The sequence below is a fragment of the Aeromonas sp. QDB03 genome, assembly GCF_027707985.1.
In the GTDB taxonomy this organism is placed as follows: Bacteria; Pseudomonadota; Gammaproteobacteria; order Enterobacterales; family Aeromonadaceae; genus Aeromonas; species Aeromonas hydrophila.
The window spans coordinates 55,918-171,260 of the sequence record NZ_JAPCJG010000007.1; the positions used below are offsets into that span (position 1 = coordinate 55,918).

Consider the following 115,343-nt stretch of genomic DNA (forward strand, 5'->3'; position numbering starts at 1 on the left):
CGGGTGCGCGAGGTGAAAGGCGTGGTGCGGATGAAGTGCAAGTACTGCGAGAAGTCCTTCACTCAGGACATCGTCAGCGAACGCTACTGATAGCCAGACTCAAAAGATATCCAGGTGGGCCCCAAGGGGCCCATTTTTGACCCCTGTCACATCACCAAATAACCAGTTGGTTATAATTTGCCATCCAAACAGAGCTATTCCCGCTCATTTCCTGCCAGTGCATTGATTGCCAGTATTTTTTGCTGATATTCAGCGAATGCGGCAGATATCGAGCGTTTACCGTCGGTCATCATCAAAGGAATTCGCCGTGGTCAAAACCCTCAGTCGTCCCGTGGAACAAGAGCCCGATCTGGCCCAGCTGGATGCCTGTCGCCAGATCATCGGCCAGCACTGCTACAGCACCCAGGAGGAGATCCGGCGCGAGCTGTCGGAGCGCGGTTTCGCCGACATCAGCCAGTCCACCATCTCCCGTCTGCTGCGCCGGCTCGGCGTGGCCAAGGCCCAGAACGCCAACGGCAAGAAGGTCTACACCCTGGTGGACGAGCAGTTGGAGCCCGCCGGCAGTACCCGCTCCATCCACGACATGGTGCGCGAAGTGGTGCACAACCAGCAGATGGTGCTAATCCACACCACCCCTGGCGCCGCCACCGTGGTGGCCCGCCTGCTGGATCGCAACGCCAATCCCGAGATCATGGGCGCCGTCGCCGGCAACGACGTGGTGCTGGTCGCCCCGCGCCACATCAGCCGCACCCGTCAGGCCCACGCTGCCGTGGTACGCACCCTGGCGCAAGCCCGCTAAGCCCTCTCCCCCGAAGAGTTCGAGGCGACCCGCAGGTCGCCTTTTTGTTGCCGCTGATCTTCGCCAAGGCGGTTCATCCGTATCCGTTCTCCCCTCCCCACGACTTGAGTCGTCATGAGTCAGCCATAAAAAACGGGAGCCAGTGGCTCCCGTTTTCAGCTTTCTCTTCGTTGTGGATCAGAGCACTGCCCCCAGGCTCAGGCAGACCACGATCAGCACAGTCAGGATACCGAGCAGCGGAGCCACCCATTTCAGCCAGCGTACATAAGGCACCTTGGCAATCGCCAGGCCACCCATGACCACGGCGGAGGTCGGGGTCACCAGGTTCACCAGGCCGGAGGCGGACTGATAGGCGGTGACCACCAGCTCGCGACCCACGTTGGCGAAGTCGGCCAGCGGTGCCATGATCGGCATGGTCAGCACGGCCAGGCCGGAGGAGGACGGCACCAGGAAGGAGAGCACCACTTCCAGCACGAACATCACGTTGATGAACACCACGGTGGAGAGGCCGGTCACGATCCCTTCTGCGCTGTGCAGTATGGTGTGAGTGATCATGCCGTTGTCCATCACCACCACGATACCGCGGGCGATACCGATGATGAGGGCGACGCCGAGCAGGTCGCGGGCACCGTCGATGAAGTTGGAGGTCAGCTCCTCTTCACTCATGCGGGAGATGACACCGACGATGATGGCGGCGGCCAGGAACACCCCGGAGATCTGCGCCATCCACCAGCCCAGCACGGCTACCCCGTAGATCATCACGGCGAAGGCGGCGACGAAGATACCCAGTACGATTTTACGGGTCAGGGTGAACTCCAGCATCTGGTCGCTCTTGTTGCCGAGGAAGTGGGCACGGTTCTCTTCCCACTTGTCAGCCACCAGGGATTTGCTCGGATCGTTGCGCACCATCTTGGCGTAACGCATCACATAGGCCACGCACAGCAGCCAGCCGGCAACCAGCATGGCGACGCGCAACCAGATGCCGTCGGTGAAGGAGATACCGGCCGCGTTGGCGGCAATCACGGTGGCGAACGGGTTGATGGTGGAACCCAGGGTACCGATACCGGCCCCCAGCAATACGGTTGCGGCAGCCACGACCGGGTCGAAGCGGGCGGCCATCATCACCGGCACCAGCAGGGTGTAGAACGGCAGCGACTCTTCGGCCATGCCGTAGATGGTGCCGCCCGCGGCGAACAGCGCCATCAGGATCGGGATCATCCACTCTTCCCGGCCGCGCAGACGGTCGGTTACACGCTCGATACCGGCATCGATGGCACCTGTCTTGGTCACAATGCCAAGAAAACCACCGATGATCAGGATGAACAGGGAGACGTCGATGGCGCCTGCCTGATAGGTGTCATGGTTATAAAGACCGTCGATAGGTGCCAGCAGCACGTCGACGATCCCCTGGGGATTGCCCTCCACCAGTTTGTAGGTACCAGCCACCGGCACTTCCTTGCCGAGGGCTTCGTTCATGGTCATTTCATATTTGCCGGCCGGCACTATCCAGCTCAGGGCGGCCACCAGGGCGATCAGCACGAACAGTATCGTGTAGGCTGACGGGAACTTGAATTTGGTCATGGTCCAGCTTCCTTCTGTGGGTGTGGTATCCATGCAGGCTGCGGGTCGTAGGGTTAGAGGTATTATGCCGCTGTCACATGGTCGAAAAGCCGGGGGTCACCCCCCGGCACCACTACTGCGACCTTAGTCGCCCAGCGTAGCAACCATCACTGCCTTGATGGTGTGCATCCGGTTTTCGGCCTCGTCGAACACGATGCTGTGCTCGGATTCGAACACGTCCTCGGTCACTTCCAGGCCTTTCATGCCATATTTGTCAGCCACTTCCTTGCCCATGGTGGTCTCATCGTTGTGGAACGCCGGCAGGCAGTGCATGAACTTCACATCCGGGTTCTTGGTGGCGTTGATGACATCCATGTTGACCTGATACGGGGTCATCAGTTTGACGCGTTGATCCCAGGCTTCTTTCGCTTCACCCATGGAAACCCAGACGTCGGTGTAGAGGAAGTCGGTACCCAGCACACCCTCTTTGACGTCTTCGGTCAGGGTGATGCGTGCGCCGGTCTCTTCGGCGATCAGGCGGCACTTGGCAACCAGTTCTTCTTCCGGCCAGAAGGCTTTCGGCGCAACCAGGCGGATGTCCATGCCCATCTTGGCGGCACCGACCATCAGGGAGTTGCCCATGTTGTTGCGGGCATCGCCCAGGTAGGCGAACTTGATTTGATCCAGACGTTTGCCCTTGCCGTGCTCCAGCATGGTCATGAAGTCGGCCAGGATCTGGGTCGGGTGGAATTCGTTGGTCAGGCCGTTCCAGACCGGTACACCGGCGTAGGCACCCAGCTCTTCCACGATCTCCTGACCGTAGCCACGGTATTCGATACCGTCATACATGCGACCCAGTACCCGGGCGGTGTCCTTCATGGACTCCTTGTGACCAATCTGGGAACCGCTTGGGCCGAGGTAGGAGACTTGCGCGCCCTGGTCGAAGGCCGCCACTTCAAACGCACAGCGGGTACGGGTGGAGGTCTTCTCGAAGATCAGGGCAATGTTTTTGCCGGTCAGGTGTTTACGCTCATAGCCACCGTATTTGGCTTTCTTCAGGTCGATGGCCAAGTCGATCATGTATTGGATTTCGCGCGGGGTGAAGTCCAGCAGTTTCAGGAAGTTACGGTTACGCAGATTAAAAGCCATGATGAGTTCTCTCTATATTTGTTCAGACCAATTTAGGCAGTAGTGTTGACTACGCATTCTTCAGTACAGATTTGTTCAAGCCACGTAGGGCAGTAGCACTGGCTACGCATTCTTCAGTACAGATTTGTAACTACGCATTCACGGTACGGGTAGCGACGATATTGGTACCGGCTTCGCCCTTGAGGATGGCCAGGCCATCTTCCAGCGAACCGATGCCGACCATGCCGCCGGTCGCTTTGACAAATTCACAGGAGGCTTCGACTTTCGGTCCCATGGAGCCGGCATCGAACTTGACCCCGGCCAGCTCGTCCGGGCTGGTGATCCGCAGCGGACGCTGGGTCGGTTTGCCCCAGTCCAGATAGACGGCATCGGCATCGGTCAGGATCAGCAGGGCGTCGGCCTTGATCTGCTTGGCCAGGTAGGCGGCAGACATGTCCTTGTCGATGACGGCTTCGATGCCGGTCAGGCTCTGGCCATCCCAGGTCACCGGAATGCCACCACCACCGGTACAGATGATGAGGTGACCCTGGGCGATCAGGGTTTCGATGGCGTCGCCTTCGACGATGCGCTGGGGCAGCGGGGACGGCACTACACGGCGGAAGAACTTGCCGTCAGCCTTGACCACCCAGTGCTTCTCTTCTGCCAGGGTGCGGGCTTCAGCCTCTTCGTAGACGGGGCCGATAAATTTGGTCGGATTGGCAAACGCCGGATCCTTGGGATCGACCTGCACCTGGGTCAGCAGCGCGGTGACGTTGCGGCTCGGCATCAGGTTCTTCAGCTCCTGGATCAGCATGTAGCCGATCATGCCTTGGGACTCGGCACCCAGCACATCCAGCGGATAGGGGGATACCTTGGTGTAGGCACTGTTTTGCAGGGCCAGCAGACCGACTTGCGGGCCGTTGCCATGCACCAGCACCACGTTGTACTCCTGAGCGATCAGGGCGATGGTCTTGGCGGCGGTAGCGATGTTTTTGCGCTGGATGTCAGCTTCGAGCGGCTCGCCACGACGGAGCAGAGCATTGCCACCCAGGGCGACGACGACAGTTGGTTTTTTCATGAGTGTTACTCTCGAGTCTTGGTATCTGTGGCGCCGGCCTCTTGCCGGCGCCACGCCGTCTTGTTAGATGCCGTCGCGTTCCATCGGGCAGCTCATGCAGCGGGCGCCGCCGCGACCACGTCCCAGCTCTTCACCCGGGATGGGCAGCACTGTGATGCCTGCCTTGTCGTACTTCTCGTTGGTGTAGGTATTGCGCTCGTAACCCACCACCACGCCGGGGCGCACGGTCAGCACGTTGTTGGCATCGTTCCACTGCTCGCGCTCGGCCTCGAAGGTGTCACCACCTGTGGTGATGAGCTTGAGCTGATCGACACCCAGTGCCTTCTCGATGGCGGTGACGAAGTAACCCTCTTCCTTGATGTTCATGCCGGTGGCACCGCCCGGAGTCAGGCTCCAGCAGTTCACATCCTTGCGGATGACTTCCGGATAAACGGAGAAGGTGTCTATGTCCATGTGGGTCATGACGGTATCGAGGTGCATGCAGCTGCGGTGTTTCGGCAATTGCATGGCGATGACCTGTTTGGCCTGGCCGTGCTTGAACAGGCCGCGAGCCAGGTGTTCGACCCCTTGCGGTGTGGTGCGCTCGGACATGCCGATGAGCACGGAGCCGCGGCCGATGACCAGCACGTCGCCCCCCTCGATGGTGGAGTTGTCGTAGTCGCGATCTTCATCACCGAAGTACTTGATGAAGTCCTGACCGGCGAACTGCGGGTGCCAGCGGTAGATGGCCTTCACATGGTTGGTCTCGCGACGGCGGGCGGCCTTGGCCATGGGGTTGATGGAAACGCCACCATAGACCCAGCAGGAGGTGTCACGGGTAAAGAGGTGGTTGGGCAGCGGCTCGATGATGAAGTCGGTCGGGGCGTGCATGCCGACGACCATGTTGACGCCGCTGTAGGGCATCTCGGAGTAGGTCAGGCCGCCGGAGAGAATGCGGGCCAGTTCACGGTGCGGCATGTCTGCCAGGAAGCAGCGCACGTCGTTGGCAAAGGAGGTGCCGAGGCGATAGTCGGAGACCTGATGTTGCAGCAGCCAGGTTTTGGCTTCCGGCACGTCCAGGGTTTCGGCCAGCAGATTGGTCAGCAGGAAAACTTCGACATTCTGATCGCGCAGTACCTGAGCGAATTTGTCGTGCTCCTGACCGGCACGTTCAACCGACAGGACGTCATCAAACAGCAGATCCTGGCAGTTGGAAGGAGTCAGACGCTTCAGACTGAGGTTGGGGCGGTGCAACATGACACGGCGCAATTGGCCAACTTCAGAACCTACATAAAATTTGCTCATGATTATATTCCGTCTAGCAGTGGTCCCTGCGAGTGATTGAATAGATTCCTTCTATTCATGCTCGTGGCTAAGGCGGGATATTCTTTATGTAGGGTAATCGGCTTGTGTTCTATCCTGCCCTTGCCTTTCGAGACCGAGGTTAGACCTGCGAATCACACCAAACTTAGACATTGATCACATTCACTTACAACTGAATAAAATCGCGATTTATTCTTTGATAGGGATAACAGAACTGACAATCTCCCATTCATCACCTTCGTTTAAATACGCACTTTTCATCGTGAATTTTTCATATTTCTTCTTGTTTCATTCATCAACCATATCTACTAAGGGATATATACAAAAACAAAAAATCTTAAATTTCATAGAGATAAAAACAAAATCAACATTCATTGAATTTAATATGCAAAAAATTGAATTTTATGAGATTTCAAAGCGGTGATACGGGGAAATAAATAGTCATTGCCTGCCTGCTCACTGAATAATCTGTTTGTTGTCCCAGATCATGGCATCTCGTCCAACCCGCTCGCGCAGGCCCGCTGCGGCGCACCTGCCGGCTCATCATTTATATGGATATGCACCCAGTCCGCATCTTGGCCGCTCATTTTTCAGGACGCCTGCCAGCGGCTCTTTTCAAACTTTTTTCATTAGTTGAATTTATTTCAGCACCTTGCGTCACCAACCACCTCGGCTTAACTCAGAAAGTGATCAGGATCACACCCGTTTTATCACCAAGGAGCTAACCATGAAGATCAAATCACTGCTGTTGTTTGCAAGCCTGCTGCTGCCCATGACCCCTGCACTGGTCAGTGCAGAAGGGGCGCCGGCCATGCCGCTGGTGGTATGCCAGGTCGATAAGGCTCCCCAGATGCTGGTGCCGGCCTATGTCTGTCATTGGTATGGCGGCAGCCAGCACTACTGAGAGTGAGAGCCCAAGAGGAGGCGACCTCCTCTTGGCTTGTCATGGCCCAACCCCCTCCTATACTCAATGCAGCTGTTTTTCATAGGGATAGGAGACGGTCATGATCCTGCTGGTCGGTGGCGAAAAAGGGGGGAGCGGCAAGAGTTGCCTGGCCCAGAATCTGGCGGTTTACCTCAGGACCCAGTTTCATGGCGAGGTGTTGCTGGTCGATTGCGATCCACAGCGCACCACCTCGGACTGGATCCAGGAGCGCAATGACAATCCGGACCTGCCCCAGATAAATTGTGTTCAGCTCTACGGCAACATCCGCAACGACCTGCTCAGCCTGAAAAACCGCTATGACTATCTCATTGTCGATTGCGGCGGCCAGGACAACCGGGCTCTGCGTTCCACCATGGCAGTTGCCACCCACGCCCTGATCCCGCTGCGCCCCAAACGCCGCGACCTCAAGACCTTGCCGCACATGGAAGACCTCATCACCACCTGCAAGATGGTCAACCCCAGCCTGCGGGCGGCCGTGGTGCTGACCCAGTGCCCTGCCCTGCCCAATCAGGTGAAACGGATCCTGGAGGCCAAGGAAGTGTGCTCTTCCTTCGGTGTCGACGTTCTCAACTCCATTACCTATGGCCGCAATGTCTACGACGACAGCGAGGAGAAGGGGTTGTCGGTGATGGAAATAGAACCGGATGGCAAATCGGCCGAAGAGATCCGGGCCATCGCCAAGGAGTTTCTGGAGCTGGGGGTGTGAGATGGGCCTTGCCGACCTGAAGAAAAAACACAATCTGCATCATCAGAAGAAGTTCACTATTGACGAGTTCATCGAAGATGCTGACTTCTACGCCAAGGGCAAACCCAAGGTTGTCAGCCTGGAGCTGAGTCTGCATCGGGAGGAAGCCCTCACTGCACTCGCCTTCATCGAGAATGGTGAACACCTGAAACCCAGCTACAAAAAAGCGACCTTTTCCCTGAGTACCACGGCCATCGATGAACTTGGCAGCCTGACCCAGCAGGATGGCATGAACAAATCCCTGTTGCTGCGTCTGTTTACCCATTACTTCTCCTCCTTGAGCCCGGAAGAACGCCAAACCATCTATGAACGGCTTCAGGAACACAACTGACACGACAGTCGTGACACTTGTTATCGCCCCCAGCTCCCCGCGCTCTGCTCCCCTTATCCCTTTCTGAACCCCGGTTAAACGGCGTGTGAGATATTCGCCATTCACCTCGTGAGCAAAGCGCCGGAAAAGCTCTCGTAATAGTCGGAAGATAGGATCAAAAAACCTGAACACAAATAAACCAACTAACTGATTTAAAATGAAATATATCGAAACAAGTTTCCTTCGTAACGAGATGCGTAAAAACGTTTTTCAATCTACCGTTGTCGTGCCCCGTGAAATCCTTATAGTTACTCCTGCACGGACGCAATGAAGTCGGTCAGGAAGACTGGCTGCCAGGGTTGGGCAAATGGACTCACCACAGGATGTGGTAAAGGACACCTCCCAGGACGGAGAAAGTGCGACGGGAACGGATGACTCGTCAGGCCATGATGGCTAAAGGACACCCCAAAGGATTGGGAAGGGGAAACCTAAAGGAAGAGGTATAGTCAGGGATTGCAGGGAGCAACTTCGTTCAAGGACATGAGCGATAAGACTATCGGGGGCGACGCAAGTCGCCCCCATCTTTTTTGGCCATTTTTCTTCGACGGCCAGCCTCCAACATCTACTCGAGCCGGAAGTGGCCCACAATCTCCCGTAACCTGTCGTAGGTCTGCTGCATCGCGGCGGAGCTGGCTACCGTCTCCTCCCCGTTGTGAGTCAGCTGGCGGATCACCTCGGCAATCGCACTCATGTTGCGATTGATCTCTTCGGCTACCGCACTCTGCTGTTCCGCCGCCGTGGCGATGTGGCTGATAAGATCGTTGATCTCCACCACCTCTCCCGCCATCAGATCCAGCGATTCATTGACCCGGGTGGTGTTCTCGGCGGCGCCCTGGCAACTCTGCTTGGTGTTGCTCATGGCATCCACCACCGTCTGGGTACCCCGCTGCAGACTGGCCAGCATGGTCTGGATCTCCGCCGTGCTCTGCTGGGTGCGAGCGGCGAGGGAACGCACCTCGTCGGCCACCACCGCAAAGCCACGCCCCTGTTCACCGGCGCGGGCCGCCTCGATGGCGGCGTTGAGGGCCAGCAGGTTGGTCTGCTCGGCTATGCTGCCGATCACGCCCAGTACTGAACCAATCTGCTGCACATCTTGCTGCATGGCCTCGATGGAGCGGGCAGTGGCCTCCACCTCGTCCACCAGCGCCATCACGCTGGCCATGGCCTGATCCACCACCTGGCGGGACTGGCTCGCCAGCTGCTGGCTCTGGCCGGTCAGCTGGGCCGTGCTGGCCGCACTCTCCGACACCGAGACGGCGGTACGGCTCATCTCGTTGATGGCGGTCACCACCTGCTCGGTCTCCCGCACATGATCCGCCAGCAGGGACTGGACGGCACCGGTCTGGCTGGCCAGCCCCTCGATACCGCTGTTGAGCTGGCCACTGGCTTGCCGCACCTCGTTCATCATCTCCTGCAGCCGCTCGATAAAGCGGTTGATACCGGCCGAAATCTGGCCCAGATCATCGGTACTGGTTACCGCCAGCCGACGGGTCAGATCCCCGCTGCCACGGGAGAGCTCCAGCACCAGATCCCGCAGCGAAAGGATGGGACGATAGGCCAGATTGAGCGCCAGTACGGCGAGCACCATCACCACCACCGCCACCCCGAGCAACGCCATGATGATCTGGCCGTTGAGCGCCTGGGTCATGGTACGGATGTAGTCGAGATCGATGTAGCCAGTCAGCGTCCAGCTGCTGCCACGGATATCCAGCGGATTGGGACGAGCCTCGTTCTCCCCCTGTGGCTTGCTGCTGTAGAGCACATTGCCCTGGCCATCGGCCAGCGAGAAGTAACGCCCCTCGCCGCTCACCTTCTCCAGCAGGTTCTTGAACTCGCTCATGTCGAGGTAATAAAGGTAGGCAGAGTCGGCCCCTCGCGGCACCAGAATGGAGATGACGGGCTTGCCATCCACCTGCTGCAGCGGGCTGACGGTGATCTGGTTGTTGGCGGCGGGGATCAGCTTGCGCAGCGCATCGACCTTGGCCGTATCGTTGATGACCCCGCTCACGTCGAACGCCATGTCGCCGATCACCTTGACGATATTGTGAAAGCCGGTCTCTTCCAGCGTCTTCTTGACGTTGGTCACCCCGAAGTTGAGGTTGGCCGCCAGCAGGATTTTTTGATTGATGTCGCTGGCCAGCTTCTCTTTGACCAGGGAGATCTGCTCGTTGATGTTCTGGGTGGCCTGAGTGCGGATGTAGGCGCTGATGAAGTGATTGACGCTGAACCAGGCAGTGCCGATGGTGACCAGAATGGCCAGCAGCAGCAAGACGTAAATCTTGACCTTGAATGGCATGGGATCCCTCCAGAAGAGAGGGCTGGCACTGCCAACCCTCTCTGCCAATCGTTATTTCTTCTTGGCGTACTTCATGGAGTCCAGCGCCACCGCCAGAATGATGATGCCGCCCTTGATGATGAACTGCCAGTAAGGGCTGACCCCGATATAGGTCAAACCATAGTTGATCAATGTAAAGATGAGTACCCCGGTGATCACCCCGGCGACCGTGCCCACCCCGCCGGCAAACGACACCCCACCCACCACGCAGGCGGCGATGGCATCGAGTTCATACATGAAGCCGAGGTTGTTGGTGGCACTGCCGATCCGGCCTGCTTCCAGCATACCGCCGAAGGCGTAGAACACCCCAGCCAGCGCATAGATCATCACCAGGTTGACCGCCACGTTGACGCCTGAGACCTTGGCGGCTTCCGGGTTGCCGCCGATGGCGAAGATGTTCTTGCCAAAGCGGGTCTTGTTCCACAGTACCCAGACGAACACGCTGGCGATGGCGGCATAGAAGGTCAGATAGGATAGCTTGAAGCCGCCCAGCTTGATGAACCCCTGCGCGAAGCTGGAGAAACGGGGGTCAAAACCGGCTACCGGCGAGGCGCCCACCGAGTCAAAGTAGAGGGAGTTGATGCCGTAGACGATGATCATGGTGCCCAGGGTGGTAATGAACGGGGTGACGTTCAGATAGGCCACGATGAGACCGTTGACCAGACCAATCAGGGCCCCCACCACGCACACCAGCAGGATCACCGCAGGAATGGGCACTTCGCCCAGGCTGGGAAACACCTTGTTGACGTTGGTCAGCGCCTGCAGCATGGTCGCCGCGATGAGTGCCGCCAGGCCGACCTGACGACCGGCCGACAGATCCGTACCCTGGGTGATGATGATGCCAGCCACCCCCAGCGCGATGATGACCCGTACCGAAGACTGGGTCAGGATGTTGCTGAAGTTGGTGAGACTCAGGAAGGAGGGTTCCTTGATCACGATGATCATGAGCAGCACCAGCAGCACCACGTAGATGCCGTTCTCCTTGAGCGCCCGCATCAGATTGAAATTTTTAGCCGACTCCATAAATGTCTTCCTGTCTCTAGAGGTACAGAGATGCCAGGCGCAGTATCTCGCTCTGGTCAGTTTCTTTGGTATTGACGATCCCGGCGACCCGGCCATTGCTCATGACCATGATGCGATCCGTGATGCCGAGCAGTTCGGGCATTTCCGACGAGATGATGATGATGCCCTTGTCCTTCTTCGCCAGCTCCAGGATGAGCTGATAAATCTCGAACTTGGCCCCCACATCGATGCCACGAGTCGGTTCATCCAGCATCAGGATCTCTGGTTGGGTCAGCAGCCAGCGGCCGATGATCACCTTCTGCTGGTTGCCCCCCGAGAGGGAGCCGATCTGGGTCTGCTGGGTCGGTGTCTTGACCCGCATGGAGTCGATGACCCACTGGGTATCGCTCTTCATCTTGTTGTCGCTGAGCAGCCCCATGGAGCCCTTGTAGTTGTCCATGTTGGCGATCAGGGAGTTGAAGGCGATATCGAGGCGCGAATAGATGCCGGTGGAGCGCCGCTCCTCGGTCACCAGTGCAAAACCGTTGCGGATCGCCTCGTGGGCATTGTGGTTCGCCACCGGCTGACCGTGCAGCTTGATGACCCCTTCACTGCGATCACGGATGCCGAACAGGGTCTCGACGATGTCGGTGCGCTTGGCCCCCACCAGTCCGGCGATGCCGAGGATCTCCCCCTTGTGCAAGTTGAAGGTGATGTCCTGAATGGAGGGCTGGTTCTTCGCCGTCAGGTGCTCGACTTCGAGGATCACCTCTTTCGGCTGGTTGGTCTTCTCCGGGAAGCGCTGGGTCAACTCACGGCCGACCATCATGCCGATGATCTGATCCATGGTCATGCCCTTGAGCGGCTGGGTCGCCACCCACTGGCCATCCCGCAATATGGTGATCTCGTCACACAGCTGGAAGATCTCTTCCATCTTGTGGGAGATGTAGACGATGCCGCAGCCCTTCTCCTTGAGCTTGTTGATGATCTTGAAGAGGTGACTCACCTCTTTCTCGGTCAGCGAGGAGGTAGGCTCGTCCATGATGACGATCTTGGCGTCATAGGAGAACGCCTTGGCGATCTCGATCATCTGCATCTGGGAGACGGAGAGGGTTCCGACCTTGACCCGCGGGTCGATGTCGATATCCAGCTCGTCGAAGATATGCTTGGTGTCCTGATACATCTTGCCGTGGTCGACAAACAGTCCCTTGGTGGGATAGCGGCCGAGCCACATGTTGTCCATCACCGAGCGTTGCAGCACCAGGTTCAACTCCTGATGTACCATGGAGACGCCATTCTCCAGCGCCTCTTTGGAGGAGGTGAAGTTGATCTCCTGCCCCTTGAAGAAGATCTTGCCCTGATCCTTCTCGTAAATGCCGAACAGGCACTTGAGCAACGTGGATTTTCCTGCCCCGTTCTCGCCCATCAACGCATGCACAGAATGAGGACGGACCCGTAAATTGACATTATCGAGTGCCTTGACGCCGGGAAAGCTTTTACTGACGTCAATCATCTCCAACAGCCATTCTGATTGTTGCTGTGTTGTCATATCAGCCATCACATCTGGTTGAAACTGAGGGCAAGGGGAGACCCCTTGCCCGGGAGGAGGGAATTATTCGAATTTGGACAGGTTGTCAGCATCGACACCAACGTAGGGAACGCGCACAACCTTGTTGACGATGTTCCACTTGGTGCCTTCACCGGCCGCTTTGCCTTCTGCCAGGTTCTTGGTCAGCTCGTAAGTCGCCTTGGCCTGGTTGGCGGCATCGTTCAGCACGGTACCGGCCATGGCACCGCTCTTGACCAGTGCCAGCGCTTCCGGCAGAGCATCAACCCCGAATACCGGGATGGCGGTCTTGCCTTGGGCCTTCAGCGACTCGACGGCACCCATCGCCATGCCATCGTTGTTGGCGATGACCACTTCGATCTTGTTGGCGTTGGGGCCGGAGATCCAGGCGTCCATCTTGTCCTTGGCCATGGCGGTATCCCACATACCGGTATCCATGTGCAGCTGCTCGGTCTTGATGCCGCCGTCGTTCAGGGTCTTGATGACGTAGGTGGTGCGGGCTTCGGCATCGGGGTGACCCGGCTCGCCCTTGAGCAGCACGAACTGGATGACGCCGTCCTTGTTCAGATCCCAGGCCGGGTTGGCTTTCCAGTGCTTGGCGATCAGCTGACCCTGGATGATGCCTGACTCCTTGGAGTCGGTACCCACGTAGTAAGCCTTGTCATAGCTGGCGAGATCGGCAGCGCTCGGCTCCTTGTTGTAGAACACCACGGGCACATCCTCGCCACGGGCCTTCTCGATCACGACCGGGGCCGCCGCCGGGTCAACCAGGTTGATGGCCAGCGCCTTCACGCCTTTGGCCAGCAGTACGTCGACCTGATCGTTCTGCTTGGACTGGTCATTCTGGGAGTCATTCATCAGCAGCTCCACCCCCGGGTTGGCCGCCGCTTCCTTCTCGATTGCCTTGCGCACTACCGCCATGAAGTTGTCGTCGTATTTGTAGACGGTCACCCCGATGCGGGTTTCGGCATGAGCGGTGGCCCCAGCCATCAGGCTCATCAGTACGGCGGCAATGGTCGTGATCTTTTTCATTGTTATGCTCCGATCTCTCTATCTGTTTTTGTAGGGAATGCTGTACACCAAGTGAACTGGTGCCAGCCTAATGTAATCAGTTTGTTGTATGACAATCTGTGATCATGACAACAAAATGAAAACGTTTACACTCTGTTACATAGCAACAAATCAATTAAAAATCATGCAGTTACATTTGCTCGCTGAGACTAAAGCCCTGAACGAGGCTCTTTCTTGTTAAGCAATCGCTCAGATTCAGCGTAGAACACAGTTCCAATAGTAGCCGCCCGGCTGCAACCAATATTCCGGCCGCACGCTCTGGCTCCAGGAGTCATCGCCCCCAATCCCCATATGAAAGCCATCGAGACAGAGATGCAGCCCTCCCTCGGCCACCAGATCGGTCTGGTGGCGGGCCTGTGCCAGCTGCTGCTGACTGAAGCGGCTCAAGCTGAAATGGAACAGCCCCTCGACCTCGATGCTACCCAGTTGCAGCTGGCGGGTGTCGCAGCGCAGCCCGTTGTCGGTCGGAAACACATACGCGGTGTGCAGCGCATCGAGCGACGACTGCCAGCGACCGAGGTCGGCAGCCAGCAGGCGATCCGGATAGTTCTCGTGCGGACCACGCCCCAGCCAACTCACCTCTCCTGCCGCCAGCACTTCGTCGGCCAGCCAGAGCCGGGCGCCGATGCGCGGCAGAGAGGGCATCTCGGCCGCTACCTCCACTTCGATGGCGAGGCGCATGGCCCCATCCTGATCGAACTCGTGGCGCCAGCGGGTCAGCAGCTTGAGCGTATCGCCGACGAAGTAACCGTGGCGTACCGTCACAATCCCTTGGTCAGGGCTCACTACCAGGTCGAGGCAGCGGTACTGCAACTCATTGAGCCCGGCCTCCTGCCAGCGAGCGATCCAGGCGTTGGGATCGGCGTGGTCCGCCTCGCTGGTACCAACGTCGTTGTCGAGCGGTGCCCGATAGAAGTGATCGGCGATGGCCTCTTTCAGTTGCTCGCGCCCCAGCTTGCACCAGCTTTGGATGCGGCCGCTGGCCTTGTCCAGCCGCCACTCGCTGGCGGCCGCCCGGATCTGCCAGCCATCCGCTAGCTCGATGAAGGTGGCCGGCGTGCGGGCGGCAGGCAGCGCCAGCGGCGCAGGCAACATGCATTGCTGGCGCGCCACCTCGTGACCGGCCGCAGACCAGGGCGTGGCGGCGGGCTGCACGATGGCGAGATCCAGCCAGGCGAGTGCGCCCGGCGCAAAGGCCGGCAACCGCTCCAGCAGAGTCAGCGTCACGCTTCCCTGCGGCGCCAGGGTGAGTGGGCATTCACCCTGGCTCACCACCACGCCGTCTTCGCACAACCGCCACTGCAACCGCTCGTTGTCCGTCTCGCGAAACAGGTATTCACTGCGGATCTCGACCGTCAGTGGTTGGCGCTCGAGCAACCTCAACCCGAACGGCTGCTGGGCCCGTTTTGCCTCAAACAGGGCGGGATGGGGGGTGCGGTCGGGGAACACCAGACCGTTGCAGCAGAACTGGCGATCATTCGGGGTATCGCCGAAATCACCGCCATAGGCCCAGAAATGGCGGCCGTCATCGGTCAGCTTGTCCAGTCCCTGATCGACCCAATCCCAGACGAAACCACCCTGCAGCCGCGGATGATCGCGAAATGCCTGCCAGTAGTGGGCATAGCCCCCCAGGCTGTTACCCATGGCGTGGGCGTATTCACACAGGATCAGCGGGCGGGTCTCGCCCGGCAGGCCGATCCACTTGGCCAGCGCCCACTTGGGTACCGCCGGGAAAGGCTGATCCTGATGGGTGCGGGCATACATGGGGCAGATGATGTCGGTGGCCGGCGTATCGGCCCCACCCCCTTCGTATTGCACCGGACGGCTCGGATCCGCCCGCTTGACCCAGCCATACATGGCATCGTGGGCCGGGCCATAACCCGACTCGTTGCCAAGGGACCAGATGATGATGCTGGGGTGGTTGAAGTCGCGAGCCACCATGCGGGTCACCCGCTCCAGGAAGGCGTTGCTCCAGGCGGGATCCCGCGCCAGCCGCCCCATCGGGGTCATGCCATGGGTCTCCAGGTTCGCCTCGTCCACCACGTAGAGACCGAGCCGATCGCACAGCCGATACAGCTCGGGGTGATTGGGGTAGTGAGAGCAGCGCACCGCGTTGAAGTTGTGCCGCTTCATCAACAGCAGATCCTGCTCGATGGCGGCGGGGGTCACCACATGGCCACTGGCCGCATCGTGTTCGTGACGGTTGGCGCCGCGAATGAGCAGCGGCTGGCCGTTGACCCGCAGCAGGCCGCCACGGATCTCCACCGCCCGAAAGCCCACGTCATAGGCTTCGCTCTCGATGGGCTCCCCCTGCTCGTCCAGCAGGGTCAGGGTCAGGCGATAGAGGTGAGGGGTCTCGGCGCTCCATTTGCGCGGGGCCGCCACTTCGAGCCAGTACTCGGCGCGATCGTCATACGCCCCTTTCTCGTCAATGGCTTGCGTGCCGATCGGCTGGCGCAGGGTCGCCACCTGCTCACCGCCGTCATAGAGGCAGGCCGCCACCGACAGACCGGTCCCATTGGCCGCCTGCAGCGCGATCTTGAGGCGGCCATCGCGATAGCAGGCGTCCAGCTCTGGGGTGACCCGAATGTCCATCAGATGACGAGCCGGTTTGTGCAGCAGGCTGACGGAGCGGAAGATACCGCTCATGCGCCACATGTCCTGATCTTCCAGATAGGAGCCGTCGGACCAGCGCAGCACCAGCACTGCCAGCCGGTTGTCACCGCTGGAGAGGAAAGAGGTCAGGTCAAATTCGGCAGGCAGCCGGCTGTCCTGGGAGTAACCGACCCAGCGGCCGTTGCAGAAGAGGTGAAAAGCGCTGTCCACCCCATCGAAGATGATCCGGGTCTGACCGCTGGCGAGCCAGTCAGCCGGCACGCTGAACTCGCGGGAGTAGCAGCCGGTGGGATTCTCGGCCGGCACCCGCGGTGGATCGCACGGGAAGGGATATTTGATGTTGGTGTAGATGGGCACATCTGTCGCAGGCCGCAACCCTGGGTAGGCCGCATCCAGCTGCCAGTTGCCCGGCACCTTGATGGCACAGGCATCCGGCAGATCCTCGACCAGCCAGTGCTCCGGCACCAGCTCGGGCGCCGCGAAGAAGGAGAAACGCCACTCCCCATCCAGCAGGGTGCGCGATGGCGAGGCGAGATCATCCCGCGCCGCGGCTTCGCTGCGCCAGCTGAACAAGGGGGTATGGGCAGACAACCGATTCACTGCGGTAATCGCCTGGGTCTGCCAGTCCTGACGGGCCACTATCTCCCTGAGCATTCTTCTCTCTCCCTGCATGAACGCCGAAAACGTATGCAGTGTAGGGGAGTTTTGCCCGGTGATCGGCGATCTCGCTCACACAGATGTAAACGATTACACTAAATTTGTTAAGTAAAACAGGGTAAAAATGCGCTAAATGCAGGTAAAAGGCGAAGGCTCCGGATCACGCGCCGCAAAAACGGCGATCCGGAGCGGTAAACGGAGGTAAATGAAAGGGATCAGCTTCGAACAGGAGCCACCGAGTGGCGGTTGATCAGGGTCGGGGTGTAAATGCGGCTCTGCACCGCCTCGCTTTCCCCCGCCGCCAGCTGCAGTGCCAGCTTGGCCGCCTGGGCAGCCATCAGTTCAACTGGGTAGCGCATGGTGGAGAGCTTGGGGCGCAGGTATCTGGCATAGATGATGTCATCGAAGCCCACCACCGACACCTCCTCCGGCACCTTGAGGCCGTTGTCCGCCAGCACCGAGATGGCCCCCGCCGCCATGGCATCGTTGTAGGCCACCACGGCCGTGATGGGCAGCCCCTTGGCCAGCAGGTTGAGCATGGCGCGCTCGCCGCCCTCCTCGTTGGGCATGCCGCTCTCCACCAGCTCGGGATCGGCGCGCAGCCCCGCCTCGGCCAGCGCATCCTGATAGCCCTGCAGCCGCAGGATGGCATCTTCGATGGCGTGATCCGAACTGAGGAAGGCGATGTGGCGGTGGCCCAGCTCCAGCAGATGGCGGGTCGCCGTGGCGGCCCCCTGCCGGTTGTTGAGGGCGATGCAGCGCCCCTTGAGCGCCGGGATGTCGCGGTTGATCAGCACCATGCCGGGCACCCGCAGCGCGTAGTCGATCAGCTCCTCATCGCTCAGCGCCTTGCTGTGCACCACCAGCGCCTCGCAGCGCTTGCCGATCAGCAGTTCGATGGATTCGCGCTCCTGCCGAGCCTTGTGAAAACCATTACCCATCAACAGGTGCAGACCCTGTTCCACCGCCACCGCGGCCACCCCCTTGACCAGGGCGCCGAAGAAGGGATCCGCCACGTCGCCCACCAGCACCCCCATGGTGTCACAGGTCTGGCTGACCAGTGCCCGCGCGTTGGCATTGGGGGTGTAGCCCAGTTCGGCCATGGCCTTCTGTACCACCTCGCGGGAAGCGGCACTGGCCTTGGGTGAGTTGTTCATCACCCGTGAAACCGTTGCCACCGATACGTTGGCCAAACGGGCGACATCCTTGATGGTACTCATGCTGTTTTCACTTATTTCACGGCTCGGGATGGCGCCATTATACCGAGCAATGTCACTGATAACAGGGGGGAAAACCATATTGCTGAAATGATGACCATCAAAACAAGTGTAATCGTTTACACATATTTGTTAGCCAGTTCACAGTTTGCCCGCCGGCCCCTCGGCTAGACTCCTTCACAGGCTTTTTCAGCGTGGAGATGAGGATGAAAGTACTGGTCACCGGCGGCTGCGGCTACATCGGCAGCCACACCTGCCTGGCACTGCAAGCGGCTGGCATGGAGCCCGTGGTGGTGGACAACCTCTGCAACAGCAAGGCGGGCGTACTGGCTCGCATCGCCGCCATCAGCGGGCGCGAGCCCCGCTTCTATCAGGGGGATATCCGTGACCCGGCCCTGCTGGATCGCATCTTCAGCGAGCAACGGATCGACGCCGTGATCCACTTCGCCGCCCTCAAGGCGGTCGGCGAGTCCACCCGCCTCCCCCTCGCATACTACGAGAACAACCTGAGCGGCACCCTGGTATTGCTGCAGGCGATGCAGCGGGCCGGCGTCCATAACCTGGTGTTCAGCTCGTCGGCCACCGTCTACGGCGACCCGGCCAGCACCCCCATCCGGGAGGATTTCCCGCGCAGCGCCACCAACCCCTACGGCCGCTCCAAGCTGATCATCGAAGAGATCCTCGAGGATCTGCAACGGGCCGAGCCGCACTGGAGCATGACCCTGCTGCGCTACTTCAACCCGGTCGGCGCCCACGAGTCGGGCACCATGGGGGAAGATCCCCAGGGGATCCCCAACAACCTCATGCCGTTTTTGACCCAGGTCGCCATCGGCCGGCGCGACTGCCTTTCCATCTTTGGTAACGATTACCCCACCGTCGACGGCACCGGCGTGCGCGACTACATCCACGTGATGGATCTCGCCGAAGGGCACGTCAAGGCGCTACAGCACTGCGCCAGCAAGGGCGGCGTGCACGTCTACAACCTGGGCACGGGCCAGGGCCAGAGCGTGCTGCAGATGGTCGTGGCGTTCGAGACAGCCTGCGGCCGCCCCTTGCCCTATCGCATCGAACCAAGACGCCCCGGCGACATCGCCGAATGCTGGGCCGATCCCGCCAAGGCCGAGCGCGAGCTGGGCTGGCGAGCCCGGCGGGATCTGGTCGCCATGTGCGCCGACAGCTGGCGCTGGCAATCCGCCAACCCCCAGGGGTACGAGGCGTGATGTCCGTTTTGCTCCCTTCTCCCGTCACGGGAGAGGGGCCACAGATGAGCGGCGCTCCCGCCCTCATCACTGCCCGCAATTCCTTTTATTGAGCTTGAGGAGTGATGATGTTCAACCCGGTTGATCACCCCCACCGTCGTTTCAACCCGCTGACCGGCCAATACGTGCTGGTCTCCCCTCACAGGGCCAAGCGCCCCTGGCAGGGCCAGGTCGAGAAGGTGAGCCAGGCGCCGAGCCAGGCCCATGACCCCGACTGCTTCCTCTGTGCCGGCAACAAGCGCGTCACCGGCGACCAGAACCCCGACTATCGGGACACCTTCGTCTTTACCAACGACTTCGCCGCCCTGATGCAGGACACCCCGGCCGCCAGTGGCCAGCAGGATCCCCTGCTCAAGCTGGAAGCCGCCCGTGGCACCAGCCGGGTCATCTGCTTCTCGCCAGATCACGGCAAGACCCTGCCCGAACTGCCCCTGCCTGCCATCGAGCAGGTGATCACCACCTGGATGGCGCAGGTGGCCGAGCTGTCGGCCCAGTGGGAGTGGGTGCAGGTGTTTGAAAACAAGGGCGCCGTCATGGGTTGCTCCAACCCTCATCCCCACGGTCAGCTGTGGGGCAGCGACTTCCTGCCCAATGAAATTGCCCGCGAAGAGCAGCACCAGCGCGACTGGCTGGCGGAGCACGGCCGCCCGCTGCTGGTCGACTACGTGGAGCGGGAGCTGCAGGATCGCTCTCGCATCGTGGTGGAGACCGCCCACTGGCTGGCGGTAGTCCCCTTCTGGGCGGCCTGGCCGTTCGAGACCCTGCTGCTGCCCAAGCGCCACGTTCCCTCCCTGCTCGACCTCACTCCCGAGCTGCAGCAGGATCTGGCCATCGCGCTCAAGGAACTCACCAGCCGCTACGACAACCTGTTCGAGTGCAGCTTCCCCTACTCCATGGGCTGGCACTTTGCCCCGCCCCACTCCGACTGCCCAGAAGCGTGGCAACTGCACGCCCACTTCTATCCGCCGCTGCTGCGCTCCGCCACGGTGCGCAAATTCATGGTGGGCTTCGAGATGCTGGCCGAGACCCAGCGTGACCTTACCCCGGAACAAGCCGCGGAACGGCTGCGGGCGCTTTCCCCCATTCATTACAACCAGACCAATCAGGCCAACGAGGAGGCCCTATGACCCCGAGCCAGCGCGTCAGCGCCGTGTTTGCCGAGCAGTTTGAGCAACAACCCGACCTGCTGGTGCGGGCCCCCGGCCGCGTCAACCTCATCGGCGAGCACACCGACTACAACGACGGCTTCGTGCTGCCTTGCGCCATCGACTACGAGACCTGCGTCGCCATCGGCCTGCGCGACGACAGCCTGGTGCACGTGATCGCCGCCGACTACGGCAACCAGCGCGACCTGTTCGATCTCGACCAGCCCATCGGCCACCATGCCGACCAGCGCTGGAGCGACTACATCCGCGGGGTGGTGAAATACCTGCAGGAGCGGGGCTATCCGCTGCGCGGCCTCAATCTGGTGGTCTCCGGCAACGTGCCGCAGGGGGCCGGCCTCTCCTCTTCCGCCTCGCTGGAGGTGGCCATCGGCCAGGCCTTCAAGGAGGCACTGGGGCTCGCCATCACGCAAGCCGAGATTGCCCTCAACGGCCAGCAGGCGGAGAACCAGTTCGTCGGCTGCAACTGCGGCATCATGGACCAGATGATCTCCGCCAGCGGCAAACAGGATCACGCCCTGCTGCTCGACTGCCGTTCGCTGGAGACCCGACTCATCCCCATGCCCACCGATCTGGCGGTGCTGATCGTCAACTCCAACGTGCGCCGCGGCCTGGTGGACAGCGAATACAACACCCGCCGCCAGCAGTGCGAAGCGGCGGCCCGTCACTACGGGGTCAAGGCGCTACGCGATCTGGATCTAGCGGCGCTGGAAGCGGGCAAGACCGGGCTGGATGAAGTCTGCTACCGCCGTGCCCGTCACGTGGTGGGCGACAACAGCCGCACCCTGGCCGCCGCCGATGCGCTGGCGCAAGGGGATCTGGTGCGCCTCGGCGAGCTGATGGCCGACTCCCACGCCGCCATGCGCGATGACTTCGAAATTACCGTGCCCGCCATCGACGGTCTGGTGGAGATCATCAAGGCCAGGATCGGCACCGAAGGCGGCGTGCGGATGACCGGCGGCGGCTTCGGTGGCTGCGTGGTCGCCCTGCTGCACCCCGACAAGGTGGCCGAGGTGATCGCCGCGGTCGATGCCGAGTACCCGGCCCGCTTCGGCCTCAAGGCCGACAGCTACGTCTGCCGCGCCAGCGCGGGGGCGGGAAGACTATGAGCCCATTGATGATGCAGGCCGACGGCGACGTCTGCCGGATCGGCAACACAGGTGCAGGCACACTATGAGCGACGCCATGATCCCGTTCGAGCTGGAAAACGAGGAGGGGCTGCGCCTGCGCGGCCTCGATTTCGGCGCCACCCTCACCTCCCTCACCCTGCCGGTGGCGGGCGGGCGCCGCGAAGTGCTGCTGGGCTGCGCCGATGAGGTCTACCCTGCTCAGCAGGTGTGGCTGGGGGCGGTGGCGGGCCGCTTTGCCAACCGCATCGGCAACGCCGAGCTGCTGCGCGACGGCCAGCGCTGGCCGCTGGATGCCAACCAGTCGCCCCACTGCCTGCACGGCGGACGGGCGGGGTTTCATCGCCAGCACTGGCAGATCAAGGAGCAGGAGGCGGACCGGGTCAGGCTGACCCTGCTCTCCCGAGCGGGGGATCAGGGCTTTCCCGGCAACCTGCGGGTCACGCTGGAGTACCGGCTGGAGCAGTGCGATCTGGTGGTGGATTTCGTCGCCAGCACGGATGCCGCCACCCCGGTCAGCCTCACCAGCCACACCTACTTCAATCTCGATGGACAAGCCGCCGGCGGCGATGTGCGCGGCCACCTCATCCGCCTCAATGCCGACCGTTTTCTGCCGACCGACCAAAGCGGGCTGCCACTCGCGCTCGCACCGGTGGAGGGGCCGTTCGATCTGCGCCACGAGCGCCTTATCGGACAAGACTGGCTGAGCCACCCCCAGCAGCAACAGGCCAAGGGGTATGATCACGCCTTCGTGCTCAACGGGCCGAGCGCCGAGTGGGCGGCGCGGGTGGTCTCGGGGGATCGCCAGCTGGCCATGGAGGTCTACACCAACCAGCCCTCGCTGCAGTTCTACACCGGCAACTGGCTGGCCAATACGCCGGCGCGAGGCGGCCAACTCCATCAGGATCACGCCGGCTTCTGTCTGGAGGCCCAGCAGCTGCCGGACAGCCCCAACCGGCCCGAGCTGGGGGATCCCTGGCTGTTGCCGGGGCAGACCTATCGTCACCAGACCCGTTATCGCTTTATCGCCGCCAGCTGACCCCGGCCCTCTCCGCCAGACCTGCGCTGACCACCCCAGGCGCGGCCGGGGCGGCGTCACCGTTTCGCGGCACGCTGGCTACACGCTGGCCCCGCGCGATCTTCTCCACGCCGATATGGCGGATGAAGAGGGCGCGGGGTCACCCGTCACATCCGCTCGCATACAAGTCCACGCAAGGAGTCGTTATGGATGATCACTACCTCGCCGCCCCCGACCGCTATCAGCGCCAGCCCTATCGACCCGCCGGTCGCCACGGCCTGCGCCTGCCCGGCATAGCTCTCGGCCTCTGGCACAACTTCGGCGCCGAGTGCGATCCCGCCACCGCGAAAGCCATGGTGCACCAGGCGTTTGATCTGGGTATCACCCACTTCGATCTGGCCAACAACTACGGGCCGCCGCCGGGGTCGGCCGAGATCACCTTCGGCAAGCTGCTCAAGGGGAGCCTGGCTCCCTATCGGGACGAGCTCATCATCGCCAGCAAGGCGGGATACATCATGTGGGATGGCCCCTACGGCGACGGCGGCAGCGCCAAATACCTGTTTGCCAGCCTGCACCAAAGCCTGCGCCGGCTCGGTCTCGACTACGTGGACATCTTTTATCACCACAGGCCGGATCCGCGCACCCCGCTGGAAGAGACCTGTCAGGCGCTGGCCCTGATGGTACGTCAGGGCAAGGCGCTCTACGTCGGCCTCTCCAACTACCCGGCCCCGCTCGCCGCGCAGGCCGCCGCCCGGCTGGCGGAGCTGGGCACCCCCTGTCTGGTCAATCAGCTCAAATACTCCCTGTTCCAGCGCGATATTGAAGCCGAAACCCTGCCGGTCTGCCGCGAGCACGGCATGGGGGTGGTCGCCTTCTCCCCGCTGGCCGGTGGGCTACTGAGCGATCGCTATCTGGCCGGCATTCCAGCGGGTTCTCGCGCCGCCAGTGCCAGCCCCTTCCTCAAGCCAGAACAGATCACCACCGGCAAGCTGGCCACCATCCGTGCCCTGCATGCGCTGGCGCAGCAGCGGGGCCAACCGCTGTCGCAACTGGCGCTGCAGTGGGTGCTGCGCGACTCTGTGGTGAGCTGCGCCCTGATCGGTGCCAGCAGCCCGCAGCAGATTGTCAGCGCGATGGAAGCCCAGGCCCAGCCTCCGCTGGATGCGGCGCTGCTGCAGAAAATCGAGGGGATCCTGGCCGGGCAGGGCCCCGCCTGATCGGAGCCGCTGAGCATCGAACGCCATGTAGGCCCGAATGAAAACCAACGACCTCGCCGTCGATCCCGCCGGCGGGGCCAGACGCCAACACAATATTCACTGGTTGCCCGCCCGATTTTCCTCCATCATTGGTCGCCCCGGCTCGGCTCGGGGCCGACTTCAACCGGACCAATAATCAAGAGATCTGAAACATGACAGAGTCTTACGCCCTGTTTGTCGCCTTCGTGCTGGGCATAGTGGAGGGCCTGACCGAGTTCCTCCCCGTCTCCTCCACCGGCCACATGATCATCGTCGGCCACCTGCTTGGCTTCGACGGCCCCAAGGCTGCCACCTTCGAAGTGGTGATCCAGATGGGCTCCATCCTGGCGGTGGTCGCCGTGTTCTGGCGCCGCCTGTTTGGCCTGATCGGCATACACTTCGGCCAGAAGCCGGCGCAGGGACACGCCACCCTCTCGCTGGTGCACATCATCCTCGGCATGCTGCCCGCCGTGATCATCGGCCTCGCCATCCACAGCTGGATCAAGGCCCATCTGTTCGGCCCGCAGACCGTGATGTACGCCCTGGTGGCCGGCGGTATCCTGCTGATCATCGCCGAGAAGTTTCGCCCGGCGGTACGCTCCGAAACCCTGGACGACATCAGCTACAAGCAGGCGCTCGGCATCGGCCTGTTCCAGTGTCTGGCGCTCTGGCCCGGTTTCTCCCGCTCAGGTGCCACCATCAGCGGCGGCATGCTGATGGGGATCAGCCGCCAGGCGGCGGCCGAGTTCTCCTTCATCCTGGCGGTGCCCATGATGGTGGCGGCCAGCGGGCTGGATCTCTACAAGAGCCGGGATCTGCTCTCCATGGCCGACTTCCCCATGTTCGCGGTGGGCTTCATCACCGCCTTCGTGGTGGCCATGATCGCCATCAAGACCTTCCTGGCGTTGATCCGTCGCCTCGACTTCATCCCGTTCGCCATCTACCGCTTCGTGGTGGCCTTCGCCGTCTATCTGGTGTTCATCGCCTGATCCGGCCGCGACACCATGCAAAAAGGGACCTCGAGGGTCCCTTTTTTATTGCCGCCATGGCTCAGTAGAGGCGATGGCTGATGCCGTTGAGCAGTCGCGACAGCCCCTTGGTGAACTGTACCGGCGCATCCTGCACCGTGTAGCAGAGGCAGCCGTCCGGGGTGTGCGGACTGTGGGCGTGGCTGGCATCGCGCCAGATAAAATCCCCGGCCTGATAGCGAGTGTCGCCATCTTCGATGGTGCCTGCCAGCAGCAAGGTCAGCTCATAACCCTTGTGGGTGTGCTCAGGGATACGGCCGCCCGCCTCTATGTGCAGCAGGCTGGCGCGGGCCCCCTGCTCGTCGAGCGGCAGGCTCACCTGCCGGATGGCGCCGATGTGGCGCCAGCTGGGAGCGTGATGTCGGGCCAGCACCCGCGGCAACCGGTACGACTGGCCCGCCACCTGCAGCTCGGGCTGGACCGCCGCCGACTGACTCAACGCGGCCGCACTGGCCACCGGCTGTTGCAGGATGCCGGCCAGCATGGCATCGAACGCCGCCGGCAGCGGCTCGCACTCTTCGGCCGGCGCCAGGTATTGCCGGGCCAGCTCCTCTTCGCAGGCCCGCAGCCGGGCCGCGCAATCGGGGCAGAGCTCGCAGTGAGCGGAAACGCCGACGGCCAGCGGCAGGGGCAGTTCGTCGGCGGCAAAGGCGCGCAACATGGCCTGAACGGGATGGGCTTTAATCATGGCCTTGCTCCACTTGTTCCTTCAATTTTTGTAATGCCAGTCTGAGGCGGGATTTGATGGTGCCGAGCGGCACGCCGAGCCGGTCTGCCAGCTCCTGCTGGGAGAGCTCCTGCAGGTAGATGCCACGCACCACCTGCTGCTGCGGTTCCGGCAGGGTGCCGACGTAATGGGCCATCTGGCGGGTCAGCACGGCGTCTTCGCCGCCACTCAGGTGCTCCTCTTCCGCCCTGAACTCCAGCATGGGCCACAGCTCTTCGGCACAGAGTTCTTCTTTGCTGGCGCGGCGCCGGCGCAGCATGTCAAAGCCCTGATTGCGCATCACGGTGTATATCCAGGTGGTGGCAGCCCCCTTGTCGGGGTGATAGAGCCGGGCCTTCTGCCACACCAGCAGCATGGTCTCCTGCACCAGTTCCATGGCGTTGGCCTCGCTGCCGAGGTGGCGCAGCCCGTAGCTGCGGATGCGCGGGGCAAAGTGCTGGAACAGGGTGGCGAAGGCGGCCTTGTCGCCATGCTCGGCCACCCGCACCAGCAGGGATTTCAGATCGCCGGCGGGGTCATCCATGGGGGGCGATATCCTGTGCGGAGTCGATTGTGATTGGCCAGTATATGCCATGGCGCCGTACCTTGAAGAGGGTGATGAGTACCAATACGTGCGCCGCGGCAAAAGGATCACCGGTGCCATATCAAAGAGTGCTCAGTGGCTGGCGACCAGCAACCCGCTCAGCAGGGAGAGCGCCGGCTGGTTGTCTTCCGCCGCCACCAGCCACTGCTTCTGCTCCACCGGGATCGGCAGCACCTCCAGCCAGCGCTGGGCCACCCAGCTGGCATCGCCCCAGTCGGGGTTGCGATAGAGGGCCGCGTATTCCGGGTAGTCTTCGAATACCTCCTGCAGCGCCCTGGCCAGCGAGTGCTGGTCGGCATTGAGCCGGCCGGTGCGCCAGGGTGGCAGCTGCTCCACCTCCCCGATCCGCAAGCCGTCTGCCTCCTGCCACAGATCGGTGATCCTGACCCGCTCCATGCCGAGCACTGTGATGCCGAGCAGACCGTCCGGCAGTTGATCGAAGTCGACGATCCGCACCCGGGTGGCGATGGGGTACATGTTGCGCAGCGCATCGGGCTGGCGGGGATCCAGCATGCAGAGGGCGAAGCCCTGATCTCCCGCCTGGGCGATCATGCGCTGGTATCTGGGCTCGAAGATGCGCAGCGGCATGATGCCGCCGGGCAGCAGATGGGCCGAGAGGGGAAACAGCGCCAGTTTCATCGACAGATTCCTCGGTAAAAGGTCCCTGTTGATACGACCGTGCCGACGGGGCAGATCATTCAGAACGAGTTGGAATAAAAAACCCCTTAACAATCAGGGGAAAATAGCCTGGACAAGCCGCTTCGATATGCAGTAGAAATGGATAAGCACCACAATTTCCATCCAATATTCTGGATTACGGTGCCAAATGCAGTGAAATATCCGCCCGTCCAACTCCGGCGGGCCGTCCCTATAGTTTTCTCGGGCCGATGCGGGTAAAATTCACGCCCTTATATATCAGTCATTTTTCGACGCGCAACCTTGGTGGTCAGTTATGAAAGAGCATATTCATCATCTACTTGAACAAACGGTAGCCAATCTCAAGTCCGCAGGCGTCCTGCCCGCCGACCTGGAAGCCCGGGTGCAAGTAGACCGATGCAAGGAGAAGGCTCACGGCGACCTGGCCACCAACCTGGCCATGCTGCTGGCCAAACCGGCCCGCAAGAACCCCCGCGAGCTGGCCGCTGCCATCATCGAGCACCTGCCTGCCTCCGATCTGATCGCCAAGGTCGAGATCGCCGGCCCCGGCTTCATCAACTTCTTCTTCGACCCGAGCTGGCTGGCCGGTCAGGTGGAAGCCATGGTGACCTCCGACAACGCCAACGTGAAGCTGCCGGCGCCGCAGACCGTGGTGGTGGACTACTCCGCCCCCAACGTGGCCAAGGAGATGGCGGTGCACCACATCCGCTCCACCGTGCTCGGTGACGTGGCCGCCCGCGCCCTCGAATTCCTGGGCCACAAGGTGGTGCGTGCCAACCACATCGGCGACTGGGGCACCCAGTTCGGCATGCTGATCGCCTATCTGGAGAAGATGGCCAACGAGCACGCCTCCGACATGGAGCTCAAGGACCTGGAAGCCTTCTACACCCAGGCCAAGCGTCACTACGACGAAGACGAAGCCTTCGCCGAGCGCGCCCGCAACTACGTGGTGAAACTGCAGGGTGGCGATGAGTACTGCCGCACCATGTGGAAGAAGCTGGTCGACATGACCATGGAGCAGAACCAGCGCAACTACGACCGTCTGAACATCTCCCTGTCCAACAAGGACATCATGGGCGAGTCCATGTACAACGACATGCTGCCGCAGATCGTTGCCGACCTGAAAGCCAAGGGGCTGGCAGTCGAGAGCGAAGGGGCCACCGTGGTGTTCCTGGACGAGTTCAAGAACAAGGATGGCGAGCCCATGGGCGTCATCATCCAGAAGAGCGACGGCGGTTTCCTCTACACCACCACCGACATCGCCTGCGCCAAATACCGTTACGAGAACCTGGGCGCCGACCGGGTCATGTACTTCATCGACTCCCGTCAGCACCAGCACCTGATGCAGGCCTGGACCATCACCCGCAAGGCGGGCTATGTGCCGGAGTCCGTTCCCCTCGAGCACCACGCCTTCGGCATGATGCTGGGCAAGGACGGCCGTCCCTACAAGACCCGCTCCGGCGGCACCGTCAAGCTGGTTGACCTGCTGAACGAAGCGGAAGAGCGCGCCAGCACCCTGCTGGAGAGCCGCAACAGCGACCTCTCTGCCGAAGAGAAGGCCCAGGTGGTGCACGCCATCGCCATGGGCGCGGTCAAGTATGCGGATCTCTCCAAGAACCGCACCACCGACTACATCTTCGACTGGGATCTGATGCTGTCGTTTGAAGGCAACACCGCCCCCTACCTGCAATACGCCTACACCCGCATCCAGTCCATCTTCCGCAAGGCCGGCGTCGATGCCGACACCCTGAGCGGCAAGGTGGTCCTGAGCGAAGATGCCGAAGAGACCCTGGCCCAGAAGCTGATCCAGTTCTCCGACGCGGTCAACGGCGTGGCGGACAAGGGGATGCCGCACCTGCTCTGTACCTATCTGTACGAGCTCTCCGGCAACTTCATGACCTTCTACGAAGCCTGCCCGATCAACAAGGACGGCGTGGACGAGGCGACCCGCCAGAGCCGTCTGCTGCTGTGCGCCGCCACCGCCAAGGTGCTCAAGCTGGGCCTGGGCGTGCTGGGCATCCACACCCTGGAACGCATGTAATAGATGGCGACCCGGGATTACGTCGGCAACAGCCCGAGACGACGGGCGGGTGGCCGTAACATCAAGAAAGCGGCCCCTCGCCGCTTTCCTGTTATCCCGGCACTGCTGGCCGGGGCCCTGGTCGTCGGTTTCGGCGCCTTCCTCTACCTCATCAACGGCAAGGGCGCCGATGCCCCCACCATCGAAGAGCAGGTGAAGGCCAACAAACCCAAGGCACAGGGCAATACCCTGCCCCAGGAGAAGTGGAGCTACATCGAGCGGCTGGAGAACAAGCAGGTGGACATCATAGAGCCGCCGCCCCAGCCGGGCGTGCTGCCGCCCCCGCCCGCCGAGACCATGACCCTGCAACCGGAGGCACTGCCCAAGCCGGTCGCGACCGACATCCCCCAGCCGGGAACCCCCATCGGTCAGGTGAAGCCCTATCAGCCGCAACCGGTGCAACCGGTGCAACCGGCCAAGCCGGCCACCGGCGCCCCGGTCGCCAGCGCCCGGGAGCAGGTGATCGACCAGAAGGCCGAGCGTGAGCGGATGGAGCGGGAGATCCGCGCCGAACTGGAGCGGGAGCGGGCCGAGGCCGCCAGGGCCAAGACGGCGACCCAGACTGCACAGACCGCAGCCGCCGACGGCGGTCGCTACATGATGCAGTGTGCCGCCCTGCGCTCCCAGGATTCCGCGGAATCCCTCAAGGCGCGCATCGCCTTCACCGCCGGGCTCTCCTCCAGTCTGCAGGTGGTGAACGGGGCCGGTGGCGCCGTCTACAAGGTGATGGTGGGCCCCTTCAACGGCAAGGCGGCGGCCGATGCGGCCAACCGCAAGCTGCAGGGCTCGGGCATCAGCGGCTGCATCCCCAAGAAGGGGTGATCGCCGCGTCCATGCACAGGGCCGGGTGGCAACACCCGGCCCTGTTTCTTTTGGCGCCATCCCGCGCCCACCCGATCCCTCCCCCGCGATCCGTGCTCGACACAGGCTTGAAAAGCCGTTTTGCCATCCCCATCTTTTCCTCCATGCACAGTCAGGCCGTCATTCGGCTCAAGCGAGGTAAGTAAAGTGACTACCATAGTTTCAGTTCGCCGCAACGGTCAGGTCGTCATCGGTGGCGATGGCCAGGTTTCTCTTGGCAACACCGTCATGAAGGGCAACGCCCGCAAGGTTCATCGCCTCTACAACGGCAAGGTACTGGCTGGTTTCGCCGGCGGCACCGCCGACGCCTTCACCCTGCTCGAGCGCTTCGAAGCCAAACTGCAGGCCCATCAGGGCAACCTGGAACGCGCCGCCGTGGCGCTGGCCAAGGACTGGCGCACCGATCGCGCCCTGCGCCGCCTCGAGGCGCTGCTGGCCGTCGCCGACGAGCACAAATCCTTCATCATCACCGGCAACGGTGACGTGGTGCAGCCGGAGCACGATCTCATCGCCATCGGCAGCGGCGGCAACTTTGCCCAGTCCGCCGCCATCGCCCTGCTGGAGAACACCGAGCTCGACGCCAAGAGCATCGTCGAGAAGTCCCTCAAGATTGCGGGCGACATCTGCGTCTTCACCAACGGCAACCACACCATCGAAGTACTGGACTACGCAGCCAAATAAGGCCGCCAGCCAAACCCCATTTTCCAAGGGGTGGGCCCTGCCCGCCCCGGATACAGGAACGCCACCATGTCCGAGATGACCCCGAGAGAAATCGTCCACGAGCTGGACAGACACATCATTGGTCAGGCCGACGCCAAGCGCGCGGTCGCCGTCGCCCTGCGCAACCGCTGGCGCCGGATGCAGCTCTCCGAGGAGATGCGCCATGAAGTGACCCCGAAGAACATCCTGATGATCGGCCCGACCGGTGTTGGCAAAACCGAGATCGCCCGTCGCCTGGCCAAACTGGCCAACGCCCCCTTCATCAAGGTGGAAGCGACCAAGTTCACCGAAGTGGGTTATGTCGGCAAGGAAGTGGACAGCATCATCCGCGATCTGACCGATGTCGCCATCAAGCTGGTGCGCGAGACCGAGATGGAGAAGATGAAATACCGCGCCGAGGAAGCCGCCGAAGAGCGCATCCTCGACGCCCTGCTGCCCAACCCGCGCAACAGCTGGGGTGAGGAAGAGAAAGCCGACAACTCCAACACCCGCCAGATCTTCCGCAAGAAACTGCGGGAAGGTCAGCTGGATGACAAGGAGATCGAGCTGGATCTGGCCGCCTCCCCCATGGGTGTCGAAATCATGACCCCGCCGGGCATGGAAGAGATGGCCAACCAGCTGCAGGGGCTGTTCCAGAACCTGGGCCAGAACCAGAAGAAGAAGCGCAAGATCAAGGTCAAGGAGGCCATGAAGGCGCTGATCGAAGAGGAAGCGGCCCGCCTGGTCAACCCGGAAGAGCTGAAGCAGAAGGCCATCGCCTCCGTCGAGAATAACGGCATCGTCTTCCTCGATGAGATCGACAAGATCTGCAAGCGCGGCGAGAGCTCGGGCCCGGACGTTTCCCGTGAAGGGGTTCAGCGCGACCTGCTGCCGCTGGTCGAGGGCTGCACCGTCAACACCAAGCACGGCATGGTCAAGACCGATCACATCCTGTTTGTCGCCTCCGGTGCCTTCCAGATCGCCAAGCCGTCCGACCTCATCCCCGAGCTGCAGGGCCGTCTGCCGATCCGGGTCGAGCTGACCGCCCTGACCACCGAAGACTTCGAGCGCATCCTGACCGAGCCGAACGCCTCCCTGACCGATCAGTACAAGGCGCTGATGGCCACCGAAGGGGTCAACATCGAGTTCACCCAGGATGGCATCCGCCGTCTGGCCGAAGCGGCCTGGCAGGTCAACGAGCGCACCGAGAACATCGGCGCCCGCCGTCTGCACACCGTGATGGAGCGCCTGATGGAAGACATCTCCTACGACGCCTCCGAGAAATCCGGCGAGACCTTCGTCATCAACACCGACTACGTCAACGCCCACCTCGGCAAGCTGATTGAAGACGAGGATCTGAGCCGCTTCATTCTGTAACAGGTTGATCGATAACGAGGAGCTGAGCGGTTTACTATCCTGCTCAATCCCATAGCAAGACGCCTCCCCTGTGGAGGCGTCTTCGTTTTCAGCGTTCTCCCGACTCGCAGCCGTCCCGGGCCACATCACCCTGCACGGCACGCTCCTCCCTTCCCGCCAACCAGAGCGCACTCATCAGCAGCAAGGCCGTCAGGGCGAAAGTGGCCCGGGTGGCAAACACCAGCTCGTCCGCCGTCGCGAGGGCGAGATCGGGCCGCCCTACCAGGGCGGCGAACAGGCCCCCCAGCCCCGCCGCCCCCGTCAGCTGGCCCAGGTTGCGCGACAGGGTCAGCAGTCCGGCCACGGCGCCCCGGCTCGCCCCCTCCGCCTCCCCCACCACGGCGCTGTTGTTGGCGGTCTGGAACAGGGCATAACCGGCGGTGAGCAGCAGGATGGGCAGCAGGTAGCCGAGGGGCCCGAGCGCCCTGTCCAGCAAGGCCAGCAAGACGGCGGCCACCACCATGAGCCCCAGGCCGAGGCGCACCACAGGGGTCGCCCCCACCCTGTCCACCAGCCAGCCGGCGGGCATGCCGGACAGCGCCGCCAGCAGCGGGCCCATGGAGATCATCAGCCCCACCGTCCCCATGTCGAGGGCAAAGGCGCCGTGCAGGTAGAAAGGACCGATCAGCAGAGTCGCCACCATGACGCTGGCCACCAGCGCACTGGCGATGATCCCGCCTCTTTGCCTGGACGCCCCCAGCAACGCCAGGGGCAGCAGGGGGCGACGGGCGCCCGAGTCGGCACGTACGAAGAGCGCCATGGCGACGAGCGCCCCTATCCCCGGCCAGGCTCCGAGCGGGCTGCCCCGGGTCAGTGCCAGCCCGTAGCAGAGCAGCGCCGTCACCAGCAGCAACAGACTGGTGAGCGGGAGGCTTCCCTCGGCAGAGTCCGCCTCATCCCGGGGCAGATCCCGCCAGGCACACCCCAGCGCCAGCAACGCCAGGGGGAGCAGCAGCAGGAAGGGTGCCTGCCAGCCAAATCCGCCGATCAACAGGCCGCCGAAGGAGGGGCCGAGCGCCGTGCCGCAGGCCGACAGGGTGCCGAGCAATCCCATGCTCCAGCCCCGTCGGGCTGGCGGCACCAGCTCTCCTGCCATGGCCAGCGAGAGCACCAGCATGCAGGCCGCACCCGCCCCTTGCAGGGTGCGAGCGGCAATGAGCCAGCCGATGGAAGAGGCCAGGGCGCACAGCAGGGAAGCCAGCGCAAAGACCCCGGTCCCCCAGAGCAGCAGGCGACGCCGCCCCAGACGATCCCCGAGCCGGCCCGCCACCACCGTCAGACTGGTGATCCCAAGCAGGTAGGCCACCAGCACCCATTGCAGGCTGGCGAAGGGCACGCCGAAGTCCTGCCCCAGGGCAGGCAGCACCAGGTTGGCCATGCTGCCCGCCAGCATAGGTAGCAGGGTGGCGAGCCCGAGCCCCGCGAGACCAAGACGGCGCGTCACGGGAGGGGAAACAAGAAGTGGTGTGGACATGGCAGTCTCTCCGGCAAGTGATGATGCACCCAGGCTAGCGGGGGTAGTGACAAGGCGGAAGACGCACGATTTGCAGCTTATAGTTGCACCAGACGCCATATGAAGAGATGGCAACTCGCGTATCATGAAGGGGTCGGCCCGTCAGGCGCCGCCTGCGAGGAGACGACCATGACCCCGGATTTCAACCTGCTGATCACCCTGGATGCCCTGCTGGAAGAGGGCAGTGTGGCGGGCGCCGCCAGACGGCTAGGCCTGAGTGCTTCCGCCATGAGCCGGGCCCTGGCAAGGCTGCGGGAGACCACGGGGGATCCGCTGCTCGTGCGGGCGGGACGCGGCCTGATCCCCACACCTCGGGCGCAGATCCTGCGGGATGAGGTCGCCCGCCTGGTTCAGGAGACCCGGGCCGTGCTGCGCCCCCAGCAGGAAGTAGACCCGGCGAGCCTGGAGCGCACCTTCCGCCTGCGATCCAGCGACGGCTTCGTGGAGGCGGTAGGCCCCGCCCTGCTGGCGCGCCTCGCCGTCGAGGCCCCCGGGGTGCGGCTGCACTTTCTGGCCAAACCCGACAAGGAGAGCGGCCCCCTGCGCCGTGGCGAGCTGGACTTCGAGACCGGGGTGATCGGCGCCACCACGGCCCCCGAGCTGCGCACCCAGGCCCTGTTCCAGGACCACTTCGTCGCCGTGGTGCACCCGGACCACCCCCTTTGCGACGGCACCCTGACCGTGGCGCGCTATGCCGCCGCCCGCCACGTGCTGGTCTCCCGCCGGGGCCAGCCACACAGCCTCATCGACGAGATCCTCGCAGGCCAGGGGAAGCGGCGCACCATCACCACCCTGGTTCCCGGGTTTGCGACGGCGCTGGCCCTGGTCAGGGAGAGCAATCTGGTGGCGACGGTGCCGCGCCTGCACTGCGCCAGCCTGCTCGGCGATCTGGTCACCCTGCCCCTGCCCTTCGCTCTGCCAGGGATCCGGGTCGCCCTGCTCTGGCACCCCAGTCAGGATGCCGATCCGGGCCACCGCTGGCTGCGCGCCCTGATACGGGACACCTGTGCCCGGCCCCCCTACCACACCGGGGCCACCGACACCCCCTGATCCGGGTCAGGCAGCGCCCGGCTCCATCACAGGCCCCTTGTGGCCCGGGCGCCCGCACCCGGGACCAGAAGCGCCTTTCACCACCCCATCACACCGACATGCCCGTGGCTTGGGCACAATCGGTGGATCCTTCCCCCTGCCGGACGGGGATCACGGCCCCTCAGAGCGGGGCGGATCACATTGCGGGCAAAAAGATCCTGTCGCCCGCTTCCGCATTTTTTATACGGTCGTATAATTGCGTACAAAATGCATACACCAGGAGCGCCAGCCAGATGCACCCCCCCCGTCAGAAACTGCTCGATACCGGCCTCGCCATCGCCACCGAGAAGGGGCTGCGCGGCCTCACGGTGCGCGAGCTGGCGGCGGCGGCCGAGGTGAACCTCGGCTCCTTCGTCTACCACTTCGGCAACCGCGACGCCTTTATCGACGAGCTGGTGGAGCTCTGGTACGCCCCCCTCTATGACGAGCTCAAGGCCGTGGCAGCCAAAGGCTCCTACCCCTCCGCCATCGCCATGTTCGAGGCGACCATGGAGGCGCTGATCGGGCTGGTGGCCCGCCAGCGCGGCTTCATCAACCACCTGTTTGGCGATGCGCTGGCGGGGGAAGGGGCGGCCCAGCGCTTTCTGCTCAGCCTGCCGCGCCGCCATCCCCTGCTGCTGATCGAACAGGTACGGATGGCACAGGCGGAAGGGTCGCTGGTCGCCGGTCACCCGCTCCAGCTGATGATCTTCATCATGGGGTCGGTCGGCCTGCCGCTGGTGATCGCCGGCAGTGGTCGCCAGCTCGGCTGGCTGCCCGAAAAGGCCGCCCCCTTTCTCAGCCAGATAGACAACCCCGAGGCCGCCAGACAACGGCTAGTATGGGCCCTGCACGGCCTGCTCCCCACCGACATCAAGGAAGGAGAAACGGCATGAAACAACCCATCGCCATCATCCCTATGGCAGCTCTGCTGCTGGCCGTTTTCGGTGGTGACCTCTGGTTGCAGAGCCATCCTCAAGGAGAAGCAGCATGAAACAACGCATTGCAATCGTGGCCCTGCTGCTAACCGTTATCGGTGGCTACCTCTGGTGGCAGGGGCGCCCGGCCGACGGCTCCATCCTCTACGGCAATGTCGACATTCGCGACGTCAATCTGGCCTTTCGGGTCGGCGGCCGCGTCGATCAGGTGCTGGTCGATGAGGGGGATAGCGTGAAAGCGGGTCAACTGCTGGCCCGCCTCGATCCGGTTCCCCTCACCCACAGCCGCGACAGCGCCCGCGCCAATCTGGCTGCGCTCACTGCCGCTAACGCCTTGATCCACAAAGGCTATCGCAGCGAAGAGACCGACCGCGCCCGGGCCGCACTGGCCGCCGCCGAAGCCGCTGCACTGGAGGCCAACCAGCAGTGGCGCCGCCAGAGCGCATTGGCCGCCACCGGCGCCATCTCCCGCGGTCAGCTCGATACTGCCCGCTCCCAGCGGGATCAGACCCAGGCGCAGGTGCGCTCGGCCCGCGAACAGCTCGCCCAGCTCGAAACCGGCTACCGCCCGGAGGAAATCGCCCAGTCCGATGCCCAGCTGGAAGGGGCCAAAGCGGCGCTCGCCAGTGCCGAACTGGCGCTGGCGGATGCCAATCTGACCGCCCCCAGCGATGGTATCATCATCAGCCGCGCCGTCGAGAATGGCAGCATGGTGCAGAGTGGAGCGACCGCCTTCAACCTCTCCCTAACCGCGCCGGTCTGGGTGCGCGCCTATGTGGAGGAGCCCTGGCTCGGCCACTTCCCGAGCGGCGCCAAGGTGACCCTCACCACCGACTCGCGGCCGGATCAGCCCTATCACGGAGTAGTGGGATTTGTCTCGCCCACCGCCGAGTTCACCCCGAAATCGGTGGAAACGCCGGACCTGCGCACCCACCTCGTCTACCGGCTGCGCATCGTGGTGCAGGATCCCGACCCGGCCCTGCGCCAGGGGATGCCGGTCACCGTCAGGCTGGCCCCATGAGCTGCGCCATCTCCCTCGAGGGGCTCACCAAACGCTTTGGCGAGCGGGTCGCCCTCAACGCCATCTCTGCCACCATTCCGGCTGGCGGCATCACCGGGCTGGTCGGCCCCGACGGCGCCGGCAAGAGCACTTTGCTACGCCTGCTGGCCGGTCTGCTGATCCCCGAAGCGGGCACCATCCGGGTGCTGGGGCTGGATCCGGTGAGCGAGGGGGATCTGCTGCGTCAGCGCCTCGGCTACATGCCCCAGCAGTTCGGCCTCTACGAAGATCTCAGCGTGCTGGAGAACCTCACCCTCTACGCTGACTTGCGCGGCGTACTGGAGCCCGAACGCACGCCCACCTTCGCGCGGCTGCTCGCCTTCACCGATCTTGCCCGCTTCACCGCGCGGCCAGCCGGCAAGCTCTCTGGCGGGATGAAGCAGAAACTCGGGCTGGCCTGCGCCCTGCTCGGCACCCCGGATGTGCTGCTGCTCGACGAACCGGGGGTCGGGGTCGATCCCATCTCCCGCCGCGCCCTCTGGCAGATGGTGCGCGAACTGGCCAAGGGGGGAATGACGGTGCTCTGGAGCACCGCCTATCTCGATGAGGCGGAGCTGTGCGACCACGTGCTGCTGATGGCGGATGGCGAGGTGCGCACCAGCGGCACGCCAGCCGATCTGATGGGGGCCATGGCCAGCCGCTGCTGGCTGCTGGAGGCGGGGCAACTGGATGGCCGCGAGCGACGCGCCCTGCTGCGCCGGGCACTGGCTCACCCGGCGGTGATGGATGGCGCGGTAGCGGGGGAGCGGGTGCGCCTGCTGCTGCACCCGGGCATGACGCCACCGCCGCTCTCGGAGCTGCATCTCGCCAACGGCGCTTTTCAACCGGCCCAGCCCCGGCTGGAGGATGCCTTTATCGACCTGCTCGGCGGCGGCCCCGGCGGTGAGTCGAGTCTGGCAGCCGGGATGCGGGAAGCCGAACTGCCGCAGGGGGTCTCCCCCGAGGCGGTGATCGAGGCGCGCCACCTCACCAAGCGCTTCGGCGATTTTGCCGCCACCGATGACGTCAGCTTTGCGGTGCGCCGCGGCGAGATCTTCGGCCTGCTCGGCCCCAACGGGGCGGGCAAGTCCACCACCTTCAAGATGGAGTGCGGCCTGCTGCGCCCGAGCGAGGGACAGGCGCTGGTGACCGGCATCGATCTGGCCCACAGCCCCTCGGCGGCGCGCCAGCGCCTCGGCTACATGGCACAGAAGTTCTCCCTCTACAAGCAGCTCACCGTGGCGCAGAACCTCTCCTTCTTCGCCGGTATCTACGGCCTGTTCGGCCGCCACCAGCAGACGCGGATCGACGCCATGGTGACTGCCTTTGCCCTCGCCCCCTGGCTCGATCAGAAGGCGGAATCCCTGCCCCTCGGCCTGCGCCAGCGCTTATCGCTCGCCTGCGCCCTGCTGCACGAGCCGCCGCTGCTGTTCCTCGACGAGCCCACCTCCGGGGTCGATCCGGTGACCCGGCGCGAGTTCTGGTCGCACATCAACGCGCTGGCCGACCACGGCGTCACCGTGCTGGTCACCACCCACTTTATGGATGAGGCGGAGTATTGCGACCGCATCGCCCTCATCTATCGCGGCAAGCTGCTGGCCCTCGGCACTCCAGACGATCTCAAGGGGCTGGCCGCCAAAGAGGCGGCGACCTCTTTGCCAACCGGCTCCTTGCCGACCTGTTCTTTGCCAACAATGGAAGAGGCCTTTATCACCCTGGTCGAGCGGGCCAGCGAGGAGGACGCATGAGCATCAACCGTCGGCGACTGCTGGCCCTGTGTCGCAAGGAGACGCTGCAAATCGTCCGTGACCCGAGCAGCATCCTCATCGCCTTCATCATGCCGGTGGTGCTGCTGGTGGTGATGGGTTACGCCATCAATCTGGATGTGGACCATCTGCGCCTCGGCATCTGGCGCACCGACAGCGGCGCCCCGGCGGTGCGGCTGGAGCAGGCCCTGCGCGGCTCTACCGCGCTGGAGATCCACAGCGGCCCGAGCAAGGAGTCCCTGCTCGCCACTCTGGCCCGTGGCGAGATCCGCGGCCTGCTGGTAATCGACGACGGCTTCTCCCGCGCGCTGGCCGGTCAGGGTAATGGCACGCCACAGGCGCTGCTGCTGACCGACGGCTCCGAGCCCAACACCGCCAACTTCGTCACCAACTATGTGCAGGGGATCTGGCAGGGGTGGCTCGCGGGCGAAGGGGTCGCCATGCCCGTGTCGATAGAGAGCCGCGCCTGGTTCAACCCGGCGCTGGTGAGCCGCAACTTTCTGGTGCCGGGCTCCATTGCGGTGGTAATGACCATCATTGGGGCCCTGCTCACCTCGCTGGTGGTGGCGCGGGAGTGGGAGCGCGGCACCATGGAGGCGCTGCTCGCCACCCCGGTCACCAAGGGGGAGCTGCTGCTCTCCAAGCTGCTGCCCTACTATGGCCTTGGCATCATCGCCATGCTGCTCTGCCTGCTCTTCTCCGTGGCGGTGATGGCGGTGCCGTGGCGCGGCTCCCTGCTGCTGCTCTTTCTGGTCACCAGCGTCTTTCTCGGCAGCGCCCTCGGGCTCGGGCTGTTCCTCTCTACCGTGATGCGCAGCCAGTTCAATGCCGCGCAGGCGGCGCTGATCGCCGCCTTTTTGCCCGCCGTGATGCTGTCGGGCTTCGTGTTCGAGATCGCCAGCATGCCGCCTTGGCTTCGGGCCATCACCCACCTCATTCCGGCCCGCTACTTCGCGAGCTCCCTGCAGACCCTCTATCAGGCGGGCAGCGTCTTCTCGATCCTGCTGGTCAACGGTTTCTGTCTGCTGCTGCTGGCGGGTTTCTGGCTAGCCCTGACCGCCCGCAAGACGCGGCGCACCCTGGAGTAACCCATGCTGATCCGACTCTGGTGGCTGATCCGAAAAGAGCTGCAGGCCCTGATGGGCAATACTCAGGGGCGCTTTCTGCTCATCATGCCGGTGCTGCTGCAAACCGCCCTCTTCCCGTTCGCCACCACTCTGGAGGTGACCGGCAACACGCTGGCCATCTACAACCAGGATGGCGGTGCCCAGAGCCGCGAGCTGCTGGAGCGCCTCACCCATATGCCCGCCTTCACCACCATCATCCCGGTGCAAGGCGAGGCGGGCATGACCGCGGCCATCACCGGGCAACAGGCACTGCTCGGGCTGATTATTCCGGGGGATTTTTCGCGCCGATTGGCGCGGGGCGAACCGGCCAAGGTGCAGCTGATTATCGATGGCCGCCGCTCCAACGGTGGTCAGGTGGCGGCGGGCTACATCAGTCAGGTGATCGCCCGCTGGCAAAGTGAGGGCAAGGGGCAACCCGAGCTGGCGGTACGCAACCTCTACAACCCCAACGTCGAGTTCCACTGGCATATCCTGCCGGCACTGGTAGCTATCATCACCACCACCGGCTGTCTGATTGTCACCGCCCTCTCGGTGGCGCGGGAGCGGGAGGAGGGCACCTTTGATCAGCTGCTGGTCTCGCCCCTCACCGCAGGCTGGATCATGGCGGGCAAGGCGGTGCCCGGCATCATGGTGGCGGTGGGACAAGGGTGCATAGTCGCGCTGGCCGCCCGTTTTGTCTTTCACCTCCCCTTTGCCGGCAGCCTCAGCCTGCTGATGGCGGGCATGGTCTGCTACGGGCTGGCACTGGCCGGGATCGGGCTCTTCATCTCCTCATTCTGCTCGACCCAGCAGCAGGCCTTTCTCGGGGTCTTCTCCTTCACCGTACCGGCGGTGATCCTCTCGGGCTACATCTCGCCGGTGGAGAACATGCCGCAGGTGTTCCAGTGGCTGGCGGCCATCGACCCCCTCACCCACTTCATCGTGCTGCTCAAGGGGGTCTTCCTCAAGGGGTTCGACTGGTCGGCCGCCTGGCCCCTGCTCTGGCCGCTGCTCACCATCGCCGGCGTCACCCTGTCGCTGGCGCTCGCCATGTTCCGCCGCCATATCGCCTGACGTGCCGCTTTGATCAGCTGATGTCGGTCTCGTCCAGTGCGAGACCGGCCTTTTTCCGACAGAAGTTTTCACTCCCCGGCAGTTGGTAAACCGGGCTTACCCTCCACCATCCCTCACCCCGAGCTAGCCCAGAAATCATTAACTGGTATACCTATTTTTGTATAGTGTTGAATTTTCTCGAATTACCCCTGAGGAGATATATAAATAGACACTTGATTTGCATCAATCGCCCACCCCTGCCGACTGGGTAGCCTAGCCCCAGAATGATGTTTTATTACTCCAAACTTGAGGCAACTATGAGCAAAGTCAGACTGGTCGTTGTGGGCAACGGCATGGTGGGGCACCGCTTCATCGAAGAGCTGATCGAGCGGGCCGATCCGGGCCGCTACGAGATCACCGTCTTCGGTGCAGAACCCCGTCCCGCCTACGATCGCGTCCATCTCTCCTCCTACTTCTCCCATCACACCAGCGAAGATCTCTCCCTCGTCAAACCCGGTTTCTACGACAAGCACGGCATCCGGTTGCTGCTCGGCGAAGCGGTGAAAAAAATCGACAGGGCCAACCGCGAAGTGCACTCCAACAAGGGCACTGTGGTTGAGTACGACAAGCTGGTGCTGGCCACCGGCTCCTACCCCTGGGTGCCGCCCATTGCGGGCAGTCAGCACCACGAGTGCTTCGTCTATCGCACCATCGAGGATCTGAAAGCCATCCGCAGCGCCGCCAGGAGCGGCAAGAGCGGGGTGGTGATCGGGGGCGGTCTGCTTGGCCTCGAAGCCGCCGGTGCCCTCAAGGCGCTGGGTCTCGAGACCCACGTGGTGGAGTTTGCTCCTGTGCTGATGGCCGAGCAGCTCGACGGTCAGGGCGGCCAGCTGCTGCGCCGCAAGATTGAATCCATGGGCGTGCAGGTGCACACCAGCAAGAGCACCAGCGAGATCCTGATGCATGGCGGCGAGCAGGCGAAACACCGCCTCGCCTTTGCCGACGGCAGCCAGCTGGAAGTGGATGTGGTGGTCTTCTCCACCGGCATTCGCCCGCAAGATACCCTCGGCCGTTACGGTGATCTCGCCATCGCCGAGCGCGGCGGCATCGTCATCGACGATCACTGCCTCACCTCCGACCCCGACATCTATGCCATCGGCGAGTGCGCCGCCTGGCAGGGCCGCTTCTTCGGGCTGGTAGCGCCGGGCTACAAGATGGCCCAGATCACCGTCGACCATCTGCAGGGCGGCGACAGCCGCTTCGAAGGGGCAGACATGAGCGCCAAGCTCAAGCTGCTCGGCGTCTCCGTCGGCTCCATCGGTGATGCCCATGGCCGCACACCGGGCAGCCACAGCTATGTGTTCCAGGACGATCAGGCCGGCGTCTACAAGAAGATCGTGGTGAGCGAAGACAATAGCCGATTGCTCGGCGCCGTGCTGGTGGGTGACGTGGAAGATTACGGCAACCTGCTGCAGATGATGCTCAACGCCCTGCCGCTGCCGAGCCACCCGGACACCCTGATCCTGCCCGCCTACGCCGGTGCCAAGCCGACCCTGGGGGTGGATGCCCTGCCGGAAAGCGCCCAGATCTGCTCCTGCTTCGACGTCTCCAAGGGCGACATCGCCAAGGCGGTGGCCGAGGGTCACACCACCCTTGCCGCCATCAAGCAGCAGACCAAGGCCGGTACCGGCTGCGGCGGCTGCGTGCCGCTCATCAGCCAGGTGCTCAACGCCGAGCTGGTGAAGCAGGGCATCGAGGTCAACAACCACCTCTGCGCCCACTTCCCCCACTCCCGTCAGGAGCTGTTCCATCTGGTCAAGGTGGAAGGGATCAAGAGCTTCGACGAGCTGCTGGCCAAGCACGGTCACGGCCATGGCTGCGAGGTGTGCAAACCGACCGTCGGCTCCATCCTCGCCTCCTGCTGGAACGACTATGTGCTGAGCCCGCTCAACACCCAGTTGCAGGACACCAACGACATCTTCCTCGGCAACATGCAAAAGGACGGCAGCTACTCCGTCATCCCGCGCATGGCCGGTGGCGAGGTAACCCCAGAAGGGCTGCTGGCGGTGGCCGAAGTGGCCCGCGACTACCAGCTCTACACCAAGATCACCGGCGCCCAGCGCATCGGTCTGTTCGGGGCCCAGAAGGATGATCTGCCCGCCATCTGGCGCAAGCTGCTGGCGGCCGGATTCGAGACGGGTCAGGCCTACGCCAAGGCACTGCGCATGGCCAAGACCTGCGTCGGCAGCACCTGGTGCCGCTTCGGCGTGCAGGACAGCGTCGGCCTCGGGGTCTTCCTCGAGAACCGCTACAAGGGGATTCGCACCCCGCACAAGATGAAGTTCGGCGTCTCCGGCTGCACCCGCGAATGTGCGGAAGCGCAGGGCAAGGACGTTGGCATCATCGCCACCGATGCGGGCTGGAACCTCTATGTGGGCGGCAACGGTGGCATGAAGCCGCGCCACGCCGATCTGCTGGCGTCTGACCTCGACCGCGAGACCCTCATCAAGCTGATCGACCGTTTCATGATGTTCTACGTCACCAGCGCCGACAAACTGCAGCGCACCTCGGTCTGGCTCGGCAACCTGGAAGGGGGTGTCGACTACCTGCGCGAAGTGATCGTCGACGACAAGCTGGGGCTGGCCGAGACACTGGAGCGCGATATCCAGACCCTCATCGACAGCTACGAGTGCGAATGGTCGCGCACCCTCAATGAAGAGGAAGCGCTCAAGCGTTTCAGCCACTTCATCAACAGCGACAAGCGCGACCCGGACGTGCAGTTCGTCGCCGAACGCGACCAGCACAGACCCGCCACTCCGGCCGAGCGCATCCCTGTCTACCAGATCGAGGTGGAGACCAAATGATGAAACTTGCCTGCCAACTCAACGACATCCTGCCGGGCACCGGCGTCTGCGCACTCATTGAAGGTCGCCAGAGTATGCCTGTTTCGCTCGATGTGGAGATTCAATCATGAAATTCGCCTGCCAACTCAGCGACATCCTGCCGGGCACCGGTGTCTGCGCCCTCATTGAAGGTCGCCAGATCGCCCTGTTCCGCCCGAGCGCGGCCGCCGAGGTGTTCGCCATCGACAACCGGGATCCCTTCTTCGCCGCCAACGTGCTGTCGCGGGGCCTGATCTGCGAACACGACGGCGAGCTCTGGGTCGCCAGCCCGCTCAAGAAGCAGCGCTTTCGCCTGAGCGATGGCCACTGCTTCGACAACCCTGCGATGTCGGTGCAGAGCTACCCCGTTGAAGTACGCGACCAGCAGGTCTGGGTCGCCGTCTAACACCAGACCCCACCCCGGCCCTCCCCTTCACAGGTGAGGGAGCAAAAAGCCCCTCCCCCTGAACAAGGGGGAGGCTGGGAGGGGGTTGAAGAAACAGTCAGGGCTGCCCGCGGGCGGCCCTCTTGAAGGAAACAAAGATGTATACCGACACCATCAACAAGTGCGCCGCCAACGCGGCCCGCATCAACCGCTTCGAGCGCAGCGACAAGCTCGGCTTCTGGCTCAGTTCCGCCATGGCGGGGGCCTATGTGGGCCTCGGCATCATCCTCATCTTCACCCTCGGCAATCTGGTGGATCCCGCCATCCGGCCGCTGGTGATGGGGGCCACCTTCGGCATCGCCCTGACCCTGGTCATCATCGCCGGCTCCGAGCTGTTCACCGGCCACACCATGTTCCTCACCTTCGGGGTGAAGACGGGCAAGATCACCATGGCCGACCTGCTGCGCATCCTGCCGCAGACCTGGGCCGGCAACCTGCTTGGCTCCGTCGTGGTGGCGCTCATCTACTCCTACGGCGGCAGCCTGCTGCCGGACGCGGGCAGCCTGGCCCACAAGGTGGCGCTGGCCAAGACCCAGGCACCGGCGCTGACCCTGTTCATGAAGGGCGTGCTGTGCAACTGGCTGGTCTGCCTCGCCATCTGGATGGCGCTGCGCACCGAGGGTGCCGCCAAGTTCATCGCCATCTGGTGGTGCCTGCTGGCCTTTATCGCCTCCGGCTACGAGCACTCCATCGCCAACATGACCCTGTTCGCCCTCTCCTGGTTCGGTGCCCACTCCGAGGCCTACACCCTGGGCGGCATCGGCCACAACCTGCTGTGGGTGACCCTGGGCAACACCGTCTCCGGCGCCCTCTTCATGGGCCTCGGCTACTGGTATGCCACCCCCGAGGCTGAGCGCCCGGTCGCGGTGAGCGAGACCACCACCACTGCCAGCCAGACCCAAACCGCCTGATCAGGAGGCCCCATGGACTACTTGCCCATCTTTTGCCGACTCGACAACAAACCCGTGCTGCTGGTCGGCGGCGGCGAGGTAGCGGAGCGCAAGGCGCGTCTGCTGCTGGATGCCGGTGCCCAGCTCACCGTGGTCGCGCCCGAGCTCGACCCCGAGCTGGCAGAACTGGCTGCCAACGGCAGCATCGAGTGGCTGACCGGTGAATTCGCGCCGGCACAACTGACGGGCAAGTGGCTGGTGGTGGCCGCCACCGATCGGCGCGAGGTGAACGCCCTGGTCTACCAGAGCGCCAATCAGGCGCGGATCTTTGCCAACGTGGTGGATGACCCGAAACGCTCCAGCTTCATCATGCCGTCGATCATCGACCGCTCGCCGCTGATGGTGGCCATCTCCTCCGGCGGCAAGGCGCCGGTGCTGGCCCGCTTGCTGCGGGAAAAACTCGAAGCCCTGCTGCCCCAGCATCTGGGCGCCGTGGCGGCCTTCGCCGGCAGCCTGCGGGAGCGGGTCAAGGCCCGCTTCGCCAGCATGGGCGAGCGGCGCCGCTTCTGGGAACGGCTGCTCGGGGCGGACCGGCTCGGGCAGGCACTGGCACGGGGCGATAGCGCCTCTGCCAATCAGCTGGCCGACAGCCTGTTTGCCGACGAGAGCCAGACCGCTGGCGAGGTGGTGCTGGTGGGGGCCGGCCCCGGCGATCCGGGTCTGCTCACCCTGCACGCCCTGCGCCAGATGCAGCAGGCGGACGTGGTGGTCTATGACCGGCTGGTCTCCGACGAGGTGATGGGGCTGGTGCGCCGGGATGCCAGGCGCATCTTCGTCGGCAAACAGGCAGGCAACCACTGCGTGCCGCAGGAGGGGATCAACCAGCTGTTGCTGGAGGAGGCGAAGAAGGGCCAGCGGGTGGTGCGGCTGAAGGGGGGCGACCCCTTCATCTTCGGCCGTGGCGGCGAGGAGCTGGAGACGCTGGTCGGCAGCGGCATCGGCTTTCAGGTGGTGCCGGGGATCACCGCGGCCAGCGGCTGCGCGGCCTACGCCGGCATTCCGCTGACCCACCGCGATCACGCCCAGAGCGTGCGCTTCGTCACCGCCCACGGCAAAGGGGGCGCCCAGGATCTCGACTGGCCGCTGCTGGCCAAAGACAAGCAGACCCTGGTGTTCTACATGGGGCTCTCCTCCTGCGCCACCATCCGCGAGCAGCTGCTGACCCACGGCAAGGCGGGCGACACCCCGGTGGCGCTGATCGAGCGTGGCACCCAGCCAAGCCAGCGGGTCATTCGCGGCAACCTGGATCAGTTGCCCGAGCTGGCGGTGGGCGTCGAGAGCCCGGCCCTCATCATGGTGGGATCTGTGGTGACCCTGGCCGACCAGCTTGCCTGGTTCGGGCAAGGATGCGCCGCAGACGCGGCCCTGGCCTCGGCCTGATCGCTGCATCTATGTCAACGCCACCTTCGGGTGGCGTTTCTTTTTCTGCATTTACTGTCATAACCTCTTGTTTTGAGTCTGGTATCCTATGGGGTGTGTCAGCCGGACCACCGAATTCAGGAATTCTGCTTCATGTCCCTCCCCGCCAAGAACAGCGCCAAACAGCGTGAACAAGACAGATCGCGCATTCTCACCCTGCTGCTGGCCGATGATGCCCTCACCGACAGCCTGCTCGACCCGCAAGGGGTGCAGGATGCCACTCTGCGGGATCAGACCAGCGAGCTCACCCGGCTGGTCAACAGCCTGCCCGCCGCCGATATCGCCGATGCGCTGGAATCCCTGCCGCCGGACGAACGCCACGTGCTGTGGCAGCAGGTGGACGAGGAGAAACACGGCCAGATCCTGGTCGAGGCATCGGAGACGGTGTGGGACAGCCTGATCAGCGGCATGAGCGACAAGGAGCTGCTGCACGCCCTGCGCACCCTCGACATCGACGATCAGATCTATCTGGGCCAGTACCTGCCCCGCAACCTGATGGGGCGGCTGCTCACCTCCATGGCCCCGGCCCAGCGCGACCGGGTGCGGGAGGTGATCCGCTACGGCAAGCACACGGTCGGCGCCATGATGGACTTCGAGCTCATCACGGTGCGGGCCGAGGTGAGCCTGGCCACGGTGCAGCGCTACCTGCGCCTGCGCGGCAAGATCCCCGCCAACACCGACAAGCTGTTCGTCACCGACCGGCGCAACCGGCTGCAGGGGGAGCTGCCGCTCACGACCGTGTTGCTGCACAAACCCGAGACCCTGGTGCGCGACGTGATGGAGAAGGATCCGGTCACCTTCGATCCGGAAGACAACGATGAAGCCGCCGCCCGTACCTTCGAGCGGGACGACCTGGTCTCCGCCGCCGTCATCGACGGCCGTGGCAAGCTGATGGGCCGGCTCACCGTCGCCGAGGTGGTGGACCTGGTCTATGAAGAGAGCGACACCGACCTGCGCCGGATGGGGGGGATCAGTGAAGAGGAGGACGTGTTCGCGCCCGTCTCCAAGGCGGTCAAGACCCGCTGGGCCTGGCTCGCCATCAACCTCTGCACCGCCTTCGTGGCATCGCGGGTGATCGGTCTGTTCGAGCACACCATCTCCCAGCTGGTGGCGCTGGCGGCGCTGATGCCCATCGTCGCCGGCATCGGCGGCAACACCGGCAACCAGACCATCACCATGATAGTGCGGGCGCTGGCGCTGCAGCATATCCAGACCGGCAACGTCTCCTTCCTGCTGTGGCGCGAGCTGGGGGTGGCCCTGATCAACGGTCTGGTGTGGGGCGGCACCATGGGGGTGGCCACCTACATCCTCTATCAGGATGCGGCGCTGGGTGCCGTGATGACGCTCGCCATGATGCTCAACCTGCTGGTGGCGGCACTAATGGGGGTCATCATTCCCATGACCATGAGCCGGCTGGGGCGCGACCCGGCGGTGGGGGCCAGCGTGATGATCACCGCCATCACCGACACTGGCGGCTTCTTCATCTTCCTGGGGCTGGCCACCCTGTTCCTGCTTTAATCCGCTTGGCAATAAAAAGGGAGCCTTGATGGCTCCCTTGTTCATTCGGCGCGGCCGCTACACCCGGTATTTGGCCACCGCCTGGTTGAGCAGCTTGGCCTGCTCGGTCAGGCCGTGACTCGACTTGGCGTTCTCCTCCGCCATCAGGCTCGACTCCTGGGCGATGTCGCGGATGTTGTTGACGTTGCGGTTCACCTCGTTGGCCACCAGGCTCTGCTGTTCGATGGCGGCGGCAATCTGGGTGCTCATGTCCATGATGTGGGTGACGTCCTGGGTGATCTGCTCCAGCAGTTCGCCCGCCATACTGGCCTGCTCCGAGCTGCTGTTGCCCTGCTCGCGGCAGGTCGCCATCATGCCCACTATGTTGCCGGTCTGCTTCTGCAGCGAGCTGATGATGCCGGCGATCTCCTGGGTCGACTTCTGGGTGCGGATGGCCAGGCTGCGCACCTCGTCCGCCACCACCGCAAAGCCGCGCCCCTGATCCCCCGCCCGCGCCGCCTCGATGGCTGCGTTGAGCGCCAACAGGTTGGTCTGCTCGGCGATGCCGCGGATCACGTCCAGCACGGAGCCGATGGTTTCGCTCTCCTGCTGCAGTTGGGCCACTTCGCGGGAGGAGTTCTCCAGGTTGTCGGCCAGGGAGCGGATCTGGCTGACGGTGTTCTCCACCGCACTGCGTCCCTCCATCGCCTTGTTGTTGGTGGTCTGGGCATTGTTGGCGGCCTGCTCGGTGTTGCGGGCGATCTCCTCTATGGTGGAGCCCATCTCGGTGGAGGCGGTCGCCACCATGTCGGTCTCCTGCAACTGGCGAGCAGCCCCCTCGCTGGTGCGGCGCACGTTGCCGGAGAGGTGATCCGCCGCCTCGGTCAGGGTGTGCACGCTCTGCTTCACGTCGCCGATGAGGTGGCGAAAGCCCCCCAGCATCACGTCCAGATTGCCTGCCAGCTGCGCCATCTCGTCCGCCCCCTGCAGTTCTATCTTGAGGCGCAGGTCGTTGTCTTGCCGGATGCGGTTGACGGTATCGTTCACCCGCGAGATGGGGCGGTCGATGCTGCGCCCCAGCAGCATACTCATGATGCCGATCAGCACTATGATGATGCCGCCGCAGACCAGCATCAGGGTATTGAGGCGTGAGGTCTGCCGTACCAGCTCGTCGGCGATGTGCTTGCCGACGGCGGTAAAGCCCTGCTCGGTCTGATGCACCAGGCCCCGCATCTCATTGCGCAGCCCCTCATCTTCACTCAGCCCCAGCACTTGCATGCCCTGCACCAGCGTGACAAAGTCCTGCCGGTACTGCTCGCTGGCCTGCTCCAGCTTGCCGCGATCAGCCTCCGGCAGGGTTGCCAGTCGCTGCTGGAAGTCCTTGTGCAGGGTCTGAAAGCGTTCCAGATACTGGATGTCCGAGCGCAGCATGAAGTCTTTCTCCGCCCGCCGCAGCTGCAACATGGTGATGAGCAGACTCTGTTCATCCAGCTGCTTGAGCCCCTCTTCCACCTGATGCACCGCGGTTCTCAAACGCCCATAGAGGCCGTCTTCCGGCCCCAGCCCGATGATCTGCTGCTGGGCCACCAGATCGTTGAAGGCCTTGCCATAGGCCCCCATCTGCTGATCCAGCCGGGTCAGCTCGCCCTGCACGGCACTGAGGTTGTCATCCTGACCCAGGGTCTGGTTGAGCTGGTGAAAATTGGCCAGCACCTCGTTGAAGCGGGTCACGAAGGCCGGATCCTTGCGGATCAGGAAATCCTTCTCGGCCCGTCGCAGGTTGAGCATGGCGATCTCGAGCCCGTCCACGTTGCGCTGGGCCTCGGTCAGATGGCGACTCACCTGGTTGGAGTAGAGAAACAGGCCGCTCAATACCAGCATGGCAACGGCGACCAGCGCGGTATTCAAGATCAATTTATGACGGATCAGCACGATGAACCTCTCACAAGCATGGGATGGACTGCATTGAGCTTATGCGGAAAACGTTATCCCCGTTGTTGTTCAAGGAATATTCATTGAAATGCCGGTCCCACTCCTTATACTGGATCCCACCTGTTTCCAGCGGTGGATTTGACACAATGGAATACAACACTTCAGAACTGTGCGACATCTATCAGGACATGGTGGATGTACTCGAACCCATGCTCTGCTCCTTCGGCGGCCGCGCCTCGTTCGGCGGCGTCATCACCACAGTCAAATGCTTCGAATCAAACGGCCTGATCCGTGAACTCGTCAAAGAGAACGGCGTCGGTCGGGTGTTGCTGATCGATGGCGGTGGCTCCATGCGCCGCGCCCTGATCGACAGCGAGATCGCCACCACGGCGGCCGAGAACGAGTGGGAAGGGATCGTCTGCTACGGCTGCGTGCGCGAGGTCGACATTTTGGAAGACTTGGATATCGGTATTCAGGCGCTGGCAGCCATTCCGGTGGGTGCCGACAGCAAGGACGTGGGCGAGACCGATCTGCCGGTCAACTTCGGTGGCGTCACCTTCCTGCCGGACGATCATCTCTACGCCGATACCACAGGGGTGATCCTCTCCCCCGATGCGCTCGACATCGAGTAAGCAGAGCAGAGTGAAAATGGGAGCCAAGGCTCCCATTTTTTATGCCCGTCGCTGGCCGAAAACATGCAAAAAAAGAGGGCCAGTAAAAACTGGCCCCTTAACTGGAAGCAATGTGAGCAATGTCGTGCCTTCACAAGAAGTCCATCACGTTGGAACGAATGAAGTCTTTCCCGGAAAACAAGGTAACAATAATCATTCTCATTTAAATTGGCAACCCTTATTTGCCAAAAATGCAAAAAAATTGACCACCCCAGGGGTGGTCAATCTCGTCAGGCTTGTCGCGTCGCCGTTTGCAGGCTGGCCAATCCGGCCTCGCCCACCAGCTTGCGGCTGAGATAACGCAGCAGCACGCCGTAAAGCGGCACAAACAATCCCAGGCTTATCAGCAGCTTGAACACGTAGTCAACGGTGGCAATCTCGACCCAGTGCTCGGCCATGAAGGGATCCGTGCTGCGCCAGAAAGCGATGGTGAAGAAAGCGATGGTGTCCACCAGGTTGCCGAACAGAGTGGAGGCAGCCGGTGCCACCCACCAGGCTTTCAACAGCCGCAGGCGGTTGAACACCACCACATCCATGAACTGGCCCACCAGATAGGCCATAAAGCTGGCCAGGGCGATGCGCGCCACGAACAGGTTGAACTCGGCCAAGTTGCCGACACCCTGGAAGCTGCCCTCGAAGAACAGCACCGACAGGGCATAGGAGATGGCCAGCGCCGGCAGCATCACGGTCTGGATGATCTTGCGCGCCAGACCGGCACCGAAGATCCGCACCGTCAGGTCGGTGGCCAGAAAGATGAACGGGAAGCTGAAGGCACCCCAGGTAGTGTGGAAGCCGAAGATGGTGATCGGCAGCTGCACCAGGTAGTTGCTGCTGGCAATGATCAGGATGTGGAACAACGAGAGGCGCACCAGCGCCGTCTGGTGCTGAGCAGGGGTCAGATTCATATTGTGACCTTTTTGGTTAATGGGGTTAGGGAACCCATACCGCCACCATTGGCGATAATTGAGGGGCAAGATTATACGCCCCCACACTGATAGTTCAATCTTTATGCGGTTGCTTGAGGCTGCTGCGCCTGCTCAGCCCTGATGCTGACGGGCTAGCCAGAGCAGCACCTCGGCATCGGCCGGCTGCTCCGCCGCCAGCCAGCAGCCGCTGTAGTGTTCGTACTCGAGCCGAAAGCGGCTCCCCTCGAACTCCAGCAGCCAGCTGTGACGATCGGCGCCGCACTCCCGCTCGAGCGCCACCAGCTCCCACTCCTGCAACAGGGCGTTAGCCAGAGTCGGAAAGCTGTCCCAGTCGAGCGCGGGGTTTACCAGCGTCACCACCCCGGCGTCCCTGTCTATTTGCGCGATACGCCAGTTCATCTGTGGTTCCTCAACTGCTGCAAGAGAGCTCGCCACCGCAATACCATGCCGGTTGCGGAGTAGCGAGATCCTCGTATTCGGGTTGCTCATCATAGGGGTGCTGCAAAGCCGTAAACAGCCGCTCGAACGGCGCCATGTCACCCTGCTCGGCAGCCTCGATCACCCGCTGGGCCAGCGCGTTGCGCAGCACATACTTGGGGTTGACCGCATCCATCAGCCCCTTGCGCACGCCATCCTCACTCCCTTCCCGGGTCAGGCGCGCCCGATAGGCCTCAAGCCACCCTTGCCAGGCGGCAGGATCCGGCAGCAGGGCCAGCAGGCTGGCGGGCCACACCCCCTCTCGCGTCACCTCACCGAGACGGCGCAGGAACAGGTGGTAATCCACCCCGTGCGCCGCCAGCAGCCGGAACAGCTCACGGAACAGCGCCGGATCATCGTCTTCCCACACCGCCAGCCCCAGTTTGGCCCGCATCAGTTCGGAATAGTGCAGCATCAACTGGTGTTCGTACTGGGCCAGGGCCGCAGCCAGCGCGTCCCCATCGACGTGGTCGGCCAGCGCCTGCGCCAGCTTTTGCAGGTTCCAATAACCGACCGCGGGCTGCTGATCCAGCGCATAGCGACCGCCCGGATCCGAGTGGTTGCAGACAAAGTCCGGCACATAGGCATCGATAAAGCCGTATGGCCCGTAATCCAGCGTCAGCCCGAGCAGCGACATGTTGTCGGTGTTCATCACCCCGTGGCAGAAGCCTGCCGCCTGCCACTTGGCGATGAGCCGCGCGGTGCGGCGCACCACTTCGGCAAACAGCTCGGCACCATCGGCCAGCTCGGGGAAATGGTGGCGCAGCAGATAATCGATAAGGGCCGGGATCCGCTCCCCCTGCCCGCTCCAGGCGAAATACTCGACGTGGCCGAAGCGCAGATGGCTCGGGGCGGTACGCAGCACGGTCGCGCCCGTCTCCACCTGCTCGCGGTAGACCGGCTCCTGGCTGCCCACCAGCACCAGTGCCCGGGTGGTGGGAATACCGAGGGCATGCAGCGCCTCGGAGGCCAGATACTCGCGAATGCTGGAGCGGAGCACAGCGCGGCCATCGCCGAAACGGGAGAAGGGGGTCTTGCCCGCCCCTTTCAGGTGCAGGTCCCAGCGGCTGCCATCCGGCGCCTGCTGCTCTCCCAGCAGCAGGGCACGGCCATCACCAAGACGTGGGCTGTAGCCGCCGAACTGGTGGCCCGCATAGACCTGGGCTACCGGCTGCATGCCGGGCAAGGGCTGCCCATGGCCACAGCAGGCCAGCCAGTCGGTCTCGCACACCGCCCCCAGCCCCAGCTCGCCGAGCAGCGCACGGTTGAGGTGCAGCAGGCCGGGAGCATGCAATGGCTGGGGTGCAACGGGCTCACAGGCCCAGGGCAGTTCGGTGGCAAAAGTGTTGATCAGCTTCATGGTGGTGCGGTTCGTCCCTGCGTATGCTCGTGTCACTCTTTATACCGCCGTCGGCCAGCACTGGCTAACGGACGATGCGCTATTTCATTTCAAGGAGAAGAAGATGCAAAGATGGTTGGGCGCCCTGCCCCTGTTGCTGTTGTTATGGGGGCCGGCCCAGGCGGCCGATGTCGAGGCAGGCAAGGCCAAGGCCGCCGTTTGCGCCGCCTGTCACGGGGTTGAAGGCAAGGCTCTTATTCCCAACTATCCCCATCTGGCGGGACAAAACGCCGCCTATCTGGTGAAACAGCTGAAGGCCTTCAAGGATGGCAGCCGCAAGGAGCCTTTGATGGTGCCCTTCATGGCGCCGCTCACCGATGCCGACATGGAGAACCTGGCGGCCTATTACGCCAGCCTCAAATAAGCTGGCGCGCCCGTTGGCGACGCACCCGCCCGGCGCGACTTCACCAACCTTTTACCGCCGGCAGTAGTCGATGATAAGGTCCATAAAGGCTTCACCGAAGCGCTCCAGCTTGCGGTGACCCACGCCGTTGACCGCCAGCATTTCCGCCTCGGTCATCGGCATCAGCTGCGCCATCTCGACCAGGGTGGCGTCGTTGAACACCACGTAGGGCGGCACCTCTTCATCCTCGGCGATCTGCTTGCGCAGGCCGCGCAGCTCCTTGAACAGCCGCTTGTCGTAGTTGGCGTTATCGAGCAGGCCATTGCGCTTCTCCTTGCGGCTGGAGATGGGCTGCAGACGCGGCACCGCCAGATCCAGCTTCACCTCGCCGCGCAGCACGGGACGGGCCGCCTCGGTCAACTGCAGCACCAGATTGCGGGTGATGTTCTGGGTCAGCAACCCCTTGTGGATCAACTGGCGGATGACGCTCATCCAGTACTCGTGGCTCTGATCCTTGCCGATGCCGTAGGTCGACAGCTTGTCGTGGCCGTGATCCTTGATGCGCTGGTTCAGCGACCCGCGCAGCACCTCCACCACATAACCCACCCCGAAATTCTGCCCCACCCGCCAGACGCAGGAGAGCGCCTTCTGGGCATCTTCGGTGCCGTCATAGCTCTGGGGCGGGTCGAGGCAGATGTCGCAGTTACCGCACGGCTTGTCGTTGTACTCGCCGAAGTAGTTGAGCAGCACCTGACGGCGGCAGGTCTGCGCCTCGGCGAAGGCCGCCATCACGTTGAGCTTGTACTGCTCCACCTGCAACTGCTGGGGGTTTTCGATGTTGTCGAGCAGCCGGCGCACCCGGCCGATGTCGGCGGGATCGTACAGCAGCAGCGCCTCGGCCGGGGTACCGTCACGGCCGGCCCGGCCGGTTTCCTGATAGTAGGACTCGATGTTCTTGGGAATGTCGTAGTGCACCACGAAGCGCACGTTGGGCTTGTCGATGCCCATGCCGAACGCCACCGTCGCCACCACTATCTCGATGTCGTCCTTGAGGAAGGACTCCTGAGTGCACTGGCGCAGCTCGAGCGGCAGGCCGGCGTGATAGGGCGCCGCCTTGCAGCCGTGGCGGGAGAGCCGCTCGGCTACCTCCTCCACCCGGTTGCGGCTGGAACAGTAGACGATGCCGCAGTTGCCCTTCTGGCTCTGCACGTAGCGCAGCAACTGCTCCGCCGCCTTGAACTTCTCCACCAGGCTGTAGCGGATATTGGGCCGATCGAAGCTGGCGGTGTGGATGAAGGGGTCGTGGAGTTCCAGCCGATGCAGCATGTCGCTGCGGGTCGCCTCGTCGGCGGTGGCGGTGAGCGCCACCACGGGCACCTGCGGGAACCACTGCTTGAGCCGGCCCAGCGCCGCGTATTCCGGCCGAAAATCGTGCCCCCACTGGGAGACGCAGTGCGCCTCGTCGATGGCAAACAGGCCGAGCGGCAGCTCCGCCAGCCGATCCATGAACTCGTGCTGCAGCAGGCGTTCGGGGGAGACATAGACGATTTTTATCTCGCCGCGCCGCATGGCGGCAAAATTCTGGATCATCTCCTCCCGGCTGAGAGCCGAGTTGATGTAGACCGCCGCCACGCCGTTGGCGCGCAGGCTGTCCACCTGATCCTTCATCAGCGAAATGAGGGGAGAGACTACTACCCCGAGCCCAGGGCGCAGCAACGCCGGGATCTGGTAGCAGAGCGACTTGCCACCACCGGTGGGCTTGAGCACCAGCGCATCGCGCCCCGCCACGATCTGCTCAATGATTTCGAGCTGGCCCGGCCGGAATTGCTGATAGCCGAACACCGCCTGCAGCAGGGCAAGCGGATTCTCTGGCTGAGGGTCAGGCAGGGTTTCGGCAATGGCGGTCATGGGCTCTCCTTTGGGGTCGCCATTCTAAAGCAGCCGCCGCCCACAATAAACCTGCCATTGCGACTGTTAAGGAAGTGTTGCAGACTGGCTGGAGTTTTTACTCGGTCGTACTGCCAGGGATCGGACTCAAGGAATGAAACAGATGCTCAAGAAGATGGCGCTCAGTGGCATTGCCAACCTGTTCGCCGAGAGGATGCCGTTCAACAAGCTGATCGGTATGCAGGTGACCCACTACGACTTCGACAAGGTGGAGCTGCGCATCAAGATGGAGGAGAAGCTGATCGGCAACCCCTTCCACAACATCCTGCACGGCGGCGTCACCGCCAGCCTGCTCGATGTGGCCGGCGGCATGATAGTCGCCGCCTCCTGCATCGACGAGCTGGAAGACTTCTCCCCCAGCTACCTCAAGGAGCGCTTCTCCCGCCTCGGTACCATCGATCTGCGGGTGGACTACCTGCGGCCGGGGCGTGGTAACGAGTTCATCGCCACCGCCCACATCATCCGGGCCGGCAGCAAGGTCGCGGTTGCCCGCATGGAACTGCACAACGAAGAAGGGACTCATATCGCATTCGGTACCGGCACCTACCTGGTGGGCTGAGCCAGCCTATTGCATAAAAACCACGCTGCTAATCTAATTTTAATCATTAGAAACCTTACCCCCTCTGCCGCCACCAGGTTCATACTGAAAGTCGGGATTGTGTGCAGAGGGAGGATTGCAGGCGATGAGTGCGAAACTGGCCACCAAACCATCCAGAACCTTGTTGGGGCAGCTCGAGTCCATGCTCGACGAGGTGCAGACACCCGAGTGTCGCCACTGGCTGGAACAGGAGCTTGAGGGATACTCTCTCTGTTCGCCCCTGCCTTGGTATCGCATCATAGCCTGTCGGCAACGCGGTCACTTCTTGGACCTGAAGACGGGAAAATACCTGACTTGTCATATCAACAGTCAAACGCTAAGCCAACGCGACCTGGCCCAAATTCAGTTCATCTATGCCCGTGAACCCGCCGCCCACTATTTGCTGCAACGCAATTCCGGTATTGAGCCCTGGCCAGAACAGCTGCTGGAAGATTATCAGGAGCAGCTGCTCCCCGGCCATTTATGCCTGCAAGCCTGGCATGAGCCCGTGTCTTCATTACGTGAACAACTGATGGAGGGAATCGAACATTTCATTAGTGAGTACCCCAAGCACGCGGCCTTGCAACCTCAGCATGGCTTCAAGGCATTGCGGCATCAGCACTGGCATATCTAACAGGCGCCTGGCGCGCAAGGAGGGCACCATAGACAGAACCCAACCAGAGATTGCCACAATCTAGAGTGCCGGAGTCAGGATCAGACTCCAACCTGGGCCACCGAGCGGTGGCCCTTTTATTGCCCTGCGCCGGGCAACGGAACTGACGAGATGGATGGAACAGAGGAACAGAGGAGCAGAGGAGCAGAGGAGCAGAGGAGCAGAGGAGCAGAGGAGCAGAGGAGCAGAGGAGCAGAGGAGCAGAGGAGCATTGCAGTTACCCTAGCAAGCCGCCAGCCTGAATATCGCCCTCCACTTGCGCGAACGCCAAATGCGAAAAGGCCGCTCTATTGAGCGGCCTTTTCTAATGTGGTCGGTGTGAGAGGATTCGAACCTCCGACCCCTTCGTCCCGAACGAAGTGCGCTACCAAGCTGCGCTACACACCGATGTCTGCGGGACGGGAATTTACCGAAAGCCCCGACTCGACACAAGCCTTTTTTACGTTTGGAAGCAAAAAAATGCCTGTTCGCTCAACTATTCGTCAGTTCCATCCATCTTGAGCCGTCAGCGGCCAAAAAATGGCCTGGCAACGCTTATGACGAAGCGAGCTGGAATTCGGCCGGGCCGAGCAAGCGCCGACGCCAGTCAGCGACTACACCATGCTCCAGCCAGTCTGCCGCATGCTTGCGCCAGTTGGGCGAAAGAGCCGGATTTTCCAGCAGCAACAGCAGGTCAGCCTCGTTGCGCAGCTGGTTGAACAGGATGTCGGCGGTGCGCTTTACCGTGAGTTCAGGGTAGGGCCTGTCCACCAGCTCCAATCGCTCCTGCGGCATCACCATCCCCTCCTCCAGCACCCGCAGCAGCCAGCCACAGCGGCCGCTGAGCTGCATCACCTGCGACATCTGGCCATAGCCGAAACGCTGGTTGAGCTTGAAGCAGGGGGATCTGGGCTGGCTTATCTGGATCAGCGCCTCGCCGAGACGATAGACATCGCCGATACAGGCCTGCTCCTCGGTCAGCCCGACCCCGGAGAGGTTCTCGCCGAAGGCGGCCGGTTGCCAGGGGGTACGCGGGGTCGGCAGGCCCAGCGCCGTCTGCCAGTTGTGCCACCAGGGGTAGTGATCGGCGGGATAGTAGTGCAGCGCCCGATCCGGGCCGCCATGGTGGCGCTGGTCGCACTGTTCGTCGCCAGCCAGACCATTGGCACCGCACCAGAGCGGTATGGAGGTGGCTTGTTTGTGGATGGCGCTGACAAGGCCGGGAACCAGTTCGGTACCCTGGCCGCTAAAGATGGAGATCCGCATTCTCATCCTCCGGATTGACGAGAGAATGCGGATCTTAGCACGAGGTCAGGCGACTGCCTGCATCTGGGTGGTCATGGCGATCTCGGCGCGGCGACGTTTCTCCGCCTTGGCCATCAGATACCAGCTGCCGAAGGTGAACAACGACACCGACAGCAGGATCAGGCTGGCCACCGCGTTGATCTCGGGTTTCACCCCGAGTCGCACCGCCGAGAAGACCTCCATCGGCAGGGTGGTCGAGCCCGGGCCGGAGACGAAGCTCGCCAGCACCAGGTCATCCAGCGACAGGGCAAACGACATCATGCCGCCCGCCGCCAGCGAGGGGGCGATCATCGGGATGGTGATCAGGAAGAACACCTTCCAGGGCTTGGCCCCCAGATCCATGGCAGCCTCCTCGATGGAGAGATCCAGCTCCCGCAGGCGGGCCGACACCACGATCGCCACATAGGCAGTACAGAAGGTGGTGTGCGCGATCCAGATGGTCACCATGCCCCGCTCGGCGGGCCAGCCCACCAGCTGGGCCATGGCTACGAACAGCAGCAGCAGGGAGAGACCGGTGATCACCTCGGGCATCACCAGCGGCGCCGTCACCATACCGCCGAACAGGGTCCGGCCACGGAAGTGCGGGATCCGGGTCAGCACGAAGGCCGCCACCGTCCCCAGTGCCACCGCCGCGATGGCGGTATAGAAGGCGATCTCCAGCGAACGCAGTACCGAACCTATCAACTGCTTGTTGTCGAGCAGGCCGAAATACCACTTCAGCGACCAGCCACCCCATACAGTCACCAGCTTGGAGGCGTTGAAGGAGTAGATCACCATGATGATCATCGGCAGGTAGATGAACAGCAGCCCCAGCCACAGCATCAGCTTGGCAAAACCAAAGCGCCTCATACTTTACCCTCCAGCTCTTTGGCCTGGTTGCGGTTGAACAGGATGATCGGAATGATCAGCACCGCCAGCATCACCACCGCCAGGGCGGACGCCACCGGCCAGTCACGGTTGTTGAAGAACTCCTGCCACAGCACCTTGCCGATCATCAGGGTCTCGGGGCCGCCCAGCAGCTCCGGAATGACGAACTCGCCCACCACCGGGATGAACACCAGCATGCAGCCAGCGATGATGCCGTTCTTGGAGAGCGGCACCGTGATCTGCCAGAACCGTGTCAGGTTGCGGGCGCCGAGGTCGGAGGCCGCCTCCAGCAGGCTCTGGTCGTGCTTGACCAGGTTGGCGTAGAGCGGCAGCACCATGAACGGCAGGTAGGAGTAAACGATGCCGATGTAGACCGCCAGGTTGGTGTTGAGGATCTGCAGCGGCTCGTTGATGAGGCCGATGCCCATCAACAGGCTGTTGAGCAGGCCGTTGTTGCTGAGAATACCCATCCAGGCGTAGACCCGGATCAGGATCGCGGTCCAGGTCGGCATCATGATGAGCAACAGCAGAACGGTCTGGGTCTCCTTGTTGGCCCGGGCGATGGAATAGGCCATCGGATAGCCGATCAGCAGACAGAGCACAGTGCTGATGAAAGCCATCTTGAGGGAGCCGAGATAGGCCGCGATATAGAGCTCATCTTCCTGCAGCAGCAGGTAGTTGCCCATGTGCAGCAAGATGGTGAGCTGATCGTCGGCCCAGCTCACCACGTCGGTGTAGGGCGGGATCGCCACGTCCGCTTCGGCAAAGCTGATCTTCACCACTATGATGAAGGGCAGCAGGAAGAACAGGAACAGCCAGAAGAACGGGATGCCGATCACCAGCTGCCGCCCCCCCAGTGCCTTCAGTCGTCTCAATGCCATCATGATTGCAGCACCACGCCGCTGTCATCTTCCCAGTAGAGGAACACCTGGTCATCCCAGGTCGGCCGCTTGCCGTGGCGTTCGGCGTTGGCGATGAAAGCCTGAACGATTTTGCCCGAAGGCAACTGGATGTGATAAACCGAATGACCGCCCAGATAGGCGATGTCATAGACTTCGCCCTTGGTCCAGTTGAAGTCCGGATGCTCGATCTCCACCGGCTTTTGCAGGCTCATCAGCAGTTTTTCCGGCCGCAGGGCGTAGGTGACCTTCTTGTTCTCGGCGCGGGAGCTGATGCCGTGGCCCACATAGATGGGCTGCTCCAGATCGGCGCAGGCGATGGTGGCGTGGTCCTGCTCATCCTCCACCAGCAGGCCGTCGAACAGGTTGACGTTGCCGATGAACTCGCACACCAGCCGGCTGGCCGGGGTTTCGTAGATGTCCATCGGGCTGCCGATCTGTTCGATGCAGCCAAGGTGCATGATGGCGATCCGCTCGGCCATGGTCATCGCCTCTTCCTGGTCGTGGGTCACCATGACGCAGGTTACCCCGACCCGTTCGATGATCTCGACCAGCTCGAGCTGCATCTGGGAACGCAGCTTCTTGTCCAGCGCCCCCATGGGCTCATCCAGCAACAGCAGCTTGGGTCGCTTGGCCAGCGAGCGCGCCAGCGCCACCCGCTGGCGCTGGCCACCGGAGAGCTGATGGGGCTTGCGGCGGGCATACTGGGTCATCTGCACCAGCTTGAGCATCTCCTCCACCCGGGCATCGACCTCCGCCTTGGGCAGGCCATCCTGCTTGAGGCCGAAGGCGATGTTCTGCGCCACCGTCATGTGGGGGAACAGGGCGTAGGACTGGAACATCATGTTGATGGGGCGTTCATAGGGCGGCATGTCGGTGATGTCGACCCCGTCGAGAAACAAGCGTCCCTCGGTGGGACGCTCGAACCCCGCCAGCATCCGCAGCAGGGTCGACTTGCCGGAGCCGGACCCGCCCAGCAGGGCGAAGATCTCGCCCTTGTGGATGTTGAGGGACACGTTGTCGACCGCCAGCGTTTCATCGAACTGCTTGCTTACCCTGTCTATCTTGACCAGCACTTCTTTGCGTTGCTGGCTGCCCTCGAGGGCTTTCTTGTAGGCACTGGAGGCTATCGCCATTACCAAACTCCCAAAGGTAATACCGGCCGGGGCCGATCCATAAAACAGTCTGGCGCCCCGGGATGGGCGCCAAGGTTAGGTTCCGGACTTGATCTTGGTCCAACTCCGGGTGATCAGGCGCTGCACCGCGCGGGGATGTGCCTGCTGCACATACAGCCGCTCCAGCACCGCCTGGGGTGGGTAGACGGACTCGTCATTGCGCACGTGCTCCTCCATGAACTCCCCCGCCTTGGCGTTGGGGTTCGCGTAGCCCACGTGATTGCTGATCTGGGCAATCACCTCGGGCTGCAGCACATAGTTGATGAGGGCATGCGCCTCTTTCACGTTGGTGGCATCGGCCGGGATCGCCATCATGTCGAACCAGAGGTTGCCCCCCTCCTTCGGTATGCTGTAGGCGATCTTGATCCCCTTGCCGGCTTCGTCGGCACGGGCCGCCGCCTGCAGGATGTCGCCGGAGAAACCGGCCGCCACGCAGATGTCGCCGTTGGCGAGATCGCCGATGTACTTGGAGGAGTGGAAATAGGCCACGTAGGGACGCACCTTGAGCAGCTGCTCCTCGGCGCGCTTGAGATCCGCCGGATCCTGGCTGTTGGGGTTGAGCCCCAGATAGTTGAGCGCCGCCGGGATCATCTCGTCGGCCGAGTCGAGGAAGGCGACCCCGCAACGGGCCAGTTTCTGCATGTTTTCCGGTTCGAAGATCACGGCCCAGGAGTCAATCTTGTCGACCCCCAGCACGGCCTTGACCTTGTCGATGTTGTAACCGATGCCGTTGGTACCCCACAGATAGGGCACGGCGTACTGATGACCCGGATCCACCTTGTCGAGCTGCTTGAGCAGCACGGGATCCAGGTTGGTCAGATTGGGCAGCAGGGCGGGATCCAGCTTCTGGAAGGCCCCCGCCTTGATCTGTTTGGCCAGGAAATTGTTGGAGGGCACCACCAGATCGTAACCGGTGCGTCCGGTCAGCAGCTTGCCTTCGAGGGTTTCGTTGGAATCAAACACGTCATAGACGGTCTGGATCCCGGTCGCCCGCTGAAAGTCGCTGAGGGTGGTCTCGCCGATATAGTCGGACCAGTTGTAAAAGTGGACCACAGGGGCTGCCTGAGCCACATTTGCCAACCCCAGAGCCAGGGCCATCGTCACTATCTTGGTTGTGTGCACTTACTCAGTCCTCTTAATGTGTGATTTGCCAGTCGCGCATCCTTACGCGCCGTCCAACCTGTCGGGTGGGTCACCTCCCTCCCGGCCGAACTGCGGACCGGGAGGGGCACTCGTCACTTACTTGCCTGACTTGATCTTGGTCCAGCTACGCGTCATCAGACGCTGCACCTTGGCCGGCAGATCCGGGAAGGTGTAGATCTTGGCCAGCGTCTCGTCGCTCGGGTAGATGCCCGGATCGTTGCGGATCTTCTCGGACACCAGCGGCACGGAGGCCTTGTTGCCGCTCGGGTAGCTGACGGCGTCGGAGATCTTGGCGATCACCTCCGGCTTCATCAGGTAGTTCAGGAATACATGGGCCGCTTCCACGTTCTTGGCATCGGCCGGGATGGCCAGCATGTCGAAGAAGCTGCCAGCCCCCTCTTTCGGGATCACGTAGGTCAGGTTGACGCCGTTCTTGGCCTCGATCGCCCGTGACTTGGACTGCTGCAAGTCACCGGAGTAACCGACCGCCACGCACAGGTTGCCGTTGGCCAGATCCGAAATGTATTTGGAGGAGTGGAAGTAGGCGGTATAGGGACGGATGGAGAGGAACAGCTCCTCCGCCTTCTTCAGCTCGTCCGGCTTCTGGCTGTCCGGCTTGAAGCCCAGGTATTGCAGGGCGGCCGGCAGCATTTCGGTCGGCGAGTCGAGGAAGGAGACACCGCACTCCTTCAACTTGGCCATGTTTTCCGGTTTGAACACCAGATCCCAGGAATCCACCGGCGCCTTGTCACCCAGCACGGCTTTCACCTTCTCCGGGTTGTAGGCATAACCGATGGTGCCCCACAGGTAAGGAATGGAGTACTGGTTACCCGGGTCGCTCGGTTCGAGCGCCTTGAGCAACGAGGTATCCAGGTTTTGCCAGTTGGAGAGCTTGGACTTGTCCAGCTTCTGGAACACGCCCGCCTTGATCTGCTTGGCCAGGAAGGGGTTGGACGGCACGACGATGTCATAGCCCGAACTGCCGGCCAGCAACTTGGCTTCCAGCACCTCGTTGCTGTCGAACACGTCGTAGACCACCTTGATGCCCGTCTCTTTCTGGAAGTCTTCCAGCGTGTTTGGCGCGATATAATCGCTCCAGTTGTAGACGTGCAACACCTTGTCCTCGGCCATCGCCCCGGTACTCATCATGACCAGTGCCACAGAGGCTGCAATCATTCCCGTTTTGAAAGACATCGTCCTTGTCTCCTAAGCAAATTGTATGCGCAAGCCAACCTGCCCGGCGCCCGCCTATCCCCGCAGCTTTGCCGCCGTCAGATCGAGACTGAGCCTGGCCAGATTGACCAATTCATCCACCTGTTCCTCGGTGATCACCAAGGGGGGCGATATGATCATGGTATCGCCGACAGCCCTCATCACCAAGCCATTGTTAAAGCAGAACTCCCGACAGGTCATACCGGCCTGCAGCCCAGCCGGGAAGCGGCTGTTGGTCTGCTTGTCCTGCACTATTTCCAGCGCGGCCACCAGGCCTTTGCCACGGGTTTCGCCCACCAGCGGATGGTCCGCCAGCTCTGCCCAGCGGCGCTGCAAATAGGGGCCGATGGTATCATGAACTCGCTTAACTATGCTTTCGTTTTGCATAAGCGTAATGTTGGCAATCGCCACGGCGCAGGCCACCGGATGACCGGAGTAGGTGAAGCCGTGGTTGAACTCGCCCCCCTCTTCCACCAGCACCTTGGCGACCCTGTCCCCCACCATCACGGCCCCCATCGGCAGATAGCCGGAGGTGATGCCCTTGGCCAGGCACATGAGATCCGGCTTGATGCCGAAGCCTTCGCTGGCGAACCAGTGACCGGTACGGCCAAAGCCGCAGATCACCTCGTCGGCGATCAGCAGGATGCCGTACTTGTCGCAGATGCGCTGGATCTCCGGCCAGTAGCTGTCGGGCGGGATGATGACACCGCCGGCGCCCTGGATTGGCTCGCCGATGAAGGCGGCCACCTGGTCCACCCCCAGCGCCAGAATCTTCTCCTCCAGCTGACGGGCACGGGCCAGCCCGAATTCGTGGGCGCTCATCCCCTGCCCCTCGCCAAAGTGATAGGGCTGATCGATGTGCACAATACCGGGGATCGGCAGCCCGCCCTGGGCGTGCATCCCCTTCATGCCGCCCAGGCTGGCGCCCGCCACGGTGGAGCCGTGGTAGGCGTTGTGGCGGCTGATGATCACCTGCTTGTCTGGCTGCCCCTTGCTGGCCCAGTAGTGGCGCACCATGCGCAGCACGGTATCGTTGCACTCGGAGCCCGAACCGGTGAAGAAGACGTGGTTGAGGTGCGGCGGCGTGATCTCGGCCAGCAGGGTCGCCAGCTCGGCAGCGGGCGGGTGGCTGGTCTGGAAGAAGAGGTTGTAATAGGGCAGTTGCTGCATCTGGCGGGTGGCGGCGTCCACCAGCTCCTGCCGGCCATAGCCCAGGTTGACGCACCACAGGCCGGCCATGCCGTCCAGAATGCGCTTGCCTTCGGAGTCTTCCAGATAGACGCCCTCGGCCCGGGTGATGATGCGGCTGCCTTTCTTGTTCAGTGCCTGAAAATCGGTAAACGGATGCAGGTGATGGCTGGCTTCCAGTTGCTGCCACTCACGGGTGGTATGCTGCATTGCTTGCTCCTCGGTTCCTTCGATTTAAGCGATGTTTGTTGGTCAGTTGAGGAGGGGCAGACAACTCCCCCGGTCACGGTGATGCACCGGGTCTCGTGCAGTGCCTGCTCCCCAACTGTCTCGATTCATGCGGGAGGGGCCGGCGGCCCCTCCGGGCAGGGTGATGCGCGACCGGCGCGCATCCGGGTCACACGTTCAGCAGCAGGAACTCCCGTTCCCAGCGGCTGATCACCCCGAAGTAGGTCTCATATTCCTTACGTTTGACCGCTACGAAGGCGCGGGTAAAGCGCTCGCCCAGCATCTCCTTGATGGGGTCGCACTGTTCCAGGTGGCTCAACGCCTCCTCCAGCGAGCGGGGCAGGCTGTAGGGCAGCTCATAGGCGCTCGACTTCATCTCCGGCAGCGGCTCCAGCTTCTCCATCATGCCGAGGTAGCCGCAGGCCAGGGTGGCGGCCAGCGCCAGATAGGGGTTGGCATCGGCGCCGGCGAAGCGGTTCTCCACCCGACGGGCACTGGCTTCGGAGAAGGGCACCCGCAGCCCGCAGGTGCGGTTCTCCACCCCCCACTGCACGTTGCGCGGCGCGCTCTCGCCAAAGGTGAGGCGGCGGTAGGAGTTGACGTTGGGGGCCAGCAGCGCGGTCACCGCCGGCGTGTATTTCTGCAGGCCGGCGATGAAGTGCATGAACAGCTCGGAGTGGCCACCGTTCTCGGTGCCGAACAGGTTGCGGCCATTTACATCTTCCAGACTCTGGTGAATGTGCATGGCGGAGCCGGGCTCGTCGCTCATCGGCTTGGCCATGAAGGTGGCGTAAATCCCGTGGCGGTGGGCCGCTTCCCGCATGGTGCGCTTGAACAGGAACACCTGATCCGCCAGATCGACAGCGTCGCCGTGCAGGAAGTTGATCTCCATCTGGGCAGCGCCGGACTCGTGGATCAGGGTGTCCACCTCCAGCTCCTGCGCCTCGCAGTAGTCGTACATGTCTTCAAAGATGGGGTCGAATTCGTTGACCGCGTCGATGCTGAACGATTGGCGGGCCGTCTCGGGGCGGCCGTTGCGCCCTACCGGCGGCACCAGCGGATAGTCGGGGTCTTCGTTGCGCTTGACCAGGTAGAATTCCAGCTCGGGGGCCACCACCGGCTTCCAGCCCTGCTTCTCGTAAAATGACAGGACCCGACGCAGCACGGAGCGCGGCGCGATGTCGATCAGCTTGCCATTGATGTCGAAACAGTCGTGGATCACCTGGGCGGTCGGCTCCAGCGCCCAGGGTACGAAACGAATGGTGTTGGGATCGGGATAGAGCTGCATGTCCCGCTCCAGCGGGTCGATCATGCTGTCGTCATCCGGATACTCGCCGGTCACCGTCTGGGTGAAGATGACCTCGGGCAGGCGCATGCCCCCCTCGCGCAGAAACTTGTTGGCTGGAATGATCTTGCCTCGGGCATTGCCGGTGAAATCCGGAAACAGGCACTCCACTTCCGTGATGCGATTGCTCTCCATCCAGCCCTTGATACTGTCCATGTTAAACCCCGACTCTACGGTTGCCATTGGCAAGGGTGTCTAATATATGGAACACCCTTGTTATCAAATTGTAATCAACACCACCATAAAAGCCCGCCATCAGGGGCAATGTCAAGCGGTGGTGTTTAAAAAACTATAAATAACGGCGCATATAATGACCATCGCGGGAACAAATACTAAACACCCTGGCGTGGTAACGACCCACTGCAAGCCCGGTGCCAACAAGCTTGCAGGATCCCCCATGTTCTCAGTCAGCCCCTGTCTGAATCGGGTCATTTTTTTGCAAGGGCGCACAATACTTGTCCTCTTTGCTTTGCATGCCTGCATTTTTTTGGTACAAGGCCCGCCCTGATTTGCACTCTCCTGCTTGGATTTGGTGCAAATTCAGGACACAGGGCTTGGTCTGCAGGCAGACAGCCCCCATAAACAGGGATAATTGGGTTAGTAAACTGACTGGTAGTAAATCGTATGTGTGATTTCATGACTGAAGACCAACTGGCCTTTTACAAGGGACAGATCGAGCGCCAGATCCTCGAACTCGAAGATCGCCTCAACTCCCAGGCCAGCCAGGCCATCGCCACCGATACCAACGAGATGGCTGATGAAATTGACCGTGCCAGCATCGAGGAAGCCCGTCGTCTGGAGCTGAACCGCATCGAGCATGACAAGCTGCATCTGCGCAAGCTGCGTGGTGCCCTCAAGCGCATCAGCGAAGGGGATTTCGGTTACTGCGAATCCTGCGGTGACGAGATCTCCCTCAAGCGGCTGCAGGCTCGTCCCGAGTCCCGCTTCTGCGTTGAATGCCAGAGCACCAAGGAGTTCAACGATACCCACGTGTATCGTCGCGTCGCCTGACGCCTCGCTGCCTCCTCACATTCGTGCGGCGAGCGTTGCCAGCGGGGTGGGCATGCAGGTGACAATGAGGACACCAGGCTGCTCACCCTGGCGGATCACGGCTACGCAGCAAGAGAGTGACAAGTTCTGTTAGACTCCGGGCAAGCCCGGAATCTACAGGAGAGCAGAGAGTGAAATGGTTCCTCAAACTGTGCTTGTGTCTGCCGTTGCTGGCACAAGCACAGACCCTCACGGTCAAGGTTCCCAGCCGGCCGATCAACGACCTCGATAAAGAGTACCAGCTCAAGCTGCTGGAACTGGCGCTGACCCATGCCGGCCAGCCGTTTCGCATCAAGCAGGTCGAACTCAACCTCAACCAGTACAGCCTGCAGCAACAGCTGAGCAAGGGCCAAACCATCAATGTGTTCTGGATGGGTACCTCCAGCGCCCTCGAATCCTCGCTCATCGCCGTGCCGATCCCGCTGTTTCGCGGTCTGGAAGGGCTGCGGCTCTCCTTCATCCACGCCGATGCCCAGGAGAAGTTCAACCAGATCAACTCGCTGGCCGACCTCAAGCAGCTGAAGGCGGCGCAAGGGGTGGGCTGGGCCGACAACAAGATCCTGGAGAACGCCGGCATCCCCACCTACTCGGGGCGCTACAGCAACCTGTTTCGGCTGATCAACGACGGCGACAAGCTGGACTTCTTCCCGCGCAACCTGGTGGAGATCTTCGCCGAGCGCAGCGAGCTGGTGGCGCAATATCCCAGCCTGGTCATCGATCAGCACCTGCTGATCCGCTACCCCTTCGCCGAGTTCTTCTTCGTCAGCCCGGAATCCCCCAAGCTGGCCAAGGCGATCCAGACCGGGCTTGAGCGGGCCTATGCCGACGGCAGCTTCATGAAGTTCTTTCGGGAGAACCCCAAGATCCGCGAGGCCCTGGCCAGCGCCAATCTCGAGCGGCGGGTCACCATCTCCCTGCCCAATCCCGATATGACACCGTTGCTAAAATCCATTCCGGCCCAATATTGGGAGTATCCCCCGCAGGGATGACGAATCTGCCACCTTAAGGCGGGTGGCACCAGCAGCGCGCCAGGGAGGTGCCATGAAGGGAATCGAGGAGTGGTTTGAACTGTACGGCCAGAGCCACCGGCACCCGGTCAATGTGGCGATCCACAAGCTGGCGGTGCCCGGTATCTATCTCTGCGCCCTGGCCCTGCTCTGGTGCCTGCCGGCCGGGCCGCTGCCGCCGTCGCTCAACTGGGCCGCGCTGGTCGCCATCCCGGTGCTGGCCTTCTACTTGCGGCTGTCGTTTACGCTGTTTGTGGGCATGACGGTGCTGACCGCGCTGGGGCTGGTCATTTGCCACAGCTGGCAAGGCACCTTGCTGTGGCCGGCGCTGGCCGGGTTCGTGCTGCTCTGGATAGCCCAGTTCGTCGGCCACAAGATCGAGGGCAAGCGCCCCTCCTTCCTCGCCGACCTGCAGTTTTTGCTGATCGGCCCCGCCTGGGTGCTGGCCAGCCTCTATCGTCGTTTGGGCATTCCCTACTGAGGGAAGCCAACAGGAGAGACCATGAGACATCCTCAGATCCTTGCTCGCGCCCTGCCACTGCTGCTGGGCGCACTGATTGCCGGCCCGGCGCTGGCCGACAAGGCCGACCCGGTCGGCGAGGTGAGCACCGCCTTCAAGCTGTTTGGCCCCAACCACAAGATCCTGGTGGAGGCGTTCGACGACCCGCGCATCGACGGCGTCGCCTGCTATCTGGCGCGCCCCAAGACCGGCGGCGTCAAGGGCGGACTCGGGCTGGCGGAAGATCCCTCCCACGCCTCCCTCTCGTGCCACCAGATTGGCCCCATCACCCTGCCCGCCAAGCTGAAGGCGGGGGAAGAGGTGTTCGACGTCAGCACCTCGCTGGTGTTCAAGGAGCAGAAAGTGGTGCGCTTTTACGATCAAAAGCGCAACGCGCTGGTCTATCTGACTTACAGCACCAAGCTGGTGGATGGTTCTTACAAGAGTGCGGTCAGCGCCGTGCCCATCATGCCGTGGGGCTGAATTCCCACCATTTATCCCGTGATGACGACCCATATTTGTTGTAATTTAACTACATCATTATCTGCGGAGAGCGCACCATGAGAGTCGCCGTTTTCAGTACCAAGAGCTACGACAAAGAGCACTTCAATCAGGCCAACAGCCAGTACGGTTATGAACTGGAGTTCTTCGACGTGCGGCTGGAGGCCAAGACTGCCCGGCTGGCCCACGGCTTCCCCGTGGTGTGCCTGTTCGTCAACGACGATGCCGACCGCGAGGTGCTGACCGAGCTGGCAGCCAACGGCACCAAGGTGATCGCCCTGCGCTGCGCCGGCTACAACAACGTGGATCTGTCCGCCGCCAAGGAGCTGGGGCTGAAGGTGGTGCGAGTGCCCGCCTACTCCCCGGAAGCGGTCGCCGAGCACGCGGTGGGCCTGATGATGACCCTCAACCGTCGCATCCACAAAGCCTATCAGCGCACCCGTGACGCCAACTTCTCGCTGGAGGGGCTGGTCGGCTTCAACATGCACGGTCGCACCGCCGGCATCATCGGTACCGGCAAGATCGGCATCGCCACCCTGCGCATCCTCAAGGGCTTCGGCATGCGCCTGCTGGTGAGCGATCCCTATCCGAACCAGGCGGCCATCGATCTCGGTGCCGAGTACGTGGATCTCGATACCCTGTTCCGTCAGTCCGATGTCATCAGCCTGCACTGCCCGCTGTTCAAGGAGAACTACCACCTGCTGAACAAGGAGGCGTTCGCCAAGATGAAGGACGGGGTGATGATCATCAACACCAGCCGGGGCGGTCTGCTCGACTCCAACGCCGCCATCGAGGCGCTCAAGACCGCCCGCATCGGCGCGCTGGGGCTGGACGTCTACGAGGAAGAAGAAGATCTCTTCTTCGCCGACAAGTCCAACGAGGTGATCACCGATGACGTGTTCCGCCGCCTGTCGGCCTGCCACAACGTGCTGTTCACCGGTCACCAGGCCTTCCTGACCCGCGAGGCGCTGCACGCCATCGCCGACACCACCCTCAGCAACATCCGCGCCATCGACAGCCAGGGGCGCTGCGACAACGAGGTGGAGTAAACCACCGCGCAATAAGCGAGGCGCCGGGTTGTGAGACCCGGCGCCTTCGGGTAGGCTACCAGCCCTTTTTTGCTCAGGAGTCTGGCTGCCCATGTTTATCGGATTTGATTACGGTACCTCCAACTGTGCCGTCGCCGTGATGGAACAAGGCAGCCCCAGGCTGCTGAACCTGAGCGGTGCCCACTACCTTCCCTCCACCCTGCACGCGCCCCACCGGGATGCCATCGCCGGCCTGCTGGCCGAAGGGCTGGCACCCGCCCAACAGAGCGAGTACCTCAAGCTGCGCGGCCCCGTGGTCACCCGAGCCCAGGCGGTACGCCGCCAGATGCGCGAAGAGGGGCTGATCGACGAGCTCAGCTTTGGCGCCGCGGCGCTGGGGCGCTATCTGGAAGAGCCGGACGACGGCTACTACCTCAAGTCGCCGAAATCCTTCCTCGGCGCCTACGGCCTCAAGGCACCGCAGATCGCCCTGTTCGAAGACATCGTCTGCGCCATGATGCTGCACGTGCGCCGCGAGGCGGAGCAGCAGCTCGGCGCGCCGATCCGCCGGGCCGTGGTCGGCCGCCCGGTCAACTTCCAGGGGCTGGCGGGGGAAGAGAGCAATCGTCAGGCCATCGCCATCCTGAGCGAGGCGGCCCGCCTCGCCGGGTTCGAACAGGTAGAGTTTCTCTATGAACCGGTGGCGGCCGGCTTCGAATTCGAGGCCCGCCTCACCGAAGACGCCGTGGTGCTGGTGGTGGATATCGGCGGCGGCACCACCGACTGCTCGGTGCTGCGGATGGGCCCAAGCCACCGCGACCGGCTCGATCGCGACGGCGATCTGCTCGGCCACAGCGGCCAGCGGATCGGCGGCAACGACTTCGACATCCGCCTGACGGTGGAGGGCATGATGCCGCTGCTCGGCATGCACGAGACCCTCAAGACCGGCAAGCCGCTCCCCCACCCGCTGTTTTGGGATGCCGCCGCCATCAACGACGTCAGCGCCCAGAGCCGCTTCTACAGTCTGGAGACCGCCCGCCAGCTGCAGGATCTGCAGCTCGACAGCCAGCCCGGCAGCAAGCTGGGCCGCCTCGCCAGCCTGCGCGCTCACAAGCTGAGCCACCAGCTGGTGTGGCGTGCCGAGCAGGGCAAGATCGCCCTCTCGACGCAGGAATCCAATCACCAATCGCTGAGCGAGTTGGAAAAAGGGCTGGAGGCGGAGCTGACCCGCGAACAGCTGGCCAACGCCTCTGCCCTGCTGCTGGAGAAAATTGGCGAGCTGATGGATGAAGCCATCGCCGCCGCCGGCGTCCAGCCGGATCGGGTCTTCATCACCGGCGGCAGCGCCCGCTCCCCGCTGATCCAGGCCTTCATCCGCCAGAAGCTGCCTCAGGTGCCGCTGGAAGGGGGTGATGACTTCGGCTCCGTCGCCTCCGGTCTGGCCCGTTACGCCGAGCGGCTGTTTGGCAGCGGTCAACCCACCCCGATCTGACCCAACTGCAGCCAGGCATGGGGGCTGTGTTGCCATTTAACGACACAGGCCCCACCCACAGGGCGACAGAAGCAGTCGGGGGCACTCCCCCTCGCCCTGCCTGAGGGCGCGCACAGAGGGTATGCTTGTCACTCCCACTACCGGAGCCCTTTCATGCCCAGATTCTTGCTACTGCTGCTCGCCCTGCTTCTGCTCAGCGCCTGCAGCAGTACTCCCCGCTTCGCCTCGCAAGACCTGCAGCACCACCACTGGGTGCTCGACAAGCTGGATGGCCAGCCCGTTGCCGCGCCGCGAGACAATCCGCCCGATTTCGAGATAGGTGAGCACTTCACCGTCAACGGCATCGCCGGTTGCAATCGCTACTTCGGTCAGGGCCACCTCGAGGGGAACAAGTTCTGGGTGACCAGTCTGGGCAGCACCGAGATGGCCTGTCTGGCCCCGCTCGATGCCGTGGAGCAGGCGGTACTGACCACCCTCACCGAAGGGGCCACCCTGGACGGCACCACCCAGACCCTGATCCTGCAGGGCAAACGGCATCGTTTGGAATACACCCTGCGCGACTGGGTGCTCTAGGGCTCACAAACCGGCATCACAAACAGGAACATGTGCCCCGCCTGTGGCACAATATGAGGCAGTGCTCGCAATGGAGGCTGCCTCAGCCATGTCGATGGACCGTCTGTTTGACAAGATCAAACAACTCCCCACTATCCCGCAACTGCTGCATGAGTTGATGCAGAGCTTCAGCGATGAAAATGCCCGCATCGACGAGATTGCGGCCAAGATCGCCATGGACCAGGTGATCAGCGTCAAGGTGCTGCGAATGGCCAACTCGGCCGCCCTGCGCCGCGGCAACGAAGTCACCTCCATCGAACAGGCGGTGATCCGCCTCGGTTTCAACCGGCTGCGATCTGTGGTGGTCGCCTCCGGCATCATCGGCAGCTTCAAAGCACCTCCCAGCTTCGACAAGAACAAGTTCTGGACCGAGACCTTCCAGGTCGCCACCATCGCCAAGACCCTGGCCCAGGAGGCCAAGGTGCTCGACCCAGAAACCGCCTTTACCTGCGCCCTCATTCACAACATCGGCGAACTGCTGATCCAGAGCACATTGCCGGAAGAGGCGGAGCTCATCAGTCTGGCGATCCAGAAGGGGAGCAGCCGGGTCGAGGCCCAGCGCGAGATGCTGGGCTACGACTATGCCCAGCTCGGCGCCGAGCTGGCACGGCGCTGGAACCTCTCCGAGGCCTTCGTCGATGCCATCTCCCAGCAGCTGGATCCCCTCTCCCACGACCCGGTCAGCAAGGAGGCGGTGTTGATCCGCCTGGCGGTCTTCATCTCCTTCGCCTGGAACGCGGGAGTGCCGGCCCAGGCCATCATCGCCCGCTTTCCCAAGCCACTGGCCGACCAGCTGGGGCTGGATCCCAAGTCGCTCGCAGGCCAGCTCGAAACCTTGCATGAACAGGGCAATGCCCTCGCCGATCTTCTGACTCAATAAGCATCATGACCCATCCATTTCTGTTTCATCCCCAGGTGGCGCCCTGGTTCAAAGAGAGCGCCGATGCCCTGCAACTGACCCTGTTCAGCGAGCTGGATGCCCCGATCCGTGAGGTATGGCTGCGCCATGAGCCGGACAACGAGGAGTACCTGATCCCGATGACGGCGGTCTCCACCCGTGACCGGCTGCAGGTATGGCAGGCGACCCTGCCGCTCATCAAGGGGCAGGACATTCACCTCTACTGCTTCAAGTGTCTGACCGATGAGGAGCAGTGGTGGCTGCACGGGGCCGGCGTCAGCGCCGCCATGCCGCCGCGCGAGCAACATTTTCGCTTCAACAGCCTGCACCAGCCACCAGCCTGGGTGCAGGACCAGGTGTTCTACCAGATTTTCCCCGATCGCTTCTGCAACGGCGATCCGTCGCTCAGCGTCAAGCATCACGAGTACGAGTATCGCGGCAAGGCGGTGATCAGCAAGGTGTGGGGCGAGCCGGTCAGCCGCCACGAAGAGGGCCACGGCGCCTGCGAATTCTACGGCGGCGACCTGGCGGGCATCGATGCCAAGCTGCACTACCTGCAATCCCTCGGGGTGACGGCGCTCTATCTCAACCCCATCTTCGATTCGCCGAGCAACCACAAGTACGACACCCAGGACTACTTCAAGGTGGATGCCCACCTCGGCAGCAACGAGCAGTTCGCCGAGCTGACCCGCAACCTGCACCAGCGCGGCATGAAGATCATTCTGGATGCAGTGGTCAATCACACCTCGACCGAACACCCCTGGTTCTGCCCGCCGCTCGGTGCCCAGCGCAACCCGGACTCACCGTGGCGCAGCTTCTACACCTTTGACAACGAGGGGGATTACGTCAGCTGGAAAGGCATCCGCAGCCTGCCCAAGCTCGACTTCTCCAGCGAACAGGTGCAGGACGCCGTCTATCGCGCCGACGACGCCATTCTGCGTTACTGGATGCGTGCCCCCTACCAGATCGACGGCTGGCGCTTCGACGTCATCCACATGCTGGGGGAGCGCGGCACTGCCGAGGGCAACCGCGGCCACGTGCGCGCCATTCGCGGCGCGGTGAAGCAGGAGAATCCGGACGCCTACGTGCTGGGCGAGCACTTCTTCGAGGCGAGCCAGTGGCTGCAGGGAGATCAGGAGGACGGCGCCATGAACTACTACGGCTTCGCCCATCCGATCCGCGCCTTCCTGGCGGGCCAGGACATCGCCTACCACCCCATCAAGATCAGCGCCGAAGAGCTGGATCGCTGGCTCAAGCTGGCGCGGGCCCACATTCCGTTCAAGAACCAGCTGGCCCAGTTCAACCTGCTGGACAGCCACGACACCGCCCGTTTCCTCCACCTGCTGGGGGAGGACAAGCAGCGGATGCGGCTCGCAGCCACCCTGCTGCTCACCTACATCGGCGTGCCCTCCATCTACTACGGCGATGAAGTGGGGCTCTCTGGCGGCAACGATCCGGACTGCCGCCGCTGCTTCCCGTGGGAGACCACCGCCTGGGATCACGTGCTGCACGACCACTACCGCCGGTTGATCCAGATCCGCCGGCAGCGTCCGGCCCTGCGCCGCGGCGACATCCAGACCCTCTATGCCGGCCCGCACAGCTATGTGTTTGCCCGTACCCTGCAAAGCGATCAGGTGGTGGTAGCCTGCAACCGTCATCCCAGCGAGCCGCGCACCATCAGCCTGCCCCTGTGGCAGACCGCCAGCCCGGCCAGCCGCTTCACCGATGCCTTCAACGGCGACAAATTCGAAGTAGTGCAGGGCGAGGTGCAGCTCACCATCCCCGCCAACTCGGCCAGAGTGTTGCTCTCCAGCTAGGCGTCAAAAAAGCGGAACCCTGTGTTCCGCTTTTTGTTAAAGCCCCCGAGATCGCATAAAGTTGTTTGAGCTGGGTTGGATTTCTCTATGAATCATCTAGTTAGTTCACTCAGAGTGGAATAAAACTGGCATCATACAAGACCGCTTCCGACCCTTTTCGGCTAAACTGGCCCAAGGCACATAAATTGCTTGTCACTTGGCATCACTAGCGAGAATCCGTCATGTTCGACAATAAAACCCTATTGATTACCGGCGGCACTGGCTCGTTTGGCAAGATGCTGGTCAAGACAGTGCTGGAACGCTACAAGCCGAAACGGCTGATCATCTACTCCCGCGACGAGCTGAAACAGTTCGAGATGCAGCAGGTCTTCAACGCCCCCTGCATGCGCTATTTCATCGGTGACGTGCGGGATGCCAACCGGCTCACCATGGCGATGCGCGGGGTTGACTATGTGGTGCACGCGGCGGCCCTCAAGCAGGTGCCGGCTGCCGAATACAACCCCATGGAGTGCATCAAGACCAATATCCACGGGGCCGAGAACGTCATCCAGGCCGCCCTGCTCAATCAGGTCAAGAAGGTGATCGCCCTCTCCACCGACAAGGCTGCCAACCCCATCAACCTGTATGGCGCCACCAAGCTGGCCTCCGACAAACTGTTCGTCGCCGCCAACAACATCGCCGGCCAGGATCCAACCCGTTTTGCGGTGGTGCGCTACGGCAACGTGGTGGGCTCGCGCGGCTCGGTCGTGCCCTTCTTCCAGAAACGGATCGATCAGGGCGCCACCACCCTGCCTATCACTCACGCCGAGATGACCCGCTTCTGGATCACTCTGCAGCAGGGGGTGGACTTCGTGATGAACAACTTCCCGCGCATGAAGGGGGGTGAGATTTTCGTGCCCAAGCTGCCCTCGGTGCGGATTACCGACCTGGCTACCGCCATGGCCCCTCAGCTGAACCAGGAGATCATCGGCATCCGCCCGGGTGAAAAACTGCATGAAGTGATGTGCCCGTGTGACGACTCCTACCACACCTTCGAGTTCGACGACTTCTTCATCATCGGACCAACCATCAACTTCAACAATCGCAACAATGACTTCTCCGTCACCGCCTCAGGTGAAAAGGGAGCCATGGTGGCCCAGGGATTCGAGTACAACTCCCGTGACAACGAGGATTTCCTGACGGTTGAACAGCTGAAAGAGTTGAACAGCAAGGTGGTAATGGAATGATCCCGTACGGCAGACAGTCGATCAGCGAAGCGGATATCGAAGCCGTGGTCGAAGTATTGCGGTCCGATTTTCTGACCCAGGGGCCAGTGGTGCCGCGCTTCGAGCAGGCAGTGGCGGATTACTGCGGTGCCCGCTTCGGGGTGGCGGTCAACTCCGGAACTGCCGCCCTGCACATCGCCTGTCTGGCGCTGGGTGTCGGCCCAGGTGACTGGGTCTGGACCTCCCCCATCAGCTTTGTCGCCTCGGCCAACTGCGCTCTCTACTGCGGAGCACAGGCCGACTTCGTCGACATCGAGCCCGATACCGGCAACATGTGCGCCATGGAGCTGGAGCGCAAGCTGGTAGCAGCCAAGGCGCAAGGATGTCTGCCCAAGGTGGTCATCCCGGTACACTTCGCAGGCCTGCCCTGCGATATGCAGGAGATCCATCGCCTGGGACAAGAGTACGGCTTTCGGATCATCGAGGATGCCTGTCATGCTCTCGGTGCTCGCTATCACGGTGAACCCACCGGCAACTGCCGCTACAGTGACATCACCGTCTTCAGCTTCCATCCGGTGAAGATCATCACCACCGGCGAAGGCGGCATGGCGATGACCAATGACCCTGCGCTCGCCAAAACCATGAGCATGTTGCGCAGCCACGGCATCACCCGGGATCCGGCCGACTTCATCAATGAGCCAGATGGCCCCTGGTACTACGAGCAGCAAATGCTCGGTTTCAACTACCGGATGACCGACATCCAGGCTGTGTTGGGGCTAAGTCAGATGGCCAATCTTGAAGCCTGGATCGCCAAGCGTGGCGAAATTGCCCATCGTTACTTTGAAGCATTGGCCCCCGAACGTCTGCCCCGTTATTTCAGTGCAGAACGACGCAGCGCCTTCCACCTGTATGTACACCATGTAGCCCCCGAACAGCGCCGCAATCTGTTCCAGCGACTACGCGATCATGGTATCGGGGCCAACGTGCACTATATGCCCATCTACAAGCAGCCTTGGCACCAAGAAGGCCACCAGTCAGCCCTACCGATGGCAGAGGCGCACTATTACGGAGCCATCACTCTCCCGCTTTTCCCTCATTTAACGACAGCGGAACAACATCAGGTATTTACATTGGTAACTGCCGATGAATAGCAGTACATAAAAGAACAAGCAGGCTCTGAGCTTGCCGTCAAAAGGTCCAGATAGTCGATATACAGAGAGATAAAATGACGGATACAGCAATCTTGCCAGTTGTGATGGCTGGGGGGTCAGGTAGTCGGCTTTGGCCTCTTTCTCGTGAGTTATATCCAAAGCAGTTCATGCCGCTTTTGGGTGAGGCCTCAATGCTGCTGGATACTATTGGCAGGGTCAAAGAACTTGCCACTCACCCATTCACCGTGGTTTGCAATGAGGCCCATCGCTTTATTGTCGCGGAGCAGTTGCGGGAGGCCGGAATACAGAACCATATTCTGCTGGAGCCTTCAGCACGCAATACGGCCCCAGCTATCGCTGTGGCGGCTCTGCACGGTATGACGATCGCTGATGATCCCGTGTTGATGGTGCTGGCTGCAGACCACGCAATCAAGGAGCCGCACGCCTTCCGACAAGCCATAGAAGCCGCATACCCCTTTGCAGTCAATGGCAAACTGGTGACATTCGGCATCGTCCCCCAAACACCTGAAACCGGTTATGGCTACCTCAGAGCAGGGGAATCTCTTGGGGGGGGAGTTTCTCGCGTCGACGCCTTCATCGAGAAACCGGATCTGGACACGGCGAAACAGTATCTCTCCTCTGGAAAATACCTCTGGAATAGCGGCCTCTTTATGTTCAAGGCCAGCCGCTACCTTGAGGAACTTAAACTTTATCGCCCTGATATCCTGGCCGCTTGTGAAAAAGCGTTTAGCACCAGACAACATGATCTCGATTTTATCCGTGTCGGTAGCGCGGCTTTCGAGGAATCGCCCAGCGAGTCAGTGGATTATGCGGTGATGGAAAAAACGCAAGATGCCGTTGTCGTGCCCATGGATGCCGGATGGAGCGATGTGGGCTCTTGGTCCACCCTGTGGGAGGTGAACGAGAAAGACGGGCAAGGGAATGTCCTAGAAGGTGACATCTTGGCGCTTGACACAACAGACTGTTATATCAAAAGCAGTTACCGGCTAGTAACCACCATTGGATTGGACAAGCTAGTCATAGTGGAAACCAAGGATGCCATACTCGTTGCCGCACACGACAAGGTTCAAGAGGTCAAGACACTGACATCACATCTTAAAAGTATGAATCGCACAGAAACCGAACGTCATCGCGAGGTTTACCGCCCATGGGGCAAATATGATGCTATCGACAGCGGAGAGCGTTTCCACGTCAAACGCATCACCGTCAAGCCTGGTGCCAAGCTTTCTCTACAACTGCATCACCACAGGGCCGAACACTGGATAGTAGTCTCCGGAACAGCCAGGATGACACTGAATGGTGTCGAGCGTTACATCACGGAAAATGAGTCCGTCTATATCCCTATTGCAACCGTTCACTCGTTGGAAAACCCGGGTAAAGTCGACTTGGTACTTATCGAAGTTCAATCAGGCTCCTATTTGGGGGAAGACGACATTGTAAGGCTGGGAGAGCACTACCACAAAGATGGGAGCGAGCCATGCTGAGAACCAAGACGATTATCCAGCATAGTGGTTTGGGCTTTGGTACAAGCGGTGTCAGAGGGTTAGTCAACCAGTTGACAGCAGAAGTTTGCCAAGCATTTACGCATGCCTTCATTTCTGTCATGCGTGATCGCTTCACCTTTAAGCATGTAGCGTTGGGCATAGACAACAGACCCAGCAGCCTCGGCATGGCAGGCGCCTGCGCCGCCGCCCTGCAACAACTTGGCGTTGAGCCCCTCTTCTATGGGGTACTACCAACACCGGCCTTGGCATTACAAGCCATGCGTTGCCGCATTCCGGCCATCATGGTTACCGGTAGCCATATCCCACATGACCGAAATGGTCTCAAGTTCTATGGCCCTGGTGGAGAGATCACCAAAGCTGAAGAACGACAGATCCTAGAAGCGGATATAGTGTTCTCCAAGATAATGGCACAACCCACGCTGCAGCCCTCCACAGAGGCAGCAGAACGCTATACAGAGCGTTACTTGCATTTTTTCAACAAGAGTGCACTGGCACATAAACGGATCGGCATTTACGAACACAGCAGTGCCGGGCGAGATATTTACCCGTCGATTTTCCAAGCATTGGGAGCAACAGTTATACGATTGGGGCGGAGTGACGACTTTATTCCCATCGATACCGAAGCATTGAGCACTGAGGATGAACAGAGAGCCCTATCTTGGACTCAACAATATAGCCTGGATGCTCTATTCTCGACCGATGGTGATGGGGATAGACCTATGCTCGCCGATGAACAGGGGCATTGGCTCAAAGGGGATATTCTCGGACTACTCTGTTGCCAATACCTAGGCATACAAAGCGTGGCCATGCCACTTAACTGCAATAGTGCCGTTGAACGATCGGAAATTGTCACACAAGTCATACGCACTCGGATTGGATCTCCTTATGTATTGGAAGCGATGGGGGCCCTCGCAGGCAAAGTAGCCGGTTTTGAAGCAAATGGAGGCTTCATGTTAGGCAGTCGCATTGATCATGAAGGGCGGCATCTTTCGGCCCTCCCCACTCGTGATGCCCTGCTACCAGCATTGGCTGCATTGATCCAGGCAAAAGAAAAAGGGCTTGCTGCCATCTTGGCCACACTACCAAACCGCTTTACTCATAGCGACCGGATCAAGGTTAATCCGACGGACTTGATGCAAAAAGCCAGCAATGAGCCCACTTGGCTTCTTCAGTTACTGGGGCTGGCAACAGATGCGTATCTTGATATAGATCTGACTGATGGAATAAGAATCCAGCTTACGGGTAACAATATCTTACACTTGCGAGCTTCCGCCAATGCGCCGGAACTTCGCTGTTATGCAGAGGCTAATACCCAAGCTCAAGCCATAACATTAGTAAATAACAACCTGAAGCTTATTAAACGACTGATCGATATGGAGTAGAAATATATTTTCTCAACAAGTCTTAAGTAATTGATGACTTTCTAAATTTTTCGACCATAGCTTCACATTAATTTAATTTATATTATCATCAGATTTCAGACAGGGCAAAGGATCATGAATAACATTTTTGACTTTTTGTTAGCTGAAGACCTAATCTCACCAAACAGAAGTATAATTATAAGTCCAGCGTGCAGAGACCTGAATATAGCCGTATACAAAGATACATTAACTGGCATAATCTATTTAGACCCTGCTTATGCCGGAAAAGCAGCACATTATTATACACAGAAAAACTCGATGGGATGTGGAAGGTATCGCAGTGAAGTGGACTTGCTTGATGCAGAAAGAAGAACGAAAGTTTTATCCTCTCTGATACCTGGACGTCGCTGGCTAGACTTTGGATGTGGCCCTGGTTACCAGTTACGCAAAGATGCTCATCTTTGTTTGTCTGCAATAGGTATAGAGATAAATGAAGGAGATAGGGATCAACTCCGGCAGGATGGCTTCCATATCGAGTCATCTTTGGAACAAGTTACTAATTTTCAGCCTGAAGTGATTAGTCTCTTTCATGTTTTAGAACATCTGCTTTCCCCTCAAGATATATTGGAAGAACTAAAATCGATAGCATCCAAAGGCTGCCAACTAATCATTGAGGTTCCGCACGCCAAGGATTGGTTGTTGTTGAATGGCCCTGAAGAATATCGTCAATTTACTTTCTGGTCAGAGCATCTTGTCTTACATACAAGGGCATCGTTACACCGATTACTTGAAAAAAGTGGTTGGACAGTACAATCGGAAGTAGCTGTACAGCGTTATCCCATATGGAATCACCTGTATTGGCTGACTGATAAAAAACCCTCTGGGATGGGCAATACGATAATGGATGAATCGGCACGTATACTGCATGAGGCTTATGGTAATTATAATGCCATAAGAAATTGTACTGACACTTTATTGTTTATTGCTCGTTGTTAAGCTTCAGGAAGAAGATAAATGAAATTCACTGCACTTATCCCTGCAAGGGGAGGCTCAAAAGGTGTCATTGATAAAAACATCAGACCTATCATGGGGGCGCCACTCATCAGTTGGAGCATCCGTCAAGCCTTGGCTTGCAACCAGATTAGTCGAGTGATTGTTTCTACTGATTCAGTACACATCGCCAATGTCGCCCAGAGTTGGGGAGCTGAAGTACCAGAACTCAGACCCTCTGAGCTTGCTCAAGATCACACTTCAACTGAAGAAGTCATGCTCCATGCCATGGAGCATTGGTTAGACGCTGATGATGATGAAGTTGTCGTGCTGCTTCAGCCTACCTCACCTTTACGCATGCCGGAAAGCATTGCCAACGCCATAGATCAGTTCTGCCGCGAACGAGCTGATTCACTCGTATCCGTTTGCGAGAGTCATGCTTTTTTCTGGAAATCTCCTTCTTCACCTAGAGCGCTTTACGATTATGAGAATCGCCCCAGAAGGCAGGATATTCGAGAAGCAGATCGTCAGTATCGTGAAAATGGGTCCATATATCTTACTAAAATCCCCTTGCTAAGAGCGAAGAAAAATCGTCTTGGGGGTAAAATAGCTATGTACTCTATGCAAGAATATGAGTCTTGGGAAATAGACTCTCTAACTGACTTTGCTATTGTAGAAACTCTGATGCGGGAATATCTTTAATGATCATTGATAGAAATGTTACTCGTTATGTTGTTTTCAGCGATGAAACCATAATGCATGCATTACAAAAAATGAGTCTGAACAAGAGTGGTATCGTTTTTGTTTTGACTCAAAATGGTGTTCTCGAAGGAGTAATGACAGATGGTGACTTAAGACGCTGGTTACTAGAGGAAACTAACTTCGACTTGTCCTTACCAGTTGCCATAGTTAGCAACCATAATTTTACGAGTGCAGACATAGAAAGTCCTCACGAGAGTATTTCCGCTCTGTTTTCAAGTCGAATTAAATATCTCCCTCTACTCGATAGACAACATCGCTTGATGGCAGTTGCTACACAACACAACCAGCCAATCCAGATAGATAATTTCGTAATAGCAGAAGAAAGTCCGACCTTTATAATAGCCGAGATTGGCAACAACCATAACGGTGACATTGTATTGGCAAAAAAACTGGTAGACTTGGCTGTTGCTAGTGGGGCCAATTGTGCCAAGTTTCAAATGCGCCATTTAGCTTCCATGTATCGTCAAAATACACCCCAAAAAACGGCTGGAGAAGATCTCGGATCAGAGTATACGCTTCAGTTGCTAGAGCGCTTCCAGCTGACTACTAAGGAACTGATTGAAGTATTCGATTACTGCAAAGAGAAAGGCATTATCCCTCTCTGCACACCTTGGGATGCAACCAGCCTTGATGAATTGGAAAACTATGGCATGCCGGCGTACAAAGTAGCCTCAGCAGACCTGACAAATCATGAATTCCTAGAAAAACTGATCCTTACACGTAAACCACTGATTTGTTCTACTGGTATGTCCAGTGAGCAAGAAATAAAAAATGCTATTGCTCTCTTTCAGAGAAATGGTACCCAATTCATAATTTTACATTGCAACTCGACTTACCCTGCGCCCTTCAAAGACATCAATCTAAAATACATAAGTCGCTTACAGGAACTCATTCAAAGTGGCCATGTTGGTTATTCTGGTCATGAACGTGGAATGTCGGTCGCTATGGCAGCAGTTAGTTTGGGAGCAAAGGTTATTGAAAAACACTTCACTCTGGACAGGAATATGGAAGGCAATGACCATCGAGTCAGTTTGCTGCCAGATGAATTCACTATGATGGTTCAGGGGATTCGTGAAATAGAGCTCGCTATGGGACATCGCAAAGCTAGAGAAGTCACTCAGGGAGAAATGATGAATCGAGAAGTGCTTGGAAAGAGTCTAATATGTACCAGGGATCTAAAAATTGGAGAAATTATCACGTCGAACGCTGTAGACATACGTAGTCCCGGAAAAGGATTGCCTCCATATGAAAAAAATAAACTCATAGGTATGGTTGCTCGACGAGATATCGCTGTTGGTGATTTCTTCTATCCATCTGATCTTAATGAAAAGACCACACATGCTCGTCAATATTCATTCAATCGTCCTTTTGGTATCCCAGTCCGCTACCATGACCTGAAAGATATGCTTGGGAAGACTAATCTAGATTTAGTTGAGTTTCACCTTAGCTACAAGGACCTAGATCTTGATCCTGCAGATTATTTAGCATCTGAAGGCTATGACCTTGATGTAATAGTACATAGTCCTGAGTTATTTTATGGCGACCATATAATGGATCTCTGTTCAGAAGATAAAATATATCGTGAACACTCTATTAAAGAATTGCAAAGGGTTATTGATAAAACTCGTCAGATAGCCTCTTACTTTCATCGCGCGACTAAACCTCTAATCATCATCAATGCAGGTGGATTCACTTTAGATAGTTTCATGCCACGTTCAGAGCGCGAGGTTAAATATAAGTTAATCGCGGAAGCTATAAAAAAGCTTGACAGCCAAGGGGTCGAAATTATTCCTCAGACAATGCCTCCTTATCCATGGCATTTTGGTGGGCAACGCTATCACAATCTATTCATGGAGGCCGACGAGATTTCTGACTTCTGTGAAAGACAGGGGATGAGAGTATGTTTGGATATATCACATTCAAAACTTGCCTGTAACCTGAATAAGGATTCCTTTGCAAGATTTATTCGACAAATAGCTCCATATACGGCTCACTTGCACCTTGTTGATGCTAAGGATGTTGATGGCGAAGGGCTGCAAATCGGTGAGGGAGAGATAGACTTTGACGAAGTCTCTGAATTATTGAAGCAACACGCACCAACAGCATCCTTTATTCCTGAAATATGGCAAGGGCACAAAAATAACGGCGAAGGATTCTGGATAGCACTAGAGAGACTCGAGCAATTTAAGCTTTAATGAGGCGGTAGCTATATTACTTTCCAGCGAAACATAACAAAAATCATCTTTTTTGATATACCATAGTTTATCAAAATCTGATCATTATCCTAATTGCTATAGTATGAAAAAAATAGATCTGGGTTCTTAATGAGCCCAGCATTTTCTTGAATCTGCTCATCATCCCAATCCCACCAACATATTCTTTTCAATATTGAAATTTGTTCCTTATTAAAGCGTTGACGAATAACTTTAGCCGGGACTCCCACCACGATGGCATAGTCAGGTACATCACGAGTCACTACAGCACCAGCCCCGACCACAGCACCATCGCCAATTGTCACCCCAGGTAATATAATTGCATTAGCACCAATCCATACATCATTGCCAATCGTAATCTTTTGATTGGAAGACATGTTATACAAATCCAATAGGTCGTCATTCTCCCAGATACCAGGAACACCTTCATAACCTAGAATATCATGTTTGGATATATAGAGTAGGGGATGGGATGTAATACAATCGAGAGGGTGATTGAACTCGCCGATTTTAACTGACTCATTAATGGAACAGAAAGCACCAATGCTTTCAAGTAATGAACCTTTGAAACAATGGCGTTCATAGCCGTATGTATACTTTCCAACCTCAACGCCATTGATACTACGTTTTGAGGTTGTCGATACATCTACATTTTTAAAGACCTGAATGAAGTGTTCCCCCTCCTTTAAGCCAATATCACGCAAATATTGGCTTATTTCTATAAAAAACGAACTAACAATTACTATAAAAGCCTCATTAATGGGCTGTGAATAACTATCCGGAGTAACAACTTCTTTGCCAAGAAAGCATTCTTTCTCAGGACGTGAAGTCATAAAAAAAGTCACTTGTGAATACAACCAAGAATTTTTATTAATAAAATCCTCTGCCGCAGACCCAGTACCATAGATGATTAAATTTCTACCACGAGAGAGTTTATCTTCAATCATAAGGCGATGTAACATTAGCATAAAGGCTTTCCTTATAGAAAAAAATCTGCCTTCTTATTAACAAAACAATCTAACTCACCAGACGTTATATTGTATACCTTCTGCCCTCTTCTTTCGGCAAGTCGACGAATATAACCATACTCTAACTTTTGTCGTTCAATAGTTTCTCGCAGTCCATGAAAACCCAATTCCTTATATGCATCGAGTGATATTTTATCATCCACCGAAGTATGTTGGTAAACATGCGGAATAACCTTTCCAGACAATATATCCTCCTTAGTAAAAGCCCACCAAGTATGATCAAATCCAACCAAACAAATTTCTTCATATCCAAGATAAAGGGCCAGTAGTATCGCAGGACATAATACATTCTGAGCACAATGCTGCATTTTCGCACTAAAGTCACAGCTTATTATCTCATCTGTAGCAAGCCCAGATGACATATCATAGAAATAGAGGTTATCCATTTCCGCTTTTTGCCTGTCAAAATAATGTAAAGCATCAGCATTGACTACTAATCTGGTATCAGGAAGTTTAGTCGACAGCACGTTCATTATTGGTTCTAGTAATAAATCACTTTTCAACCAAAAGAGAGGGTCTGCCAATATCCAGAATTGAGGTAATAATTTAACAATCTCATGGCTTTTATAGGCATGATTAACCGCAATACAGTCAAACTGGGCTAACTTGCTTAAATTTATAGTTTTCAGTGAAGGTCCATTGCCAATGATAAAACAACGATCAGTTTTTCGCTTATCTTTAAGTTGCTTATTCTTGTTCAACACATGGCTAGAAATAATACTATCATATGTACTATAATCCATGATGGTGTGTTTAACACCCAACTCACTTAGTTGGCACTGGAGCTCTGTCACATAAGATGACGTAATGATTATCTTACTATCACTTTGCAAATATTCATTTATATTAGTGACCAGATCAATCGTTATACCATTAAACAAGCGACCACTTTTCTTTGGATCATTATCCAAAATAACTCTAGGGACTGTATCACCATAAATACGAACCCATTTATTAAAAAGCTTTTCAGCCAAGCTTGAAGCACCAATCCACACAACACTCATAAAAAACCTTATTCTTTTAAATTAACATTATTAACATACCAGTCCCACGCATTTCGCATGCCTAACTCCAATGTAGTGGTTGCCTGCCAACCCAATTTATTCAATCTTGTTACATCCAGTCTTTTTACAGGAGTACCCTCAAGTTTATTCTCATCAAAACAAAACTCTCCGGTGAAACCACTGATAGCTTTAAGAAGCTCTGCCACTTCACGAATAGAGCAATCAATACCAGTTCCAATATTAATATGAGAACATCTAGGATCAGTCAGTGACTGTAAATTTTGTTTAGATATAGACATAATATGTAAGCATGCTGCCGCCAAGTCATCGACATGCATGAATTCACGACGGGCGTTGCCACTACCCCAGATCTCTACAAACTTATCGCCTTGTTCAATGGCTCGATAGAACTTTCCTATTAAAGCAGGGATAACATGACTGTACTGAGGGTGAAAATTATCATATGGGCCATAGAGATTGGTCGGCATGGCACAGCGATAATCTCTTCCATATTGCCTATTGTAACTTTCACACAGTTTAATACCGGCAATTTTGGCAATAGCATAAGGTTCATTGGTCGGCTCCAATGGGCCGGTAAGAAGTGCCTCTTCCGAAATGGGTTGTGGGGTCAACTTTGGATAAATGCAACTAGATCCCAGAAATAGCATTTTCTGTACATCAACAAGATGTGCACTGTGAATTAAATTAGCTTCAATCATCAAGTTTTGGTAGATGAATTCGGCTGGGAAACTTTCGTTTGCATAAATTCCTCCAACCTTGGCAGCCGCCACATATATTTCATCTATTTGTTGATGCATCAGAAACCGTTTTACCGCTTGTTGATCTGTCAGATCTAGCTCACCTCGAGTAGCGGTCACCAGTTCAACTGAATCCAGCATCGTAAGTTGCCGACACAAGGCTTGTCCTACCATGCCGAGATGTCCAGCAACAAAGACTCTCTTCTTAGCCATATATTCAGTCCCCCATGGACTCACCAATCTCAAATCCGTGTTTTTTCAACAAGGCATGGCACTGCGCTACTTTCACATCTGCAGCAACCATTTCGGCACACATTTCTCTGACTGTAATACTGGGTTTCCAACCCAGTTTTTCTCGTGCTTTACTCGCATCACCTAACAAAGAATCAACTTCTGCAGGACGGAAATACCGGGGATCAATACGAAGGACCACATCACCAGGACGAACTGCCGGAGCCAGCTCTCCCTTGGCTGATACCACCACTGCAACTTCTTCAACACCCTTGCCTTCGAAACGTAATTGCATACCTACATCTTCTGCTGCCCAAAGAATGAACTGACGCACAGAATACTGCTCGCCAGTCGCTATCACAAAGTCTTCAGGTTCTTCTTGCTGTAACATGAGCCATTGTAGTTGTACATAATCCTTTGCATGACCCCAATCCCGTAGAGAATCAATATTCCCCATGTAGAGACAACTATCCAAACCTTGGGCAATATTGGCCAAACCTCTGGTAATCTTTCGAGTAACAAAAGTTTCTCCCCTACGGGGAGATTCATGATTGAAAAGAATACCGTTGCATGCATATAAACCATAAGCCTCACGATAGTTCACCGTGATCCAGTATGCATAAAGTTTGGCAACGGCATAAGGAGAGCGTGGATAGAAGGGGGTGGTTTCTCTTTGCGGTATCTCTTGGACCAGGCCAAACAACTCTGACGTCGAAGCTTGATAAAACCGGGTTTTTTTCTCCAATCCCAGCAACCGGATAGCCTCTAGCAGGCGCAGTGTGCCCATAGCATCCACATCGGCCGTATATTCAGGAGACTCAAAGCTGACGGCTACGTGAGATTGAGCCCCCAAATTATATACCTCATCTGGTTGAACCTCTTGAATAATACGGGTCAAGTTAGAGGAGTCCGTCAGATCACCATAATGCAGTACAAAGTTTTGATGTTCAATATGAGGGTCTTGGTAGATATGGTCTATACGTTGAGTATTGAACGATGACGCTCGACGCTTGATCCCATGCACCTGATACCCTTTTTCTAACAGAAACTCGGCCAAATAGGAGCCATCCTGCCCGGTTACACCAGTGATAAGTGCGACTTTCTTATTCATAGATTTCATGCCACTTGATGATCCGTGCTACAGGAGCCTTGTGTTGTAACTTCAAAACTATTTCATCACCATGCTCTCCCTCTACGGAGTTAAATAAAATATCCACATTGGAGGGGAAATCATGTAAAGACCAGACTTGTCTACCATTAAAGGTACTGTCACTCCCCAGAGAGGTAATAAAGAAGTCTGTCACAATACCCGATTTTTCAAGCAGCATGTATATTATGTTAGCCATAATACCGGTACCAAAGATACCAATACGTCTTCCTTTCAGTACTGAAACATCTTGCTCCTTCTCCAAATAACGATGAAAAAGCCGCTTCAATAACGTCATATTTTTATTTGCAAATGCCAAAGCTACGTCTTGTTGGTTTACCCTTTCCAAATCAAGAAGTTCGTAAATAATCCTGGTTTCCCGATTGATTAGGTTATAGTTTTCAATATTACTGCTCAGCCCACCAAGATAGAAATGGGCCACTGTTCTGTCAGAAAAATCCCCACGCTTAAAAAGAATGGTCTTCAACATAATATAGGAATCAGCAGCTATATTAAAAGACCGGGGAAAACCACCATATTCCTGCAGCAGGGCTCGCTTCATGAAAAAGCCTTGATGATGAGGATGGCTAAATTCCTGTTCACCTTTACGCAACTCATTTCCATGCAAAATCCACTCAGCATTGGTCGCAGGATCTTTTATAATAACTCTAGCAGCCAAATAATCTAGAGAATCGTCTCTTTCAAATTCGGTCAAAATATCATAAATGACATCTGAGTCACAGAGGTGATCATCTGAACTAAGATAATAAATAATTTCACCCGTTGCAGCAGCTAATCCTTTGTTGAAAGCATCATAAACGCCGTTATCTGCTTCTGACACCACTTTTGCTATATGTGGAAATGTAGACACTAGGGTGAGTGTCTGATCTGAAGATCGGCCATCGACAATGATATGTTCTATCTGGGAAATGGCGGTTTGCTTAGCCACACTACATAAGCATCTTTCGATAGTTGCAGCACTATTATATGTTGCTGTGATGATAGAAACTTTCATTTAATTTTCATCCATTAGAGCAGTATAAAGGGCATTCTAAACCAAAGGTCAGCTACGAACGCCTGCCGCTTTTCTCAATACACTGATACAATCCATATCCTTGCATTCCCAATCGATGAGTGTTTGTTCTACAACCTCGAAATTATGGTGCTGGGCAATCAAAGCAACATCATCTTTTGAGATCCTACTACGTCCGGCCGGATTCAGATTCCATTGGTCGAACACTCTCATCTTATCCACCAATGCACCAAGATTGGAGTGATGCATTACTACATACCCCTGATCTTTCAGTACACGGTTGAATTCGCCGAGATAGAAATCCAAGCTTTTATAAGAGAAATGGACCATCGCATCCCAAGAATATATCAGACTTAGAGAGCTGGCTTGCTGAGGTAACTGATCTGTACCATTGCATTGCATACTAATATTTGAATATTTAGCAAAGCGCTGGCGGCAGAACTCTATTGCGTCAAAGCTGGCATCAACCAACTGTAGATACTGACAACGAGTATGCACTATCTCTGCAATACGTCCCTTACCACAGGCAAAATCAAGGACATTGCTATAATCCAACACACCTTCCAGCCGGCTCAATACAGGTTGAATGAATCTATTATATTGGGCTTGGGCTGAATTTTCTGCCAATTTATAGTAGGCATCCCATTCATCATCTGCCGGGGTAGCATTCAGTCTGGTTTGAATCAGGTCTAGCACATCAATTTTCTGCTCAGCGCTGATACCTACAATTCTCGTAGGATCAACGCCCTCACTAACAAGATACTTTGTTATCTCTTCTTCAAATAATTGAGAAGCAATAATAATTTGATCAGGCTGTTGCCAATCCATCAACGCCGGTGGTAAACAAATGAGTTGTTGCTGTTTTCCCAAGGACTTAAATTTTTTATCGACCAGCCAAACCACATGACAAAAAGGAACTGCAGCCAACTGTCGCAGGAAATATTCGCCAATTTCTCCAGCACCATAGATAGCAATGCTTGCTCCCTTGATGACACGATCGAAGGGAAACAGTATGAGATTCATGAGTTAACCCTGCTTATTATAGTTCAATACGGGTGGCGTCTTGTACAGCCAGGTCACGGGGCGAAACCCAAACAGGCCATCTTTCTTATTTGTATGTCCATTCAACGCACAAAGTCTGGCCCAACGTTCAGATATCACGCCAAAATCATCCTTCCAGTCAGCTCTGATACTGCTACTGAGTTTTTCTAGCCATAAATAAATTCGTTCTAACTCTACATCACTTAAATCACTTCGCAGATCACAGCACCATTCATGCGCCTCAATATCTATGTCCGCGACGCCGAGAGTTAGCATGTATTTGCTCATAATCTGCCGATAAAGAATCATTTGACGCGTTCGTTTTATTTTTGAGACTTGAGCATCATGAACTCTGTAATGGACCAATACTTCCGGGATGTTGGCAAATTTAACTCCACTACAAAGTGCCATTCTGGACCAGAGCTCAGTATCCTCGACATCTTCATATTTTTTGTCATATGCAAAATTCTGAAAAAACTCGATTTTACCCATGATAGAGCTATGGCTGAACCCAGATGAACGAAACAACAGCATGAATTTAATAAATGTATCTTCCCGGCGGTGATGCCAGACCTCGCTGCGAGCCCCGAAAAGCTGCACCCAGCTTCCAACAATGTCTACCTCTGGGTGAGCGTTGAGAAAAGCCAACTGACAAGAGAAACGATGGGGCTCACAAATATCATCGCCATCCATGCGGGCCAACCATCTGCCCTGGGCTAATGCCACCCCTTCGTTAAGAGAATCGACAATTCCGCGATTTTCCCGGGAAATGATCTTGATCCGTTGATCATGACAAGCTATACGCCGAACAATTGCAGGTGTCTCATCACTGCAACCGTCATCGATCACCAGCACTTCAAAGTCTGTGAAAGTTTGAGCCTGGATACTAGCAAGAGCTTCTTCGATATATTCTGCACAGTTATAGACAGGCATTAATACAGATAACAGTGGTTTGGTCACGGCATGTGTATCCAAGGTTCAAAGAGTTGTCGTGTGCTTGGCAAAGTGATTCAACGCATTGTTCACCGCATCATCCATATCAAAATAGCGATATTCGGCAAGGCGGCCCAAAGCAATCAGCTGCGGGAATCGGGTCAACTCATCACGGCACGCTTGATAATGCTGTTTGGCTACATCGGTAAACAGCGGGTAGTAGGGCTCTAGCCCCTGTTCTAGCTGATAGTCACAGGGATATTCGTAAACGATGCTGGTACCGGGATGTACCTGCCCGCTGAAATGCTTGAACTCGGTGATCCGTGTGAAGGCTTCTTCATTTGGATAATTGACGGTGGTGACCGGTTGAAATTGCTCCAGTGCCAGATGGCGATGCTCAAAACGCAGTGAACGATATGGCAGGTAATTCCCCTCTGCCGGCAGCAGATGATCCAGCATCCCGGTATAGATCAAGGGGCCATCAAATTGCTCGCCATCCAGCAGCACCCGCTTCTGCTGCCAATCCAGCCTGACGTGCTCTGCCATGGGGGTCGACAGCCTCACGTCAATCAGCGGATGCGCAAGCATGCGCTCAAACATGGCGGTATAGCCTACGGCCGGCACCGCCTGCCAGGGGTCGGTGAAGTAGCGATCATCCCGGCTGACCACCACAGGTACCCGCGCCGTCACCTCGGGGGAGATCTGCTCGGGGGGGACTCCCCACTGTTTGCTGGTGTAGTTGACGAACGCCTTCTGATAGATGAAATCCGCCAGTTCACCCAGCAGGGGAGACTGCTCCTTGCGCAGTTCGAGAATCGGCACTCTGGCGCCATCCCCGAACCGGGTACGCAGGGCCTCAATCATGGCGCCGGCCTTCTCGGCGGGGAAACAGCGTTCGATGCTGGTCAGGTTGAACGGGATAGGCACCAGTTGCCCATCGATGCGCGACAGCACGCGATGCTCGTAAGGCAACCACTCGGTAAACTGCGACAGGTAATCCCACACTTCCTTGCTGTCGGTATGGAAGAGGTGCGGCCCATAGCGATGGATCAGCACCCCATGCTTGTCATACTCGTCGAAACAGTTGCCCCCGATGTGGTCGCGCTGTTCCAGCACCAGCACCTTCCAGCCAAGCTGGCTGGCCATTCGTTCAGCCATGACGGCGCCCGAAAGCCCGGCGCCAATGACGATTGCCTGATATTTCATTTATATTTTGCTCTAAGAATTTTTGCTTTGGGCATATAGCACTGTTTCCATCCAGTTGTTTCTATGATGCCCCAAATAAAAAAGATAATCTGGATTAAGTGACTTTATATACTCTGGTATACGCCATAAATCCGCTTGACAGTGATAAAGACTGATCGCTAATTTTGGTTTTCGAGTAGTAATTGTATTTTTTGCCCCCACAAGAGCATGCATTTCAGCGCCCTCAATATCTAGTTTGATAACCGTTGGAGCTATGCCATTCGACTTTACATAGTCATCAATGCTAATCGCATTGATAGCCACCTCGCCTTTTTCATCGACTCTTCGTCCATACGAGATGGTATCATTATCCGAAAAATTGAGCTCTTGTGCTGATGACCATAAGCCTAAATTGTTAGATACCACTTTTAACTTTGTTTTATCTCCATAACGGAGCAGAGCTTGAAAATTTTCTGAATCTGGTTCAAAAGCATGAATTTCTCGCACAATAATATTGTGCTCATCCAAGCTTTTAATCGTATCGCCAATGTATGCCCCGCCATCAATAATTATATCAGCGGTTGAATATCCAACATTGGGTGACATATATTGTGGATAGCTACTAACGGATATACTATCTACATTACCACAACGGAAGGAAATGAGGTCAATCAAACTTTTCTTAGAAGCATCATCTTCTAATGATGAATAAAAATTGATTAGCTCATTCTTATCAGTAATTGTCATGCGTTCAAATACAGTAACAAAAGGATCTATAACAAACACTTCCCCTACAAACCCAGCACGTCTTAAATCTAGCGTTATTTCTTTTGCCCATGTAGATGCGATCAGTAAAGGTGCTGTTTTTGAGGAGATATATTTTATAGTCTTAAGCGGAAGGTTCATAAATATACCTTCATCTTCATTTCTACCTACAAAATAGGATGCCGTATGCCCAAACTTTATAAGTTGATCATAACAATTCTGAGCAAGCTGGCCTGTTCCAAAAATTCCAAATACAGCTCGGTTTTCTATTAGATCTATTAGTCTATTGCTCTTTATATACAAGAGCTCAACTTGTTGGGAAAACACATTATTCATTTAAGTCCTCTTGGCTGATGTTAAAACAACCGTGCGAATACTGATTTCGGGGTCTTCCGTTCTTCCCACGCCAGTTGATGCCGCTCGTCGAAGAACCAGCCTGGCGCCAACTCCGCAACCTCTACCACCGACTGATCGATGAGCTGTGTGAAGCGGGCGACGTCATCCTGCCGCAAAAAGTAGAGCGCGGCAGAGTAGTAGTGATGGGCACGCCCCTGAGCAATGACCACCGGGTCAGCGCCAAACGCAGCCGCATTGTCACAGGCGCGCAGCAGATCGCGCAGCGACTGCTCACGCCGCTCTGCCGACTTGCGGGTCTGCCCGCCGAAGCTCTGGGTATGAAAGCGATAACGCCCCAGCAGCTCGGGGATGAAATCCAGGGTGCCCGGATTGAGGGAGAGATTCAGGATGTGCCAGGGGTAATCGAGAATGATCTTGCACCCTTCATCGATGGCATCAGTCATGCCGTCATAGTGGCGGAACATGATGGAGCTGGCATTGACGAAGACCCCGAAGCGGATCAGCGCCTCCCGCGTCATCACGGGTTCGAGGTAACGGGCATTGTAGTAATCGCGGGTGAAGAACTTGATGCGCGCATCGGTCTCATCATCGAACATCTCCGCCTCGTGATAGCAAAGCGTGCAGCCGGGGTGCACGTCCAGATAGTCGGCCTGACGCTGCAGCTTGCCCGGCAAAGCCAGATCGTCGCCATCCACATAGGCAAGGTAGGCCCCTTTTGCTTCACCAAGCAGCCGCTTCTGGGTTCTGGCCAGCCCCATGTTCTGTTCGTTTTGCAGGGCCCGCAGGGCCGGCCACTGCCGTGCCAGCCGCTGCATGATGGACCAGGAGTCATCACTCGAGCCGTCATCGATGGCGATCACCTCGAACTCGAAATCCGTCTGCTGCTCGAGCAGGCTGAGCAGGCAGGGTTCGATGAAGCGCGCCAGATTGTAGACGGGCACCAATACGCTGACTTTCATAGGGAAATCCAAGGGAAAATGAATAGAAAAGAAGCGGATGGGAGAAAATGGGCAAGGCTACCGCACGGTCCCTGTCAACCCTTCTCCCTCTCTGTCAGGTTTTACTGCAAGAGCTATGCCTGACCAAGCTAATCCATTGAAGCTGCGGGATTTATGTGAGCCACACCCGATTATTCACGTCGGCTGAGGCCACGGCTGCACAGTTGCAGCATGTCGATGCCATCCCAGTGCCATTCGAATGCGAGCGCCTGTCCCGGCGCCACCACCCGGTCAATCCGGCAGGTGGGGGCAGTCGGCAGCGCCGCTTCGACCCCGGCCCTGTCACCGCCGACCCAGACGCAGGTCTGCATGTCCCAGGGCTGTGCCAGCAGCTCATTCAGGGTATCGGCCACAAATTCGGCAACTGTACCTCCTCCGACGTGTGCGAGCCGCAGCGTGCTGGTCGGAGTCAATAAGGTGACGCCGGGCAAGCAGGTCACCTTCATTCCTCCCTGCTCGGCGGCATTTTGTTGACTGTGGATGAGTCGTTCCATCACCAGGGCGGGATCGGCGGCAAAGGGAGCAAACAGGGCTTCCAGCAAGCGGCGGCGCAGTCCCTCATCGGGTTCACCCAGCCAGCAGAAGGTGGTTGGTGAGGCGCAGGCCTGCTGGTTGAAACGGGTGCAGTCCTGCTGCAAGGCATCCAGCATCCGTTGCCACTCTTGCGGCTCCAGCCCGGCCAGCCAGCGGCTGTCGAGTACCGCCATCGAGCGGCGATCCGGAAACACCACTTCCTGTGCCATGGGGGCCAGGGGAATGGCTCGCACCTGGCGAATGGTCTCGTCGCCACCCCAGATGATGCGCAGCCGGCAGCGCGCCGACAGCCAGGCGGTGATGCCCTCGTCGTGCTCATAGCGAATAAAGCGGGTACGGGCAGCGATCTCTTGCCATTCACCGAGGCTGAACAGTTCGTTGAGGATCGCCAGCATGGCCTCCTGCTGCGGAGCGCGGCGTGACGACAGCCGCACCACGCAGGGGTTGCCCATCAACAGAGCCACCAACCAGGAGTAGAAAGCCACCGTCGGCACGTTGGAGGGCACCAGGTGAAAGGTGACCCCCAGCGGCCCCCGTCCCTGCAAGCGCAGCTGTTCTCTAGCCAGCTGGCGCGGCCGCAGCCAGAAACCGAACGCGGCCAGATCGGGGTGACGACGCCCCTCCTGCTGCAGGCGGGCCGACAGCGCCGCCACGAAGTCGCAGATGACGGGGGCAAAGCAGGGCAAGGGCTGCGGGCTGAAGGTTTGCCAGCCCGCCGTCGGCGCCACGAAGCCGACCGCCGGCCCCTCCTGCCAGAGCCCGGTGGTCGCCCCGGACGGGGTCATTGGAAGGTGTCGCTGCATCCCCTCACCTCGGCGCCTTGCTGGCGTCCCGCTACGTGAAAATAACGGCCATGGCGGCCACAAGGGCAGTCATCCTCTCCCAGCAGCACGCCGAGATCCTCGCTCAGCAGGCTGTGGCCGGGATAACTGCCGGGGATGGCGGAGAGCACCTGCAGCAGGCCTGGACTGCCAATCCCGAGCGGCTGATGGGTGAGCGGATCGCGCACCTGTACATCGGCAAACACGGGAGCATGCAGGTGTCCCTGCTCGCACTCGACGAAGATGGAGCCCACCTGCTCCACCATGCCATAGAAGTTGTGTACCCGACCCAGCCCCAGCTGTTCGCGGCAACGGGCCTTGAAGGCAGGATTGTCCATCGCCAGGTGCTGCAGCTTCTTCCAGCCGCCGCTGTGAAACAAAATGCCCTGCGTCAGCGGTAGTTGCAGGCCGCGCTCGCGCAGCGGTTCCAGCAGGCATTGCCAGACCATGAAGGTGAAACCGAACAGCAGCACCGGCTGGCCGGCATATTTGTCACAAAAAGCCTCTATCACCGGCCAGTTGGGCCGCATCTGCTCGTCGAGAGCATAGGTATGATCACGGCCGAGGAAAGAGAGCCCCAGCGCGCCCGCGCCGCGCGCCGAAAAGCCGCTGCGGTTCTGGATGAGGGCGGGTTGCTCCACCAGCAGCATGGGCAGGCGCTGCTTGCCGACAAACTCCTGCAGGATCTTCACCAGCACCTTACTCTGCAGGGCGGCGGTCTCCCTGTCCAGCACGATCCGTGATGGTGAACCCGTGGTGCCCGACGAGGTGAGCACCTTGAACACCTCGCTCTGCGGCACGCTCTGCCACTGGGCCAGTTTGAACAGCCGGGCCGCCAGGTAGGGCAGCGCATCGTAGTCGGTCGCTGCGGCTGTCCAGCCGAAGGCTTGCAGCACATTGTCATAGGCCGTGCAGTGCGCCTGATGGTACGCAGTCAGCGCGTTGAGACGCGCCAGCAGCAGCGCCTGTTTGGCGGCCTGGGGCAGGGCGAAGACCGGCGCGCTCAGCAAGTGCTCCATCACGCCTCCCCCGCCAGTCTGGCCAGAGCGGCGTAGTCAATCTTGTGATTGGCGGTGCGCGGCAGTTGCGTCACCTGCACCACCTGCACCGCCCGCGGCGGGGCCTGCAGCCACTGCGCCAGCTCGCGCTGCAAGCCGTCGGTCGGCTGGTCACCGCGAGGCTCGACGGCCACCAGCAGGCTGTCATCACGCCCGCCGCACGCCCCCGACCAGCCCCAGCGATGGAGCTGGCTCTCGACCTCTGCCAGGCTGATCCGCTTGCCGAACAACTTGAGAAAACGACTGAGACGGCCGCAGATGTAGTAGCGGCCCGCCTCGTCACTGCGAGCCAGATCGCCGGTGGCCAGCTCCTGCAGCAGGGCGCCCTGCACCAGATCCTCGACGGTAGTGGCATAGCCCAACATGACGTTGTCGCCGCGATAGACCAGCTCCCCCTCCCCGGGCTTGCCCCCCTCCAGCTCGCGCAAGGCGAAGTGGCCTCCGGGAATGGCGCGGCCGATGGCATCCGGATGGGTGACCACCTCGTGCGCCGCCAGCCAGGCCATGCGCGCGGTCGCCTCTGTCTGGCCATACATGACGAAGAAGCGCCGCCCCAGCCGCAGGGCCTGTTCGGCAAACTGCCGCGCCAGCGCGGGTTCGAGTCGCCCCCCCGCCTGGGTCAGGGTCTGCAAAGAAGGATACCGAGCCCAGTCAAAGCGCAGCCGGGCCAGCATCTGATAGGTAAAGGGCACCCCGGCAAAGCTGCTCACCTCGTGCAGATCGACCTGCTGCCAGAAGTCGCGCTCCAGCACGCTCCCTTCGTGCTGCACCAGGGAGGCGCCCACCAGCAGATGGCTGTTGAGCACAGAGAGGCCATAGGAGTAGAACAGCGGCAGGCTGGTGATGGCTCGCTCTGTCGTCGTCAGCGCCAGATAGTCGGCGATGGAGGCGGCGTTGGCCGCCAGATTGCGCCCCGACAGCCGCACCCACTTGGCGCTGCCGGTGCTGCCCGAGGTCGGCAGCAATACTGACAGTTCCGGGTGCAAGGTTGGCGTCGTCGCGGCGAGCCGCTCCAGCTGACCGGCGTCATTGACCCGCCAGCTCACGCCAAACTGCCGGCAGCTGGCATCGTGCTGGCTCGCTGGGAGGGCCGGGTCTGCCAGCATAACGACATGCCCCAGCCTGAGCGCGGCCAGATAGTGCAGCAGGTGGGCGGTGCGGGTGAAAAAGGGCAGATAGACCAGGCTGCGCTCGTCCGGATAACTGGCCGCCAGCCGCGCCACCCGCCGTGCCAGCTCGCCGTAGGAGAGCCAGCCCTCTTGCGGATCGCACCATGCCGGCGCCAGGTTGTCTTCCCGCAGGTGGGCGAGCAGTGCGTGCGTGTGATCCATCAGACCGTCATGCCTCCATCCACGCCGATGACCTGACCGGTCACATAGCTTGCCAGGTCGGAGGCGAGAAACAGCGCCACCTTGGCCACTTCGTCCGGCGTGCCGATGCGCCCCATGGCGATGCTGGCGAGCCGCTCGGCGAACTTGTCGTCCGGGATGGCGTGGGCCATCTCGGTGTCGATGAAGCCGGGGGCGATGGCATTGACCCGGATCCGGCTGGCGGCCAGCTCCTTGGCCAGCGACTGGGTGATGCCGATCACCGCCGCCTTGCTGCCGGCATAGCTGCAAAGGCCGGCGGCACCCACCCGCCCCATCAGGGAGGCCAAATTGATGATGCTGCCGCCACCGCTGCGCTGCATCAGGCGGGCGGCATACTGGCTGCAATAGACCACGCTGAAGGTGTTGTGACTGAAGGTCTGCTCCAGCTGTGCCTGATTGACCATACCGAGCAGCCCCTCTTCCAGCATGCCGGCATTGTTGACCAGCACGTCCAACTGGCGGGTCTGGGCAAACAGCTGCTGAAAGGCCTGCTTGACCGCCTGCGGCTGTGCCACGTCGACACAGAGCGGCTGACAAGGCACGCCGAACTCGGCGCCGAGCTCATCGGCCAGTCGGCTCATGGCCGCCTCGTCGCGCCCCGCCAGCCACAGCTCGGCCCCCTGCGCGGCAAATTGCCGGGCAATGGCGAGCCCGATGCCGCGCCCGGCGCCGGTGATCAACACCCGCTTGCCTTGCAGCAACCCCTGCATCAGAGGGCGACCCCGTACTTGGCGAGGATCTCCCGCGCCTTGGCGACCGAGCTCATGTCGATGATGTCATCGGTATCGAGCAGCACACCGTAGCAGTCCTCCAGCTGGGCGATCAGGCCCATGTGGGCGACGGAGTCCCACTGGGGAATGCTGTTGTAGGCCAGCTGGTCGCTGACACTGCCGACGTCGATGCCGAGGGCATCGGCAAAAACCTGTTCCAACGCTGTAGTCATCTGAAAAATCTCCGTAGCCGTTCTCGGGCGGCATAATAGTCGGCGGGCTGCAGTTCGAGGGCGATGAAGTCGCCCTGTTGCCCCTGTTGGCGATAGCCGAGCTGCGCATTGAGGCGCAGGGCGGCGTCATTGCCGGTGCGCACCAGGGTGCGGATGCAGCCGAGCCCGAAGGTATCGAAGCCCTGATCGAGCTGTGACAGGGCGGCAGCGACGGCCAGCATAGGGTGGCGCACGCTGGAGCGGCCCAGATAGAGGCCGGCATCCGCCACCGGCTGCCCCAGCAAAGACTGCCTCATCTCCCCTTTCAGGTTGACGTAGCCGGCCCGCAGGCCGCGGCACCAGAGCACCCAGTGCTGCTGGTCAGGCCGTTCCAGGCTGCTGACGAACCACTGCCGTTGCTGACTGGGGGAGATGAGCGCCTGCTCCACCATCTGCAACCGCACCTCGTCCTGGTTGCGCCAGCGTCGTAGAGTAGGCAGATCCCAGGGCTGGAGCGGGCGCAATTCGACACCATAACTCATGTTCAATACCAATGACGTTCCATCACTTGCCCATGTTATCGACCATCGCCGGGCAATTCCGTAGCAAAGCTCAATAATATAAGATGAAAACTCGGTATAATCTCAAAAATAATCAACGAGTTGTCATCAATTATCCGGCCCGTCGACCACGTCGGGCTCCTCAGGGAGAGAGCATCATGGCCATCGCCATCATCCCGGCACGGGGCGGCAGCAAGCGCATTCCCCGCAAGAACATCCGTCCCTTCTGCGGCTTGCCCATGATTGCCTACGCCATTGAGGCGGCCAGAGACTCGGGCTGTTTCAGTCGGGTGGTGGTCTCCACCGATGACCCGGAGATCGCCGAGGTGGCACGTCGCCTCGGGGCTGACGTGCCCTTCCTGCGGGGCGCCGCGCTGGCCGATGACCATACCGGCACCACCCCGGTGGTGATCGACACCATCCAGCGACTCGACCAGCTCGGCATCCAGGCAGAGCACTACTGCTGCATCTATGCCACCGTGCCGCTGATCCAGGCGGCCGACCTGCGCGTCGCCCACGCTCGCCTGCTCGCCAGCCAGGCGCCCTTCGTCTACACGGTGGCCGAATTCGGCTTCCCGATCCAGCGGGCGGTACGCATGGACGCGCAAGGCAGGGTCACGCCGTTCTGGCCGGAGCAGATGGCGAAACGCTCCCAGGATCTGGAGCCCGCCTATCAGGATGCCGGCCAGTTCTACTGGGGCAGTCGCGCGGCCTGGCTGGGAGGGATCAGCCCGGTGGGGGGAGAGGGGATCGGCCACATATTGCCAAGGCACAGGGTGGTCGACATCGACACGCCGGAAGATTGGCACCTGGCCGAACTGCTCTATCAAGTGCTGGCCCAAGATGACGTTTAAGGTTGCCTTCCGGCTAGACGCTGGCGCCGATATCGGCCTGGGCCACCTGATGCGCTGTCTGGCCATCGCCGATCGGCTGCACGCCGCCGGGGCCGAGTGCCACTTCCTCTGCCACGATCTGCCGGCGCACCTGCTGTCGTTGCTGCGGCCCCATCACCATCATCCCCTGAGCGCGTTCGATGACGCTGGTGCCCTGCCTCGCCTGCTGCCCGATTGGCTGGTGTTCGATCACTACCAGATTGACCAGCGGCTTGAAACCCAGCTGGCCGCCCACTGCGGCCGCGTGCTGGTAATCGATGATCTGGCCGACCGGCCGCACCACTGCCAGCTGCTGCTGGATCAGGGCCCCTTGCGCCGCGCCGCCGATTACCAGCCGCTCACCCCCGCAGATTGCCGGCTGCTGCTGGGCACCGATTATGCCCTGCTGCGCCCCGCCTATCGCCAGCTGGCGCGGCAACACGCCAGTCAGTGGCAACGGGGCCTCATCTGCTTTGGCGGCGCCGACCCGGCCGGCGCCTGCCTCATCACCCTCAACAGCCTGGCACGGCTGCCCTGGGCCCGCACCATACGCTGGACTCTGGTGGCGGGCGGCGCCAATCCCTTCTGGCCCGAGCTGGAGCAGAGAGTGGCCGAACTGGCCGACCTCGATTTGGTGCTGCTGCGCCAGAGCGACCAGATGGCCGACCTGATGAGCCGGCACGACTTCGCCATCGGCGCCGCCGGCGGCATGACCTGGGAGCGGGCCTGTCTCGGCCTGCCGACCCTGGCGGTGTCCATCGTCGACAACCAGCAGTTCAACGACCAGGTGATCGCCCGCTTTCAGCTGGCCGAGCGGCTGACCCTGAGCGAGCTGGCCGAGCCTGAGCGACTGCTGCAGGCTCTGCAACGGCTTGAACAACAGTCAGACGACTACCGCCACCGTGGCCAGCAGCTGGTGGACGGGTTGGGGCTGGATCGGCTCACCGCCCGGTTGCTGCAACAATCGGATTATCAGCTGTTACCAGATGGCCAACAGTGGCAACTACGCCATGATGACCAACCGCTGCTCACCCTGACGCTGAACGGCCAGCGACTGACATGGCAGGCCACCCGGCCACTTCAGCCCACGCAGTGGCAAGAGCTGGCACATCGCTTGCAAACAATTTTCTCCCAATTTCCCCTCTATCTTGCCGAGCCACCGCAGATAGCGCCCCCTGCCCCTTGGCAGCCGGCGCCGCAAGGCTGGCAACTTGGCACAGGAGTCTGAACACAGATGCAGATCGCCCATCAATCCATCGGCCCGGCGCAGGCTCCCTATGTGATCGCCGAACTGTCGGCCAACCACAACGGCAACCTGGAGCGTGCACTGGCCATCATGACCGCCGCCAAGGAGGCCGGGGCCAGTGCGGTCAAGCTGCAGACCTATCGGCCCGACACCATCACCCTCAACAGTGATCGGCCGGAATTTCAGATCCACGGCGGTTTGTGGGATGGCCACAACCTCTATGACCTCTATGAGTGGGCGCACACCCCCTGGGAGTGGCATCAGGCCCTGTTTGCCAAAGGGCGCGAGCTGGGCCTGACGGTCTTCAGCAGTCCGTTCGACTTCAGCGCGGTGGATCTGCTGGAATCTCTCGACTGCCCGGCCTACAAGATCGCCTCCTTCGAGCTGGTGGATCTGCCTCTCATCCGCTACGCCGCCCAGACCGGCAAGCCACTCATCATGTCCACCGGCATGGCGAACGAGGCCGAGATCGCCGCCGCGGTCGAGATGGCGCTCAAGCACGGCAACGGCCAGCTGGCCCTGCTGCACTGCGTCAGCGGCTATCCGGCGCCGGCAGCTGAGTACAACCTGCGTACCATCCCTATGTTGCGCCAGCGCTTCGGGGTCGAAGTGGGGCTCTCCGATCACACCCTGGGATCGGCCACGGCCATCGCCGCCACCGCGCTCGGGGCGACCCTCATCGAGAAACACTTCACCCTGGCCCGCGCCGACGGCGGGCCGGATTGCGCCTTCTCCATGGAACCGGCCGAACTCACCGAGCTGGTAGCCTCGGTCAATACCGCTCATGCCGCCCTCGGGGTAGCCGATTACCAACTCACCGCCAGTGAACAGGGCAACCGCGCGTTTCGCCGCTCCCTCTATCTGGTCAAGGAGATGGCCGCCGGCGAGGCGCTCACCGCAGAGCATATCAAGTCGGTGCGCCCCGCCCTTGGCCTGCCCCCCGCCGATTACGATCGGCTCATCGGCAAGCGGGTCAACCGCAGCCTGAGTGCCAACCAACCGCTGAGCTGGGAGTGGATAGACAACGATGAGTGATGATCTCTTCAACCAGCACGGCAGGCTCATCAGCCAGCGCTGGCCCGCCCTCTGGCCCCGCCTGCTGGCACAGGACGTTGAAAGCCTGCCGGCCGAGCTGACCGAGGGGCTCGGCTCCACCCTCAGACTCCACGGCATCCAGCTCACCAGCCGGCACGACCGGGTGAAGGAGGCCGAGCTGCAGGCCGCCAGCCTGCCCGAGCAACCGGTGCTGCACCTCTACGGCACCGGGCTCGGCGATCTGCCGCGCGCCCTGCTGGGGCGCAACAGCCTCAAGCGGCTGGAAGTGAAGATCATGAATGGCGCCCTGTTTGCCCTGGTGCTGCGGCTGCTGGACCAGCAGGACTGGCTGACGGACCCCAGGGTCGAGCTGATGATGGCCGGCGACGAAGGGGAGGTGCGGCTGCCCTTTTTCGCCCTGCCGCCCGAGCTGCTGCTGGTGGAAGATGCCGCCGCCCGCATCCGCGACCGGCTGGTGAGTGAAATAGACTTGCCGTTCGCCCGGGCCAGGTTCGACGCCGAGCACCCCGACGTCACCCGGCGGCTGGCGGAAAACCGCGATCTGCTGGCCAGCGACGGCGATGTGGCGTCCCTGTTTGGTCTGGCTCAGGGCAAGCAGGCCCTGATCGTGGCGAGCGGCCCGACCCTGCAGCACAACCTGACCACCCTGCAGGCCCAGTTGCAGCGCCGTCGGCAGGATTACCTGCTCATCAGCGTCGATACCGCGCTGGCGTTTTTGCTTGGCCACGGCATCCGGCCCGACATCGTCGTCACCATAGATGACGCCATCGACGGCAACCGGCTGCCCGCCGCCCAGTCGGCCCAGACCACCCTGGTCTATTACCCCACGGTTCCCACGGCAGCCCTGCTGGCCTGGCAGGGGCCGCGCAAGACAGCCTACTCCCGCAGCCCCATGTATCAGCAACTGCGGCAGACGCTCCCCAAGGGCGTGCTGCACTCGGGTGGCAGCGTCATTCATCCCGCCGTGGATCTCGCCGTGCAGATGGGTTGCCACCAGGTCATCCTGCTGGGCACCGACTTCGCCTTTCCCGGCGAGCTCACCCACTCGGGCTGGGCCGACGGTGCGCTCGGCCCCAGCGCCGCGCTGGCACTCAGCTGGGCCCTCGACGGCCATGGCCGGCGGGTCAAGACCAATCCGAACTTTTCCGCCTACCGCACCGAGCTCGAGCGCTACATAACGCGCCACCCCGAGGTGCAGTTCTGGAACTGCAGCCGGGAAGGCGCGGAAATCGCTGGCTGCCACTATCACCCGGAGTACGTGCAATGAAAAACGGCCAGATCACCCGACTCACCGCCCTGGCGCACCAGTTTCGACTGGGGCAGTCGGTCGCCGCGAGTCAGGCATTGCCGGAACTGCTGCAAGAGGTGCTCACCGAGCAGGGCAACCTGCCGCCCGGGCTGGTAGCCGCCCTGCTGCAGTGCCAGGAACGCCAGGACTGGCTGGGGCTGGCCGACTACCTCGAATATGAAGTGGTGCACTGCCTGTCGACCCCGGCCGGCGACACCACCACAGGAGACCACTGATGATCAAGGCCATGTCCAACGCCTCCGAGCAGGAGCTGTCACGCCGTCAGACCTTCAGCGAGTTGCTGCACGCCAGCCCGCTGCCCGCGGCCGAGCTGCAGAACAACCTGGGCCTCTACCTCAAGCGCCAGTCGCTCTCCCGCATCCTGTTCATGCACGAGCTGTATCAGAAGATCGTGCCGGTCCACGGCGTCATCATGGATTTCGGTACCCGCTGGGGTCAGAACCTGGCGCTTTTCTCCTCGTTTCGCGGCATGTATGAACCCTACAACTACAACCGCAAGCTGGTGGGATTCGATACCTTCAGCGGTTTCCCTTCCCACGCCCCGCAAGATGGCAGCGACGCCGCCATCCAGCCCGGTGCCTACGGGGTGACGCCGGGCTATGAGCAGCATCTGGCCCAACTGCTCGCCGCCCATGAGGCGGAAAGTCCGCTGGACCATATCGTCAAGCATGAGCTGGTGAAGGGAGATGTGACCGAGACGCTGCCGGCCTATCTGGCTCGTCAGCCGGAGACCATGGTTGCGCTGGCCTATTTTGACTTTGATCTCTACGAGCCGACCCGCCGCTGCCTCGAGCTCATCAAGCCGCACCTGACCAAGGGATCGGTGCTGGCATTCGATGAGCTCAACTGGCCCGCCTTTCCGGGGGAGACCCTGGCCCTCAAGGAGGTGCTGGGGCTGGATCGCTACGCCGTCCGTCGCACCCCGCACAACCCGGGGCCAGCCTATCTGGTGATCGAGTAGTCCGGTTGCGGGCTGAGGCGACGCAGCAGCCCGGCATCCAGCAGCATCCGCGCCAGCGGCTCCACCCGCCAGAACGGCGCCCCTATGATCTCGGCGATCTCGAACAGGGTCAGTTTGCCGTCGCTGTAGGCCAGCAGATTCATCATCTCCCGCACCTGCCAGCCCGAATAGCGGGTCGACAAATCCGGATAGAGCCCCCGCTTGCCGAGCTGGGGTTCGCCCAGCACTGTGACCTCGCAGCGCTCGTCCAGCTCCAGACACTCGATGGCCCGGCGCAGCGCCATGAATCCGCCCGCCAGACCGGCCGGCGTCACCAGCGAGAGGTCATCGAGCGAGGTGTGGTACTCGGCATAACAGCCGTATCTGCTGCGCATCACCGAGGTGACCGGCAGATCGATGCCGGGCGCGCACAACTGCCGCTCGTTGGAGCCCCGCTCCAGGAAGCTGTAAGCCTGGTAGCCCGGCGCCAGATGGCCGAGCACATGGCGACCGATGCGATCCGCCAGCGAGTTGCCTTGGCGGGAAGGCAGGAAGGAGTAGCCTCGATCATCACCAAGGCAGGTCAGATTGAACCCGGCCAGGGTGCGCTGCTTGAGCTGGTCCAGATGGCGGGAGAGATAGACGATGGCCCCCAGGGTTTCAGGGACCAGCATCAGCCGGTAGCTGTAGCGACGTGTTGGCAGTGACGCCAGCCAGGCCATCAGGAAGACGCCGACGCAGGGGCCGGAGAGCTCGTTGTTGGCCATGGAGGGGTGGCAGGTGTAGCTCGACAGCAGGATCTCCTGCTCGCTCTCCCCCGGCAGCACCCAGTCGCCATAGGTGAGCGAGCCCGGGGCCAGGGTGGCATCGATCACCACCTGATATTCTCCCTCCGGCAGCGCCTCTCGCAGCCGATGGGGCAGACAGAAGCCCCAGCGGCGCTTGTAGTAGGAGGTCACATAGGGAATGGCGTCCGGCTGCTCGGGCAGAGAGTGAAGATGGGGCTGCAACTCGGCCAGCGAGAGGGTGCAGCGCACCGGCTCCGAGTAACCGACCAGATGCAGGTTGTGATCCTGGAAGTCCACCACCCTGCGTCCATCCGGCCCCACTATGTAGGCCTCCCGCACGTTCCACTCGTCAGGCACGGTCCAGTCGAAGCACTCGGTACCGCTGGCCACTTCATGGATCTGCAGCTCGGGCAGGCAGTGCTCGCGCCACAGGGCCAGCGACTGCCGAACCCCGTCCCCGGTCAGGCTGCGATTGAGCGGAAACAGCAGGGTGAGCAGCCGATGCAGCTGTTCACCGATCTGTGCCTGGTCGTCCCAGTCGGTGGGCAGATAACCGCTCTTGGGTGAAAAACTCATGGGATGGGTGCCTCGATCAATTCGACAATGTGGCCAAGCGGGCTCAGGAAAAACTGGACATGGGCACCGCCAAAGGCGATGGCTGGCTGGCTGGACCCGAGGGGCAGGTGGCGCTGTGTGCGCAGCCGTTCGGCACTCTCCTGCAGGTTGTTCACCCGATAGGCAAGGTGGTTGATGACGTTGCGCCGGGTATTGAGCACCTGGGCAACCGGGCTCTCCTCGCCGGCCGGGGCGACCAGCTCGTAGCAGAGACCATGGTCGTCATGCACAAACTGCACCCAGACCCGTTGCAGCGGATCTTCCACCGCCTCCGAGCAGCGGCTCAGCCCCAGCACGTCGCGGCAATAGGCCACACCGCTCGCCAGGTCCGGCACCACCAGTCCGATGTGATCAAACTGCATGGGGTTCTCCTCCTGCCCGGATCAGGGCGTATGGGGCCGCCGCCAGCAACTCGCTGGCAGCCAGGATGAAGTCGCGGCACGACACCGCCCAGACCGGCACCCGCTGGCACAGCGTCTGGCGCCAGGCGCCCCGCTCCTGCAGCAGGGCCACCAGCCGGGAGAGGTCGATTTCGCTGGCCAGCGACAGGTCGCGCACATAGTAATCCGCCTGCCACTCCCGCACGCGGCCGTCGACGCGCACCTGACCCGCAAACATCTTGTGATAGCGATAAGAGACGGCCAGCCGCTGCTCCACGTAGTGGGTGAAGGTGATGCGGTCGGGGTGGCAACCCAGCCCCAGCAGCCAGCCGTTCTGCTCCGCCAGCCAGCCGAACGGGCTCTCCTGGCCGAAACAGTCGTGACACTCCCGCGCCACCAGCGCAGGCCCCTGTGGGCCGCTGATCGCCATGCTGAAGACGGGATCCAGTGTGCGCACCACCCCTTCCCGCTGGCGGAACAGCTCCGTCATCAAGCCCACCTTGCTCGGGGTCTGCGCAGGGTCGAAGCATTCGTCCGCCATCGGGCTGTAACTGAAGGTCGGCACCAGCAGGTGTCCATCCAGCCACTGCTCCAGGCATGTCCAGAAGGCCGCGATGCCCTCGGCGTTGCCCATGCCGGCAAACTGTGCCACCACCATGGCATCCGAGTGCACCATCAGGGCGCCGCCTCTGGGGATCCCCAGCTCGGTCAGCGCCTGCTCGAGCGCCTGTTTCACACGGCAACCCCTTTGCTCTGCAGGGCTTGCTGGATGTCGGCCAGGCTCTTCAACTCGGCCAGCTCCTGCGGCTCGAACCGCACGGCATAGTGCTGCTCGACCAGCAGCAGCAGGTTGAAGTGACCCAGAGAGTCCCACTCGGGAAAGCTGCCGAGGGCAGACTGTGCGTTGATGCTGGCCTGGGGGAACTGCTGGTGTGCCAGCGCGATAAGATCATTCATTGGCGTAGAACTCCAAAAACGGGAGAGAAAGAGAGCAGAGATCAAGCGTGAGGAACAGCTCGTCCGCCAGCGGCAACAACCCCGCTGGAGTGGTTATCGGCCGGGTTGGCAGGCTCGCCAGAAAATCCCGTGCCGGCTGGTTGCGGGTGGTGGCGACCAGGCTGATGACCAGCTCGCTCACGCCTTGCACCCGCAGATGGTTTGCCAGTTGCGCCAGCAGCCAGTATTCAAAGCCGCGCCCCAGCACCCGGCAGCTGATGGCCAGGGTATCCAGCAGCGCCCTGCCCTCGTCGAGCGGGCGCACCACCAGCAGCGCCGTCATACCGTGCTCGGCGAATCGGTCTCGCAGGCCGGCCAGCCAGACGTCGCCTCCCTCGGCGGCCAGCCGGGCCAGCTCCGCCGCCTGATAACGGCGGCCGGAGAGGTTGAACTGATTGGTCTTCTGGCTGAGCTGCTCGGCTCGCAACTGGTTACCCGGGGAGAGCGGCTGCCAGTCGGCCTGCAGCGCCAATTGCCGCAGGAAGGCGTGCTCGTCGCCCAGTTGCCGGCGCACCGCCTCGGCCTCGGCCTGGGCCTGATAGGAGTGCTGCCGCAGGCCGTCATCCCGGCTCTGGTGGCGACTGCACAGGGCCGGCAGCGTCAGCAGGGCATCCGGCCAGCTCCAGAGATCGGCCGGCGGGGTCATCACCATCACCTCGGGGCAGTTGGCCTGCACCTCGGCCCGCTCCAGCTCGCTGTCATCCCAGAAGACCAGGCTGTCCAGCCCGACATTGAGGCGGGCTGCCAGCCGCCGCAGCCCCTGGGATTTGGGCTCCCAGCCGATCTCGGCGGCAGCGATCTGCGCCCGTGTCAGCACCATGCCCGGATGCTCGTCAAACAGCCGCCACACATCGTCCGCCAGATTCTTGGAGCAGAGCGCCAGCACTATGCCCTGCCCGTGCCAGTGGCTGGCCGCCTGCTGGAAGGCCTGGTAGAGCCGGCCCATCCCGTCCTGCCCCAGCAGGACGCCGCCGACACCGTCTTCGCCGACCACGCCGCCCCACAGGGTATTGTCGCAGTCGAGCACCAGCACCTTGTGGGCGGGTTGCTGCAACCGCTGCAGCAAGGGAAGAATCCACTGCGCCAGGCTGGCCAGACCGGCCATGGAGAAGGGGCAGGACATCAGATAGAGGTTGCGCCGATCGAAGCAGTGCTGGCGGCCATGCTGTTGCAGCCAGAGCGGCAGGTGCAAGTCATCCAGACCGGGTTGCTGCTGGCGCAGGCGGGCCATCTGCTGCTCGAACACACTGGCCAGCACGGCGAGTACGGCAGGGGCCGGGCCAAAGACACAGAGCGGCGCATGACTGCAGGCCCCCACCAGCAGGTGATCCTGCGGGCGGCGCTGCAGATGCTGCAACAGGGGCTGGCAGAGCGCGTCAACGAAGGCAGCGACTGCCAGCTGCTGCTCATCCTGTGCCAGACGGCCCCACTCCTGCAGGGTCCGGGCGGGCACCAGATCTTCCCACAGCCAGATGATGATATGGGTCCCGGCCGCGGCATCGGTGCTCTGGTTCATCAGGGTCTGCAACCACTGACCATGGGGGGCCACCTGCATTTCGCCGTATTCAGCCAGGGGTCGCCAGGCGAGGTTGCCCGGCATCAAGAACGAACTGCCACTGAGATGAAGCATGGTCATGACCTTCCCCGCTGCGCTACCGGAACCATCCCGGCGACCGACAAATGGGATGATCGTGTTTGATCTTCATGAAAAACAAAAGCTTTTTTGGCCGTATTCAGTAGTTGATGCTGACGTAGGGCACCTCGTCCACCTGCCACAGCTGCTTGAGGTAGACGGTGAGCACGAAGAAGAAGTTGGCCAGCAGGTTGGCGAAACGATAGAGGGTGGGGTCGAAGCGCACCCCGCTCTCTTCCAGCCGCACCAGCAGCCGCACCACCTTCTTGCTGCCGCAGCGGCACAGATGCAGGGTCGGGATCGGCTGCGGCCCTTGCGGCAGCACGAAACCGGTGACCCGGCCGCGGCTCGCCTCGTTGTAGTGATCGTAACGCCCCTTCAGCCACGCCAGATCCTCCTCGAAGATGCCGAGCCTGCCGCGCACCGAGCCGTTGAGGTTGTAGATAAGCCGCTGCAACGCCGCAAGATCCGCCTGCATGGGCGCAATCTCGGCATCCGGAGCCAGGTGTGACAACACGGCGCCCACCTGGCAGCAGAGCTCGTCGGTGGCGATCTCGTAGTCACACTGGAACTGGGTCTCGAAGATGAAGGGGTAGCAAAGCTCGCGCTTGTCTCTGGGCTTTTTCGGGTTCATGGGCTGGCCGGATCGGGAAAAAGGCCAGTTTGCCAGCCCCCGCAGGAGCTGGCAAACGGCCGGTCATGGTCCTCGATTCGAAACGGTTCAGACGCTCTTGCTGCTGGCATCCGTCGCCGGCTGGAACTGGCCGATCATCCGCAGCGCATCCAGCATCCGCTGGTTGAAGCTGGTGAAGCTGCCCACCTGGGCCGGATCGCTCTGGCCACGGGCCGCCAGCACCGCCGGCGTCAGCACCTGCTGCTGGGATGCCGGCAGCAGAGAATCCGCCTGCTGCTGCACCTGATCCAGCTTGGGCAGGTAGTCCGCCAGCGGCTTGAGCATCTCCTGCAGGGAGTGCGCCCCCTGATAGGTTTGGCTCAGCTTGAGGCTCTGCTTGAGCTTGAGCGAATAGGAGGCCAGCTGGCTGTCATCCAGCTTCAGCTCGCCCGCCTTCTTCAACAGGTCGTCGAAATTGCCGGAGAAGAAGTTGCCGGCCAGATCGTCGATCCCCTTGACCAGCTTGCCGATGGAGTCCATCTCCTCGCTGCTCAGATTGCCCTCCAGCGAGAAGCTGAAGCTCTGGCTCGACTTGAGGCTGAACTGGCTGCCGCTGTCATCCTTCTGGGACTTGGTCTGCCAGCTGTCGTTGAAGCGCAGCACCACCTTGTCACCATCCTTGGTCTGGATCTCCAGCGAGCCCTGCTGGCGGCTGGCCATCTCGGCCTGGCCCATGTCGGTGGTGGAAACCTTGCCGAAGAACTCCTTCTCGAACTGATCGAGCCCCTCCTGGATCAGTTTGTAGCTCTGATCCATGCCAGTCTTGATGTCGGAATTGTCCGCCCAGTCGCCGAGCTGCTTCCTGGCGTCGCCAAAGCCCTTGTCCACCCCCTTGCGGGCCTGCTCCATCATGCCGGTCAGGCTGTCGTCCGACTTGCCGTCGGCCCGGGCAGCCCCCAGCCGGCCGGTGACAAACTGCAGCACGTTGTCGGCCACCGACTGGAAGTCGAACAGGGTATCCGGGGTCACCGCCTCCGGCTGATCCTGTGCCTTGGGCGCCTTGTAGCCCTGGCCATTGATCTCCAGCGCGAACTGCAGCGCTTGCTGCACCAGCACCTGCGCCCATTTCGGCGCCTTGTGCAACGAGACTTCGTCCTCGTTGTTTACCGGCTTCGAGTCCGCCTGCTGGGGCGATTTGGGAGCAACACCCACTCCCTTGGGTTGGGCCGCGCCCACTCCGTCGATCTGCATAATGTGTCCTCCCACCATGCCTGTAGATCAGCTATCGGCCTGACTGAACACTTCTTGACCACAAAATACTGGACAATCTGCGGCGGCCTTTTAAAATCGGGCCCCTTTGGGTGGCTGCAGGCTTCCCCCGATTTCGACCCGGCCAGACCGGTGTGCATGTGAGGTAAATCATGACCCAATCCCAGCAGGTTTCCGCCGACCCGGCGCCCCTTCGAACCCCGGCCGACTATCAGGCCCAGCTCGACGAGAAGCGCGAGCGCCTCTGCGGGTTGTTTGCCGACTTCACCCTGCCTGCGCTGGAAGTGCACGCCTCCCCCGCCGAACACTACCGGATGCGCGCCGAGTTTCGCATCTGGCACGACGGTGACGACCTGTACCACTGCATGTATGCGCCGGCCACCAAGGAGATCATCCGGGTCGATCAGTTCCCCACCGCCAGCCGCCTCATCAACCAGCTGATGCCGGTGCTGCTGGAGGGGCTGCGCCCGCACCCCGTGCTGCGCCGCAAGCTGTTCCAGATCGACTACCTCTCCACCCAGTCCGGCCAGATCTGCGTCAGTCTGCTCTACCACCGCAAGCTGGAGAGCGAGTGGCAGCAGGCCGCCGAAGCGCTGCAGGCCGACCTGCGGGCCAAGGGATTCGAGCTGCAGCTGATTGGCCGCGCCCACAAGCAGAAGATCTGCCTGGGGGAGGAGTTCGTCATCGAGCGGCTGACCGTGCAGGGCCGCGAGCTGGTCTACAAGCAGGTGGAAAACAGCTTCACCCAGCCCAACGCCGCCATCAACGAACAGATGCTGGGCTGGGCGCTGGACGTGACCAAGGGGAGCGAGGGCGACCTGCTGGAGCTCTACTGCGGCAACGGCAACTTCTCCATCGCCCTGGCGCAGAACTTCCGCAAGGTGCTGGCCACCGAGATCGCTAAGCCGAGCGTGGACTCCGCCCAGTTCAACATCGCCGCCAACGGCGTCGACAACCTGATCATCCTGCGCATGTCGGCCGAGGAGTTCACCATGGCGATGCGTGGCGAGCGGGAGTTCAACCGCCTCAAGGGGGTGGATCTCGGCGCCTACCAGTGCAACACCATCTTCGTCGACCCGCCCCGGGCCGGCCTCGACGACGCCACCGTCAAGCTGGTGCAGGATTACGACAACATCCTCTACATCTCCTGCAACCCCGAGACCCTGCAGGCCAACATGGCAGTACTCGGCGAAACCCACGATATCGCCCGCTTCGCCCTGTTCGACCAATTCCCCTGGACTCACCATATGGAAGCCGGCGTCTATCTCAAACGCAAGGCAGGCTGATGCCGCCGGGGCATAATTCCCAGCTCGACCAGCAAAACAAGACAGGGCCCGCGGGCCCTGTTTGATTATTTAACCCTGTGCATGGGGCGGCCGGAGCCGCTATGCTGGCGGCACGCGCATCCGCGCCACAGTCTGGGTGTCATGCCACCATGCAACGCATTCTTTTTGTTGAAGATGATCCCGAGATAGGCCAGCTCATCAGCAGCTGGCTGGCCCGCCACGACATGGAGGTGCTACTGGAGCCGAGGGGCGATCGGGCGCTGGCCAGGGTCGAGGCCGAGCAACCGGACCTGGTGCTGCTCGACATCATGCTGCCAGGTCAGGATGGTCTATCCCTGTGCCGGGATCTGCGCCCGCGCTTTGCCGGCCCCATCGTCATGCTCACCTCGCTGGACAGCGACATGAACCAGATCCTGAGCCTGGAGCTGGGCGCCAACGACTACATCCTCAAGACCACGCCGCCCCCCGTGCTGCTGGCCCGGCTGCGGGTCCAGTTCCGCCAGCAGGGACAGCAGGCCCCGCAGCCCGTGGTCGCCAGCACGCCGCCCCAGCGCCTGCAGTTCGGCCGGCTGCAGATCGACGGCCCGGGCCGGGACGTGCGCCTTGACGGCGACAGCATTCCGCTCTCCACCGCCGATTTCGATCTCTTGTGGGAGCTGGCCTGCCACGCCGGCCAGATCCTGGGGCGGGAGGCGCTGTTTCGCAGCCTGCGCGGTCGCGACTACGACGGCCAGGATCGCAGCATGGACGTGGCCATCTCCCGCCTGCGCCGCAAGCTGGGGGACGATACCAGCAACCCGACCCGCATCAAGACGGTGCGCCAAAAAGGCTACCTGCTGGTGCCCCACGCCTGGGAATAAGCCCCGCCGAATGACCTTGATGCTCTCTGCTCCCTTCTCCCCTTGCGGGAGAAGGGTTGGGGATGAGGGGGCAACAAGGCAATGCCCAGACGCAACCCAGGCAAGAGGAGAGCCCGATGCGCCGCCTGTTTATCCAGTTCTATCTGCTGCTGATCGGCTGTTTCACCCTGGCCATCCTGCTGGTCGGCATGGTCTATCAGGTCACCGCCGAGCGGGCGGGAGATCGCTATCTGGAGCGGATGATGCAGGGCTCCCTCGGCCTGCTCACCGGCGAGCTGGCCCGCTTGCCGCCGGAGCACTGGCCCGCCCGCATGGCGGAGCAGAGCCGCCAGCTCACCCTGCCACTGCAGATCGGCGCCCTCGCCAACCAGCCGCTGGCCAACGAGGATCAGGCCTTTCTGGAGGCGGGCAACATCGTCATCGTCGAGGAGGATGACACCTTCCTGCAGCGCATTCCGGGCACCGATCAGGTGCTGATCGTCGGCCCCGTCCCCTATCTCTCCTACCTGCACGAACTGCACTGGGTCGACGTGGGGCTGCTGCTGGTCATCGGTCTCTCGCTGGGGCTGCCGATCCTGCTCTGGCTGCGCCCGCACTGGCGCGGCCTGCAACAGCTCGAACAGACCGCCCGCCGGGTCGGCGACGGCGATCTCTCCTGCCGCACCCGTTTGCCGCCCGGCAGCAGCCTGGGCCGGGTCGGCCGCACCTTCGACCAGATGACCGAGCAGCTGCAAGCCATGCTGGCCAGCCGCAAGCAGCTGACCGATGCCATCGCCCACGAGCTGCGCACCCCGCTGGTGCGGCTGCGCTACCGGCTCGCCATGCTGGATCCGGCGCCCTCGGCCGAGGAGCAGCAGGGGCTGGAGCGGGATCTCGGCGCGCTGGACGCCCTCATCGAGGAGATGCTCACCTACGCCAGACTCGATCGCCCCGAGCTGCCGCTGCAGTGCAGCGAGCTGGAGCTCGGCAGCTGGGCGGGCAGCCGCCTTGCCGACTGGCAGGCGCTGCGGCCGGACAAGCGGCTCGACTTCGTGCGCCCGGCCATGGCCCTGCCCTGGCGCGGCGATACTCGTCTGCTGGATCGGGCGCTGGAGAACCTCATCGGCAACGCCCTGCGCCACGCCGCCGGCCGGGTGACCCTCAGCATGGCGCGTCAGCAGGATCTCTATCTGCTGGAGGTGGCCGACGACGGCGCCGGCATCGATCCCGCACTCGCACCACAGATCTTCGAGCCCTTCGTGCGGCTGGATCAGAGCCGCGACCGACGCACCGGCGGCGCCGGGCTGGGGCTGGCCATCGTACGCAGCATCGCCCGCCACCACGGCGGTGAGGTGCAGCTGCTGCCCAGCAGCAGCGGTGCCCGTTTCTGCCTGATGCTGCCTGTACATTTGGATACAAACCGTCACCAGTCACTC

General features: G+C 60.4%; 104 protein-coding genes, 1 tRNA gene and 1 pseudogene (2 of these 106 only partly in view). 55 read left to right on the forward strand and 51 right to left on the reverse strand.

The annotated features are described in order from the left end of the window. Together pyrI and PG900_RS16930 are read left to right on the forward strand one after the other, a co-directional pair. Positions 1-90, forward strand: partial view of an aspartate carbamoyltransferase regulatory subunit gene (gene pyrI, locus PG900_RS16925; RefSeq protein ID WP_011707750.1) — the end only. The gene continues 375 nt to the left of window position 1, outside the view; the window shows 90 of its 465 coding nt (coding positions 376-465); the start codon falls outside the window, past its left edge; its stop codon occupies positions 88-90. 217 nt (positions 91-307) lie between these two features. Further along, positions 308-799, forward strand: coding sequence for an arginine repressor (locus PG900_RS16930; protein ID WP_016352302.1), 492 nt, complete (start codon positions 308-310; stop codon positions 797-799). 177 nt (positions 800-976) lie between these two features. Here PG900_RS16930 and PG900_RS16935 read toward each other — a convergent pair whose 3' ends face one another. The 4 genes from PG900_RS16935 to arcA all read right to left on the reverse strand — a co-directional run bounded on the left by PG900_RS16935 (position 977) and on the right by arcA (position 5,849). Continuing rightward, positions 977-2,380, reverse strand: coding sequence for a YfcC family protein (locus PG900_RS16935; RefSeq protein WP_017409771.1), 1,404 nt, complete (start codon positions 2,378-2,380; stop codon positions 977-979). Between the two features lie 123 nt (positions 2,381-2,503). Further along, positions 2,504-3,508: an ornithine carbamoyltransferase gene (gene argF, locus PG900_RS16940; protein ID WP_017409770.1), complete on the reverse strand. Its 1,005-nt coding sequence runs from the start codon at positions 3,506-3,508 to the stop codon at positions 2,504-2,506. Between the two features lie 130 nt (positions 3,509-3,638). After that, entirely contained in the window at positions 3,639-4,565 is a 927-nt protein-coding gene (gene arcC / locus PG900_RS16945) for a carbamate kinase (RefSeq protein ID WP_011707754.1), read from the reverse strand. 63 nt (positions 4,566-4,628) lie between these two features. Continuing rightward, positions 4,629-5,849: an arginine deiminase gene (gene arcA / locus PG900_RS16950; protein ID WP_011707755.1), complete on the reverse strand. Its 1,221-nt coding sequence runs from the start codon at positions 5,847-5,849 to the stop codon at positions 4,629-4,631. Between the two features lie 745 nt (positions 5,850-6,594). Between arcA and PG900_RS16955 the strand changes: the two genes are divergently transcribed. The 3 genes from PG900_RS16955 (at position 6,595) to PG900_RS16965 (ending at position 7,889) form a co-directional block, all read left to right on the forward strand. Beyond that, entirely contained in the window at positions 6,595-6,771 is a 177-nt protein-coding gene (locus tag PG900_RS16955; protein WP_199796167.1) for a hypothetical protein, read from the forward strand. A gap of 100 nt (positions 6,772-6,871) precedes the next feature. Further along, a complete protein-coding gene (locus tag PG900_RS16960) occupies positions 6,872-7,519 on the forward strand; it encodes an AAA family ATPase (RefSeq protein ID WP_011707757.1) in 648 nt (215 codons plus the stop codon). A gap of 1 nt (position 7,520) precedes the next feature. Beyond that, positions 7,521-7,889 (forward strand): CopG family transcriptional regulator, encoded by a 369-nt coding sequence (locus PG900_RS16965; protein ID WP_270831879.1) that lies wholly within the window; start codon positions 7,521-7,523, stop codon positions 7,887-7,889. A gap of 601 nt (positions 7,890-8,490) precedes the next feature. On the opposite strand, the gene PG900_RS16970 is transcribed toward PG900_RS16965, so the two are convergent. The 6 genes from PG900_RS16970 to PG900_RS16995 form a co-directional block, all read right to left on the reverse strand. Continuing rightward, positions 8,491-10,224: a methyl-accepting chemotaxis protein gene (locus PG900_RS16970; RefSeq protein WP_270799781.1), complete on the reverse strand. Its 1,734-nt coding sequence runs from the start codon at positions 10,222-10,224 to the stop codon at positions 8,491-8,493. A 51-nt stretch (positions 10,225-10,275) separates the two neighbouring features. Continuing rightward, entirely contained in the window at positions 10,276-11,286 is a 1,011-nt protein-coding gene (mglC, locus tag PG900_RS16975; protein WP_011707760.1) for a galactose/methyl galactoside ABC transporter permease MglC, read from the reverse strand. A 16-nt stretch (positions 11,287-11,302) separates the two neighbouring features. Continuing rightward, entirely contained in the window at positions 11,303-12,823 is a 1,521-nt protein-coding gene (gene mglA / locus PG900_RS16980) for a galactose/methyl galactoside ABC transporter ATP-binding protein MglA (protein WP_029302302.1), read from the reverse strand. A 54-nt stretch (positions 12,824-12,877) separates the two neighbouring features. Continuing rightward, the gene (gene mglB / locus PG900_RS16985) at positions 12,878-13,864 is read right to left on the reverse strand and encodes a galactose/glucose ABC transporter substrate-binding protein MglB (protein ID WP_011707762.1); all 987 of its coding nucleotides are present in this window, start codon (positions 13,862-13,864) and stop codon (positions 12,878-12,880) included. 234 nt (positions 13,865-14,098) lie between these two features. Further along, positions 14,099-17,173: a beta-galactosidase gene (locus PG900_RS16990; protein WP_270831881.1), complete on the reverse strand. Its 3,075-nt coding sequence runs from the start codon at positions 17,171-17,173 to the stop codon at positions 14,099-14,101. A 218-nt stretch (positions 17,174-17,391) separates the two neighbouring features. Beyond that, on the reverse strand, positions 17,392-18,396 hold the full coding sequence (locus PG900_RS16995) for a substrate-binding domain-containing protein (protein ID WP_011707764.1): 1,005 nt from the start codon (positions 18,394-18,396) through the stop codon (positions 17,392-17,394). A gap of 203 nt (positions 18,397-18,599) precedes the next feature. Between PG900_RS16995 and galE the strand changes: the two genes are divergently transcribed. The 6 genes from galE (at position 18,600) to bacA (ending at position 25,184) form a co-directional block, all read left to right on the forward strand. Then, positions 18,600-19,613, forward strand: a complete 1,014-nt coding sequence (gene galE, locus PG900_RS17000; protein WP_270831883.1) for a UDP-glucose 4-epimerase GalE — start codon at positions 18,600-18,602, stop codon at positions 19,611-19,613. A 107-nt stretch (positions 19,614-19,720) separates the two neighbouring features. Then, complete coding sequence (locus PG900_RS17005) at positions 19,721-20,779, forward strand: UDP-glucose--hexose-1-phosphate uridylyltransferase (RefSeq protein ID WP_270831885.1); 1,059 nt, start codon at positions 19,721-19,723, stop codon at positions 20,777-20,779. Then, the gene (galK, locus tag PG900_RS17010; RefSeq protein ID WP_270831887.1) at positions 20,776-21,924 is read left to right on the forward strand and encodes a galactokinase; all 1,149 of its coding nucleotides are present in this window, start codon (positions 20,776-20,778) and stop codon (positions 21,922-21,924) included. Before PG900_RS17005 ends, galK begins: the two co-directional genes overlap by 4 nt. Positions 21,925-21,988: 64 nt before the next feature. After that, positions 21,989-22,981 carry a galactose-1-epimerase gene (galM, locus tag PG900_RS17015; protein ID WP_270831889.1) on the forward strand — a complete coding sequence of 331 codons (993 nt, stop codon included), beginning with the start codon at positions 21,989-21,991 and terminating at the stop codon, positions 22,979-22,981. A gap of 185 nt (positions 22,982-23,166) precedes the next feature. Beyond that, positions 23,167-24,177, forward strand: a complete 1,011-nt coding sequence (locus PG900_RS17020) for an aldo/keto reductase (protein ID WP_270831890.1) — start codon at positions 23,167-23,169, stop codon at positions 24,175-24,177. 191 nt (positions 24,178-24,368) lie between these two features. Further along, the gene (gene bacA, locus PG900_RS17025; protein WP_270831892.1) at positions 24,369-25,184 is read left to right on the forward strand and encodes an undecaprenyl-diphosphate phosphatase; all 816 of its coding nucleotides are present in this window, start codon (positions 24,369-24,371) and stop codon (positions 25,182-25,184) included. A gap of 61 nt (positions 25,185-25,245) precedes the next feature. Here the strand turns inward: bacA and PG900_RS17030 are convergent, their stop codons facing one another. The 3 genes from PG900_RS17030 to PG900_RS17040 form a co-directional block, all read right to left on the reverse strand. After that, a complete protein-coding gene (locus PG900_RS17030) occupies positions 25,246-25,911 on the reverse strand; it encodes a ChrR family anti-sigma-E factor (RefSeq protein WP_085734485.1) in 666 nt (221 codons plus the stop codon). Then, on the reverse strand, positions 25,904-26,473 hold the full coding sequence (locus tag PG900_RS17035; RefSeq protein WP_016352315.1) for a sigma-70 family RNA polymerase sigma factor: 570 nt from the start codon (positions 26,471-26,473) through the stop codon (positions 25,904-25,906). Before PG900_RS17035 ends, PG900_RS17030 begins: the two co-directional genes overlap by 8 nt. Positions 26,474-26,605: 132 nt before the next feature. Beyond that, on the reverse strand, positions 26,606-27,172 hold the full coding sequence (locus tag PG900_RS17040) for an LON peptidase substrate-binding domain-containing protein (protein WP_049045479.1): 567 nt from the start codon (positions 27,170-27,172) through the stop codon (positions 26,606-26,608). Between the two features lie 313 nt (positions 27,173-27,485). Between PG900_RS17040 and argS the strand changes: the two genes are divergently transcribed. The 4 genes from argS (at position 27,486) to hslU (ending at position 32,207) form a co-directional block, all read left to right on the forward strand. After that, on the forward strand, positions 27,486-29,231 hold the full coding sequence (gene argS, locus PG900_RS17045; protein WP_202041065.1) for an arginine--tRNA ligase: 1,746 nt from the start codon (positions 27,486-27,488) through the stop codon (positions 29,229-29,231). A gap of 3 nt (positions 29,232-29,234) precedes the next feature. Then, entirely contained in the window at positions 29,235-30,092 is an 858-nt protein-coding gene (locus tag PG900_RS17050; protein WP_202041064.1) for an SPOR domain-containing protein, read from the forward strand. Positions 30,093-30,278: 186 nt separating this feature from the next. Further along, a complete protein-coding gene (hslV, locus tag PG900_RS17055; RefSeq protein WP_041214255.1) occupies positions 30,279-30,812 on the forward strand; it encodes an ATP-dependent protease subunit HslV in 534 nt (177 codons plus the stop codon). A 66-nt stretch (positions 30,813-30,878) separates the two neighbouring features. After that, a complete protein-coding gene (gene hslU, locus PG900_RS17060) occupies positions 30,879-32,207 on the forward strand; it encodes an HslU--HslV peptidase ATPase subunit (RefSeq protein WP_010676031.1) in 1,329 nt (442 codons plus the stop codon). An 88-nt stretch (positions 32,208-32,295) separates the two neighbouring features. Here hslU and PG900_RS17065 read toward each other — a convergent pair whose 3' ends face one another. Beyond that, positions 32,296-33,720: an MFS transporter gene (locus PG900_RS17065; RefSeq protein ID WP_202041063.1), complete on the reverse strand. Its 1,425-nt coding sequence runs from the start codon at positions 33,718-33,720 to the stop codon at positions 32,296-32,298. Between the two features lie 168 nt (positions 33,721-33,888). Between PG900_RS17065 and PG900_RS17070 the strand changes: the two genes are divergently transcribed. The 11 genes from PG900_RS17070 to mgtE all read left to right on the forward strand — a co-directional run bounded on the left by PG900_RS17070 (position 33,889) and on the right by mgtE (position 47,943). Then, positions 33,889-34,809 (forward strand): LysR family transcriptional regulator, encoded by a 921-nt coding sequence (locus PG900_RS17070; RefSeq protein ID WP_114522921.1) that lies wholly within the window; start codon positions 33,889-33,891, stop codon positions 34,807-34,809. Positions 34,810-35,081: 272 nt separating this feature from the next. Further along, positions 35,082-35,723, forward strand: a complete 642-nt coding sequence (locus PG900_RS17075) for a TetR/AcrR family transcriptional regulator (protein ID WP_270831895.1) — start codon at positions 35,082-35,084, stop codon at positions 35,721-35,723. A gap of 94 nt (positions 35,724-35,817) precedes the next feature. Next, on the forward strand, positions 35,818-36,786 hold the full coding sequence (hlyD, locus tag PG900_RS17080; RefSeq protein WP_128297369.1) for a secretion protein HlyD: 969 nt from the start codon (positions 35,818-35,820) through the stop codon (positions 36,784-36,786). Then, entirely contained in the window at positions 36,783-38,552 is a 1,770-nt protein-coding gene (locus tag PG900_RS17085; protein WP_223933308.1) for an ATP-binding cassette domain-containing protein, read from the forward strand. Before hlyD ends, PG900_RS17085 begins: the two co-directional genes overlap by 4 nt. Then, positions 38,549-39,658, forward strand: coding sequence for an ABC transporter permease (locus tag PG900_RS17090; protein ID WP_103243899.1), 1,110 nt, complete (start codon positions 38,549-38,551; stop codon positions 39,656-39,658). The genes PG900_RS17085 and PG900_RS17090 overlap by 4 nt, the downstream gene beginning before the upstream one ends. A gap of 3 nt (positions 39,659-39,661) precedes the next feature. Continuing rightward, on the forward strand, positions 39,662-40,750 hold the full coding sequence (locus tag PG900_RS17095; RefSeq protein WP_223933306.1) for an ABC transporter permease: 1,089 nt from the start codon (positions 39,662-39,664) through the stop codon (positions 40,748-40,750). A gap of 296 nt (positions 40,751-41,046) precedes the next feature. Then, positions 41,047-43,593 (forward strand): nitrite reductase large subunit NirB, encoded by a 2,547-nt coding sequence (nirB, locus tag PG900_RS17100; RefSeq protein WP_270831897.1) that lies wholly within the window; start codon positions 41,047-41,049, stop codon positions 43,591-43,593. A gap of 106 nt (positions 43,594-43,699) precedes the next feature. After that, positions 43,700-44,017 (forward strand): nitrite reductase small subunit NirD, encoded by a 318-nt coding sequence (gene nirD, locus PG900_RS17110; protein ID WP_113069183.1) that lies wholly within the window; start codon positions 43,700-43,702, stop codon positions 44,015-44,017. A 137-nt stretch (positions 44,018-44,154) separates the two neighbouring features. Next, positions 44,155-44,967: a nitrite transporter NirC gene (gene nirC / locus PG900_RS17115; RefSeq protein ID WP_270831898.1), complete on the forward strand. Its 813-nt coding sequence runs from the start codon at positions 44,155-44,157 to the stop codon at positions 44,965-44,967. A 12-nt stretch (positions 44,968-44,979) separates the two neighbouring features. Then, entirely contained in the window at positions 44,980-46,386 is a 1,407-nt protein-coding gene (gene cysG / locus PG900_RS17120) for a siroheme synthase CysG (protein ID WP_270831899.1), read from the forward strand. Between the two features lie 132 nt (positions 46,387-46,518). After that, the gene (gene mgtE, locus PG900_RS17125; RefSeq protein ID WP_024945584.1) at positions 46,519-47,943 is read left to right on the forward strand and encodes a magnesium transporter; all 1,425 of its coding nucleotides are present in this window, start codon (positions 46,519-46,521) and stop codon (positions 47,941-47,943) included. Positions 47,944-48,000: 57 nt separating this feature from the next. Here the strand turns inward: mgtE and PG900_RS17130 are convergent, their stop codons facing one another. After that, complete coding sequence (locus PG900_RS17130) at positions 48,001-49,854, reverse strand: methyl-accepting chemotaxis protein (RefSeq protein ID WP_270831900.1); 1,854 nt, start codon at positions 49,852-49,854, stop codon at positions 48,001-48,003. A 146-nt stretch (positions 49,855-50,000) separates the two neighbouring features. Here PG900_RS17130 and rraA point away from each other — a divergent pair, with 146 nt between their 5' ends. Continuing rightward, on the forward strand, positions 50,001-50,486 hold the full coding sequence (gene rraA / locus PG900_RS17135) for a ribonuclease E activity regulator RraA (RefSeq protein WP_005306574.1): 486 nt from the start codon (positions 50,001-50,003) through the stop codon (positions 50,484-50,486). 269 nt (positions 50,487-50,755) lie between these two features. Here rraA and PG900_RS17140 read toward each other — a convergent pair whose 3' ends face one another. From PG900_RS17140 to PG900_RS17150, 3 genes are all read right to left on the reverse strand, one after another. Then, on the reverse strand, positions 50,756-51,430 hold the full coding sequence (locus PG900_RS17140; protein WP_118880163.1) for a 7-cyano-7-deazaguanine/7-aminomethyl-7-deazaguanine transporter: 675 nt from the start codon (positions 51,428-51,430) through the stop codon (positions 50,756-50,758). Between the two features lie 132 nt (positions 51,431-51,562). Further along, complete coding sequence (locus tag PG900_RS17145; protein ID WP_268031991.1) at positions 51,563-51,850, reverse strand: DUF3630 family protein; 288 nt, start codon at positions 51,848-51,850, stop codon at positions 51,563-51,565. Between the two features lie 10 nt (positions 51,851-51,860). Beyond that, on the reverse strand, positions 51,861-53,288 hold the full coding sequence (locus tag PG900_RS17150) for a protein adenylyltransferase SelO (protein ID WP_270831901.1): 1,428 nt from the start codon (positions 53,286-53,288) through the stop codon (positions 51,861-51,863). Between the two features lie 103 nt (positions 53,289-53,391). Between PG900_RS17150 and PG900_RS17155 the strand changes: the two genes are divergently transcribed. Further along, positions 53,392-53,691: a c-type cytochrome gene (locus tag PG900_RS17155; RefSeq protein WP_049045451.1), complete on the forward strand. Its 300-nt coding sequence runs from the start codon at positions 53,392-53,394 to the stop codon at positions 53,689-53,691. Positions 53,692-53,742: 51 nt separating this feature from the next. Here the strand turns inward: PG900_RS17155 and recQ are convergent, their stop codons facing one another. Further along, the gene (gene recQ / locus PG900_RS17160) at positions 53,743-55,578 is read right to left on the reverse strand and encodes an ATP-dependent DNA helicase RecQ (RefSeq protein ID WP_270831902.1); all 1,836 of its coding nucleotides are present in this window, start codon (positions 55,576-55,578) and stop codon (positions 53,743-53,745) included. 133 nt (positions 55,579-55,711) lie between these two features. On the opposite strand from recQ, the gene PG900_RS17165 reads away from it, so the two are divergent. Together PG900_RS17165 and PG900_RS17170 are read left to right on the forward strand one after the other, a co-directional pair. Next, the gene (locus tag PG900_RS17165; protein ID WP_029306122.1) at positions 55,712-56,176 is read left to right on the forward strand and encodes a thioesterase family protein; all 465 of its coding nucleotides are present in this window, start codon (positions 55,712-55,714) and stop codon (positions 56,174-56,176) included. Positions 56,177-56,300: 124 nt separating this feature from the next. Next, a complete protein-coding gene (locus PG900_RS17170; RefSeq protein ID WP_270831903.1) occupies positions 56,301-56,828 on the forward strand; it encodes an AbiTii domain-containing protein in 528 nt (175 codons plus the stop codon). Positions 56,829-57,177: 349 nt separating this feature from the next. Here PG900_RS17170 and PG900_RS17175 read toward each other — a convergent pair. The 9 genes from PG900_RS17175 to PG900_RS17215 form a co-directional block, all read right to left on the reverse strand. Further along, a tRNA-Pro gene (locus PG900_RS17175) sits at positions 57,178-57,254 on the reverse strand. Positions 57,255-57,401: 147 nt separating this feature from the next. Next, a complete protein-coding gene (locus PG900_RS17180) occupies positions 57,402-58,112 on the reverse strand; it encodes an MOSC domain-containing protein (RefSeq protein ID WP_024945575.1) in 711 nt (236 codons plus the stop codon). Positions 58,113-58,157: 45 nt separating this feature from the next. Then, the gene (locus PG900_RS17185; RefSeq protein ID WP_011707793.1) at positions 58,158-59,000 is read right to left on the reverse strand and encodes an ABC transporter permease subunit; all 843 of its coding nucleotides are present in this window, start codon (positions 58,998-59,000) and stop codon (positions 58,158-58,160) included. Further along, positions 58,997-59,902 (reverse strand): ABC transporter permease subunit, encoded by a 906-nt coding sequence (locus tag PG900_RS17190; RefSeq protein WP_017409743.1) that lies wholly within the window; start codon positions 59,900-59,902, stop codon positions 58,997-58,999. Before PG900_RS17190 ends, PG900_RS17185 begins: the two co-directional genes overlap by 4 nt. Continuing rightward, positions 59,899-61,053, reverse strand: a complete 1,155-nt coding sequence (potA, locus tag PG900_RS17195) for a polyamine ABC transporter ATP-binding protein (protein WP_011707795.1) — start codon at positions 61,051-61,053, stop codon at positions 59,899-59,901. The genes PG900_RS17190 and potA overlap by 4 nt, the downstream gene beginning before the upstream one ends. Before the next feature lie 75 nt (positions 61,054-61,128). Then, positions 61,129-62,190 (reverse strand): polyamine ABC transporter substrate-binding protein, encoded by a 1,062-nt coding sequence (locus tag PG900_RS17200; protein ID WP_230581678.1) that lies wholly within the window; start codon positions 62,188-62,190, stop codon positions 61,129-61,131. A gap of 141 nt (positions 62,191-62,331) precedes the next feature. Then, complete coding sequence (locus tag PG900_RS17205; protein ID WP_016352333.1) at positions 62,332-63,429, reverse strand: polyamine ABC transporter substrate-binding protein; 1,098 nt, start codon at positions 63,427-63,429, stop codon at positions 62,332-62,334. A gap of 54 nt (positions 63,430-63,483) precedes the next feature. Continuing rightward, the gene (locus PG900_RS17210; RefSeq protein ID WP_011707798.1) at positions 63,484-64,845 is read right to left on the reverse strand and encodes an aspartate aminotransferase family protein; all 1,362 of its coding nucleotides are present in this window, start codon (positions 64,843-64,845) and stop codon (positions 63,484-63,486) included. 187 nt (positions 64,846-65,032) lie between these two features. Then, entirely contained in the window at positions 65,033-66,364 is a 1,332-nt protein-coding gene (locus PG900_RS17215) for a glutamine synthetase family protein (protein WP_011707799.1), read from the reverse strand. A 468-nt stretch (positions 66,365-66,832) separates the two neighbouring features. Here PG900_RS17215 and PG900_RS17220 point away from each other — a divergent pair, with 468 nt between their 5' ends. The 16 genes from PG900_RS17220 (at position 66,833) to PG900_RS17295 (ending at position 84,302) form a co-directional block, all read left to right on the forward strand. Beyond that, entirely contained in the window at positions 66,833-67,219 is a 387-nt protein-coding gene (locus tag PG900_RS17220; RefSeq protein ID WP_010635769.1) for a TraR/DksA family transcriptional regulator, read from the forward strand. 170 nt (positions 67,220-67,389) lie between these two features. Continuing rightward, positions 67,390-68,247 carry a hypothetical protein gene (locus PG900_RS17225; protein WP_270831904.1) on the forward strand — a complete coding sequence of 286 codons (858 nt, stop codon included), beginning with the start codon at positions 67,390-67,392 and terminating at the stop codon, positions 68,245-68,247. A gap of 52 nt (positions 68,248-68,299) precedes the next feature. Continuing rightward, a complete protein-coding gene (locus PG900_RS17230) occupies positions 68,300-68,746 on the forward strand; it encodes an Mpo1 family 2-hydroxy fatty acid dioxygenase (RefSeq protein ID WP_270831905.1) in 447 nt (148 codons plus the stop codon). Between the two features lie 21 nt (positions 68,747-68,767). Continuing rightward, positions 68,768-69,247, forward strand: a complete 480-nt coding sequence (locus PG900_RS17235; protein WP_011707802.1) for a CreA family protein — start codon at positions 68,768-68,770, stop codon at positions 69,245-69,247. A gap of 77 nt (positions 69,248-69,324) precedes the next feature. Next, on the forward strand, positions 69,325-70,314 hold the full coding sequence (locus PG900_RS17240; RefSeq protein WP_270831907.1) for a 2-hydroxyacid dehydrogenase: 990 nt from the start codon (positions 69,325-69,327) through the stop codon (positions 70,312-70,314). Between the two features lie 91 nt (positions 70,315-70,405). Further along, positions 70,406-71,785, forward strand: coding sequence for a molecular chaperone (yegD, locus tag PG900_RS17245; protein ID WP_270831908.1), 1,380 nt, complete (start codon positions 70,406-70,408; stop codon positions 71,783-71,785). Positions 71,786-71,938: 153 nt separating this feature from the next. Further along, on the forward strand, positions 71,939-72,358 hold the full coding sequence (locus PG900_RS17250) for an META domain-containing protein (protein ID WP_016352339.1): 420 nt from the start codon (positions 71,939-71,941) through the stop codon (positions 72,356-72,358). A 70-nt stretch (positions 72,359-72,428) separates the two neighbouring features. Continuing rightward, the gene (locus tag PG900_RS17255; protein WP_017409738.1) at positions 72,429-73,277 is read left to right on the forward strand and encodes an HDOD domain-containing protein; all 849 of its coding nucleotides are present in this window, start codon (positions 72,429-72,431) and stop codon (positions 73,275-73,277) included. A gap of 5 nt (positions 73,278-73,282) precedes the next feature. After that, positions 73,283-75,112 carry a maltodextrin glucosidase gene (gene malZ / locus PG900_RS17260; RefSeq protein ID WP_270831909.1) on the forward strand — a complete coding sequence of 610 codons (1,830 nt, stop codon included), beginning with the start codon at positions 73,283-73,285 and terminating at the stop codon, positions 75,110-75,112. 221 nt (positions 75,113-75,333) lie between these two features. Next, positions 75,334-76,338 (forward strand): UDP-N-acetylglucosamine 4,6-dehydratase (inverting), encoded by a 1,005-nt coding sequence (gene pseB / locus PG900_RS17265; RefSeq protein ID WP_270831910.1) that lies wholly within the window; start codon positions 75,334-75,336, stop codon positions 76,336-76,338. Continuing rightward, complete coding sequence (pseC, locus tag PG900_RS17270; protein ID WP_106551504.1) at positions 76,335-77,468, forward strand: UDP-4-amino-4,6-dideoxy-N-acetyl-beta-L-altrosamine transaminase; 1,134 nt, start codon at positions 76,335-76,337, stop codon at positions 77,466-77,468. The genes pseB and pseC overlap by 4 nt, the downstream gene beginning before the upstream one ends. A 74-nt stretch (positions 77,469-77,542) precedes the next feature. Then, positions 77,543-78,973 carry a mannose-1-phosphate guanylyltransferase/mannose-6-phosphate isomerase gene (locus tag PG900_RS17275; protein WP_106551503.1) on the forward strand — a complete coding sequence of 477 codons (1,431 nt, stop codon included), beginning with the start codon at positions 77,543-77,545 and terminating at the stop codon, positions 78,971-78,973. Next, positions 78,967-80,376 (forward strand): phosphomannomutase, encoded by a 1,410-nt coding sequence (locus PG900_RS17280; RefSeq protein WP_106551502.1) that lies wholly within the window; start codon positions 78,967-78,969, stop codon positions 80,374-80,376. The genes PG900_RS17275 and PG900_RS17280 overlap by 7 nt, the downstream gene beginning before the upstream one ends. Before the next feature lie 114 nt (positions 80,377-80,490). Next, the gene (locus PG900_RS17285) at positions 80,491-81,351 is read left to right on the forward strand and encodes a class I SAM-dependent methyltransferase (protein ID WP_106551501.1); all 861 of its coding nucleotides are present in this window, start codon (positions 80,491-80,493) and stop codon (positions 81,349-81,351) included. A gap of 18 nt (positions 81,352-81,369) precedes the next feature. Next, positions 81,370-82,047, forward strand: coding sequence for an acylneuraminate cytidylyltransferase family protein (locus tag PG900_RS17290; RefSeq protein ID WP_106551500.1), 678 nt, complete (start codon positions 81,370-81,372; stop codon positions 82,045-82,047). After that, positions 82,047-84,302: an N-acetylneuraminate synthase family protein gene (locus PG900_RS17295; protein WP_106551499.1), complete on the forward strand. Its 2,256-nt coding sequence runs from the start codon at positions 82,047-82,049 to the stop codon at positions 84,300-84,302. The genes PG900_RS17290 and PG900_RS17295 overlap by 1 nt, the downstream gene beginning before the upstream one ends. A gap of 211 nt (positions 84,303-84,513) precedes the next feature. On the opposite strand, the pseudogene PG900_RS23075 reads toward PG900_RS17295, so the two are convergent. From PG900_RS23075 to PG900_RS17375, 16 genes and pseudogenes are all read right to left on the reverse strand, one after another. After that, a pseudogene (locus PG900_RS23075) lies at positions 84,514-84,673 on the reverse strand (DapH/DapD/GlmU-related protein); the annotation flags it as partial. A 626-nt stretch (positions 84,674-85,299) separates the two neighbouring features. Further along, entirely contained in the window at positions 85,300-86,352 is a 1,053-nt protein-coding gene (locus PG900_RS17305) for a hypothetical protein (protein WP_139705015.1), read from the reverse strand. 8 nt (positions 86,353-86,360) lie between these two features. Then, entirely contained in the window at positions 86,361-87,323 is a 963-nt protein-coding gene (locus tag PG900_RS17310) for a GDP-L-fucose synthase family protein (protein WP_106551497.1), read from the reverse strand. A 4-nt stretch (positions 87,324-87,327) separates the two neighbouring features. Further along, complete coding sequence (gene gmd / locus PG900_RS17315; protein WP_017781250.1) at positions 87,328-88,452, reverse strand: GDP-mannose 4,6-dehydratase; 1,125 nt, start codon at positions 88,450-88,452, stop codon at positions 87,328-87,330. After that, positions 88,445-89,503, reverse strand: a complete 1,059-nt coding sequence (locus PG900_RS17320; protein ID WP_106551496.1) for a glycosyltransferase family 2 protein — start codon at positions 89,501-89,503, stop codon at positions 88,445-88,447. Before PG900_RS17320 ends, gmd begins: the two co-directional genes overlap by 8 nt. A gap of 48 nt (positions 89,504-89,551) precedes the next feature. Next, on the reverse strand, positions 89,552-90,544 hold the full coding sequence (locus PG900_RS17325) for a class I SAM-dependent methyltransferase (RefSeq protein ID WP_106551495.1): 993 nt from the start codon (positions 90,542-90,544) through the stop codon (positions 89,552-89,554). A gap of 3 nt (positions 90,545-90,547) precedes the next feature. Further along, complete coding sequence (locus PG900_RS17330) at positions 90,548-91,522, reverse strand: glycosyltransferase family 2 protein (RefSeq protein WP_270831912.1); 975 nt, start codon at positions 91,520-91,522, stop codon at positions 90,548-90,550. Positions 91,523-91,540: 18 nt separating this feature from the next. Further along, the gene (gene glf / locus PG900_RS17335) at positions 91,541-92,701 is read right to left on the reverse strand and encodes a UDP-galactopyranose mutase (RefSeq protein WP_106551493.1); all 1,161 of its coding nucleotides are present in this window, start codon (positions 92,699-92,701) and stop codon (positions 91,541-91,543) included. A gap of 12 nt (positions 92,702-92,713) precedes the next feature. After that, on the reverse strand, positions 92,714-93,781 hold the full coding sequence (locus tag PG900_RS17340; protein ID WP_139705021.1) for an FkbM family methyltransferase: 1,068 nt from the start codon (positions 93,779-93,781) through the stop codon (positions 92,714-92,716). A 20-nt stretch (positions 93,782-93,801) separates the two neighbouring features. After that, on the reverse strand, positions 93,802-94,773 hold the full coding sequence (locus PG900_RS17345; protein ID WP_270799680.1) for a glycosyltransferase family 2 protein: 972 nt from the start codon (positions 94,771-94,773) through the stop codon (positions 93,802-93,804). A gap of 158 nt (positions 94,774-94,931) precedes the next feature. Beyond that, positions 94,932-96,119 carry an acyl-CoA reductase gene (locus PG900_RS17350; protein WP_270799847.1) on the reverse strand — a complete coding sequence of 396 codons (1,188 nt, stop codon included), beginning with the start codon at positions 96,117-96,119 and terminating at the stop codon, positions 94,932-94,934. Then, the gene (locus PG900_RS17355; RefSeq protein WP_270799678.1) at positions 96,116-97,174 is read right to left on the reverse strand and encodes a LuxE/PaaK family acyltransferase; all 1,059 of its coding nucleotides are present in this window, start codon (positions 97,172-97,174) and stop codon (positions 96,116-96,118) included. The genes PG900_RS17350 and PG900_RS17355 overlap by 4 nt, the downstream gene beginning before the upstream one ends. Then, positions 97,174-98,544: an AMP-binding protein gene (locus PG900_RS17360; RefSeq protein ID WP_139705026.1), complete on the reverse strand. Its 1,371-nt coding sequence runs from the start codon at positions 98,542-98,544 to the stop codon at positions 97,174-97,176. Before PG900_RS17360 ends, PG900_RS17355 begins: the two co-directional genes overlap by 1 nt. Next, positions 98,544-99,293, reverse strand: a complete 750-nt coding sequence (locus tag PG900_RS17365; protein ID WP_139705028.1) for an SDR family NAD(P)-dependent oxidoreductase — start codon at positions 99,291-99,293, stop codon at positions 98,544-98,546. The genes PG900_RS17360 and PG900_RS17365 overlap by 1 nt, the downstream gene beginning before the upstream one ends. Further along, positions 99,293-99,526, reverse strand: coding sequence for an acyl carrier protein (locus tag PG900_RS17370; RefSeq protein WP_005306726.1), 234 nt, complete (start codon positions 99,524-99,526; stop codon positions 99,293-99,295). The genes PG900_RS17365 and PG900_RS17370 overlap by 1 nt, the downstream gene beginning before the upstream one ends. Next, a complete protein-coding gene (locus tag PG900_RS17375; protein WP_077096301.1) occupies positions 99,523-100,059 on the reverse strand; it encodes a GNAT family N-acetyltransferase in 537 nt (178 codons plus the stop codon). Before PG900_RS17375 ends, PG900_RS17370 begins: the two co-directional genes overlap by 4 nt. Positions 100,060-100,223: 164 nt before the next feature. On the opposite strand from PG900_RS17375, the gene pseF reads away from it, so the two are divergent. Genes pseF through PG900_RS17405 form a run of 6 tightly spaced genes read left to right on the forward strand, consistent with a single transcriptional unit; the run spans position 100,224 to position 105,509 of the window. Further along, positions 100,224-100,919 (forward strand): pseudaminic acid cytidylyltransferase, encoded by a 696-nt coding sequence (pseF, locus tag PG900_RS17380; RefSeq protein WP_106551486.1) that lies wholly within the window; start codon positions 100,224-100,226, stop codon positions 100,917-100,919. After that, positions 100,909-102,165, forward strand: a complete 1,257-nt coding sequence (gene pseG, locus PG900_RS17385) for a UDP-2,4-diacetamido-2,4,6-trideoxy-beta-L-altropyranose hydrolase (RefSeq protein ID WP_270799665.1) — start codon at positions 100,909-100,911, stop codon at positions 102,163-102,165. The genes pseF and pseG overlap by 11 nt, the downstream gene beginning before the upstream one ends. Positions 102,166-102,171: 6 nt before the next feature. Then, the gene (pseI, locus tag PG900_RS17390) at positions 102,172-103,218 is read left to right on the forward strand and encodes a pseudaminic acid synthase (RefSeq protein ID WP_270799663.1); all 1,047 of its coding nucleotides are present in this window, start codon (positions 102,172-102,174) and stop codon (positions 103,216-103,218) included. Further along, positions 103,211-104,506, forward strand: coding sequence for a motility associated factor glycosyltransferase family protein (locus tag PG900_RS17395; protein ID WP_270831914.1), 1,296 nt, complete (start codon positions 103,211-103,213; stop codon positions 104,504-104,506). Before pseI ends, PG900_RS17395 begins: the two co-directional genes overlap by 8 nt. Beyond that, on the forward strand, positions 104,503-104,763 hold the full coding sequence (locus PG900_RS17400; RefSeq protein ID WP_010635733.1) for a hypothetical protein: 261 nt from the start codon (positions 104,503-104,505) through the stop codon (positions 104,761-104,763). The genes PG900_RS17395 and PG900_RS17400 overlap by 4 nt, the downstream gene beginning before the upstream one ends. After that, complete coding sequence (locus PG900_RS17405) at positions 104,763-105,509, forward strand: class I SAM-dependent methyltransferase (protein ID WP_257689631.1); 747 nt, start codon at positions 104,763-104,765, stop codon at positions 105,507-105,509. The genes PG900_RS17400 and PG900_RS17405 overlap by 1 nt, the downstream gene beginning before the upstream one ends. Here PG900_RS17405 and PG900_RS17410 read toward each other — a convergent pair. The 7 genes from PG900_RS17410 to PG900_RS17440 form a co-directional block, all read right to left on the reverse strand. Beyond that, entirely contained in the window at positions 105,491-106,852 is a 1,362-nt protein-coding gene (locus PG900_RS17410; protein WP_270799655.1) for a DUF4910 domain-containing protein, read from the reverse strand. The two genes, PG900_RS17405 and PG900_RS17410, sit on opposite strands and share 19 nt — an antisense overlap. Continuing rightward, positions 106,849-107,253, reverse strand: coding sequence for a VOC family protein (locus PG900_RS17415; protein WP_270799652.1), 405 nt, complete (start codon positions 107,251-107,253; stop codon positions 106,849-106,851). Before PG900_RS17415 ends, PG900_RS17410 begins: the two co-directional genes overlap by 4 nt. Continuing rightward, on the reverse strand, positions 107,243-108,007 hold the full coding sequence (locus PG900_RS17420) for an AAC(3) family N-acetyltransferase (RefSeq protein WP_270831916.1): 765 nt from the start codon (positions 108,005-108,007) through the stop codon (positions 107,243-107,245). The genes PG900_RS17415 and PG900_RS17420 overlap by 11 nt, the downstream gene beginning before the upstream one ends. Next, positions 108,004-108,228: an acyl carrier protein gene (locus tag PG900_RS17425; protein ID WP_005306755.1), complete on the reverse strand. Its 225-nt coding sequence runs from the start codon at positions 108,226-108,228 to the stop codon at positions 108,004-108,006. The genes PG900_RS17420 and PG900_RS17425 overlap by 4 nt, the downstream gene beginning before the upstream one ends. After that, positions 108,221-109,903, reverse strand: coding sequence for an HAD-IIIC family phosphatase (locus tag PG900_RS17430; RefSeq protein ID WP_270831917.1), 1,683 nt, complete (start codon positions 109,901-109,903; stop codon positions 108,221-108,223). Before PG900_RS17430 ends, PG900_RS17425 begins: the two co-directional genes overlap by 8 nt. A gap of 97 nt (positions 109,904-110,000) precedes the next feature. Further along, positions 110,001-110,534, reverse strand: a complete 534-nt coding sequence (locus PG900_RS17435) for an ATP--cob(I)alamin adenosyltransferase (RefSeq protein WP_270831919.1) — start codon at positions 110,532-110,534, stop codon at positions 110,001-110,003. A gap of 87 nt (positions 110,535-110,621) precedes the next feature. Beyond that, positions 110,622-111,764: a DUF5610 domain-containing protein gene (locus tag PG900_RS17440; RefSeq protein ID WP_016352342.1), complete on the reverse strand. Its 1,143-nt coding sequence runs from the start codon at positions 111,762-111,764 to the stop codon at positions 110,622-110,624. A gap of 170 nt (positions 111,765-111,934) precedes the next feature. Here PG900_RS17440 and trmA point away from each other — a divergent pair, with 170 nt between their 5' ends. From trmA to rstB, 3 genes are all read left to right on the forward strand, one after another. Beyond that, a complete protein-coding gene (gene trmA, locus PG900_RS17445; RefSeq protein WP_270799636.1) occupies positions 111,935-113,068 on the forward strand; it encodes a tRNA (uridine(54)-C5)-methyltransferase TrmA in 1,134 nt (377 codons plus the stop codon). A gap of 149 nt (positions 113,069-113,217) precedes the next feature. Beyond that, on the forward strand, positions 113,218-113,928 hold the full coding sequence (gene rstA / locus PG900_RS17450) for a two-component system response regulator RstA (protein ID WP_025202500.1): 711 nt from the start codon (positions 113,218-113,220) through the stop codon (positions 113,926-113,928). A 116-nt stretch (positions 113,929-114,044) separates the two neighbouring features. Then, on the forward strand, positions 114,045-115,343 hold the 5' portion of the coding sequence (gene rstB / locus PG900_RS17455; protein ID WP_017409702.1) for a two-component system sensor histidine kinase RstB. It continues 27 nt past the right edge of the window; 1,299 of the gene's 1,326 nt are visible here — the first part of the coding sequence; its start codon is at positions 114,045-114,047; its stop codon lies off the right edge, out of view.

Bases quoted from the DNA above. Each gene is read 5' to 3' on its own strand.
- PG900_RS16935 (WP_017409771.1), bottom strand. From the start codon at position 2,380: ATGACCAAATTCAAGTTCCCGTCAGCCTACACGATACTGTTCGTGCTG.
- argF (WP_017409770.1), bottom strand. From the start codon at position 3,508: ATGGCTTTTAATCTGCGTAACCGTAACTTCCTGAAACTGCTGGACTTC.
- arcC (WP_011707754.1), bottom strand. From the start codon at position 4,565: ATGAAAAAACCAACTGTCGTCGTCGCCCTGGGTGGCAATGCTCTGCTC.
- arcA (WP_011707755.1), bottom strand. From the start codon at position 5,849: ATGAGCAAATTTTATGTAGGTTCTGAAGTTGGCCAATTGCGCCGTGTC.
- PG900_RS16955 (WP_199796167.1), top strand. From the start codon at position 6,595: ATGAAGATCAAATCACTGCTGTTGTTTGCAAGCCTGCTGCTGCCCATG.
- PG900_RS16960 (WP_011707757.1), top strand. From the start codon at position 6,872: ATGATCCTGCTGGTCGGTGGCGAAAAAGGGGGGAGCGGCAAGAGTTGC.
- PG900_RS16965 (WP_270831879.1), top strand. From the start codon at position 7,521: ATGGGCCTTGCCGACCTGAAGAAAAAACACAATCTGCATCATCAGAAG.
- PG900_RS16970 (WP_270799781.1), bottom strand. From the start codon at position 10,224: ATGCCATTCAAGGTCAAGATTTACGTCTTGCTGCTGCTGGCCATTCTG.
- mglC (WP_011707760.1), bottom strand. From the start codon at position 11,286: ATGGAGTCGGCTAAAAATTTCAATCTGATGCGGGCGCTCAAGGAGAAC.
- mglA (WP_029302302.1), bottom strand. From the start codon at position 12,823: ATGGCTGATATGACAACACAGCAACAATCAGAATGGCTGTTGGAGATG.
- mglB (WP_011707762.1), bottom strand. From the start codon at position 13,864: ATGAAAAAGATCACGACCATTGCCGCCGTACTGATGAGCCTGATGGCT.
- PG900_RS16990 (WP_270831881.1), bottom strand. From the start codon at position 17,173: ATGCTCAGGGAGATAGTGGCCCGTCAGGACTGGCAGACCCAGGCGATT.
- PG900_RS16995 (WP_011707764.1), bottom strand. From the start codon at position 18,396: ATGAGTACCATCAAGGATGTCGCCCGTTTGGCCAACGTATCGGTGGCA.
- galE (WP_270831883.1), top strand. From the start codon at position 18,600: ATGAAAGTACTGGTCACCGGCGGCTGCGGCTACATCGGCAGCCACACC.
- PG900_RS17005 (WP_270831885.1), top strand. From the start codon at position 19,721: ATGTTCAACCCGGTTGATCACCCCCACCGTCGTTTCAACCCGCTGACC.
- galK (WP_270831887.1), top strand. From the start codon at position 20,776: ATGACCCCGAGCCAGCGCGTCAGCGCCGTGTTTGCCGAGCAGTTTGAG.
- galM (WP_270831889.1), top strand. From the start codon at position 21,989: ATGAGCGACGCCATGATCCCGTTCGAGCTGGAAAACGAGGAGGGGCTG.
- PG900_RS17020 (WP_270831890.1), top strand. From the start codon at position 23,167: ATGGATGATCACTACCTCGCCGCCCCCGACCGCTATCAGCGCCAGCCC.
- bacA (WP_270831892.1), top strand. From the start codon at position 24,369: ATGACAGAGTCTTACGCCCTGTTTGTCGCCTTCGTGCTGGGCATAGTG.
- PG900_RS17030 (WP_085734485.1), bottom strand. From the start codon at position 25,911: ATGATTAAAGCCCATCCCGTTCAGGCCATGTTGCGCGCCTTTGCCGCC.
- PG900_RS17035 (WP_016352315.1), bottom strand. From the start codon at position 26,473: ATGGATGACCCCGCCGGCGATCTGAAATCCCTGCTGGTGCGGGTGGCC.
- PG900_RS17040 (WP_049045479.1), bottom strand. From the start codon at position 27,172: ATGAAACTGGCGCTGTTTCCCCTCTCGGCCCATCTGCTGCCCGGCGGC.
- argS (WP_202041065.1), top strand. From the start codon at position 27,486: ATGAAAGAGCATATTCATCATCTACTTGAACAAACGGTAGCCAATCTC.
- PG900_RS17050 (WP_202041064.1), top strand. From the start codon at position 29,235: ATGGCGACCCGGGATTACGTCGGCAACAGCCCGAGACGACGGGCGGGT.
- hslU (WP_010676031.1), top strand. From the start codon at position 30,879: ATGTCCGAGATGACCCCGAGAGAAATCGTCCACGAGCTGGACAGACAC.
- PG900_RS17065 (WP_202041063.1), bottom strand. From the start codon at position 33,720: ATGTCCACACCACTTCTTGTTTCCCCTCCCGTGACGCGCCGTCTTGGT.
- PG900_RS17070 (WP_114522921.1), top strand. From the start codon at position 33,889: ATGACCCCGGATTTCAACCTGCTGATCACCCTGGATGCCCTGCTGGAA.
- PG900_RS17075 (WP_270831895.1), top strand. From the start codon at position 35,082: ATGCACCCCCCCCGTCAGAAACTGCTCGATACCGGCCTCGCCATCGCC.
- hlyD (WP_128297369.1), top strand. From the start codon at position 35,818: ATGAAACAACGCATTGCAATCGTGGCCCTGCTGCTAACCGTTATCGGT.
- PG900_RS17085 (WP_223933308.1), top strand. From the start codon at position 36,783: ATGAGCTGCGCCATCTCCCTCGAGGGGCTCACCAAACGCTTTGGCGAG.
- PG900_RS17090 (WP_103243899.1), top strand. From the start codon at position 38,549: ATGAGCATCAACCGTCGGCGACTGCTGGCCCTGTGTCGCAAGGAGACG.
- PG900_RS17095 (WP_223933306.1), top strand. From the start codon at position 39,662: ATGCTGATCCGACTCTGGTGGCTGATCCGAAAAGAGCTGCAGGCCCTG.
- nirB (WP_270831897.1), top strand. From the start codon at position 41,047: ATGAGCAAAGTCAGACTGGTCGTTGTGGGCAACGGCATGGTGGGGCAC.
- nirD (WP_113069183.1), top strand. From the start codon at position 43,700: ATGAAATTCGCCTGCCAACTCAGCGACATCCTGCCGGGCACCGGTGTC.
- nirC (WP_270831898.1), top strand. From the start codon at position 44,155: ATGTATACCGACACCATCAACAAGTGCGCCGCCAACGCGGCCCGCATC.
- cysG (WP_270831899.1), top strand. From the start codon at position 44,980: ATGGACTACTTGCCCATCTTTTGCCGACTCGACAACAAACCCGTGCTG.
- mgtE (WP_024945584.1), top strand. From the start codon at position 46,519: ATGTCCCTCCCCGCCAAGAACAGCGCCAAACAGCGTGAACAAGACAGA.
- rraA (WP_005306574.1), top strand. From the start codon at position 50,001: ATGGAATACAACACTTCAGAACTGTGCGACATCTATCAGGACATGGTG.
- PG900_RS17140 (WP_118880163.1), bottom strand. From the start codon at position 51,430: ATGAATCTGACCCCTGCTCAGCACCAGACGGCGCTGGTGCGCCTCTCG.
- PG900_RS17145 (WP_268031991.1), bottom strand. From the start codon at position 51,850: ATGAACTGGCGTATCGCGCAAATAGACAGGGACGCCGGGGTGGTGACG.
- PG900_RS17150 (WP_270831901.1), bottom strand. From the start codon at position 53,288: ATGAAGCTGATCAACACTTTTGCCACCGAACTGCCCTGGGCCTGTGAG.
- PG900_RS17155 (WP_049045451.1), top strand. From the start codon at position 53,392: ATGCAAAGATGGTTGGGCGCCCTGCCCCTGTTGCTGTTGTTATGGGGG.
- recQ (WP_270831902.1), bottom strand. From the start codon at position 55,578: ATGACCGCCATTGCCGAAACCCTGCCTGACCCTCAGCCAGAGAATCCG.
- PG900_RS17165 (WP_029306122.1), top strand. From the start codon at position 55,712: ATGAAACAGATGCTCAAGAAGATGGCGCTCAGTGGCATTGCCAACCTG.
- PG900_RS17170 (WP_270831903.1), top strand. From the start codon at position 56,301: ATGAGTGCGAAACTGGCCACCAAACCATCCAGAACCTTGTTGGGGCAG.
- PG900_RS17180 (WP_024945575.1), bottom strand. From the start codon at position 58,112: ATGCGGATCTCCATCTTTAGCGGCCAGGGTACCGAACTGGTTCCCGGC.
- PG900_RS17185 (WP_011707793.1), bottom strand. From the start codon at position 59,000: ATGAGGCGCTTTGGTTTTGCCAAGCTGATGCTGTGGCTGGGGCTGCTG.
- PG900_RS17190 (WP_017409743.1), bottom strand. From the start codon at position 59,902: ATGATGGCATTGAGACGACTGAAGGCACTGGGGGGGCGGCAGCTGGTG.
- potA (WP_011707795.1), bottom strand. From the start codon at position 61,053: ATGGCGATAGCCTCCAGTGCCTACAAGAAAGCCCTCGAGGGCAGCCAG.
- PG900_RS17200 (WP_230581678.1), bottom strand. From the start codon at position 62,190: ATGGCCCTGGCTCTGGGGTTGGCAAATGTGGCTCAGGCAGCCCCTGTG.
- PG900_RS17205 (WP_016352333.1), bottom strand. From the start codon at position 63,429: ATGTCTTTCAAAACGGGAATGATTGCAGCCTCTGTGGCACTGGTCATG.
- PG900_RS17210 (WP_011707798.1), bottom strand. From the start codon at position 64,845: ATGCAGCATACCACCCGTGAGTGGCAGCAACTGGAAGCCAGCCATCAC.
- PG900_RS17215 (WP_011707799.1), bottom strand. From the start codon at position 66,364: ATGGACAGTATCAAGGGCTGGATGGAGAGCAATCGCATCACGGAAGTG.
- PG900_RS17220 (WP_010635769.1), top strand. From the start codon at position 66,833: ATGTGTGATTTCATGACTGAAGACCAACTGGCCTTTTACAAGGGACAG.
- PG900_RS17230 (WP_270831905.1), top strand. From the start codon at position 68,300: ATGAAGGGAATCGAGGAGTGGTTTGAACTGTACGGCCAGAGCCACCGG.
- PG900_RS17235 (WP_011707802.1), top strand. From the start codon at position 68,768: ATGAGACATCCTCAGATCCTTGCTCGCGCCCTGCCACTGCTGCTGGGC.
- PG900_RS17240 (WP_270831907.1), top strand. From the start codon at position 69,325: ATGAGAGTCGCCGTTTTCAGTACCAAGAGCTACGACAAAGAGCACTTC.
- yegD (WP_270831908.1), top strand. From the start codon at position 70,406: ATGTTTATCGGATTTGATTACGGTACCTCCAACTGTGCCGTCGCCGTG.
- PG900_RS17250 (WP_016352339.1), top strand. From the start codon at position 71,939: ATGCCCAGATTCTTGCTACTGCTGCTCGCCCTGCTTCTGCTCAGCGCC.
- PG900_RS17255 (WP_017409738.1), top strand. From the start codon at position 72,429: ATGGAGGCTGCCTCAGCCATGTCGATGGACCGTCTGTTTGACAAGATC.
- malZ (WP_270831909.1), top strand. From the start codon at position 73,283: ATGACCCATCCATTTCTGTTTCATCCCCAGGTGGCGCCCTGGTTCAAA.
- pseB (WP_270831910.1), top strand. From the start codon at position 75,334: ATGTTCGACAATAAAACCCTATTGATTACCGGCGGCACTGGCTCGTTT.
- pseC (WP_106551504.1), top strand. From the start codon at position 76,335: ATGATCCCGTACGGCAGACAGTCGATCAGCGAAGCGGATATCGAAGCC.
- PG900_RS17275 (WP_106551503.1), top strand. From the start codon at position 77,543: ATGACGGATACAGCAATCTTGCCAGTTGTGATGGCTGGGGGGTCAGGT.
- PG900_RS17280 (WP_106551502.1), top strand. From the start codon at position 78,967: ATGCTGAGAACCAAGACGATTATCCAGCATAGTGGTTTGGGCTTTGGT.
- PG900_RS17285 (WP_106551501.1), top strand. From the start codon at position 80,491: ATGAATAACATTTTTGACTTTTTGTTAGCTGAAGACCTAATCTCACCA.
- PG900_RS17290 (WP_106551500.1), top strand. From the start codon at position 81,370: ATGAAATTCACTGCACTTATCCCTGCAAGGGGAGGCTCAAAAGGTGTC.
- PG900_RS17295 (WP_106551499.1), top strand. From the start codon at position 82,047: ATGATCATTGATAGAAATGTTACTCGTTATGTTGTTTTCAGCGATGAA.
- PG900_RS17305 (WP_139705015.1), bottom strand. From the start codon at position 86,352: ATGAGTGTTGTGTGGATTGGTGCTTCAAGCTTGGCTGAAAAGCTTTTT.
- PG900_RS17310 (WP_106551497.1), bottom strand. From the start codon at position 87,323: ATGGCTAAGAAGAGAGTCTTTGTTGCTGGACATCTCGGCATGGTAGGA.
- gmd (WP_017781250.1), bottom strand. From the start codon at position 88,452: ATGAATAAGAAAGTCGCACTTATCACTGGTGTAACCGGGCAGGATGGC.
- PG900_RS17320 (WP_106551496.1), bottom strand. From the start codon at position 89,503: ATGAAAGTTTCTATCATCACAGCAACATATAATAGTGCTGCAACTATC.
- PG900_RS17325 (WP_106551495.1), bottom strand. From the start codon at position 90,544: ATGAATCTCATACTGTTTCCCTTCGATCGTGTCATCAAGGGAGCAAGC.
- glf (WP_106551493.1), bottom strand. From the start codon at position 92,701: ATGAAATATCAGGCAATCGTCATTGGCGCCGGGCTTTCGGGCGCCGTC.
- PG900_RS17340 (WP_139705021.1), bottom strand. From the start codon at position 93,781: ATGAATAATGTGTTTTCCCAACAAGTTGAGCTCTTGTATATAAAGAGC.
- PG900_RS17350 (WP_270799847.1), bottom strand. From the start codon at position 96,119: ATGACCCCGTCCGGGGCGACCACCGGGCTCTGGCAGGAGGGGCCGGCG.
- PG900_RS17355 (WP_270799678.1), bottom strand. From the start codon at position 97,174: ATGGAGCACTTGCTGAGCGCGCCGGTCTTCGCCCTGCCCCAGGCCGCC.
- PG900_RS17360 (WP_139705026.1), bottom strand. From the start codon at position 98,544: ATGGATCACACGCACGCACTGCTCGCCCACCTGCGGGAAGACAACCTG.
- PG900_RS17365 (WP_139705028.1), bottom strand. From the start codon at position 99,293: ATGCAGGGGTTGCTGCAAGGCAAGCGGGTGTTGATCACCGGCGCCGGG.
- PG900_RS17370 (WP_005306726.1), bottom strand. From the start codon at position 99,526: ATGACTACAGCGTTGGAACAGGTTTTTGCCGATGCCCTCGGCATCGAC.
- pseF (WP_106551486.1), top strand. From the start codon at position 100,224: ATGGCCATCGCCATCATCCCGGCACGGGGCGGCAGCAAGCGCATTCCC.
- pseG (WP_270799665.1), top strand. From the start codon at position 100,909: ATGACGTTTAAGGTTGCCTTCCGGCTAGACGCTGGCGCCGATATCGGC.
- pseI (WP_270799663.1), top strand. From the start codon at position 102,172: ATGCAGATCGCCCATCAATCCATCGGCCCGGCGCAGGCTCCCTATGTG.
- PG900_RS17395 (WP_270831914.1), top strand. From the start codon at position 103,211: ATGAGTGATGATCTCTTCAACCAGCACGGCAGGCTCATCAGCCAGCGC.
- PG900_RS17400 (WP_010635733.1), top strand. From the start codon at position 104,503: ATGAAAAACGGCCAGATCACCCGACTCACCGCCCTGGCGCACCAGTTT.
- PG900_RS17405 (WP_257689631.1), top strand. From the start codon at position 104,763: ATGATCAAGGCCATGTCCAACGCCTCCGAGCAGGAGCTGTCACGCCGT.
- PG900_RS17410 (WP_270799655.1), bottom strand. From the start codon at position 106,852: ATGAGTTTTTCACCCAAGAGCGGTTATCTGCCCACCGACTGGGACGAC.
- PG900_RS17415 (WP_270799652.1), bottom strand. From the start codon at position 107,253: ATGCAGTTTGATCACATCGGACTGGTGGTGCCGGACCTGGCGAGCGGT.
- PG900_RS17425 (WP_005306755.1), bottom strand. From the start codon at position 108,228: ATGAATGATCTTATCGCGCTGGCACACCAGCAGTTCCCCCAGGCCAGC.
- PG900_RS17430 (WP_270831917.1), bottom strand. From the start codon at position 109,903: ATGACCATGCTTCATCTCAGTGGCAGTTCGTTCTTGATGCCGGGCAAC.
- PG900_RS17435 (WP_270831919.1), bottom strand. From the start codon at position 110,534: ATGAACCCGAAAAAGCCCAGAGACAAGCGCGAGCTTTGCTACCCCTTC.
- PG900_RS17440 (WP_016352342.1), bottom strand. From the start codon at position 111,764: ATGCAGATCGACGGAGTGGGCGCGGCCCAACCCAAGGGAGTGGGTGTT.
- trmA (WP_270799636.1), top strand. From the start codon at position 111,935: ATGACCCAATCCCAGCAGGTTTCCGCCGACCCGGCGCCCCTTCGAACC.
- rstA (WP_025202500.1), top strand. From the start codon at position 113,218: ATGCAACGCATTCTTTTTGTTGAAGATGATCCCGAGATAGGCCAGCTC.